Source organism: Lentzea sp. NPDC092896 (assembly GCF_044754905.1).
Taxonomy (GTDB): Bacteria; Actinomycetota; Actinomycetes; order Mycobacteriales; family Pseudonocardiaceae; genus Lentzea.
This window is the reverse complement of record NZ_JBIVPX010000010.1, coordinates 62,198-173,663: the sequence shown is the minus strand read 5'-3', so window position 1 is coordinate 173,663 and position 111,466 is coordinate 62,198. Positions and strand designations below refer to the sequence as shown.

117 protein-coding genes, 1 tRNA gene and 2 pseudogenes (2 of these 120 cut by a window edge) are annotated in these 111,466 nt (G+C 68.9%); 65 read left to right on the top strand and 55 right to left on the bottom strand.

The genetic code is table 11. From position 1 onward, the window contains the following. A protein-coding gene (locus ACIQF0_RS37725; RefSeq protein ID WP_401037970.1) for a DEAD/DEAH box helicase crosses the window boundary here: on the bottom strand, positions 1-2,189 show its 5' portion. It extends 133 nt beyond the left edge of the window; only the first 2,189 of its 2,322 coding nucleotides appear in the window; it begins with the start codon at positions 2,187-2,189; its stop codon lies beyond the left edge, outside the window. A 41-nt stretch (positions 2,190-2,230) separates the two neighbouring features. On the opposite strand from ACIQF0_RS37725, the gene ACIQF0_RS37720 reads away from it, so the two are divergent. The 5 genes from ACIQF0_RS37720 (at position 2,231) to ACIQF0_RS37700 (ending at position 8,397) form a co-directional block, all read left to right on the top strand. Then, the gene (locus ACIQF0_RS37720; protein ID WP_401037967.1) at positions 2,231-2,986 is read left to right on the top strand and encodes a TetR/AcrR family transcriptional regulator; all 756 of its coding nucleotides are present in this window, start codon (positions 2,231-2,233) and stop codon (positions 2,984-2,986) included. Positions 2,987-3,092: 106 nt separating this feature from the next. Next, positions 3,093-4,334: a hypothetical protein gene (locus ACIQF0_RS37715; protein ID WP_401037964.1), complete on the top strand. Its 1,242-nt coding sequence runs from the start codon at positions 3,093-3,095 to the stop codon at positions 4,332-4,334. Further along, complete coding sequence (locus ACIQF0_RS37710; protein ID WP_401037961.1) at positions 4,331-5,287, top strand: glutamate ABC transporter substrate-binding protein; 957 nt, start codon at positions 4,331-4,333, stop codon at positions 5,285-5,287. Before ACIQF0_RS37715 ends, ACIQF0_RS37710 begins: the two co-directional genes overlap by 4 nt. Positions 5,288-5,296: 9 nt before the next feature. Further along, positions 5,297-7,429: a tetratricopeptide repeat protein gene (locus tag ACIQF0_RS37705; RefSeq protein ID WP_401037959.1), complete on the top strand. Its 2,133-nt coding sequence runs from the start codon at positions 5,297-5,299 to the stop codon at positions 7,427-7,429. Then, positions 7,429-8,397, top strand: coding sequence for a PP2C family serine/threonine-protein phosphatase (locus tag ACIQF0_RS37700; protein WP_401037956.1), 969 nt, complete (start codon positions 7,429-7,431; stop codon positions 8,395-8,397). The genes ACIQF0_RS37705 and ACIQF0_RS37700 overlap by 1 nt, the downstream gene beginning before the upstream one ends. Here the strand turns inward: ACIQF0_RS37700 and ACIQF0_RS37695 are convergent. After that, positions 8,360-8,932: a TetR/AcrR family transcriptional regulator gene (locus tag ACIQF0_RS37695; RefSeq protein WP_401037954.1), complete on the bottom strand. Its 573-nt coding sequence runs from the start codon at positions 8,930-8,932 to the stop codon at positions 8,360-8,362. The genes ACIQF0_RS37700 and ACIQF0_RS37695 overlap by 38 nt on opposite strands. Before the next feature lie 74 nt (positions 8,933-9,006). On the opposite strand from ACIQF0_RS37695, the gene ACIQF0_RS37690 reads away from it, so the two are divergent. From ACIQF0_RS37690 to ACIQF0_RS37680, 3 genes are read left to right on the top strand one after another with little or no spacing between them, the layout of a single operon-like run. Next, a complete protein-coding gene (locus ACIQF0_RS37690) occupies positions 9,007-9,894 on the top strand; it encodes an NAD(P)H-binding protein (RefSeq protein WP_401037951.1) in 888 nt (295 codons plus the stop codon). 38 nt (positions 9,895-9,932) lie between these two features. After that, positions 9,933-10,349 (top strand): hypothetical protein, encoded by a 417-nt coding sequence (locus ACIQF0_RS37685; protein ID WP_401037949.1) that lies wholly within the window; start codon positions 9,933-9,935, stop codon positions 10,347-10,349. Positions 10,350-10,358: 9 nt separating this feature from the next. Then, a complete protein-coding gene (locus ACIQF0_RS37680) occupies positions 10,359-11,126 on the top strand; it encodes an alpha/beta hydrolase (protein WP_401037947.1) in 768 nt (255 codons plus the stop codon). Here the strand turns inward: ACIQF0_RS37680 and ACIQF0_RS37675 are convergent. Continuing rightward, entirely contained in the window at positions 11,119-12,150 is a 1,032-nt protein-coding gene (locus tag ACIQF0_RS37675; protein WP_401037944.1) for a LacI family DNA-binding transcriptional regulator, read from the bottom strand. The genes ACIQF0_RS37680 and ACIQF0_RS37675 overlap by 8 nt on opposite strands. Positions 12,151-12,286: 136 nt before the next feature. On the opposite strand from ACIQF0_RS37675, the gene ACIQF0_RS37670 reads away from it, so the two are divergent. From ACIQF0_RS37670 to ACIQF0_RS37655, 4 genes are all read left to right on the top strand, one after another. Further along, complete coding sequence (locus tag ACIQF0_RS37670) at positions 12,287-13,300, top strand: sugar ABC transporter substrate-binding protein (RefSeq protein WP_401037941.1); 1,014 nt, start codon at positions 12,287-12,289, stop codon at positions 13,298-13,300. Between the two features lie 3 nt (positions 13,301-13,303). After that, positions 13,304-14,305: an ABC transporter permease gene (locus ACIQF0_RS37665; RefSeq protein ID WP_401037938.1), complete on the top strand. Its 1,002-nt coding sequence runs from the start codon at positions 13,304-13,306 to the stop codon at positions 14,303-14,305. Further along, entirely contained in the window at positions 14,302-15,066 is a 765-nt protein-coding gene (locus tag ACIQF0_RS37660; RefSeq protein ID WP_401037935.1) for an ATP-binding cassette domain-containing protein, read from the top strand. Before ACIQF0_RS37665 ends, ACIQF0_RS37660 begins: the two co-directional genes overlap by 4 nt. A 123-nt stretch (positions 15,067-15,189) precedes the next feature. After that, on the top strand, positions 15,190-15,390 hold the full coding sequence (locus ACIQF0_RS37655) for a winged helix-turn-helix transcriptional regulator (protein WP_401037933.1): 201 nt from the start codon (positions 15,190-15,192) through the stop codon (positions 15,388-15,390). Here ACIQF0_RS37655 and ACIQF0_RS37650 read toward each other — a convergent pair. Further along, positions 15,364-15,903 (bottom strand): hypothetical protein, encoded by a 540-nt coding sequence (locus tag ACIQF0_RS37650; protein ID WP_401037930.1) that lies wholly within the window; start codon positions 15,901-15,903, stop codon positions 15,364-15,366. The genes ACIQF0_RS37655 and ACIQF0_RS37650 overlap by 27 nt on opposite strands. 18 nt (positions 15,904-15,921) lie before the next feature. Beyond that, complete coding sequence (gene hrpA / locus ACIQF0_RS37645) at positions 15,922-19,788, bottom strand: ATP-dependent RNA helicase HrpA (RefSeq protein WP_401037928.1); 3,867 nt, start codon at positions 19,786-19,788, stop codon at positions 15,922-15,924. 76 nt (positions 19,789-19,864) lie between these two features. Here hrpA and ACIQF0_RS37640 point away from each other — a divergent pair, with 76 nt between their 5' ends. The 3 genes from ACIQF0_RS37640 (at position 19,865) to ACIQF0_RS37630 (ending at position 21,451) form a co-directional block, all read left to right on the top strand. After that, positions 19,865-20,440, top strand: coding sequence for a DUF4240 domain-containing protein (locus ACIQF0_RS37640; RefSeq protein WP_401037925.1), 576 nt, complete (start codon positions 19,865-19,867; stop codon positions 20,438-20,440). A gap of 118 nt (positions 20,441-20,558) precedes the next feature. Then, positions 20,559-21,113 (top strand): DUF4240 domain-containing protein, encoded by a 555-nt coding sequence (locus tag ACIQF0_RS37635; protein WP_401037922.1) that lies wholly within the window; start codon positions 20,559-20,561, stop codon positions 21,111-21,113. Then, the gene (locus tag ACIQF0_RS37630; RefSeq protein ID WP_360036811.1) at positions 21,113-21,451 is read left to right on the top strand and encodes a hypothetical protein; all 339 of its coding nucleotides are present in this window, start codon (positions 21,113-21,115) and stop codon (positions 21,449-21,451) included. The genes ACIQF0_RS37635 and ACIQF0_RS37630 overlap by 1 nt, the downstream gene beginning before the upstream one ends. Here the strand turns inward: ACIQF0_RS37630 and add are convergent. Then, positions 21,367-22,455, bottom strand: a complete 1,089-nt coding sequence (gene add, locus ACIQF0_RS37625; RefSeq protein ID WP_401037919.1) for an adenosine deaminase — start codon at positions 22,453-22,455, stop codon at positions 21,367-21,369. The two genes, ACIQF0_RS37630 and add, sit on opposite strands and share 85 nt — an antisense overlap. 53 nt (positions 22,456-22,508) lie before the next feature. Further along, entirely contained in the window at positions 22,509-23,234 is a 726-nt protein-coding gene (locus ACIQF0_RS37620; RefSeq protein WP_401037917.1) for an alpha/beta hydrolase, read from the bottom strand. A gap of 221 nt (positions 23,235-23,455) precedes the next feature. On the opposite strand from ACIQF0_RS37620, the gene ACIQF0_RS37615 reads away from it, so the two are divergent. The 4 genes from ACIQF0_RS37615 to ACIQF0_RS37600 all read left to right on the top strand — a co-directional run bounded on the left by ACIQF0_RS37615 (position 23,456) and on the right by ACIQF0_RS37600 (position 27,953). Beyond that, positions 23,456-23,827 carry a DUF4180 domain-containing protein gene (locus ACIQF0_RS37615; protein ID WP_401037914.1) on the top strand — a complete coding sequence of 124 codons (372 nt, stop codon included), beginning with the start codon at positions 23,456-23,458 and terminating at the stop codon, positions 23,825-23,827. 77 nt (positions 23,828-23,904) lie between these two features. Beyond that, positions 23,905-24,951 (top strand): threonine aldolase family protein, encoded by a 1,047-nt coding sequence (locus ACIQF0_RS37610; protein ID WP_401037912.1) that lies wholly within the window; start codon positions 23,905-23,907, stop codon positions 24,949-24,951. After that, positions 24,948-26,066, top strand: a complete 1,119-nt coding sequence (locus ACIQF0_RS37605; protein WP_401037910.1) for a site-specific integrase — start codon at positions 24,948-24,950, stop codon at positions 26,064-26,066. Before ACIQF0_RS37610 ends, ACIQF0_RS37605 begins: the two co-directional genes overlap by 4 nt. 366 nt (positions 26,067-26,432) lie before the next feature. After that, positions 26,433-27,953, top strand: coding sequence for a M4 family metallopeptidase (locus tag ACIQF0_RS37600; RefSeq protein WP_401037907.1), 1,521 nt, complete (start codon positions 26,433-26,435; stop codon positions 27,951-27,953). A gap of 72 nt (positions 27,954-28,025) precedes the next feature. Here the strand turns inward: ACIQF0_RS37600 and ACIQF0_RS37595 are convergent, their stop codons facing one another. Then, positions 28,026-28,475: a YybH family protein gene (locus ACIQF0_RS37595; protein ID WP_401037904.1), complete on the bottom strand. Its 450-nt coding sequence runs from the start codon at positions 28,473-28,475 to the stop codon at positions 28,026-28,028. Between the two features lie 115 nt (positions 28,476-28,590). On the opposite strand from ACIQF0_RS37595, the gene ACIQF0_RS37590 reads away from it, so the two are divergent. Next, the gene (locus ACIQF0_RS37590) at positions 28,591-28,965 is read left to right on the top strand and encodes a YciI family protein (protein WP_360036835.1); all 375 of its coding nucleotides are present in this window, start codon (positions 28,591-28,593) and stop codon (positions 28,963-28,965) included. Beyond that, positions 28,962-30,140 (top strand): RNA polymerase sigma factor, encoded by a 1,179-nt coding sequence (locus ACIQF0_RS37585; RefSeq protein ID WP_401037902.1) that lies wholly within the window; start codon positions 28,962-28,964, stop codon positions 30,138-30,140. Before ACIQF0_RS37590 ends, ACIQF0_RS37585 begins: the two co-directional genes overlap by 4 nt. Here the strand turns inward: ACIQF0_RS37585 and ACIQF0_RS37580 are convergent. Genes ACIQF0_RS37580 through ACIQF0_RS37570 form a run of 3 tightly spaced genes read right to left on the bottom strand, consistent with a single transcriptional unit; the run spans position 30,112 to position 32,688 of the window. Beyond that, positions 30,112-30,804, bottom strand: coding sequence for a histidine phosphatase family protein (locus ACIQF0_RS37580; protein ID WP_401037899.1), 693 nt, complete (start codon positions 30,802-30,804; stop codon positions 30,112-30,114). The genes ACIQF0_RS37585 and ACIQF0_RS37580 overlap by 29 nt on opposite strands. A gap of 10 nt (positions 30,805-30,814) precedes the next feature. After that, entirely contained in the window at positions 30,815-31,642 is an 828-nt protein-coding gene (locus ACIQF0_RS37575; protein ID WP_360036844.1) for an undecaprenyl-diphosphate phosphatase, read from the bottom strand. Continuing rightward, complete coding sequence (locus tag ACIQF0_RS37570; protein WP_360036847.1) at positions 31,639-32,688, bottom strand: LLM class F420-dependent oxidoreductase; 1,050 nt, start codon at positions 32,686-32,688, stop codon at positions 31,639-31,641. Before ACIQF0_RS37570 ends, ACIQF0_RS37575 begins: the two co-directional genes overlap by 4 nt. Before the next feature lie 72 nt (positions 32,689-32,760). Here ACIQF0_RS37570 and ACIQF0_RS37565 point away from each other — a divergent pair, with 72 nt between their 5' ends. The 3 genes from ACIQF0_RS37565 to ACIQF0_RS37555 all read left to right on the top strand — a co-directional run bounded on the left by ACIQF0_RS37565 (position 32,761) and on the right by ACIQF0_RS37555 (position 34,794). Next, positions 32,761-33,726 carry an aldo/keto reductase gene (locus ACIQF0_RS37565; RefSeq protein ID WP_360036850.1) on the top strand — a complete coding sequence of 322 codons (966 nt, stop codon included), beginning with the start codon at positions 32,761-32,763 and terminating at the stop codon, positions 33,724-33,726. A gap of 202 nt (positions 33,727-33,928) precedes the next feature. Continuing rightward, positions 33,929-34,585 carry a YncE family protein gene (locus ACIQF0_RS37560; RefSeq protein ID WP_401037897.1) on the top strand — a complete coding sequence of 219 codons (657 nt, stop codon included), beginning with the start codon at positions 33,929-33,931 and terminating at the stop codon, positions 34,583-34,585. After that, a complete protein-coding gene (locus ACIQF0_RS37555) occupies positions 34,582-34,794 on the top strand; it encodes a DUF5703 family protein (RefSeq protein WP_093602889.1) in 213 nt (70 codons plus the stop codon). Before ACIQF0_RS37560 ends, ACIQF0_RS37555 begins: the two co-directional genes overlap by 4 nt. On the opposite strand, the gene ACIQF0_RS37550 is transcribed toward ACIQF0_RS37555, so the two are convergent. After that, positions 34,787-35,719, bottom strand: a complete 933-nt coding sequence (locus tag ACIQF0_RS37550; RefSeq protein ID WP_401037895.1) for an aldo/keto reductase — start codon at positions 35,717-35,719, stop codon at positions 34,787-34,789. The two genes, ACIQF0_RS37555 and ACIQF0_RS37550, sit on opposite strands and share 8 nt — an antisense overlap. A gap of 69 nt (positions 35,720-35,788) precedes the next feature. Between ACIQF0_RS37550 and ACIQF0_RS37545 the strand changes: the two genes are divergently transcribed. The 3 genes from ACIQF0_RS37545 (at position 35,789) to ACIQF0_RS37535 (ending at position 40,831) form a co-directional block, all read left to right on the top strand. Continuing rightward, complete coding sequence (locus tag ACIQF0_RS37545; RefSeq protein ID WP_401037893.1) at positions 35,789-36,511, top strand: helix-turn-helix domain-containing protein; 723 nt, start codon at positions 35,789-35,791, stop codon at positions 36,509-36,511. A 46-nt stretch (positions 36,512-36,557) separates the two neighbouring features. Further along, positions 36,558-40,199, top strand: a complete 3,642-nt coding sequence (locus ACIQF0_RS37540) for a helix-turn-helix domain-containing protein (RefSeq protein ID WP_401037891.1) — start codon at positions 36,558-36,560, stop codon at positions 40,197-40,199. A 188-nt stretch (positions 40,200-40,387) separates the two neighbouring features. After that, a complete protein-coding gene (locus ACIQF0_RS37535; protein WP_360036868.1) occupies positions 40,388-40,831 on the top strand; it encodes a hypothetical protein in 444 nt (147 codons plus the stop codon). On the opposite strand, the gene ACIQF0_RS37530 is transcribed toward ACIQF0_RS37535, so the two are convergent. From ACIQF0_RS37530 to ACIQF0_RS37490, 9 genes are all read right to left on the bottom strand, one after another. After that, the gene (locus ACIQF0_RS37530) at positions 40,812-41,909 is read right to left on the bottom strand and encodes a hypothetical protein (RefSeq protein WP_401037888.1); all 1,098 of its coding nucleotides are present in this window, start codon (positions 41,907-41,909) and stop codon (positions 40,812-40,814) included. The genes ACIQF0_RS37535 and ACIQF0_RS37530 overlap by 20 nt on opposite strands. A 14-nt stretch (positions 41,910-41,923) precedes the next feature. Beyond that, positions 41,924-42,757 (bottom strand): alpha/beta fold hydrolase, encoded by an 834-nt coding sequence (locus ACIQF0_RS37525; protein ID WP_401037886.1) that lies wholly within the window; start codon positions 42,755-42,757, stop codon positions 41,924-41,926. Between the two features lie 63 nt (positions 42,758-42,820). Next, on the bottom strand, positions 42,821-43,609 hold the full coding sequence (locus ACIQF0_RS37520; RefSeq protein WP_401037883.1) for an SDR family oxidoreductase: 789 nt from the start codon (positions 43,607-43,609) through the stop codon (positions 42,821-42,823). An 11-nt stretch (positions 43,610-43,620) separates the two neighbouring features. Continuing rightward, on the bottom strand, positions 43,621-44,946 hold the full coding sequence (locus ACIQF0_RS37515; protein WP_401037881.1) for a M20/M25/M40 family metallo-hydrolase: 1,326 nt from the start codon (positions 44,944-44,946) through the stop codon (positions 43,621-43,623). A 19-nt stretch (positions 44,947-44,965) separates the two neighbouring features. Beyond that, the gene (locus tag ACIQF0_RS37510; protein WP_401037878.1) at positions 44,966-45,856 is read right to left on the bottom strand and encodes a glutaminase; all 891 of its coding nucleotides are present in this window, start codon (positions 45,854-45,856) and stop codon (positions 44,966-44,968) included. 26 nt (positions 45,857-45,882) lie between these two features. Then, entirely contained in the window at positions 45,883-46,476 is a 594-nt protein-coding gene (locus ACIQF0_RS37505; RefSeq protein ID WP_360036884.1) for a DUF6801 domain-containing protein, read from the bottom strand. 143 nt (positions 46,477-46,619) lie between these two features. Then, a complete protein-coding gene (locus tag ACIQF0_RS37500) occupies positions 46,620-47,777 on the bottom strand; it encodes a PucR family transcriptional regulator (protein WP_401037876.1) in 1,158 nt (385 codons plus the stop codon). A 58-nt stretch (positions 47,778-47,835) separates the two neighbouring features. Next, positions 47,836-48,504, bottom strand: coding sequence for a GAP family protein (locus ACIQF0_RS37495; protein WP_401037873.1), 669 nt, complete (start codon positions 48,502-48,504; stop codon positions 47,836-47,838). Next, positions 48,501-49,067, bottom strand: a complete 567-nt coding sequence (locus tag ACIQF0_RS37490; RefSeq protein ID WP_401037871.1) for a TetR/AcrR family transcriptional regulator — start codon at positions 49,065-49,067, stop codon at positions 48,501-48,503. Before ACIQF0_RS37490 ends, ACIQF0_RS37495 begins: the two co-directional genes overlap by 4 nt. A 78-nt stretch (positions 49,068-49,145) precedes the next feature. Between ACIQF0_RS37490 and ACIQF0_RS37485 the strand changes: the two genes are divergently transcribed. From ACIQF0_RS37485 to ACIQF0_RS37460, 6 genes are all read left to right on the top strand, one after another. After that, the gene (locus ACIQF0_RS37485; RefSeq protein ID WP_401037868.1) at positions 49,146-49,550 is read left to right on the top strand and encodes a hypothetical protein; all 405 of its coding nucleotides are present in this window, start codon (positions 49,146-49,148) and stop codon (positions 49,548-49,550) included. 18 nt (positions 49,551-49,568) lie between these two features. After that, positions 49,569-50,444 carry a LysR family transcriptional regulator gene (locus ACIQF0_RS37480; protein WP_401037866.1) on the top strand — a complete coding sequence of 292 codons (876 nt, stop codon included), beginning with the start codon at positions 49,569-49,571 and terminating at the stop codon, positions 50,442-50,444. Between the two features lie 68 nt (positions 50,445-50,512). Further along, positions 50,513-51,397: an ABC transporter ATP-binding protein gene (locus ACIQF0_RS37475; RefSeq protein ID WP_401037864.1), complete on the top strand. Its 885-nt coding sequence runs from the start codon at positions 50,513-50,515 to the stop codon at positions 51,395-51,397. Further along, complete coding sequence (locus tag ACIQF0_RS37470) at positions 51,394-52,101, top strand: ABC transporter permease (protein WP_401037860.1); 708 nt, start codon at positions 51,394-51,396, stop codon at positions 52,099-52,101. Before ACIQF0_RS37475 ends, ACIQF0_RS37470 begins: the two co-directional genes overlap by 4 nt. Then, positions 52,098-53,240, top strand: a complete 1,143-nt coding sequence (locus ACIQF0_RS37465; RefSeq protein ID WP_401037857.1) for a sensor histidine kinase — start codon at positions 52,098-52,100, stop codon at positions 53,238-53,240. The genes ACIQF0_RS37470 and ACIQF0_RS37465 overlap by 4 nt, the downstream gene beginning before the upstream one ends. After that, complete coding sequence (locus ACIQF0_RS37460) at positions 53,237-53,842, top strand: response regulator (protein ID WP_401037854.1); 606 nt, start codon at positions 53,237-53,239, stop codon at positions 53,840-53,842. Before ACIQF0_RS37465 ends, ACIQF0_RS37460 begins: the two co-directional genes overlap by 4 nt. Here the strand turns inward: ACIQF0_RS37460 and ACIQF0_RS37455 are convergent. Further along, positions 53,839-54,759 carry a squalene cyclase gene (locus ACIQF0_RS37455; RefSeq protein WP_401038562.1) on the bottom strand — a complete coding sequence of 307 codons (921 nt, stop codon included), beginning with the start codon at positions 54,757-54,759 and terminating at the stop codon, positions 53,839-53,841. The genes ACIQF0_RS37460 and ACIQF0_RS37455 overlap by 4 nt on opposite strands. A 157-nt stretch (positions 54,760-54,916) precedes the next feature. Between ACIQF0_RS37455 and ACIQF0_RS37450 the strand changes: the two genes are divergently transcribed. From ACIQF0_RS37450 to ACIQF0_RS37425, 6 genes are all read left to right on the top strand, one after another. Further along, positions 54,917-54,999: transfer RNA gene (locus ACIQF0_RS37450), tRNA-Leu, on the top strand. A gap of 56 nt (positions 55,000-55,055) precedes the next feature. Continuing rightward, complete coding sequence (locus ACIQF0_RS37445; RefSeq protein WP_401037851.1) at positions 55,056-55,370, top strand: hypothetical protein; 315 nt, start codon at positions 55,056-55,058, stop codon at positions 55,368-55,370. Positions 55,371-55,566: 196 nt separating this feature from the next. Continuing rightward, positions 55,567-55,980, top strand: a complete 414-nt coding sequence (locus ACIQF0_RS37440; RefSeq protein WP_401037848.1) for a hypothetical protein — start codon at positions 55,567-55,569, stop codon at positions 55,978-55,980. A 9-nt stretch (positions 55,981-55,989) separates the two neighbouring features. Then, positions 55,990-57,156, top strand: a complete 1,167-nt coding sequence (locus tag ACIQF0_RS37435) for a radical SAM protein (protein ID WP_401037845.1) — start codon at positions 55,990-55,992, stop codon at positions 57,154-57,156. A gap of 616 nt (positions 57,157-57,772) precedes the next feature. Continuing rightward, a complete protein-coding gene (locus ACIQF0_RS37430) occupies positions 57,773-58,237 on the top strand; it encodes an AbrB/MazE/SpoVT family DNA-binding domain-containing protein (protein WP_401037843.1) in 465 nt (154 codons plus the stop codon). Then, positions 58,234-59,247 carry a tyrosine-type recombinase/integrase gene (locus ACIQF0_RS37425; RefSeq protein WP_401037840.1) on the top strand — a complete coding sequence of 338 codons (1,014 nt, stop codon included), beginning with the start codon at positions 58,234-58,236 and terminating at the stop codon, positions 59,245-59,247. Before ACIQF0_RS37430 ends, ACIQF0_RS37425 begins: the two co-directional genes overlap by 4 nt. Positions 59,248-59,318: 71 nt before the next feature. On the opposite strand, the gene ACIQF0_RS37420 is transcribed toward ACIQF0_RS37425, so the two are convergent. Next, complete coding sequence (locus ACIQF0_RS37420) at positions 59,319-60,173, bottom strand: helix-turn-helix domain-containing protein (protein ID WP_401037837.1); 855 nt, start codon at positions 60,171-60,173, stop codon at positions 59,319-59,321. Positions 60,174-61,166: 993 nt separating this feature from the next. Beyond that, positions 61,167-61,418: a hypothetical protein gene (locus tag ACIQF0_RS37415; protein ID WP_401037834.1), complete on the bottom strand. Its 252-nt coding sequence runs from the start codon at positions 61,416-61,418 to the stop codon at positions 61,167-61,169. A gap of 258 nt (positions 61,419-61,676) precedes the next feature. On the opposite strand from ACIQF0_RS37415, the gene ACIQF0_RS37410 reads away from it, so the two are divergent. Next, the gene (locus tag ACIQF0_RS37410; protein ID WP_401037831.1) at positions 61,677-61,922 is read left to right on the top strand and encodes a hypothetical protein; all 246 of its coding nucleotides are present in this window, start codon (positions 61,677-61,679) and stop codon (positions 61,920-61,922) included. A gap of 745 nt (positions 61,923-62,667) precedes the next feature. On the opposite strand, the gene ACIQF0_RS37405 is transcribed toward ACIQF0_RS37410, so the two are convergent. Continuing rightward, the gene (locus tag ACIQF0_RS37405) at positions 62,668-62,874 is read right to left on the bottom strand and encodes a 4-oxalocrotonate tautomerase family protein (RefSeq protein ID WP_401037829.1); all 207 of its coding nucleotides are present in this window, start codon (positions 62,872-62,874) and stop codon (positions 62,668-62,670) included. A 122-nt stretch (positions 62,875-62,996) separates the two neighbouring features. Between ACIQF0_RS37405 and ACIQF0_RS37400 the strand changes: the two genes are divergently transcribed. Then, entirely contained in the window at positions 62,997-63,818 is an 822-nt protein-coding gene (locus ACIQF0_RS37400; protein WP_401037827.1) for a helix-turn-helix domain-containing protein, read from the top strand. Between the two features lie 22 nt (positions 63,819-63,840). On the opposite strand, the gene ACIQF0_RS37395 is transcribed toward ACIQF0_RS37400, so the two are convergent. Next, positions 63,841-64,509, bottom strand: coding sequence for a TetR/AcrR family transcriptional regulator (locus ACIQF0_RS37395; RefSeq protein ID WP_401037825.1), 669 nt, complete (start codon positions 64,507-64,509; stop codon positions 63,841-63,843). Positions 64,510-64,805: 296 nt separating this feature from the next. Between ACIQF0_RS37395 and ACIQF0_RS37390 the strand changes: the two genes are divergently transcribed. Then, on the top strand, positions 64,806-66,035 hold the full coding sequence (locus tag ACIQF0_RS37390) for an ABC transporter substrate-binding protein (protein WP_401037823.1): 1,230 nt from the start codon (positions 64,806-64,808) through the stop codon (positions 66,033-66,035). A 40-nt stretch (positions 66,036-66,075) separates the two neighbouring features. On the opposite strand, the gene ACIQF0_RS37385 is transcribed toward ACIQF0_RS37390, so the two are convergent. Beyond that, positions 66,076-67,707 carry an FUSC family protein gene (locus ACIQF0_RS37385; protein WP_401037820.1) on the bottom strand — a complete coding sequence of 544 codons (1,632 nt, stop codon included), beginning with the start codon at positions 67,705-67,707 and terminating at the stop codon, positions 66,076-66,078. A 199-nt stretch (positions 67,708-67,906) separates the two neighbouring features. On the opposite strand from ACIQF0_RS37385, the gene ACIQF0_RS37380 reads away from it, so the two are divergent. Further along, the gene (locus tag ACIQF0_RS37380) at positions 67,907-69,124 is read left to right on the top strand and encodes a PucR family transcriptional regulator (RefSeq protein WP_401037818.1); all 1,218 of its coding nucleotides are present in this window, start codon (positions 67,907-67,909) and stop codon (positions 69,122-69,124) included. Here ACIQF0_RS37380 and ACIQF0_RS37375 read toward each other — a convergent pair. The 5 genes from ACIQF0_RS37375 to ACIQF0_RS37355 form a co-directional block, all read right to left on the bottom strand. Beyond that, complete coding sequence (locus ACIQF0_RS37375) at positions 69,114-70,133, bottom strand: hypothetical protein (RefSeq protein WP_401037815.1); 1,020 nt, start codon at positions 70,131-70,133, stop codon at positions 69,114-69,116. The genes ACIQF0_RS37380 and ACIQF0_RS37375 overlap by 11 nt on opposite strands. 55 nt (positions 70,134-70,188) lie before the next feature. After that, positions 70,189-71,010 (bottom strand): alpha/beta fold hydrolase, encoded by an 822-nt coding sequence (locus ACIQF0_RS37370; RefSeq protein WP_401038559.1) that lies wholly within the window; start codon positions 71,008-71,010, stop codon positions 70,189-70,191. A gap of 26 nt (positions 71,011-71,036) precedes the next feature. Further along, positions 71,037-72,266: an MFS transporter gene (locus ACIQF0_RS37365; protein ID WP_401037812.1), complete on the bottom strand. Its 1,230-nt coding sequence runs from the start codon at positions 72,264-72,266 to the stop codon at positions 71,037-71,039. Further along, positions 72,263-73,666, bottom strand: coding sequence for a hypothetical protein (locus ACIQF0_RS37360; RefSeq protein WP_401037810.1), 1,404 nt, complete (start codon positions 73,664-73,666; stop codon positions 72,263-72,265). Before ACIQF0_RS37360 ends, ACIQF0_RS37365 begins: the two co-directional genes overlap by 4 nt. 521 nt (positions 73,667-74,187) lie before the next feature. Next, entirely contained in the window at positions 74,188-74,619 is a 432-nt protein-coding gene (locus ACIQF0_RS37355; RefSeq protein WP_401037805.1) for a hypothetical protein, read from the bottom strand. Positions 74,620-74,834: 215 nt separating this feature from the next. Between ACIQF0_RS37355 and ACIQF0_RS37350 the strand changes: the two genes are divergently transcribed. Then, positions 74,835-75,011: a hypothetical protein gene (locus tag ACIQF0_RS37350; RefSeq protein ID WP_401037802.1), complete on the top strand. Its 177-nt coding sequence runs from the start codon at positions 74,835-74,837 to the stop codon at positions 75,009-75,011. Positions 75,012-75,087: 76 nt separating this feature from the next. Here the strand turns inward: ACIQF0_RS37350 and ACIQF0_RS37345 are convergent, their stop codons facing one another. The 3 genes from ACIQF0_RS37345 to ACIQF0_RS37335 all read right to left on the bottom strand — a co-directional run bounded on the left by ACIQF0_RS37345 (position 75,088) and on the right by ACIQF0_RS37335 (position 77,029). Beyond that, positions 75,088-75,354 (bottom strand): integrase core domain-containing protein, encoded by a 267-nt coding sequence (locus ACIQF0_RS37345; RefSeq protein ID WP_401038556.1) that lies wholly within the window; start codon positions 75,352-75,354, stop codon positions 75,088-75,090. A 129-nt stretch (positions 75,355-75,483) separates the two neighbouring features. Beyond that, positions 75,484-76,200, bottom strand: a complete 717-nt coding sequence (locus tag ACIQF0_RS37340; protein ID WP_401037800.1) for a hypothetical protein — start codon at positions 76,198-76,200, stop codon at positions 75,484-75,486. Between the two features lie 229 nt (positions 76,201-76,429). After that, on the bottom strand, positions 76,430-77,029 hold the full coding sequence (locus tag ACIQF0_RS37335) for a TetR/AcrR family transcriptional regulator (protein WP_401037797.1): 600 nt from the start codon (positions 77,027-77,029) through the stop codon (positions 76,430-76,432). An 84-nt stretch (positions 77,030-77,113) separates the two neighbouring features. Between ACIQF0_RS37335 and ACIQF0_RS37330 the strand changes: the two genes are divergently transcribed. Continuing rightward, the gene (locus tag ACIQF0_RS37330) at positions 77,114-77,941 is read left to right on the top strand and encodes an SDR family oxidoreductase (RefSeq protein WP_401037794.1); all 828 of its coding nucleotides are present in this window, start codon (positions 77,114-77,116) and stop codon (positions 77,939-77,941) included. Between the two features lie 412 nt (positions 77,942-78,353). Continuing rightward, positions 78,354-78,515 carry a hypothetical protein gene (locus ACIQF0_RS37325; RefSeq protein ID WP_401037792.1) on the top strand — a complete coding sequence of 54 codons (162 nt, stop codon included), beginning with the start codon at positions 78,354-78,356 and terminating at the stop codon, positions 78,513-78,515. Positions 78,516-78,528: 13 nt separating this feature from the next. On the opposite strand, the gene ACIQF0_RS37320 is transcribed toward ACIQF0_RS37325, so the two are convergent. The 4 genes from ACIQF0_RS37320 to ACIQF0_RS37305 form a co-directional block, all read right to left on the bottom strand. Continuing rightward, positions 78,529-78,825, bottom strand: coding sequence for an STAS domain-containing protein (locus ACIQF0_RS37320; RefSeq protein ID WP_401037789.1), 297 nt, complete (start codon positions 78,823-78,825; stop codon positions 78,529-78,531). A gap of 106 nt (positions 78,826-78,931) precedes the next feature. Beyond that, a complete protein-coding gene (locus ACIQF0_RS37315) occupies positions 78,932-79,972 on the bottom strand; it encodes a hypothetical protein (RefSeq protein ID WP_401037785.1) in 1,041 nt (346 codons plus the stop codon). A 66-nt stretch (positions 79,973-80,038) separates the two neighbouring features. Continuing rightward, the gene (locus tag ACIQF0_RS37310; RefSeq protein ID WP_401037783.1) at positions 80,039-80,578 is read right to left on the bottom strand and encodes an MEDS domain-containing protein; all 540 of its coding nucleotides are present in this window, start codon (positions 80,576-80,578) and stop codon (positions 80,039-80,041) included. After that, positions 80,575-82,275 carry a PucR family transcriptional regulator gene (locus ACIQF0_RS37305; protein ID WP_401037781.1) on the bottom strand — a complete coding sequence of 567 codons (1,701 nt, stop codon included), beginning with the start codon at positions 82,273-82,275 and terminating at the stop codon, positions 80,575-80,577. Before ACIQF0_RS37305 ends, ACIQF0_RS37310 begins: the two co-directional genes overlap by 4 nt. A 178-nt stretch (positions 82,276-82,453) precedes the next feature. On the opposite strand from ACIQF0_RS37305, the gene ACIQF0_RS37300 reads away from it, so the two are divergent. Genes ACIQF0_RS37300 through ACIQF0_RS37245 form a run of 12 tightly spaced genes read left to right on the top strand, consistent with a single transcriptional unit; the run spans position 82,454 to position 93,362 of the window. After that, the gene (locus ACIQF0_RS37300; RefSeq protein WP_401037778.1) at positions 82,454-82,861 is read left to right on the top strand and encodes an Hsp20/alpha crystallin family protein; all 408 of its coding nucleotides are present in this window, start codon (positions 82,454-82,456) and stop codon (positions 82,859-82,861) included. Between the two features lie 37 nt (positions 82,862-82,898). Continuing rightward, entirely contained in the window at positions 82,899-83,402 is a 504-nt protein-coding gene (locus tag ACIQF0_RS37295) for a general stress protein (protein ID WP_401037775.1), read from the top strand. After that, entirely contained in the window at positions 83,402-85,279 is a 1,878-nt protein-coding gene (gene dnaK, locus ACIQF0_RS37290; RefSeq protein WP_401037773.1) for a molecular chaperone DnaK, read from the top strand. Before ACIQF0_RS37295 ends, dnaK begins: the two co-directional genes overlap by 1 nt. A gap of 5 nt (positions 85,280-85,284) precedes the next feature. After that, on the top strand, positions 85,285-85,776 hold the full coding sequence (locus ACIQF0_RS37285; protein ID WP_401037771.1) for a nucleotide exchange factor GrpE: 492 nt from the start codon (positions 85,285-85,287) through the stop codon (positions 85,774-85,776). Positions 85,777-85,782: 6 nt separating this feature from the next. Further along, positions 85,783-86,664: a DnaJ C-terminal domain-containing protein gene (locus ACIQF0_RS37280; RefSeq protein ID WP_401037769.1), complete on the top strand. Its 882-nt coding sequence runs from the start codon at positions 85,783-85,785 to the stop codon at positions 86,662-86,664. A gap of 41 nt (positions 86,665-86,705) precedes the next feature. Continuing rightward, positions 86,706-86,957, top strand: a complete 252-nt coding sequence (locus tag ACIQF0_RS37275; RefSeq protein WP_401037768.1) for a chaperone modulator CbpM — start codon at positions 86,706-86,708, stop codon at positions 86,955-86,957. Positions 86,958-86,964: 7 nt separating this feature from the next. Further along, positions 86,965-89,592, top strand: a complete 2,628-nt coding sequence (gene clpB, locus ACIQF0_RS37270) for an ATP-dependent chaperone ClpB (RefSeq protein ID WP_401037766.1) — start codon at positions 86,965-86,967, stop codon at positions 89,590-89,592. Next, a complete protein-coding gene (gene trxA / locus ACIQF0_RS37265; RefSeq protein ID WP_401037764.1) occupies positions 89,589-90,029 on the top strand; it encodes a thioredoxin in 441 nt (146 codons plus the stop codon). Before clpB ends, trxA begins: the two co-directional genes overlap by 4 nt. Beyond that, positions 90,026-90,451: a hypothetical protein gene (locus ACIQF0_RS37260; protein WP_401037761.1), complete on the top strand. Its 426-nt coding sequence runs from the start codon at positions 90,026-90,028 to the stop codon at positions 90,449-90,451. Before trxA ends, ACIQF0_RS37260 begins: the two co-directional genes overlap by 4 nt. Beyond that, positions 90,448-90,711: a UBP-type zinc finger domain-containing protein gene (locus tag ACIQF0_RS37255; RefSeq protein WP_401037758.1), complete on the top strand. Its 264-nt coding sequence runs from the start codon at positions 90,448-90,450 to the stop codon at positions 90,709-90,711. Before ACIQF0_RS37260 ends, ACIQF0_RS37255 begins: the two co-directional genes overlap by 4 nt. Then, positions 90,689-92,368, top strand: coding sequence for an FAD-dependent oxidoreductase (locus tag ACIQF0_RS37250; protein ID WP_401037755.1), 1,680 nt, complete (start codon positions 90,689-90,691; stop codon positions 92,366-92,368). The genes ACIQF0_RS37255 and ACIQF0_RS37250 overlap by 23 nt, the downstream gene beginning before the upstream one ends. A 40-nt stretch (positions 92,369-92,408) precedes the next feature. Further along, a complete protein-coding gene (locus tag ACIQF0_RS37245; protein ID WP_401037752.1) occupies positions 92,409-93,362 on the top strand; it encodes an AraC family transcriptional regulator in 954 nt (317 codons plus the stop codon). Here ACIQF0_RS37245 and ACIQF0_RS37240 read toward each other — a convergent pair. From ACIQF0_RS37240 to ACIQF0_RS37215, 6 genes are all read right to left on the bottom strand, one after another. Next, positions 93,337-93,630: an STAS domain-containing protein gene (locus ACIQF0_RS37240; protein WP_401037749.1), complete on the bottom strand. Its 294-nt coding sequence runs from the start codon at positions 93,628-93,630 to the stop codon at positions 93,337-93,339. The genes ACIQF0_RS37245 and ACIQF0_RS37240 overlap by 26 nt on opposite strands. A 4-nt stretch (positions 93,631-93,634) precedes the next feature. Further along, positions 93,635-94,831 (bottom strand): glycosyltransferase, encoded by a 1,197-nt coding sequence (locus ACIQF0_RS37235; protein ID WP_401037747.1) that lies wholly within the window; start codon positions 94,829-94,831, stop codon positions 93,635-93,637. Between the two features lie 97 nt (positions 94,832-94,928). Then, positions 94,929-96,065, bottom strand: coding sequence for a glutathione-independent formaldehyde dehydrogenase (locus tag ACIQF0_RS37230; protein ID WP_401037744.1), 1,137 nt, complete (start codon positions 96,063-96,065; stop codon positions 94,929-94,931). Positions 96,066-96,087: 22 nt separating this feature from the next. Continuing rightward, positions 96,088-96,357, bottom strand: a complete 270-nt coding sequence (locus ACIQF0_RS37225) for an iron-sulfur cluster biosynthesis protein (protein WP_401037741.1) — start codon at positions 96,355-96,357, stop codon at positions 96,088-96,090. A gap of 16 nt (positions 96,358-96,373) precedes the next feature. Continuing rightward, positions 96,374-97,225: a S1C family serine protease gene (locus ACIQF0_RS37220; protein ID WP_401037739.1), complete on the bottom strand. Its 852-nt coding sequence runs from the start codon at positions 97,223-97,225 to the stop codon at positions 96,374-96,376. A 135-nt stretch (positions 97,226-97,360) separates the two neighbouring features. After that, positions 97,361-97,597, bottom strand: coding sequence for a hypothetical protein (locus tag ACIQF0_RS37215; RefSeq protein WP_401037737.1), 237 nt, complete (start codon positions 97,595-97,597; stop codon positions 97,361-97,363). A gap of 10 nt (positions 97,598-97,607) precedes the next feature. Here ACIQF0_RS37215 and ACIQF0_RS37210 point away from each other — a divergent pair. Together ACIQF0_RS37210 and ACIQF0_RS37205 are read left to right on the top strand one after the other, a co-directional pair. Continuing rightward, positions 97,608-97,718: pseudogene (locus ACIQF0_RS37210) on the top strand (glycogen debranching N-terminal domain-containing protein); the annotation flags it as partial. A 216-nt stretch (positions 97,719-97,934) separates the two neighbouring features. Continuing rightward, positions 97,935-98,366 (top strand): DUF1931 family protein, encoded by a 432-nt coding sequence (locus ACIQF0_RS37205; RefSeq protein ID WP_401038553.1) that lies wholly within the window; start codon positions 97,935-97,937, stop codon positions 98,364-98,366. Between the two features lie 27 nt (positions 98,367-98,393). On the opposite strand, the gene ACIQF0_RS37200 is transcribed toward ACIQF0_RS37205, so the two are convergent. Beyond that, the gene (locus ACIQF0_RS37200) at positions 98,394-98,789 is read right to left on the bottom strand and encodes a pyridoxamine 5'-phosphate oxidase family protein (protein ID WP_401037736.1); all 396 of its coding nucleotides are present in this window, start codon (positions 98,787-98,789) and stop codon (positions 98,394-98,396) included. Between the two features lie 946 nt (positions 98,790-99,735). Further along, positions 99,736-100,263, bottom strand: coding sequence for an integrase core domain-containing protein (locus ACIQF0_RS37195; protein WP_401037734.1), 528 nt, complete (start codon positions 100,261-100,263; stop codon positions 99,736-99,738). 9 nt (positions 100,264-100,272) lie between these two features. Between ACIQF0_RS37195 and ACIQF0_RS37190 the strand changes: the two genes are divergently transcribed. Beyond that, on the top strand, positions 100,273-100,494 hold the full coding sequence (locus ACIQF0_RS37190; RefSeq protein ID WP_401037732.1) for a hypothetical protein: 222 nt from the start codon (positions 100,273-100,275) through the stop codon (positions 100,492-100,494). A gap of 307 nt (positions 100,495-100,801) precedes the next feature. Here ACIQF0_RS37190 and ACIQF0_RS37185 read toward each other — a convergent pair whose 3' ends face one another. The 3 genes from ACIQF0_RS37185 to ACIQF0_RS37175 all read right to left on the bottom strand — a co-directional run bounded on the left by ACIQF0_RS37185 (position 100,802) and on the right by ACIQF0_RS37175 (position 103,644). Further along, positions 100,802-102,016 (bottom strand): saccharopine dehydrogenase family protein, encoded by a 1,215-nt coding sequence (locus tag ACIQF0_RS37185; protein ID WP_401037730.1) that lies wholly within the window; start codon positions 102,014-102,016, stop codon positions 100,802-100,804. 187 nt (positions 102,017-102,203) lie between these two features. Then, positions 102,204-103,043 (bottom strand): patatin-like phospholipase family protein, encoded by an 840-nt coding sequence (locus tag ACIQF0_RS37180; RefSeq protein WP_401037728.1) that lies wholly within the window; start codon positions 103,041-103,043, stop codon positions 102,204-102,206. A 43-nt stretch (positions 103,044-103,086) separates the two neighbouring features. Continuing rightward, a complete protein-coding gene (locus ACIQF0_RS37175) occupies positions 103,087-103,644 on the bottom strand; it encodes a TetR family transcriptional regulator (RefSeq protein ID WP_401037725.1) in 558 nt (185 codons plus the stop codon). A 118-nt stretch (positions 103,645-103,762) separates the two neighbouring features. Here ACIQF0_RS37175 and ACIQF0_RS37170 point away from each other — a divergent pair, with 118 nt between their 5' ends. From ACIQF0_RS37170 to ACIQF0_RS37155, 4 genes and pseudogenes are all read left to right on the top strand, one after another. Beyond that, entirely contained in the window at positions 103,763-104,710 is a 948-nt protein-coding gene (locus ACIQF0_RS37170; protein WP_401037723.1) for an alpha/beta hydrolase, read from the top strand. Then, entirely contained in the window at positions 104,694-106,202 is a 1,509-nt protein-coding gene (locus ACIQF0_RS37165; protein ID WP_401037721.1) for an amidase, read from the top strand. Before ACIQF0_RS37170 ends, ACIQF0_RS37165 begins: the two co-directional genes overlap by 17 nt. After that, the gene (locus ACIQF0_RS37160) at positions 106,199-107,143 is read left to right on the top strand and encodes an amidohydrolase family protein (protein ID WP_401037718.1); all 945 of its coding nucleotides are present in this window, start codon (positions 106,199-106,201) and stop codon (positions 107,141-107,143) included. The genes ACIQF0_RS37165 and ACIQF0_RS37160 overlap by 4 nt, the downstream gene beginning before the upstream one ends. 1 nt (position 107,144) lies before the next feature. Continuing rightward, positions 107,145-107,270, top strand: a pseudogene (locus ACIQF0_RS37155) (SDR family oxidoreductase); the annotation flags it as partial. A 134-nt stretch (positions 107,271-107,404) separates the two neighbouring features. Here ACIQF0_RS37155 and ACIQF0_RS37150 read toward each other — a convergent pair. The 5 genes in view from ACIQF0_RS37150 to ACIQF0_RS37130 are tightly spaced (each overlapping or abutting the next) and all read right to left on the bottom strand, a layout consistent with a single transcriptional unit that may run on beyond the window. Continuing rightward, positions 107,405-108,859, bottom strand: coding sequence for a sensor histidine kinase (locus ACIQF0_RS37150; protein ID WP_401037715.1), 1,455 nt, complete (start codon positions 108,857-108,859; stop codon positions 107,405-107,407). Then, on the bottom strand, positions 108,856-109,548 hold the full coding sequence (locus tag ACIQF0_RS37145; protein ID WP_401038550.1) for a response regulator transcription factor: 693 nt from the start codon (positions 109,546-109,548) through the stop codon (positions 108,856-108,858). Before ACIQF0_RS37145 ends, ACIQF0_RS37150 begins: the two co-directional genes overlap by 4 nt. Next, positions 109,545-110,651 carry a hypothetical protein gene (locus tag ACIQF0_RS37140; protein WP_401037712.1) on the bottom strand — a complete coding sequence of 369 codons (1,107 nt, stop codon included), beginning with the start codon at positions 110,649-110,651 and terminating at the stop codon, positions 109,545-109,547. Before ACIQF0_RS37140 ends, ACIQF0_RS37145 begins: the two co-directional genes overlap by 4 nt. Further along, positions 110,651-111,424, bottom strand: a complete 774-nt coding sequence (locus ACIQF0_RS37135) for an ABC transporter permease subunit (protein ID WP_401037710.1) — start codon at positions 111,422-111,424, stop codon at positions 110,651-110,653. Before ACIQF0_RS37135 ends, ACIQF0_RS37140 begins: the two co-directional genes overlap by 1 nt. After that, positions 111,421-111,466 carry the 3' end of an ABC transporter ATP-binding protein gene (locus tag ACIQF0_RS37130; protein WP_401038547.1) on the bottom strand. The gene runs 860 nt beyond the window's last position, so only the last 46 of its 906 coding nucleotides appear in the window; its start codon lies beyond the right edge, outside the window; the stop codon is at positions 111,421-111,423. The genes ACIQF0_RS37135 and ACIQF0_RS37130 overlap by 4 nt, the downstream gene beginning before the upstream one ends.

Genomic DNA, 111,466 nt, shown 5'->3' with positions numbered 1-111,466 from the left:
TCCACGGTGCCTTCGGTGACGAGCTTGTGCACCTGGACGGGTCTGGTCTGGCCGATGCGGTAGGCGCGGTCGGTGGCCTGGTCCTCGACGGCGGGGTTCCACCAGCGGTCGAAGTGGATGACGTGGTCGGCGCGGGTGAGGTTGAGGCCGGTGCCGGCGGCCTTCAACGACAGCAGGAACACGGGTGCGCGGCCGTTCTGGAAGTCGTCGACCATCTGCTCGCGCTGCGGCACGGGGGTGCCGCCGTGCAGGAACCGGGTGGGCTGCTTGATGTGCTGTTCCAGCAGCCGGGCCATGCCGACGTACTGGGTGAAGATCAGCGCCGAGCCGTCCTCGGCGACGATCGTGTCGAGCAGTTCGTCGAGCAGGTCGAGCTTGCCGGAGGTGCCCTGCAGCGTGGGGTGGCCGAGGTAGTGCGACGGGTGGTTGCAGATCTGCTTGAGTCCCGTCAGGAGCTTCAGGACGAGACCTCGGCGGGCCATGCCGTCGCTCGACGCGATCTGGTCGAGGGTCTCGCGGGTCAGCGCCTCGTACAGCGCCGCCTGCTCCACGCCCAGCGAGACGTACCGGTCGGTCTCGGTCTTGGCGGGCAGTTCGGGGGCGACGCCGGGGTCGGACTTGCGGCGGCGCAGCAGGAACGGCCGCACGACCTTGGCGAGGGTGTCGTCGGGCTCTGGCCAGCGGGTGCGGAACGCGCGGTGCGTGCCGAGCAGGCCCGGTGTCGTCCAGTCCAGGACGGCCCAGAGTTCGGACAGCGAGTTCTCCACGGGCGTGCCGGACAACGCGACGCGCGCGGCGGCCGGGATCGAGCGCAGTGCCTTGGCGGTGCCGGAGTGCGGGTTCTTGACGTGCTGGGCCTCGTCGGCGACGACCATGCCCCACTCGTGCTCGCGCAGCGCCTCGGCGTCCAGGCGCATGGTGCCGTAGGTGGTGAGGACGACGCCGCTGGTGGCGAGCGTCCGCTGTGGACCGTGGTAGCGGCTGACGGGGACTCCTGGGGCGAACCGGTGGATCTCGCGTTCCCAGTTGCCGAGCAGCGACGCCGGGCAGACGACCAGCGTCGGGTGTTCGTGGTCGCGGTGCAGGTGCAGTGCGATGAGGGTGATGGTCTTGCCGAGGCCCATGTCGTCGGCGAGGCACGCGCCGAGTCCGAGGCCGGTCATGTGGGCGAGCCAGCGCAGGCCGTGCAGCTGGTAGTCGCGCAGCTGCGCCCGCAAGGACGCGGGCTGTGGGAACGACGGGACGGTCGCGATGGCCGTGGTGAGGCTGTGCGGGGCGACCTCGACGTGCTCTCCGTCGATGATCGCCACGCCGGTGAGTGCGGCGGTGACGGCCTGGGCGGCGGTGATCGGCTTGAGCTGCTGCCGGGCCTTCTTCTTGAGCAACGGGTCGACGAGCACCCACTGGTCGCGCAGCTTCACGATCGGCCGGGACGCCTCGGCGATGACGTCCATCTCGGCCTCGGTCAGGTCCTCGCCGCCGAGCGCGAGCCGCCAGTCGAACGTGAGCAGGTCGCCCGCCTGGAACCGGCCGCCGGCCTCGCCGATGACGGCCTTCGCGGACAACGTGGTGGTGAGGTCGCGGGGCCAGTGGACCTCGATGTCGGTGCCGAGCAGCTCGGCGACCTCGCCGTCGGTGAGGTCGGCCTGGTCGAGCAGGCGTTGCAGCGGTGGCCAGTCGACGCGGGCCATCGCCCTGATGGCGTCGAGCTCGCGACCGGAGCCGCGCACGTCGCGCGGGTAGGGGTCGGTGATGGCGCGGACCTGCACGATCGCGCGGAACCGCTGGTCGTCGGTGGTCTCGATGCGCAGGGAGAGCTTGATCTGCTCGTCGGCCCACGCCTTGAGCTCGGGGACGTCGTGCGCTTCGGTGCCGGCGAAGGGTCCTTCGCCGGTGCGAGGCAGCGTGTCGGCGACGGCGTCGAGGAACCGGCGGAGTTCGTCGTAGTCGCCGTGCGCGGCGAGCTGGCGCAGGTGCAGCTCGTCTGCGTGGTCGAGCGGTCCGACGCGCCAGGTGTCGTGGCCCCCGGCCGTCACGCCGGGCACGATCCGGCCGCGGGCGACGAGGGTGAGGGCGGTCGCGGCGGCCACTCCCCAGTAACCGTCGTCGTCAAGCACGTCCGGTAAGGCTTCGAGCAGGGGTTTTCCGTGGAGCTGGCCGAATCTGGGCGGGTCGGCAGGCACGAACATACCCTGTACCGTACACCATACGGTACGGTAGGGTCGCGCTCGTGATCGAACACACGGGCAGCGGTGACCCTGCGCGGACGCTGGCGTTGCTGTGGCGCACCCAGGAACGCGTGTCGCGCAAGGGCAAGCCGGACCTGAGCGTGGACCGGATCGTGCAGGCGGGCATCGCGCTGGCCGACGCGGACGGGCTCAAGGCGCTGTCGATGCGCCGCGTGGCCGAGTCGCTGGGCGTGGGGACGATGTCGCTCTACACCTACGTGCCGGGCAAGGGCGAGCTGATCGACGTCATGGTCGACACCGTGCAGGCCGCGACCGGGCGCGAGGCGGCCGGCGCCTGGCGGGAGCACCTGACGTACGTGGCGCGGGAGAACCTGGCGCTGTACCGGCGGCATCCGTGGTTGTTGCAGGTCGCGCCGTCCCGCACGGTGCTGGGCCCGCAGGTCGCGGCCAAGTACGACTTCGAGCTTTGCGGGCTGGAGGGCGTCGGTCTGTCGGACGTGGAGATGGACTCGGTGCTCAACCTGGTGCTCGGGCACGTGCAGAACTCGGCGCGCGGCCTGACCGCGGCGGCGGTGACCGAGAAGGAAACAGGATTGACCGATCAGCAGTGGTGGGACGCGGCGGCGCCGGTGCTGATGACCGTGTTCGACCCGGCCCGCTTCCCGGTGGCAGCACGGGTGGGCGCCGCGGTCGGGGAGGCGCACCAGAGCGCGTTCAGCCCGGAGCACTCGTTCGAGTTCGGGCTGGAGATGCTCCTCGACGGCGTCAATCGGCTGATCGAGTCGCGTCGGCTGTAACTGCTGAGTGACACCTTGCGGGATGCGTCGTTAATTCCCACACGGTGTCACTTGGGTGCCTACAGTTACGCCACGCCGATCAACTTCACCGCTGGGAGGCCCGCTCGTGGTGATCGACTCGCAGCCCCGGCAGGCGCTGGTGCGCCGCGTCACCGGCCTGGCGCGGTCGACCCCGGGACGGCTGAGCCTGATCGTCGTGGTGCTGGTGGTGGCGAGCCTGGCCAGCGGCTGGTTGTCGACGTGGAGCGTGAACCGCCAGGAGCGGGCGCTGGAGGACCTGGCGACGCGGTCCGAACCGCTGGCGCACGCGGCGCAGGAGGTCTACCGGGCGTTGCAGGACGCCGACGCGACGGCGGCGAGCGCGTTCCTGTCTGGCGGGCTGGAGCCCTCCCAGCTGCGGGAACGCTACGAGAAGGACATCGCGCAGGCGCAGGCGGCGCTGTCGGTGGCGACGGCCTCCTCCCCCGATCTGACGGCGACGCTGGCGGCGCAGCTGCCGGTCTACACGGGACTCATCGAGACGGCGCGCACGAACAACCGGCAGGGTTTCCCGGTGGGTGCCGCGTATCTGCGTGAGGCGTCGGGGTTGATGCGCACGCAGCTGCTGCCGGCGGCGCAGGAGCTGTACCGGGCGGAGACGGACCGGGTGTCGCGGGCGCAGGACGAGGCGAACTTCCCCTGGGGCTCGGTCGGGGTGGCGCTGGCGTTCGTCGTCGCGCTGGTGCTGACGCAGCGGTATCTGACCCGCCGGACGAACCGGCTGCTCAACGTCGGCCTGCTGGTGGCCACGGGTGCGGCGGTGGTGTCGCTGCTGTGGGTGACGACGGTGTCGGTGCTGGTCATGAACGACGTGTCGGACTCGCGGGCGGCCTCGCAGAAGGTCGACGTGCTGGCGCAGGCGCGGATCGCGACCCTGACCGCGCGGGGCGAGGAGACGCTGACGCTGGTCGCGCGCGGTGCGGGCCAGGCCTACGAGAAGAACTTCGTCGAGGTCTCCGAACGGCTCGAAGGTCTGCTCGACCAGGCGCTGCGGCTGGGCAACACCGAGGCCGTGGACCAGGCGATGCGGCAGTTCCGGCAGTGGCAGCAGGTCCACCAGCGCATCCGCGAGGCCGACGACGCCGGGCAGTACAACGACGCGGTGGCGCTGATCGACAACCCGTACTTCGACTCGCTCGACGAGTCCCTGGTGCGTGCGATCGGCGAGGCGCGGCAGGACTTCAGCGACGAGGTGGCGGTGGCGCGGGCGTCGCTGGCGGGCACGGTGGTCGGGGTGCTGGTGCTCGCGGTGATCGGCGCGGCGGGGTCGGCGATGGGGTTGTGGCAGCGGCTCAAGGAGTACCGGTGAGGCGACTGGCGTTGGCGGCGGTGATGCTGCTCGGAGCGTGTTCGGCGGGTCCTGCGCCCAGCGAGGTCGTGCCGCGCAGCGCGGCGGCACCGCAACCGGCGAACGCGAGCACGGTCGCCGCGGCGCCGAGCAGTGCGGCGAACCCGCCGCCGTCGTGTGACGCGACGGCGAGCCTGCGGCCCGGCCCGTTGCCCGTGGCCGGGCAGATGCCGTCCGGGTCGACGATGGCGAAGATCGCGCAGCGGGGCCGGTTGATCGCCGGGGTGGACCAGAACTCGTACCTGATGGGGTTCCGCAACTCGTTCACCGGCGAGATCGAGGGTTTCGACGTCGACGTGGCACGGCAGATCGCGAAGGCCGTGTTCGGTGACGAGAAGAAGGTGCAGTTCAAGGTCGTCACGGCGGCCGAGCGGATCCCGATGCTGCAGAGCGGCGCCGTGGACGTGGTGGTCCGCACGATGACGATCACCTGCGACCGGCTCAAGGACGTGGACTTCTCGCAGGTCTACTACCAGGCGGGACAGCGGGTGCTGGTGCGCCGCAACTCCGGCATCACCGGCGTGGAGAGCCTCGCGGACAAGCGGGTGTGCGTGGCGTCGGGGTCGACGTCGCTGGGCAACGTGGTGAACCGCGTGAAGACGACGGTGAGCGTGCCGAACTGGACGGACTGCCTGGTGATGCTGCAGCAGGGGCAGACCGACGCGATCTCCACCGACGACACGATCCTCGCGGGACTGGCGGCGCAGGACCCGTACACCGAGGTCGTGGGGTCGCGGTTCACCGACGAGTCGTACGGCGTGGGCGTGCCGAAGGGCCAGGAGGACCTGGTGCGGTTCGTCAACGGCGTGCTGGAACGGATGCGCACCGACGGCACGTGGAGTGGGATCTACCGGCGGTGGCTGACCCCGCTGGGTCCGGCACCAACGCCGCCCGTCGCGCGTTATCGGGACTAGGGGGCAGCGATGAGCGAAGAGGTTGATCTGCCCGAGACCGGGCCGTCGACGGCGCCAGGGACCGCGCCCTGGTCGTCGTCGCAGGAGGTGTCGCGGTCGAACTCGGGCCGCACGCGGCGGGGCAGCGCGCGGTCGATGAGCCGTGGCCGGCTGGGCGCGGGGCTGGTCGAGGTGCCGCGGGTGCCGTACCGGGATCCGAAGACCGCCGTGCTGGAGCAGCCGGAGGTGCCGGAGGCGAAGCGGTTCTGCTCGAAGTGCGGCAAGAAGGTCGGGCGGCGCAAGGACGGCAAGCAGGGCCGGGTGGAGGGCTTCTGCCCGCAGTGCGGGCACGCCTACTCGTTCACCCCGAAGCTCGCGCCCGGTGAGGTGCTGCACGACCAGTACGAGGTGCTGGGCTGCCTCGCGCACGGCGGCCTGGGCTGGCTGTACCTGGCGCTCGACCACGCGGTGAGCGACCGGTGGGTGGTGCTCAAGGGCCTGCTCGACTCAGGGGACGCGGACGCGATGGCGGCGGCGCTGGCCGAACGCCGGTTCCTGGCCGAGGTCGAGCACCCGAACATCGTGAAGATCCACAACTTCATCCGGCACGAGAGCCGCGACAGCGACAAGCGCGTCGAGTACATCGTGATGGAGTACGTCGGCGGCGAGTCGATCAAGGACATGATCACGCGCCGGCGCCGGGAGGGCCGCGGAGACGAGGCGCTGCCGCTGGCGCAGGCGATCGCCTACGTGCTGGAGATCCTGCCCGCGGTCGGCTACCTGCACGGCGTGGGGTTGTTGTACTGCGACTTCAAGCCGGACAACATGATCCACACCGAGGAGCAGCTCAAGCTGATCGACCTGGGCGCGGTGCGGCGCATCGACGACCACCACTCCCCCATCTACGGCACGATCGGCTACCAGGCGCCGGAGATCGGCACGATCGGCCCGTCGGTGTTCTCCGACATCTACACGGTCGGGCGCGCGTTGGCGGTGATGAGCTTCCCGTTCGACTTCCGCGGCCGCTGCAAGGACCGGCTGCCCACGGTGGACGAGGAGCCGTTGCTGGGCCGGTTCGAGTCGTTCCACCGGTTGCTGCTGCGCGCCACGAACCCGAACCCCGAGCTGCGGTTCTCCTCCGCCGAGGACATGGCCGAGCAGCTCACGGGCGTGCTGCGCGAGGTGCTGGCGATCGAGGACGGCGTGGTGCGGCCGGGCCTGTCGCGGCAGTTCACGCCGGAACGCCGCCGCTTCGGCGTGGAAGGCTCGCTCGACCTCGCCGAGGTGGCGCTGGCGTTGCCGGCGCCGAGCGTGAGCACCTCCGACGCGGCCGCCTCGTGGCTGGCGACGGCGACGACGTCGGACCCGGCGGGGCTGCGCAAAGCACCGGAGTTCACGGTGGAGGTGCGGCTGCGGATCGTGCGGGTGCTCATCGAGTCGCGCGACACCGAGGCGGCGTTGAAGGAGCTGGACTCGCTGACGGCGCCGTCGATGTTCGACGAGCCGGAGCTCGACCCGGCCGAGGACTGGCGCCCGGACTGGTACCGGGGCCTGGCGGCTTTGACCGATGGCCGGGCTTCCGACGCGCTGGGGTTCTTCGACGCGGTGTGCTCGGCGGTACCGGGTGAGGCTGCCCCGAAGCTGGCGCTGGGCGTGTGCGCGGAGGCCACCGGGGAGTTGAAGGCCGCGGCGGGCTGGTACGAGCTGGTGTGGCGCACGGATCACTCGTACGTGTCGGCGGCGTTCGGGCTGGCGCGGGTGCTGCTGGCGTGCGGGGACCGCGCACGGGCGGTCGAGGTGCTGTTGTCGGTGCCGGACACGTCGTCGCAACATCTGGCCGCGCAGATCGCGGCGGTGCGCGCGCAGCTCGGCGACTGCGGCGCGGAGGACCTCGTCGCGGCCGGGGAACGGTTGCACGCCTTGGACATCGACGTCCATTCGCACACGCAGCTGTCGGCCGAGGTGCTGGAGGCGGCGTACGACTACGTGACCCGCAATCAGGCCGCTGAGGGCAAGGTGCTGGACTGTGCACTCTCCGAACACGAGCTTCGGCTGGGTCTCGAGCGGCGCTACCGCACGCTGGCCCGGTTCGCTGCCACGCCGGAGGAACGGATCGCATTGGTGGACCGCGCGAACGCGGTAAGGCCTAGGACGTTGGTTTGATGGACACCCTGAAGTGCCCGGAGTGCTTCGCGCCCGTCGCGGCGGAGGACCGGTTCTGCGAGGCGTGCGGACGCAACCTGCTGGTCCGCCGCACGCCGCTGGGCGGACCGACCGGTCCCGCGCAGGCCTCGTGCATCCTGTGCGGGTCGCCCGACATCGACGACGAGGACTACTGCACCCAGTGCGGCCGTCACCAGCCCTCGGCGCGTGACCGGGTCGAGTACGCGCTGGGCGCGGTGTCCGGTGTGTCGGACCGGGGCAAGCGGCGGGCGCGCAACGAGGACTCGATGGCGTTCGGCCACGTCGCGGGCAAGGGTGTCGCCGCCGTCGTCTGCGACGGCGTGGCCTCTTCCGAACGCGCCGAGCAGGCTTCGCAGGCCGCCGCGGACGCCGCGGTGGAGGTGCTGCTCAACGCCCTGATCGACACCGCGGACGCCGAGCAGGCCATGGTCGACGCGGTCGCCGCGTCGTGCTCCGCGGTGGAGCAGCTGATCGAGCTGGAGCCGATGGAGGCGGGCGGGCGGGGTGTCGCGCCGTCGTGCACGTTCGTCTCCGCGCTGGTCACGGAGAACGCGGTGACGATCGGCTGGGTCGGCGACAGCCGCGCCTACTGGCTGTCCGACGAGGGCTCCAAGCAGCTCACCACGGACGACACGTGGGCGGCGCAGCTGGTCGCCGAAGGCGTGCTGACCGAGGAGCAGGCGCGCACGGACCGTCGCGCGCACGTGCTGTCGCGGTGGATCGGCGCGGACGCGGGCCGGGTGGAACCGCAGGTCGTGACGCTCAAGCCGACCTCGCCGGGCGTGTTCCTGCTGTGTTCGGACGGCCTGCACAACTACCGTCCGCAGCCCGAGGACCTGCAGCCGCTGCTGCCGTGCGGGCCGGAGGAGTTCGTGAAGGTCGCCCTGGACGCGGGCGGCCACGACAACATCACCGTGGTGCTGGTGCCGTTCGCTCCGGCGGAGTGAAACCCCGCACGGTCAGGTCGACGAGCCGTTCGGCCTGACCCGCGGTGCCGTGTTCCCTGGTCCACGCCGCCGCGTTCATCAGGGTGAACACGTCCTCGCCGGTCAGGTCCGCGCGGACCTCGCCGGCCTCGATGGCGCGCCGGACGAGCCGGTCGCCGATGCCGGTCATCCGCACGCACGACTCGTGCAGCTCGTCCTCGGTGCTGTCCGCGAGCAGGGCGGCGAGTCCCTGGTAGCTCGCGGCGTGCGTGACGACCAGGTCGATCCAGCGGCGCAACGCCCCGGCCGCCTGCGGTGCGGCGAGCAGGTCCTCGCCGGTGTCGAAGAGTTCCTCGTTGCGTTCCCGCAGCAGCGCGCCGACGAGTGTGCGGCGGTTCGGGAAGTGCCCGTAGAGCGTGCCGATCGCGACGCCCGCACGCCGTGCGACGGCTTCCAGTGACGCGTCGGTGCCCTGCTCGGCGAACACCGCGTCGGCCTCGGTGAGCAGGCGTTCGTAGTTGCGGCGTGCGTCCGCGCGCGGCTTCCTGGTGGGCACCGTTGCTGCTCCCGCTTAAGTCGAGGTAGCCTCGAAATAAGAAGTCGAGGCCGCCTCAGTCTATGGGGGAACTGATGATTCTGGTGTTCGGCGCGTCGGGCAGCATCGGCCGTCGCCTGGTGGAGCTGCTACCCGCGGACGAGGTGGTGGCGTTCGCGCGGGATCCGGCGAAGGGTGCCGCGCTGGGCTGCCGGTACGTCGTCGGGGACCTGGACGATCCGGTGTCGGTCGCATCGGCGCTGGTCGGCGTGGAGAGGGTGTTCCTCAACGCGGGCGGCGCGGTGCCTGCGCCCGGCGAGCAGCCGATGGTGCGGCAGCAGCGGGCGGTGATCGACGCGGCGGTGGCGGCCGGGGTGGCGCACGTGGTGAAGCTGTCGGTGTGGCACGCGGCCGCGGACGGTCTGCTCGCCGAGGGGGCGCACTGGGAGGTCGAGGAGCACCTGCGGTCCTCCGGGCTGGGGTGGAGCGTGCTGCGGCCGAGCGGGTTCATGCAGAACTTCGTGACCGGCGGTGGCACGTTCACCGAGAACGGGCACCTGCTGGGCGCCTACGGGGACGCGCGGGTGTCCTACGTCGACTGCGCGGACATCGCGGCGGCCGCGGCGGTGCTGCTGACCGGGGATCCGCGGCCGGGGTCGACGTTCGTGCTGACCGGGCCGGAGGCGCTGACGCAGGCCGAGATCGCGGCGCGGCTGTCGGTGGTGGCCGGCCGCGAGATCCGCTACGTCGACCTGCCCGCGGTCGAGTTCGCGAAGCGCCTGGTCGCGCTGGGTGTGCCGGAGGCGTTCGCGGGCGATGTGGCGACGTTGTTCGCCGATGTCGCGGGTGGCCGGCTGGAGGGGACGACGCCGGATCTGGCCGGGTTGATCGGGCGGCCGGCGCGGACGTTCGACGAGTTCCTGGCGGCCGAGGCGGACGCGGTGCGTCAGGTCTGGGCGGACGAAGTCCACACCTTCGAGTGATTTACCGCCGGCTAACCGCCGAGGCGCACGGTCGGGTCGTGAGATTCGTTTCTGTCGCGGCAGTGGCCGCTTTCGCGTTGGCCGGGTTGTCCTCGGGGGTGGCGCACGCGGAGTCGGCGCCGGGGTGTGGTCCGGTGACGCAGATCGGCAGCACCGCCTACATCGGCTGGGAGGCCGGCGCGCAGTGGGCGTCGGTGAAGCAGTTCAAGGGGTGCGGCAAGAACTGGGCCTACGTGTACGTGTGGGACAGCTACCACAACCTGGGCCACGACTACCGCGTCTCGGCCGGGGTGCTGACGTCCAGTGGCACGAAGGGCTACAAGAAGGGCGGCAACCGGCAGCAGGAGGTGTGGTCGTCGGGCACGGACACGCTGGACGTGTGCACCCAGGCGCAGGGGCACCTCTACGACAACCCGGAGTACGCGCACTTCGCCACGACCTCCAAACGGTGCTGAGATGAGCTGATGCGGAGGCCGGTGTTGATCGCGGTGGCGGTGGTTGTCACCATCGTCGCCGTGGTCTTCACCTTCCAGCGCAAGCTCGTGTACTTCCCCTCCCCCGGCCCGGTGCCCGCAGCCGAGGAGGTGCTGCCCGGTGGGCGCGACGTTCGTCTGGTGACGGCGGACGGTCTGCTGCTCGACGGCTGGCACTTCGAGCTGCCGGACGCGACCGTCACGGTGATCGTGTTCCCCGGCAACGGCGGCAACCGGGCCGGTCGGGTGTCGCTGGCCCGGGAGCTGACCGCGCGGGGCCTGTCGGTGCTGTTGTTCGACTACCGCGGCTACGGCGACAACCCGGGCAAGCCGTCGGAGGAGGGCCTGACGTTCGACGCGCGGGCGGCGCTGGACCTGATCGACGGGCCGGTCGTCTACTTCGGTGAGTCGCTGGGCGCGGCGGTGGCCGCGGAGCTCGCGACGTTCCGCGCCCCCAAGGGCATGGTGTTGCGCTCGCCGTTCACGTCGCTGGCGGCGGTCGGCTCGCACCACTACCCGCGGTTGCCGGTGAAGATGTTGTTGCAGGACAAGTTCCCCGTGACGGAGCGGGTGTCCGCGGTGGACGTTCCGGCCGTGGTGCTGCTGGGCACTAAGGACTCGGTGGTGCCGCCCGCGCAGAGCCGTGAGGTGGCGACGGCGGCGCGCGCGAAGCTGGTCGAGATCGCGGGCGCGGACCACAACGACGAGGTGCTGGTGTCGGGTCCGCAGGTGATCGACGCGGTGCTGTCGGTCAGCTGACCGGCGCGATCTCGCCGGACCCGCGGCGCACGAGGGCGGCGGGGACGACGGCGTGCACGGGCGGTGAGGTGTCGCCGTCGATGCGGGCGAGGATGAGCTCGGCGGCCCTGCGGCCGATGCCGGGGACGTCCTGGCGCACGACGGTGATGCCGGGGTCGAGCATGTCGGCGAGCGGGAAGTCGTCGAACCCGATGACGGCGACGCGGCGGTGCAGGTCACGGGCGCGCAGCAGCCGCATGGCGCCGACGGTGACGAGGTTCTGGGCGGTGAACACCGCGGTGGGCGGCCGGTCGAGGTCGAACAGCGCGCCGGTGGCGGTCTCGGCGAGGTCGGCGCCGTGCAGGTCGGTGCGCACGAGCTCGTCGCGCAGGGTGAGGCCTGCCTGGGCGAGGCCTTCGAGGTAGCCGGTGTAGCGCTCCTGGCTGGTCCACAGGGTGCGGCGGTCGCCGAGGAACGCGATGTCGCGATGGCCCAGTGCGGCCAGGTGCAGGACGGCGTCGCGGGAGCTGTCGCGGTTGGTGGTGGTGACGCAGTCGGTGCCGCCGAAGGTGGGGGGCCGGTCGACGAGCACCATCGGGGTGCCGCGGTCGCGTTCCTGCTGCAGGGCGTCCTGGTGCCCGCCGACGGCCATGACGACGACACCGTCGACCCGGCGAGTGGACAGCGACACGAGCAGTTCGCGTTGCAACGTGTGGTCGTCCTCGCTGCTGCCGGCGAGCACGAGGACGCCGGCGTGGCGGGCGCGATCCTCGACGGCGCGCAGCAGGGCGGCGTCGAAGGGGTTGGACAGGTCCTCGAACAGCACGCCGATGGTGGCGCTGCGACGGTCTGAGCGGCGCAGGCTGCTGGCGGTCAGGTTCGGGCGATAGCCCAGGGTGCGGGCCGCCTCACGGACGCGGTCGGTGACCTCCGTGCCGGCGCCGGGCAGGCCGTTGATCACGCGGGAGACGGTCTTGGTGCTGACCTTCGCCAGCGCGGCGACGTCGCGCATCGTGGGTTCACGTCTGCCGTCTGCTCGGTCCATGTCCACGTCCTACGACTCTTGCGTCAACGATGACGCAACGGTATACCCGTTTGCACAGCTCGCGTAGCCGCTCTTCCGTTCACGATCCGAGGGACCTCGGGCGGGCGGTTACGTCAACGTTGACGTAGGAGTTGCCATGCGTAGAACTGTCGGGGTCACCGCAGCGGCGTTGCTCACCTTGGTCACCGCGTGCGGAGGTGGTGGGTCCTCCAGCGGCGGCACGACGCTGGTGGGGCTGGTGACGAAGACGGACACGAACCCGTTCTTCGTGAAGATGAAGGAGGGCGCGCAGCAGGCGGCCTCGTCGGCGGGCGCGACGGTGCAGTCGTTCGCGGGCAAGCAGGACGGTGACAACCAGACGCAGGTCGACGCGATCGAGAACCTGATCGCGTCGGGCGCCAAAGGCATTCTGATCACGCCGAGCGACTCGAAGGCGATCGTGCCGTCGGTGGACAAGGCGCGGGCGGCGGGTCTGCTGGTGATCGCGCTGGACACACCGCTGGAGCCGGCCAGTGCCGCGGACGCGACGTTCGCGACCGACAACTACAAGGCCGGGTTGCTGATCGGGCAGTGGGCGAAGTCGAAGTTCGCGAAGGAGGGCAAGCAGGCCAAGATCGCGCTGCTGGACCTCAACCCGAACCAGGTGTCGGTGGACGTGCAGCGCGACCAGGGTTTCCTGGAGGGCTTCGGCGTCGACGTGAAGGACAAGGCCCGCATCGGTGACGAGTCCGATCCGCGGATCGTGGGCCACGACGTGACCAACGGCGATCCGTCCGGTGGCCGCACGGCGATGGAGAACCTGCTGCAGAAGGATCCGGGCGTCAACCTGGTCTACACGATCAACGAACCCGCGGCGGCCGGTGCCTATGAGGCGTTGAAGGCGGCGGGCAAGGAGAAGGACGTCGTGATCGTGTCGGTCGACGGCGGCTGTCCCGGCGTGAACAACGTCAAGGCCGGGGTGATCGGGGCGACGTCGCAGCAGTACCCGCTGAAGATGGCGCAGCTCGGGGTGGAGGCGGTGTCGAAGTTCGCGAAGGACGGCTCGAAGCCGCAGAACACCGACACCGGGGTCACGTTGATCACCGATCAGCCCGCGGACGGCGTGGAGTCGAAGGACTCGGCGTTCGGCCTGCAGAACTGCTGGGGCTGAGCCGTGACCGCGGTGGTGGAGGAACGGGATCGTTCCGTGCTCACGCGCGTGCAGCACCTGTTGCACGCGCAGGCCACGATCGGACCGGCGGTGGTGCTGCTGGTGTCGGTGATCGTGTTCGCGTTGCTCTCGGAGCGGTTCCTGACGCCGGGCAACATCTCGCTGATCCTGCAGCAGGTGGCGGTGGTGGGCACGCTCGCGGTCGGGCAGACGATCGTGATCCTGACCGCCGGGATCGACCTGTCGTGCGGGGCGATCATGGTGCTGACCTCGATCGTGATGGCGAAGGTCGCCTCGGAGACGGGTCTGCCCGGGTTGCCGGCGCTGCTGCTGGGTTTCCTGGTGGGCACGGTGTGCGGGTTGCTCAACGGGTTGCTGGTGACGCGGCTGAAGCTGCCGCCGTTCATCGTCACGCTGGGCACGTTGAACGTGTTCTTCGCGTTGAACCTCTGGTATTCGGGCAGTGCCACGATCCGTGGCACGGACATGCCGTCGTTGCTGCTGTTCACCGGGCAGACGTTCACCGTCGGCGGCACGCGCATCACCTACGGCTCGATCATGTTGGTGCTGCTGGTGGCGGCCATGGCTTTTGTTCTGAAGAACACCGCGTGGGGCCGGCACGTCTACTCGACCGGTGACGACCTGGAGGCCTCCCGTCTGTCGGGCATCCGCACGGCGCGGGTGCTGCTGTCCGTGTACGCGACGGCGGGGCTGATCTACGCGGTGGCGGCGTGGACGTTGATCGGCCGGATCGCCTCGGCTTCACCGCAGGCGGGGCAGACCGACAACCTGGACTCGATCACGGCGGTGGTGATCGGCGGGACGTCGCTGTTCGGTGGCCGCGGCGCGGTGGTGGGGTCGCTGATCGGCGCGTTGATCGTCGGCGTGTTCCGCAACGGCCTGGCGCTGGCCGGGGTGGACGTGTTGTGGCAGACGATGGCGGTCGGTGTGCTGATCATCGTGGCGGTGTCGCTGGACCAGTGGATCAGGAAGGTGAAGGCATGACCACCCCGATCCTGCAGGCAACGGGCCTGGTCAAGCGCTACGGCAGGGTGACGGCGCTGGCGGGTTCGGACCTGGAGCTGCTGCCGGGCGAGATCCTCGCGGTGATCGGCGACAACGGCGCGGGCAAGTCGTCGCTGATCAAGGCCCTGTCCGGCGCGGTGGTGCCGGACGAGGGCGAGGTGTTGCTCGACGGCTCCCCCGTGTCGTTCTCCACACCGCTGGACGCGCGCAACGCCGGCATCGAGACGGTGCACCAGTCCCTGGCCGTGTCGCCGTCGCTCGACATCGCCGCGAACCTGTTCCTGGGCCGGGAACTGCGCCGCAAGGGCGTGCTCGGCTCGGTGTTCCGGATGCTCGACCGCACCGGCATGCGCGACGAGGCCCGCCGTCAGCTCGACGCGCTGGGGATCATGACGATCCAGAACCCCGGCCAGGCTGTGGAGACCCTCTCCGGCGGCCAGCGTCAGGCCGTGGCGGTGGCACGGGCGGCGGCGTTCGGCAGCCGTGTCGTGATCATGGACGAGCCGACGGCGGCGCTGGGCGTGCGGGAGTCGCGTGCGGTGCTGGACCTGATCCTGCAGGTCCGCGAGCGCGGTCTGCCGGTGATCCTGATCAGCCACAACATGCCGCACGTGTTCGAGGTGGCCGACCGCATCCACATCCAGCGCCTGGGCCGGCGCAAGGCGGTGGTGGATCCGAAGTCCATCTCGATGTCGGACGCGGTGGCGATCATGACCGGCGCCATGGAACCGCCTGGCTGACGCCGAAGGGGTTGTCGATCACGTACCGCCACCGGCCGTCCTCGCCCCGGCGAGCGAGGTCGGTGGCGGTGCCGTGCGCGTCGCCGATGGTCCAGTCGGTCGTTCTCGGCGTTGCGGTAGGGGTTGCCGTCGCTGAGCGCGAAGGTGCTGACCGAGCGGCTGGAGTCGTTGGTGGCGCAGGGATTGGTGTCGTGCTCCCGCTCCCCCGGCTTTCCCGTGCGGACGTGCTACGCGCTGACGCCGGCCGGGATGGTGCTGCGGCCGTTGCTGGTGGAGCTGTACCGCACGGGTGAGGCGTTACTGGGCGAGCTCACGCAGGACTGACTCCAGCGGCGCGATGACGTGCCGGGAGATCTTGAGCTCGTCGGACACGAGCACCGTGTGCTTGTCGACGCGCCGCCAGAACTGGCCCTCGACGGGGATCTCGATCATGCGGAGGTTGAAGACGGGCTGGCGGCCCAGTTCGACGGTGAGCTGGTCGACGATCTCCCTGAGCAGCGTGTAGGAGACGGTCCTGGCGTGGTGGCGCAGCGCGCGCTGCTCGGGCGAGGACCAGTCGGGCCCCCACCGGGTGTAGTCGGCGCGCATCTGCTCGGGCATCCCGACCGGCGGGTGCCCTGGGCCGAGGGTGCTGAGCGACTGGGTCCACCACCGGTCCCACGCCGACCCGAAGGTCTCCGGCACGTACGCGTCGTGGTCGCGCGGTACCGGCGGGGTCAGGCGTGGGATCGAGGCGGCGGTGGGTGTGCTGACGCCGAGTGCGTCACGGACGTAGAGCGGGAAGGTGCCGTCGTCGCCGCAGGACACCTGCCACGTGGAATCCCCGGGAAACTGCATGTTCCACGGTAGCGAGGTTTACAAGGGCACGGCGTCGAGCGCTTTGTAGATGCGCTTGTCGCTGACGCTGTAGCGGGTCGGGATGGTCTGGGCGAAGTACGACAGGCGCAGTTCCTCGATCATCCAGCGGATCTCGTCGAGTTCGGGCGCGGGTTCGTCGGCCGGGGTCTGCGCGCGCAGTTCCCGGTACTCGGCGTGGACCTGGTGGATCTTGTCGGTCCAGTCGAGGTCGCGGCGCGGGTTCTCGGGCAGTTTCTCGATGCGCCGCGCGATGCCCTTGAGGTAGCGGACCAGGTCGGGCAGCCGGTCGTAGCCGGTGTGGGTGACGAATCCCTTGTACACCAACGAGTTGAGGTGCGCGCGGATGTCGGCGGCCGAATCGGGGGCGCCCTTGAGGCCGCTCAGCGCGAGTTCGGCCTGGTGGGCGGCTTCGAGGACCTTGCGGACCTCCTGCACGACGACCCAGGTGGTGTCGTTGAGCGCGGCCTGGACCTTCTTCTGTTGCGCCGCGAAGGACTTGGCGTTCCAGGCCGGGTCGCCCATCAACCGGTCGACCGCCGCCATGATGCAGTCCGACAACAGCGCGGCGACGCTGCCGTGCGGGTTGCGGGTCAGGGCGAGCTTGGCGGCGTTGTCGAGGTGGCGTTGCAGGTGCTTGACCGGCGAGTTGACGCCGAGCAGCAGGAGTCTGCGCACGCCGCGGCGGTGGGCGTAGGCCTGGCGGCCCGGCGTGTCGAGGACCTTGATCGCGACGGTCTCGCCCTGGTCGAGCAGCGACGGGTAGGCGGTGACGGTGATGCCGGACTGCCGTTGCTCGATGGTCTGGGGCAGGGCGTCGAAGTCCCAGGTCGTCAGGCCGGTGCGTTCGAGGTGGCCGGCGGCCTGGCTGAGTGACTCGCGGACCTCGTCGCGCAGCTTCTCCTTCAGCGCCGCGATGTCCTTGCCTTCGGCGAGGGTGCGGTTGTGCTCGTCGACGACCTGGAAGGTGAGCTTGAGGTGGTCGGGGACGGCGTCGAACTGCCAGTCCTCGCGGTGCACCGTCACGCCCGTGAGTGCCCGCAGTTCCCGTTCCACGCCGTAGAGCAGTGACGTCTCCTCGGGCTTGATGCGCGCGAGGACGGCGGTGGCGACGTCGGGGACGGGCACGAAGTTGCGGCGGATCTGCTTGGGCAGCGACCGGATGAGCGCGACGACGAGGTCGTGGCGCAGGCCGGGGATCTGCCAGGAGAACGCGTCGTCGTCCAGCGTCGTGAGCGCCGGCAGCGGGAGCTGGACGGTGACGCCGTCGTTCTTGGTGCCCGGCTCGAAGTGGTAGCTCAGCGGCAGCGTGAGCTCGCCTTGGCGCCACTGGTCGGGGTAGGCGTCGGGGGTGACGTCGGCGCGGTCGTTGACCAGCATGTCCTTGGTGAAGGTCAGCTGGTTCTTGTCCTTCTGCTTCTTCCACCACGAGTCGAAGTGCCGCGCGGACACGACCTCGGGGGCGACGCGCTTGTCGTAGAACTCGTAGAGCGTCTCCTCGTCCACGACGATGTCGCGGCGGCGTGCGCGGTTCTCCAGTTCGCCGACTTCTTCGAGCATGGCGCGGTTGGTGTGGAAGAACCGGTGGTGCGTGGTCCACTCCCCCTGCACCAGTGCGTGGCGGATGAACAGCTCACGGGACAGTTCGGGGTCGATGCGGCCGTAGCTGACCTTGCGGCCGACGACGATCGGCACCCCGTACAGCGTGACCTTCTCCAGCGCGACGACCGATCCGCGTTTGGTCTCCCAGTGCGGTTCGGAGTACTGGCGTTTGATCACGTGTTCGCCGAGGCGTTCGGCCCATTCGGGTTCGATCTTCGCGACGATACGGCCCCACAGGCGGCTGGTCTCGACGAGTTCGGCGGCCATCACCCACTGCGGTGGTTTCTTGGCCAGCGCGGAGCCGGGGAAGATCGCGAACTTGGCGTTGCGGGCGCCGAGGAACTCCGTGAGCGGACGCCGTTTCTCGCCGGGTGCCTGCTTTTTGAGGATGTCCTTGACGCCGATGTGGCTGAGCAGTCCGGACAGCAGCGCGATGTGGATGTTGCGCGGGTCGCCGGGCTGGTCGTTGACGTGCATGCCGATCTGCTTGGCGACCTGGCGCAGCTGCAGGTAGATGTCCTGCCACTCGCGCACGCGCAGGTAGTTGAGGAACTCGGCCTTGCAGCGCTTGCGGAACTGGTTGCCGCTCAGTTCCTTCTGCTGCTGCTTGAGGTACTCCCACAGGTTGAGGAACGTGGTGAAGTCGGATTCCTTGTCGACGAACCTCGCGTGCTGCTGGGTGGCGGCTTCCTGCTGGTCGGCGGGCCGTTCGCGCGGGTCCTGGATGGACAGTGCCGCGGCGATGATCATGACCTCTTTGAGGCAGCCGGTGGTGTCGGCCTCCAGCACCATGCGGCCCAGGCGCGGGTCGACGGGCAGGGCGGCGAGTTTGCGGCCGGTGGGGGTGAGCTTCTTCTCGGCGGCGTTGATGGCGCCGAGTTCCTGCAGCAGGCCGATGCCGTCGTTGATGTTGCGGGAGTCGGGCGGGTCGATGAACGGGAACGCGGCGACGTCGCCGAGGCCGATGTTGGTCATCTGCAGGATGACGCTGGCGAGGTTGGTGCGCAGGATCTCCGCGTCGGTGAACTCGGGGCGGGCCTCGAAGTCATCCTCGGAGTACAGGCGGATGCAGATGCCTTCGCTGACGCGGCCGCAGCGGCCCTTGCGCTGGTTCGCGCTGGCTTGGCTGATGGGTTCGATCGGCAGGCGCTGGACCTTGAGGCGGTGGCTGTAGCGGGAGATGCGGGCGTTGCCGGGGTCGACGACGTACTTGATGCCGGGCACGGTGAGGCTGGTCTCGGCGACGTTGGTGGCGAGCACGACGCGGCGGCCGGTGTGGCGTTGGAACACGAGGTGCTGCTCGCCCACGCTCAGGCGCGCGTAGAGCGGGAGGATCTCGGTGTTGCGGAGGTCCTCGGCTTTGAGGGCTTCGGCGGTGTCGCGGATCTCGCGTTCGCCGGACAGGAACACCAGGACGTCGCCGGGGCCTTCGGCCTGCAGTTCGCGGACGGCGTTGATGATGCCCTGGGTCTGGTCGTCGTCCTCCTCCAGCGGCCGGTAGCGGGTCTCGACGGGGTAGGTGCGGCCGGAGACCTCGATGACCGGGGCGTTCTCGAAGTGCGCGCTGAAGCGTTGCGGGTCGATGGTCGCGGAGGTGATGACGACCTTGAGTTCGGGGCGCCGCGGCAGGAGCTGTTTGAGGTAGCCGAGCAGGAAGTCGACGTTGAGGCTGCGTTCGTGGGCCTCGTCGATGATGATCGTGTCGTAGCGGCTCAGCGACCTGTCGGTCTGGATCTCGGCGAGCAGGATGCCGTCGGTCATGAGCTTGACCAGGGTCTCGTCGCCGGACTGGTCGGTGAAGCGGACCTTGTAGCCGATGGTGTCGCCGAGCTTGGTGCCGAGTTCCTCGGCGACGCGTTCGGCGACGGTGCGGGCGGCGATGCGGCGGGGCTGGGTGTGGCCGATCTGGCCGGTGATCCCGCGGCCCAGTTCCAGGCAGATCTTGGGCAGCTGGGTGGTCTTACCGGATCCGGTCTCGCCGGCGACGATCACGACCTGGTGGTTCGCGATCAGCTCTTTGATCTCGTCCTTGTGCTGGCTGACCGGCAGTTCGGCGGGATAGGTGATCTTGGGAACGGACTCCCGGCGCAGCGCGACCTTGAGCGCGGCCTCGTCGATCTGGGCGGCGATCTCCTCGGTGATCTTGCGGCGCGCCAGCGGGTCTTTGACCTTGCGTGCGCCGTCGAGGCGCCTGGCGAGCCGGCGTTGATCACGCGGCATGAGCTCGGGCAGGCGTTTGTGCAGTTCAGCGTGCGGGGTGTCCATTTGGCGTCAAGGATAGTCAGGAGCATCGGGTTCGCTCGCGTCAATAACCGTCAGACCCCGCCGCTAGCCTCGCCGCATGGACTCCGGGGGCTTGTGGAAGCTGGTCGATCACGCCGTCGCCGCCACCGCTGACCTGGAACAACGGCGGGAGTGGCTGTCCGGGCGGCTCGCGTTGCTGCCGGCGGGTGAGATCGCCGACTTCGCGGTGCGCCTGGAGGAGCAGCGCGGCCGGGTGGACACGTGGGCGCACTGGCAGGCGGCCACGCTGATCTGTTCGGGGTTGTGCGGGATGGACTCGTTCTTCTACTTCCAGGCGTGGCTGATCGGCCAGGGCCGCGAGGTCTTCTCGTCGGTGGCGGCGTCTCCGGACGCGCTGGCGGACGTGCCCGCGGTGCGGCGGCTGGCGGCGCTGGGGCCGGTGGACGAGTGGTCCGATGAGGACTGGCCCGAGTGGGAGGCGCTGTACCGGGTACCGGACGCGGCGTTCGAGGCGGTGCACGCCGGGGGCCTGGACGAGCTGTTGGCCTCGCGGGGGCAGGGGCGGGCGTTCGACGTGTCGCCGGGTGGTGAGGACGTGGGGATGGAGGATCCGGCCGACATCGCGTGGCGGATTCCGCGGTTGTGGGCGTTGTTCGGGACGGTGCCGCGATAGCGCGTGCGGACCTCGGCGGCGTCCTCTCGCCGCGCCCGCCGTTGCCTCTTCTGGCTTCTGAGCTGGGCGGATGTCGGGGCTTCAAAAATTGTCAGACCCTCTCGCTAGCGTTTCGGGCATGGACCTCAACGCGTTCTGGGGCCTGGTGGAGTCCTCCGCTGCGGGGGCCTCTGGCCAGGACGATCGGCTGGAGCGGCTCACGGCCGCGCTGGCCGTGCTGCCTGCCGGCGAGGTGGTGGAGTTCGCGGTGCGCTTGGACGAGGTGCGTCGCCGGGTCGACACGTGGGCGCATTGGCACGCGGCGGACGTGATCTGCGGCGGGTTGTGTTCGGACGACGGGTTCTTCTACTTCCAGGCGTGGCTGGTGGGTCAGGGGCGGGCGGTGTTCGAGGCGGTGGCCTCGTCGCCGGACGCGTTGGCCGATCTGCCGCACGTGCGGTTGCTGGCGTCGCGGGGCGGCGTGCACGCGTGGGCGGATGAGGACTGGCCGGACTGGGAGGGTCTCGACTACGTGGCGGCCGAGGCGTTCGACGGTGATCTGGAGGCGGTGGTGGCCTCGCGTGGGCTGCTGGTGTCGCCGGATCCGGCTGGTGAGCAGTGGGATTTCGCTGATCCGGCGGAGATCTCCGCGCGGATTCCGCGGTTGGGTGCGTTGTTCGGGAAGGTGGCGTGATGGACGAGCCGGTCGATGTCCAGGTCGATGTGGCGGTGTGGCGGGCTCCTGGTCCGGCGTCCTTCCCGGAGGCGGCGGCCCGGTACGCGGAGTTGCGGTCCTCGCCGCTGGGCGCGTTCGAGCCCGCGGTGGCGGCGTTCGTGCGGGAGTTGCGGCAGACCTCGCCGGATCCCGCTTCGGCGGTGTCGTGGGACGAGGCGCTGACGGTGGGGGTGGACGCGGTGATCGTGCACGTGGTGTGGCCGGGTCAGCGTCAGGTGCTGGACCTGGTGGCGTTGCTGGCGTCGAGGCACGGGCTGGTGTGTTTCGAGCCTGCCCGCCAGGTGGCGATGTCCTGACGCAGCGCGGTCTTCGTGCCTTCGGGGGCGAAGGAGGCGTCGACGGCGTTGGTGGCGATGCGCGCGAGCAGGTCGTCGTCGAAGCCGAGGTGGTCGCGCAGCAGCCGGTACTCGTCGGTGAGCGTGGTGCCGGTGGAGGCGGGGATGTCGGTGCTGAGCGTGACGGTCAGGCCGGCGTCGATGAGGTGTGGCAGCGGATGAGAGGAGAGCGAGTCGACCAGTCCCAGTGCGACGTTGGACGAAGGGCAGGCTTCGAGTGGGATGGCGCGGTCCCGTAGCAGCGCGACGACTTCCGGATCGTCGAGTGCGCGGAACCCGTGGCCGATCCGGTCGGCGAGCCCGATGGTGACGGCTTCGGCGACGCTCGGTGCCCCGCAGCACTCTCCGGCGTGGTGCACGAGCCCGATCCCGGCTTCTCGCGCGGCGCGGAACACGGCGGTGAACGGGGTGAGCGGGTGGTCTTCCGCTCCGGCCATCCCGATCGCGACGACCCGCGGGTGCGTGGCCGCGAGGCGAAGCGAGTCCTGAAACCGCGCCACCGATCGTTTTCTGGGGTGGTCCACGATCACACGGCATTCGATGCCGTGGGCGGCCTGTCCTGCGGCGAGCCCGGACAACACCGCTTCGAGCGGCATGTCCGGATCACCGAGTCGTTCTCCGTGCGCTGCCGCGGTGAACGTGACCTCGGCGTACCGGGTCCCCTGCGCTGCTTCCTCGGCGCAGAACTCGTACGCGATCCGGTGGAAGTCCCCGGCTCGCCGCAGGCAGTCCCGTACCGCCCCGTTGTGGGCGGCGAACTGCGCGAAGCCGTCGAACGATCCGGCCTGCACGGCGAAGCCGTCGAACGATCCGGCCTGCACGGCGAAGCCGTCGAACGATCCGGCCTGCACGGCCGGCACGGCGACGCCGTGGTGCTCGGCGAGTTCGGCGAGGGTGTCCGGGCGCACGGTGCTTTCCAGGTGCACGTGCAGGTGGGCCTTGGGCAACGTCGCGAGGTCACGCATGTGGCGCGACGCTACCCAGGCCCGCCTGGGAGCGCCCGGGATTTTCGGGTGCGTCAGCCGGCGAGGAACGTCACCGCGGCGGGCAGTTCGTGCTCGGGGACCTCGCCGTGGCCTCCGGGGTTGGCGTGCAACGACTTCTGGCGGGTGGCGAAGGCGTCGAACATCGCGAGTCCGGCGTCGCGGGCGATGAGCTGGTCGTCCCACTGCAGCAGGAACCGCACGGGCACGGTGATCGCCGCGGCCGCGCGTGTCAGGGCTTCGGTCGCGCCGACCAGTCCGAACACGGCCGCGCGGATGCGGGGTTCGGCGGCGACGAGCGGGATGCCGATGGCGCTGCCCATCGACGTGCCCCAGAACCCGGTGGTGGCGCCGGTGCCGGGCAGAACGCCGGTGTCGGGCAGGGTGTCGAGAACCGATCGCCATTCCGGGATCGCGCGGGCGGCCAGCAGGGCGTTGTACTCGGCGAGCAGCGCGCCGGCGTCGCGTCCCGCGGTGATGCGGGAGCGGATCTCGGTGATGAACCGGTCGTCCTCGGCGGTGCGGGGCCTCTCGCCGTGGCCGGGCGAGTCGAGTGTGACGACGGCGAGTCCTGCGGCGGCGCACAGGTGTGCGCGGGCGATGGCGCCGGGGGCTCGCTTGTGCTGGCCGCCGCCGTGGGCGCCGAGCACGAGTCCGGTCGGCGTGCCGGGAGGGGTCCAGAGCACGCCGGGGACGCCGTCGAGGACGAAGTCGCGTTCGGTGGTGCCGTCGGAGGAGGTCGATTCGGTGGTGAAGCGCATGGCTGTTCGCCTTTCGGGACGGCTGCTGGAGCGTTCCCGTGGCGACGCGCGGACGGCGTCAGGCCGAGGCTGGGAGGGAACGCCCATCTGGGGTGACCGCGTTGATGGGACTCACCTCCTCGGGGTCGATCGCGTGCGGTGATCTTAGCAAGGGGTGATCAGCGGCCGCGCGCGATATTCGGCGCGACATCGGATGCGGGCCGCGACTAGGTTCCGGTGCCATGCCTGATGTTGTGCAGACGCGCCATGGCGCGACGGTGCTGATGTGCGCGCCGGACGGTCCCGCGATCACCGATGAGCAGTCCGCTGTGGACTTGATGGGCACGTTGTGGGGTCAGGACGTGCAGTGGCTGGTGTTGCCGGTGGCGCGGTTGTCCGACGATTTCCTCGTGTTGCGCACTCGGGTGGCGGGTGCGGTGGTGCAGAAGTTCCAGCAGTACGGGTTCAAGGTCGTGGTGGTCGGGGACATCGCCGAGCAGGTGGCAGCGAGCACGGCGTTGCGGGACTTCGTCTACGAGTCGAACCGGGGCCGTCAGCTGTGGTTCGTGGCGGACGAGGCCGAGCTGGACGCACGCCTGAGCGCGGCTGCCTGATCACAGTGGCCTGATCAGGTGCCTGATCACGGCGAACGGGTCTGTTGCAAGTAAGTTGCAATAGGTATCGTCCGGTCATGGAGATCCGTCGTTCGCTGTCGCAGCACAGCGGTCCGCGCAAGTCGCCGTTCGAGCTGGTGCGCCGCCTGGCCGGGCACGTCACGGCGGACACGCGGCCGGAGGATCCGGTGCGGGAGCTGGAGCATCGGGTCGCGGCGCTGCTGGGCAAGCCCCAGGCGTTGTTCTTCCCGTCGGGGACGATGGCGCAGCAGGTGGCGTTGCGGGTGCACGCGGAACGCACGGGCCGGCAGGCGTTCGCGGGTCATCCGCAGACCCACCTGCACGTGTGGGAGAACCAGGGCTACAACGTGCTGCACGGCCTGCGGTTCCACCCGGTGGGTGACCGCAACGAGCTGTTCGGCCTCGACGATCTGGCGGCGGTGCGCGAACCGCTCGCGGCCGTGGTGTTCGAGCTGCCGCAACGCGACATCGGCGGAGCGCTGCCGGAGTTCGGGGATCTGGCGGCGCAGACCGCGTGGGCGAGGCAGAGCGGTGCGGCCGCGCACTGCGACGGGGCTCGGCTGTGGGAGGCGCAGACCGGCTACGACGCCACGTTCGCGGAGATCTGCGCGTTGTTCGACACGGTGTACGTGTCGCTCTACAAAGGACTCGAGGGCGTGCGGGGCGCCGTCCTGGCCGGGGACGCGGAGACGATCGGGCAGGCGGCGGTGTGGCAGCGCCGGATGGGCGGGGCGATCGCGGACGCGTGGCCGCTGGCGGCGATCGCGTTGATGGGCATGGACACCAACCTGCCGAGGATGGCGGAGTTCCGCGACCACGCGCGGGCGCTGGCCGAGGCGATCAACGCCGACGGGTTCGCGCACACCACCCCGGACGTGCCCGCCACTCCCCTGTTCCACGTCCACCTGCCGATGTCGCGCCACGACGCGCAGCGGGCGGCGCAGAACCTGCTGGAGGAGATGGGGATCAGGCTGTTCCTGTACGCGCGGTCGAATCCGGATCCGCGCCGGTGCAGCTTCGAGGTGAGCGTGGGGATCAGCGGGCTGGAGTTCGCGCCGCGCGAGGTCGCGGAGTTGATCAGAGGACTACCATCGCGGGTGTGAGCCTGCCCGAACCCGTCCAGCACGCGCTGGTCAGGGTCTCGCACTCGGTGCTGATCGACGCCGACGCGCTCGTGAGGGTGCGCGAACGGTTCGACGACGAGCAGGCGGCCTCGCTCAGCGGCTATCTGCGCAGCGCTCAATCCCCGAACACGGTGCGCGCCTACCGGTCGGACTGGATCGCCTGGGCAGGCTGGTGTCAGGCGGAGGGCCGTCAGGCGTTGCCCGCGGATCCGCTGGACGTGGCGGTGTACCTGGCGGTCGCGGCGGACACGGTGAAACCGGACGGGTCACCGGCGTTCGGCGCGTCGACACTGGAACGCAAGTCCGCGGCGATCGCGGCCGTGCACGCGGCCAACGGCCTGCCCAGCCCGACGCGCAGTGATGTCGTGCGGCTGACGTTGCGCGGTATCCGGCGCACCCGCAAGACCCAGCCGCGACGCAAACGGCCGGTGCTGCTCGACACGCTCGAAGCGCTCCTGAACGAACGTCCGCAGGACGGCCCGGCGCGCGCGAGGGACGCGTTGCTGCTGCTGGTCGGGTTCGCGGGAGCGTTGCGGCGCAGTGAGCTGGCGCAGATCGAGTTCGAGGACGTCACGGTGGACGTGGATCCGCGCACCCACGAACCGTTGCTGCTGATCCGGCTGGGGACGACGAAGACCGACCAGACGGGCAAGCACCAGCAGTCGGTGGTGCTGCCGCGCGGCAGCAGGCGGCCGACGTGCCCGGTGTGCGCGTTCGCGGACTGGGCCGACGTGCTGGACGGCCGCGAGATCACCGAGACCGGGCTGCACCGCTGCCACGGCTACCAGGCCACCCGCCCGCAGGGCCCGGTGTTCCCGATCATCAACCGGCACGGCGGCATCGGCGCGAAGGCCATGTCGGGGCGCGCGGTGGCGGAACTGGTGAAGCGCTACGCGGTGCGGGCGGGGCTGGATCCGGCGTTGTTCGGCGGGCACTCGCTGCGGGCGGGGTTCGCGACGCAGGCGGCGCTGGGCGGGGCGAGCGACCGGGAGATCATGCGGCAGGGCCGGTGGACGAATCCGCGCACGGTGCACCGCTACATCCGGACCGCGAACCCCCTCGAGGACAACGCCGTGACCCGCCTGGGCCTCTGATTCTGTGACCCAGGTCTCACTGTGCGTAGTTAACTGTAAACAAGATCCCCTCCGGTAGGGCTGCACCGAACAGAGCAGCGCGCTACTCCATCGGCACCGGCGTGCCCAGAAGTTTCCGTCGTGTTTCCACGCCGTTTGAGCTGCTCTTTTGTCCCGCCATTCGGACAAATCCCGGTGTCCTGACCAGCGCCTCAGCTCAAATCGTGAAGCAATCTCGCACTTTGGGAGTGGCTGGTCGCATGTACTGAGAGCAATACGATCACCACGCCCGGTCATCGACGATGGTCGGGATGTTCCACGGTGATCGACCCGGCACCCCTGTAACGCCCGGAGCGATCACTCCCTGCACCGGAACAAGGAGCGTTCATGAAGCGCAAAACCCTGGGCATCACCACCGCCCTGGTGGCCGGAGCGGCCCTGGCCGCCACGGGCACGCTGGGAGCCAACGCTGCACCGCAGCCGAGGAGCCTCACGCAACAGGAAGCTCTGCACGCCGCGGCCGAGCAGGCGGGGACGATCTCCTCCGCCCTCGGCCTGTCCGGCGGCGAGCAGCTCGTCCCCCGTGACGTCGTGCGCGACGCCGACGGCACGCACCACCTCCGCTTCGACCGCACTCTCAACGGTCTGAAGGTCATCGGCGGCGACCTCGTCGTCGCCCAGAAGTCCGGCCAGGTCACGGGCGTGACCAAGGCGTCGGAGGCCGCCCTCGCAGGCCTCGACACCTCCGCGCCCGCCACCGCGGCCGCCGGCGGCACGCTCGTCGTGTTCGCCCTGGACCACACCCCCGTGCTCGCGTGGGAGACGGTCACGCACAGCGTCAAGCAAGACCAGACGCCCAGCGAACTGCACACCTTCACCGACGCCAAGACCGGCCAGACCCTGCTGACCTACGACGGCGTGCACCACGCCGAGGGCACCGGCCAGTCCACCTACACCGGCACCGTCGCCCTCAACACCGCCCAGTCCGGCTCCACGTTCCAGCTCAAGGACCCGGCCCGCGGCAACCAGGCCGTCAACAACCTCAACAACGGCACGGGCACCGGCACCCTATTCACCGACGCCGACAACAAGTGGGGCAACGGCACCTACACCGACAAGGCCACCGCGGGCGTCGACGCCGCGTTCGGCGCCGCCAAGACCTGGGACTACTACAAGAACGTCCACGGCCGCAGCGGCATCAAGAACAACGGCCAGGGCGCGCTGAGCAAGGTCCACTACGGCAACAACTACAGCAACGCCTTCTGGTCGGACTCGTGCTTCTGCATGACCTACGGCGACGGCGCCCAGAACCGCAACCCGCTGACCTCGATCGACGTCGCGGCCCACGAAATGTCACACGGCGTCACCGCCTCGACCGCGGGCCTCGTGTACTCCGGTGAGTCCGGCGGCCTCAACGAGGCCACCAGCGACATCTTCGGCTCCACCACGGAGTTCTACGCCGCCAACACCACCGACGTCGGCGACTACCTGATCGGCGAGAAGATCAACATCCGGGGCGACGGCAAGCCGTTGCGCTACATGGACAAGCCCTCCAAGGACGGCAAGAGCCTCGACTACTGGTCCTCCACGGCCGGCAACGTCGACGTCCACTACTCCTCGGGCATCGCCAACCACTTCTTCTACCTGCTCTCCGAGGGCAGCGGCCAGAAGACCATCAACGGCGTCGCCTACGACTCCCCCACCACCGACGGCCAGTCCGTCACCGGCATCGGCCGCGACAAGGCCGAGAAGATCTGGTACCGCGCACTGACCACCAAGTTCACCTCCAGCACCAAGTACGCCGCCGCCCGCACGGGCACGCTCGCGGCCACCGCCGACCTCTACGGCGCCTCGTCGCCCGAGTACGCGGCGGTCAACCGGGCCTGGGCAGCGGTCAACGTCAAGTAGCAGACCACCCCGCAAGAAGCGCCGAGGTCCGGACCGACCCCCTGCACGGTCCGGGCCTCGGCAAGGCCCATGTCAGGGCTCCAGATCGGTCGCCGCCAGGAACGACCCGTCCATGTGGAACGGCACCGACTGGTGCTCGTGCGTCACCAGCCACCGCCCGTCACGACGCCGCAACCCCACAGTCGTGCGCATCCACATCGAGAACCCCTCCGGATACCCGACCGGCACCGCCGCCATCCGCGCCAGCCCGTGCACGAACGCCACGTCACCGGCCACCGCGACCTGAAGATCCCGGTGCTCGATCGTGATCGGCCCGCTGAACCCGGCCATCCACCCCGCCAACGCCTCCGGATCACGGGCGTCCAGACCCGTGTTGCGCAACGGCGGCGCCAACGTGCACGTCACCGCGTCCTGCGCATACCGCGCCACGATCCGCGCGGGATCCCGCAGCCTCATCCCCTCCTCGTGCTCGGTGAACACCGCGAGAATCGCGACCTCGTCCTGCACCAGCGTGTGAGTCATCCCGAACTCCTCCGTCGAAAGTGGCTGACACACCGGTGTCGAGACACAGCCCGCGGTCTCGACATGGCGGTGAGAAGATTTTTCCGCCAGCCAGCCACGAGCCGGGAGGCCGCACGTGAAGTACCTGATCCTGATCTACAGCAACCCCAAGTCCCGGGCCGCGTGGGACAAGCTCACCGAAGAGCAGCAGATGAAGTTCGGCCAGGACCACTACGACCTGTCCGACAAACTCCGCGCCTCCGGCGAACTCATCGTCAGCGAAGGCCTGCCCGGACCGGAGACCGGCAAGGGCGTCAGCATCCGAAACGGCGAGGTCGTCGTCACCGACGGCCCGTTCGCCGAGGCCAAGGAGTACCTCGCCGGCTTCTACCTCGTCGAAGCCGACGACATCGACCAGGTCATCGCCCACGCCGCCACTCTGCCCGACGCCCACAACGACGGCATCGAGGTCCGGCCCGTCTGGGACGTCTCGATGCTGGACGGCATGTGAACCGTGAGGTGGAGGGCCTGCTGCGGGAACTCGCGCCGCAGGTCCTCGGCGTCCTCGTCCGCCGCCACGGCCAGTTCGACGTCTGCGAGGACGCCGTGCAGGAAGCCCTGCTCGGCGCCGCCCAGCAGTGGCCGGCCGACGGCATCCCCGACAACCCCAAGGGCTGGCTCATCACCGCCGCCAGCCGCCGGTGGATCGAGCAGTACCGCTCCGACACCGCACGCCGTCAACGCGAGGACAAGGTCGTCGCCCTCACCCCCGCACCACCGGACCCGGTGCCCGCCCAGGACGACACGCTCACGATCCTCGCGCTGTGCTGCCACGAGTCACTCACCACGGCCTCACAGATCGCCCTGACGCTGCGGGCGGTCGGCGGTCTCACCACGGCCGAGATCGCGCGCGCGTTCCTCGTGCCGGAGGCGACGGTCGCGCAACGCATCAGCCGCGCCAAGCAGAAGATCAAACAGTCGGGAGCGAAGTTCCGGCCACCGCAGGACCTCACCGCCGTCCTGCACGTGCTGTACCTGATCTTCACCGAAGGCTCCACCGCCAGCTCCGGCGACAGCCTCGTGCGCGTCGACCTCACCGCGGAAGCCATCCGGCTGACCAGGCAACTGCACCGCAGAAGGCCCGACGACGGCGAACTCACCGGCCTGCTCGCACTGATGCTGCTCACCGACGCACGCCGCCCCGCCCGCACCAACACCCACGGCACACTGATCCCACTCGCGGAACAGGACCGCTCCCAGTGGGACACCGCAGCCATCGCGGAAGGCGCCGACCTGATCAGCACGGCGCTCAGGACCGCACAGATCGGCCCCTACCAGCTGCAGGCGGCCATCGCGGCCGTCCACGCCGACGCCAAGACCGCCGACGACACCGACTGGCACGAGATCCTCGGGTTGTACGACCTGCTCACCGTCACCGCACCCGGCCCGATGGTCTCACTCAACCGCGTCGTCGCAGTCGCCATGGTCCACGGCCCCCAGCAGGCACTCGACGAACTGTCCACACTGGACCTCGACCACTACCGCGTCCACGCCGTCCGAGCACATCTCCTCGACCTGAAAGGACAACACGAACAGGCCCGGCAGGAGTACGAGAAAGCCGCCAAACTCACCCTGAGCGCACCAGAACAGCGCTACCTCAGGTCCCGGTCGCGCCACCCACGGTAGCGTCCGACGACGGCTCCTCCTGCGGCGGCGCCACAGGCACCACACCCTTCAGATCGCCACCGTTGTCGTTGGTCCGCAACACGAACGGCCGCGTCGTCGTGTACTGCACCACCGAAATCGAACACGGATCCACCACAATCCGCTGGAACCCGTCCAGGTGCACACCCAACGCGTCCGCGAGAATCGACTTGATCACGTCACCGTGCGAGCACAACACCCACACAGCGCCAGGACCGTGCTCCTCGGTGATCCGCGCATCATGCGCACGCACAGCCGCGACAGCGCGAGCCTGAACGTGCGCGAGCCCCTCACCCTCGGGGAACACCGCGGCGGACGGATGCTGCTGCACCACCGCCCACAACGGCTCGTTCAGCAGATCCTTCAACGCCTTACCGGTCCACGCCCCGTAATCCACTTCGGACAGATCCGGCTCCGCGACCGCCTCCAGGGCACGGTCCGCCAGCAACGGCGCCAACGTCTCCTCGCACCGCTGCAGAGGAGACGACACCACCGCGCTCACCGGAACGTCCTTCAACCGGCCGACCAACGCCGCGGCCTGACCCTGCCCGCGCTCGTCCAAACCCACGCCCAAGGAACGCCCGGCGAGCACACCGGAACCGTTGGCGGTCGAACGAGCATGTCGAAGCAGGATCACCGTGGCCACGACACCCACCTTAGATCGGCTGCAGCAACCCCATCGACAGCAGCCCCATCAGCACGAGCCCCAGCATCAACCGGTACCAGACGAAAGCCGAGTACGAATGCTTCGACACGTACTTCAACAACCACGCGATCGTCGCGTACCCCACCACGAACGCGATCAGCGTCGCCACGATCATCTGCGGCACCGACGCCTGCGCGCCCTCACCCGAACGCTCCAGAACGTCCGGAATGGAGAACAACCCCGCCCCGAACACCGCCGGAATCGCCAGCAGGAACGAGTACCGCGCCGCCGCCTCCCGAGTCAGCCCCAGGAACAACCCCGCAGTCAACGTGCCACCCGAACGAGAAACGCCCGGGATGAGCGCCAGCGCCTGCGCCAGCCCCATCCCGATCGCGTCCTTCATCCGCAGCTCGTCCCGCTGCTGCTTGGCCATGTGGTCCGCCAGACCCAGCAGCAGACCGAACACCACCAGCATCGTCGCCGTGATCCACAGGTTCCGCGCCGACGTCCGGATCTCGTCCTTGAGCAGGTAACCGAGAACAGAGATCGGCACGGAACCGATGATCACGTACCAGGCGAGCCGGTAGTCCTTCTCCTTGCGCGCCTCCGCGCTGAAGAGGCCGCGGAACCAGGCGCTGATGAAGCGCCCGATGTCCTTGGCGAAGTAGATCAGCACCGCCACCTCGGTACCCAACTGGATCACCGCGGTGAACGAAGCGCCCGCGTCGTTGCCGAAGAACAGCGTCGACGTGATGCGCAGGTGCGCACTGCTGGAAATCGGCAGGAATTCCGTCAGTCCTTGGACCAGTCCGAGGACCAGAGCCTGCAACCAGCTCAACTACCCACTCCTGCCAGATCCAAAGCCTCGGCCGCGGTCCGAAGACCCGCGATCCCCTGCTCCAGATCTTGCAGCATCGGCGAAACGGACAGCGTGGTGACCCCCGCGGCAGCGAGCGCCTTCATCTTGTCTGCTATGCGCTCCTTCGGGCCCAGCAACGACGTCGCGTCCAGGAACTCCAGCGGAATCGCCGCCATCGCACCCGCGTAGTCACGAGCCAGGTACTTCTCCTGGATCTCCTCGGCCTGAGCCGGGAAACCCATGCGCACCATCAAGTTGTTGTAGAAGTTCTGCTTGCGCGAACCCATGCCGCCCACGTACAGCGCCGTGTACGCGCGAACCGGGTCAGCACACGCCTTCCAGTCCTCACCGACGATCAGAGGGACGGTAGGAACGACGTCGAAGCCCTCCATCGTCAGACCGGCCTTCTCCCGGCCCGCCTTCACACTGGCCAGCGACTCCGCCGAGTACTCCGGCGAGAAGAAGATCGCCAACCAGCCGTCCGCGATCTCCCCCGTCAACTCCAGGTTCTTCGGGCCCACAGCGGCGAGGTAGATGGGAATCTGCTCCCGTACCGGGTGGACGGTGAGCTGCAACGCCTTACCGGGACCATCCGGCAACGGCAGCGTGTAGTGCTCACCCTCATAGCGCAGCTTCTCGCGAGACAGCGCCTTCTTCACGATCTCCACGTACTCACGCGTGCGCGCCAACGGCTTGTCGAACCGCACACCGTGCCAACCCTCCGACACCTGCGGACCCGACACACCAAGACCCATCCGGAACCGCCCACCGGACAACGTGTCCAAAGTGGCCCCGGTCATCGCGGCCATCGCCGGCGTCCGCGCCGGAATCTGGAAGATCGCGCTACCGACGTCGATGCGTTCGGTCTGCGCGGCCACCCACGCGAGCACCGTCGGCGCGTCGGAGCCGTAGGCCTCCGCGGCCCACACCACCGAAAAACCGAGTCGGTCGGCCTCTTTGGCCAGCTCAAGGTTCGCGGCGTCGTTGCCGGCGCCCCAGTATCCGAGGTTCAGTCCGAGCTTCACACGGCGAGACCCTACCGGTCAGTAACACCGATTGCCAGGCTCAGCCGATGATCACCCCTTAGCATCGCGCACGTGGAACAGCGATACCTCGGCCGCAGCGGCCTCCGCGTGTCCAGGACGGCACTGGGCACGATGACGTGGGGCCGCGACACCGACGCGGACGAGGCCGCCACCCAGCTCATGGCCTTCGCCGACGCCGGCGGCACCCTCATCGACACCGCCGACGTCTACTCGGAAGGCGAAGCAGAACGCCTCCTCGGCACCCTCCTCGACGAAGTCGTCCCCCGCGACGAACTCGTCCTCGCCACCAAAGCCGTCGCCCGCCGCACCGAAGGCCCCTTCGGCGGAGGCGCCTCCCGCGGCGCACTCCTGTCCGCCCTCGACGGCTCCCTGCGCCGCATCGGCGTCGACCACATCGACCTCTGGCAACTCCACGCCTGGGACGCCGGCGTCCCCATCGAGGAATCACTCTCCGCCCTCGACCACGCCATCACCTCCGGCAAAGTCCGCTACGCCGGCATCTCCAACTACAGCGGCTGGCAACTCGCCACCGCCGCCCTCACCCCCACCACCTACCCGCTGATCTCCACCCAGGTCGAGTACTCCCTGCTCGAACGCGGCATCGAACGCGAAGTCGCCCCCGCCGCCCGCCACCACGGACTCGGCCTCCTGCCCTGGGCGCCCCTCGGCCGCGGCGTGCTCACCGGCAAGTACCGCAACGGCACCCCACCCGACTCCCGCGGCGCGTCCGCGCACTTCGCCGGCTACGTCGAACAGCACCGCAACGAACGCGCCGCCCGGATCGTGCAGGCCGTCTCCACCGCCGCGGAAGGCCTCGGCACCTCCGCACTGTGCGTCGCCCTGGCCTGGGTCCGCGACCGGCCCGGCGTGATCGCCCCCGTCGTGGGCGCCCGTGACACGAACCAGCTCATCGCCTCGCTCGAAGCCGAGGAGCTCACCCTGCCGCCCGCGATCAGGGCGGCTCTGGACGACGTCAGCGCCATCGAACTCGGCTACCCCGAACGCCCCATGCCCTGAGCCCCTCTTTCGTTGCTGGCTTGTGGTTCGGAGGGAATCTGGAGCCGGAGAACTCGGGATGTTAAATTTCGGTCTACACTGAAGCAATAGAGATAACTGCCAGACGAAGCGGCCGAACGGGGTTTCACCCCACCCCTTGCGTGACCTATGACCGCCCGTCAGGGATGCTGGAGAGGACGACTTCCGCGAAGGGAACCCGATCTTGCGCCGGCTCGCTGCTCTGCTCCTGACCACCGCGACGCTGGCAGCGTGCGGCCAGAGCGAAGGGTCACAGGATCCCCTGCAGGTCGCGGAGACCCTCGAAGCCGCCAAGCCGGCCCACTCCCCCGCCCAGAACGCCACCCTGCCCGGCGAGATCACGCCCGGCGGCACGTTCACCGAGACCGGCACCACGCTGAAGTTCCAGGTCAACGGCCGTGACGTCGAACTCGACCGGCTGCGCAGCGCCGTCTTCGAGATGACCGAGGACGACAAGGGCGCCGAGACCAGAGGCGCGGGCCTGCGAGCGGGCGACGGCGCCACCAACGGCGTCCCCGACCGCTTCGGCCGGCTGCTCGTGGTCGACACCCGCGGCGGGGAGTTCATCGCCTTCTCGATCAACCCGCTGATCATGCGCCAGCGCTACCCCATGCCCGGCACCCCGTACGGCATCGCCTACGACGGCAAGCGCGACATCGCGTGGATCACACTCACCGACCGCAACGAGGTCGTCGGGCTCAACGTCGCCGCGGGAGAACCAGCCGAGAAGTACCGGTTCCCCACCGTGCGTCAACCCAACACCGTCAGCGTCGACCAGGAATCCGGACGCGTCACCGTGACGTCCGGCGACAACGGAGGGATACAGGTGATCGCACCATGAACGAAGGGGTGATCGACGGAGACTGGGAATACCGGCCGCTGCGTCTGCCGCCCGGCATCTCCCGCCGAACCGCGACCACGCAGCTGGCCATCCAGGCCGAGTTCGCCGGCTGGGAACTGTCCCGCACGCTGCTCTACAGCGACGGCTCCCGCAAGATGTGGCTGCGCCGCAAGCGCCAGCCCGCGTTGCTGCCAGGCCTCATCACCTGACGACAACGGCGGAGCCGAACGCACCCGCCTCGCACTCCGCGATGAAGTCCGCCGGAAAGCCCCGCTCGAACGGGGCCGCCGCCTCCAGGCGCGCGACCGCTTCCGGCGGCAGCACCACCTCGCCCAGGCAGTCCAGCACCTGCTCCGGAGTCCGCGCGCCCACCAGCGGCAGCGCCCCGGACGCACGCACCCACGCCAGCGCCACCTGAGCAGGCGTCGCACCCAACTCCTCCGCCACGGACCGCACAGCCCGCGCCGCCCGCTCCTCCGGCCCGGTCAGCACGCCAGAGCGCCGCGTGCCACCGGACAGCTTCCCCGCCGCCAACGGCGCCCACGCCGCCACGCTCAACCCCAGCTCCGACGCCATGGGCAGCAACTCACGCTCCACATCGCGTTTCAGCAGGTTGTACGGCACCTGCAACCCCGAGAACGCCGTCCAGTCCCGCCACTCCGCCAGCGTGTTCGCCCGCGCCACGAACCACGCCGGCGCGTCCGACACCCCGACGTAGAGCACCTTCCCCGCCCGCACCACGTCGTCGAGCGCCCGCATCGTCTCCTCGACCGGCGTGTGCCGATCCCACAGATGCACCCACAGCACGTCCACGTAGTCCGTCCGCAACCGCCGCAACGACTGCTCCAGCGACAGCACCAGGTTCTTGCGGTGGTTCCCGCCCGCGTTCGGATCCGCCGCGTCCCGCGACAACGTGTACTTCGTCGCCACCACGAACCGGTCACGCCGCCCCAGCACCGCGCCAAGCACCTCCTCGCTCTCCCCGTACGCCGAAGCGGTGTCGAGGAAGTTGCCGCCGGCGTCGGCGTAGACGTCGATCACCCGCCGCGCCACGTCCTCGGACCGCAACGTCATCGTGCCCAGCAACAACTCCGAGACGCGCAGACCGGTCCGGCCGAACAGTCGATATCGCATGATCCACAGCATCACCGCGGACGACGAACGCAGGGAGACCGGCTCAGGGCCCCTCTAAGCTCAGCCGTCATGGCCGACAACGCACTGGGCCGCTTCCTGCGCGCCCGCCGCGAAGCCACCACACCCCCGAGCACCGAACGCCGCCGCACCCCGGGACTGCGCCGCGGCGAACTCGCCGACCGCGCCCGCATCAGCGTCGAATACCTCACCCGCCTCGAACGCGGCACCGACCGGTCCCCCTCCGGCCAGGTCCTGGCCTCCCTCGCCGACGCCCTGGCCATGACCGCCGACGAGCGCGTCCACCTGTACCGGCTGATCAAGGCGGACACGACCTGCGCTCCTCCCCCGCCACCGCCGCTGCGCCCGACCGTGACAGCCACCCTGGACGCCCTCGGCCCCACCGCGGCCGCCGTCCTCTCCCCCGCCGGCGACGTCCTCGCGAGCACCGCACGGTTCGGCGAGATCTCCGGCTTGGGCGACGAGCAGAACCTCGTCCGCTTCGCGTTCAGCCCCGACTCGAAGGCCCACTACCCCGACTGGGAGCAGGTAGCGAACGACCGGGCCGCCGCCCTGCGCGCCGCCGCGGACCTGGGCGATCACCAGGCGGCCGCGCTCGCATTCGAACTCTCCATCACCGCCGGCGCCGCCTTCACCGACCGCTACGACGCCGCATCGTCCCTGCCGCCCACCACCGGCACCGAACGCTGGGGCGCTCACCTCCTGGTGTTCGAGACGCTGTACCTGGCGGGCGAAGGTGAACACCGGTTGATGATCTACTTCAGTCAACACTGAAGCAATAGAGCATGACGAGAAGTAAGCGGATGAAACAATCACCGTCATGCCCCGCCCGGAGAAACCGCTCGACCCGTTCGCCGGGCCCGTCGAACAGTTCGCCTTCGACCTGCGCAAGCTCCGCGAGAAGGCCGGCTCCCCCGGCTACCGCGAACTCGGCAAGCTCAGCCACTACTCCGCCAGCACCCTCGCCGACGCCGCCCGCGGCCAGCGGCTGCCGAGCCTCGCCGTGGCGCTCGCGTTCGTCCGGGCCTGCGGTGGTGACGAGGAGACCTGGGAACGGCGCTGGCGCGAGATCGGCGAGACCGAGCAGCCCTCCCCCGTGGCCGACTCCCCCTACGTCGGCCTCAAGGCGTTCACCGAGCACGACGCCGACCGCTTCTTCGGGCGGGAACGGCTCGTCGGCAAGCTGCTCACCAAACTCGACCAGCACGCCACCGTGCTGGTCATCGGCGCGTCAGGCTCCGGCAAGTCGTCGCTGCTCAGGGCCGGTCTGCTGGCCCGCAAGCCCGGCGAGCTGATCACCCCGAGCACCTCCGAGGCGATCCCGGAGACCCCGGGCCTGCTGGTCGTCGACCAGTTCGAGGAGATCTTCGCGCTCCCCCACCGCGACGAGTTCATCGCCGCGCTCACCGCACGCGACGGCCAGACCGTCATCGGCCTGCGCGCCGACTTCTACGGCCACTGCGCCCGCCACCCCGCTCTCCTCGACGCCGTCGAGGACGCCCAGGTCCTGGTCGGCCCGATGACCACCGACGAACTGCGCAAGGCCATCACCCAGCCCGCCGTCGAGGTCGGCTGCGCGCTCGAGACCGGACTCGTCGCCCGCCTCATCGCCGACGCCACCGGCGAACCCGGCGTCCTACCCCACGTCAGCCACGCGCTGCTCGAGACGTGGCAACGCAAGCGCGGCAACACCCTCACGCTCACCAGCTACCACGAGAGCGGCGGCATCGCCCGCGCCATTGCCAACACCGCCGAGAACGCCTACACCGGACTCGACGAGCGGCAGCGAACCCAGGCGCGCCAGGTGTTCCTGCGCCTGATCACCCCCGGCGAAGGCACCGAGGACACCAAACGCCACGTCAAACGGTCCGAGCTCGGGGCGGACGACGTCGTCGAGCACCTCGCAGGAGCACGCATCCTCACCGTCCACGACGACAGCGCCGAGATCAGCCACGAAGCCGTCATCCGCAGCTGGCCCCGCCTGCGCGACTGGATCGCCGAGGCACGCGACGACCTGCGCGTGCACCGCCGGCTCACCGCCGCGGCCGCCGACTGGGAGGCCCACGGCCGCGACCCCGGCTCCCTCTACCGGGGCGCGCCGCTCACCCAGGCCTCCGAGTGGGCGCATCGCGAACCCGGTGCCCTCAACGCCGACGAGCAGGTGTTCCTCGACGCCAGCAAATCCGCGGTCGAACACGGCCTCGCCACCGAGAAGCGCCGCACCACCAACCTGCGCCGAGTCGTCGCACTGCTCGCCGTGCTGCTGCTCGTAGCCACCACCGCGTCCGTGTTCGCCGTACGCGCCCAACGCCAGACCACGGAACAACGCACCATCGCGCTCGCCCAGAAGGCCATCGCCGAGGCGAACAGCCTGCAGGACCGCGACCCGAGCCTCGCGAGCCAGCTGCGCCTGGCCGCCTACCGCCTCACCGGGCTGCCCGCGGCCCGTGACGCCCTGCTCAGCACCTTCGCCGCACCCCAGGTCACCGTCGTGCGAGGTCACCAGGAAACGGCGTCGTTCGCCGTGTTCAGCCCGGACGGCAAGATCCTGGCCACCGCGGCCGACGACCGCACGATGATCATCTGGGACTTCACCGACCCCTTCCACCCCAGCGAGCTCGGCCGCGTCCACGCCGGCGGCAACGCCACCCACGGCATGGCGTTCAGCCCGGACAGCAGGACGATCGCGGCCGCGGGCTGGGACGGTCTGATCCGCCTGTTCGACGTCACCGACCCGCGCAGACCCGTCGAGAAGGCCCGTGTCTCCGGCCACGAGGGCCAGGTGCAGGCCGTCGGGTTCACCCCGGACGGCCGCTCGCTCGTCAGCGGCGGCCAGGACAGGACCATCAGGATCTGGGACATCTCCGGCCCCGCCACGCTCGTGCGCACCATCCAGGCCCACGACGGGAACGTGCACGGGATCTCGCTGAACCGTGACGGCACCACCATCGCCTCGGCGTCGTGGGACGGCACGGTCAAGCTCTGGGAGATGGCGACCGGCACCCCGCTGTCCGTCATCGACGCCACCCCCGGCGACTACGCGGTCGACGGCGTCTCCTTCTCCCCCGACGGCCGCACGATCGCCACCGGTGCCGACAACGGCGACGTGCGCCTGTGGGACGTCACCGACCAGCGCGCTCCCGCGTTGCTCAGCATCGCGAGCGGGCATTCCTTCTCGGTCCACGCGGTCGCGTTCTCCCCCGACGGAAGGTTCCTCGCCAGCGGCGGCGGCGACAAGACGATGCGACTGTGGAACGTCACGGACCGCCAGAACGTCCGGATCGCCGCGGTACTGGGCGGTCACACCGACGCCCTGGGGTCGGTGACCTTCAGCTCCGATTCGCGCAGGATGGTCACCGCCACCACGGAGGCCGAGGTCAGGGTGCTCGACCTGGCCAACCTGAACTATCCGCGGCACAAGCACACCGTGTGGAAGCTCGACTACGACAAGCAGGGACGGTACTTCGCGACCGTCGCCGAGGACGGCGCCATCAAGCTGTGGCGGCCGGACGACCGGCACGCCGAGGAGATCTCCACCCTGCCCGTGTTCGCCCCCGACGACGAGACGATGACGCTCGACATCAGCCCCACCGGCAACGTCCTGTTCTCGTCGTCCACGACCACCGCCGCCCTGTGGGACGTCGGCGACCCGGCCAAGCCGCGCCTGCTGACCAAGGCGATCACCTCGAACGTCCCGATCGTCGGCGCCACGTTCAGCCACGACGGCAGGATGCTCGTCGCCGCCGAGGACGACGGTGTGATCGGGCTCTGGAACGTCTCCGACCCGACAGCCCCGGTCAAGATGGGCGGATTCAGCGTTCCCAAGACCGACACCGTCTGGCAGGTCGAACTCTCCGAGGACGACCGCACGCTGGTGATCGCGAGCGGCAGCCGGGAGCTCCAGCTCTGGGACGTCAGCGATCCCGCGAAGCCGCGGGCGTACCCGGCGCTCAAGACCGACGACAACCCCGACCCCATCCGCCGCGGCGGGCAGGCGGGCAGCGACGAGGTGTTCACCGTCGTGATCCACGGCGACGTCATGGCGTTCGCGAACCAGGGCGCGAGCGGCGCGCTGTACGACATCAGCGATCCCGCACAGCCGCGCAAGCTCGCGTCCCTGCCCAACGACGGCGGCCCGTTGCAGCGCCTGGCCGTCTCCCCCGACGGCACCCTCGTCGCGGCCGGCACGACCGACGACGTCGTCCGCGTGTGGGACGTGAGCGATCCCCGAAACCCCCAGGTCCGGGCAGTGCTGCACGGTCACACCGAACGGGTGTGGGGCGTGGCGTTCGCGCCGGACAACCGGACGCTCGCGACGGGAGGCGCGGACCGCACTGTCCGCGTCTGGGACCTCGACGTCGAGGCGACCGCGACCCGCGTGTGCACCACTACGACGGCGCACCTGTCCAGTCGGCACTGGGAGCACTACTTCCCCGGCGTGGAGCCGAGGCCTCTCTGCTGAACAACACCACTCACCTTTCCTCTCGACCACATTTGTAGTGCGAAAACGTTGTGTGGTGTCGATGCGTCCGAGCCTTACAACAACGTTTGAGCAACTACGGCGACCAACGGCGGGAAGGTGAGGCTTCAGTCAACACTGAAGCAATAAAATCCACCGAACTGGTTGTAGATGTGATCAGATTCTGGGTCATGGAGCTCGTGCCGCACGAAGTCGGGGTCGCTCACAGCGCACTGCCGCACGACGAAACGTCCGCCCGTGCCCTGCTCGCCGAAGCCGCGGCGCAGGGCCTGCACACAGTGGTCGTCACCGCAGAGGAAGGTGACGAACGCGCCATAGCCGTCCTGCGCGAACTCCGCGCGGAATGGCACACCGAGGACGGCCGGGTCACCGCCCAGCTCGACACGGACGCCGAGGGCCAGCTGGCCCACCTCTGGGGTCTCACGGCGGAGCAGCGGGCCGGGTGGCTCGCCGCGTTCCCCCGCCACGACGACCCGAACTGGTGGATGCACCGCCTCCTGGTGCTCAACCACCACCCGGAGTGGGCGCCGCTGAAGGACTGGCTGGTCGACGAGCACGTCCGGCTCTTCGGCCGTCCGCCGGGAAGACGTCGCTCTAGCGCGGCAGGCCGCTGAAGTCCGGTTGGTGGAACCGCTGGATCCAGGGGATCGGGTCCTCCTTCGGGGTGTCCCGATCCGGCTGGACCGCGGCGAACGTCAGCACCGGCACCCTCGGCACGCCCACCGCGATCACGTCGCCGTGCGTCCCGGCGATCCACATGACGCCGGTGTCGGCGATGTTCGCCACCACGTGCAGGTCGGGGATCACGAACTGAACGAGCGCGAGCCCGCCGGGCATCTGCGCGAGCCCGGCGACGTTCTGGTTGGGCTTCCACGGGAACAGCGTGATCGCCACCGGCGTCCACTGCGCCGAGTTCTCGACGGCCTTCACGGCGTCGCGGTACCAGCGGCTGATCTCGATCGCCGTCGGGACGCCCAGCAGCCCCAGCGCGGTCATCAGTCCGCCGACGACCAGCCCGGCCGGTGCGAGCGGGAACAGGCTGAGCAGGACCAGCACTCCCCCGAGTCCTCCGGGCACGGCCGCCCACAACCACGACCGAACGCCCCACCGCATGCCCTTGTAGGCCTTCATCGTGGCCGCGTCGTCGAGCGGCCTGCCCAACGGACGTTCGACGCGCTCCCGTGCCGGATGGTCCTCAGCCTCACCGGCCTTGGCGTTCTCCAGCTTCGCGAACCCGGCCGCCCTGACGACGGCCTTGCCGGACGCGTCAGGACCGCAGACGAAGACCTCCTGCCGTTCCAGCACCATGTCCGGCAGGTCCTGGAACCAGCCCTTCAGCACCGTACCGTCACCGAGCAGCAGACGGTCGTGCAGATCGTCGTCCTGCTTCTCCGCGACCGTGGCCGGCACGCGCCGCCACGGCTGCTCGAGCAGGCCGCGCCGCAGGGCCCTGGTCTCCGACCGGTACATCAGCGGGCCGAGCCCGAACAGGAACGTGACCAGGAACAGCACGACCATCGCGCCGACGTTGCCGGGGGTGCTGGCCAGGAACAGGCAGGCCACGCCGAAGGCGCCCGTCACGACGGCGATGCCGCCCAGCGTCGTCGCGCCCCAGCGCAGGTCCTGCAGGATCAGGCCGGTGGACCAGTCGTCCTTCGCGGGCACGTCCGTGCGCGGTTCGAGGTACTGCACGCACCAGCCCCCAGCTATGCCTTCGCGGCCACCTCGCGGATCAGGTTCGCGAGCTCCGCCGGTCGTTCGAGCGGAAGCATATGTCCGGCGTCGGCCAGCACGACCGACGTTCCGCCGAACTTCACGGCGTCGGACTCGGGCACCAGCCGGTCCTCGTCCCCCACGACGGCGACCACGGCCTTCTCCTTGGCCACGGTGAGCCCGGCCTCGCGGTCGTAGCGGTCCACGGCGGGCCGGAACAACGCGACGGTCTCCGGCCAGTGCGCCCACACCATGTCCGCGGTCAGTTCCACGTCCTCGGCCGCCGGCTGGTCGCCGAACAGCCACCACCGCAGCCCGGCGGTCTTGGTCGGCTCGATCTTCTCCCGCACCGCGCGCACGATCGGGCCGAACGCCCGTTCCAGCTCCCGCACGAGCTTGCCGACGGCCTTGGGCCACGCGAGCGTCGTCTCGGACATGCCGCTCGCCGCCGTGGACACGAACACGTTGCCCAGCACCCGCTGCCGGAACAGCCGCGGCCGGCGTTCGGCCATCGCGAGCGCCGCCATGCCGCCCATCGAGTGGCCGGCGATGACGATCTGCCCCTGCGGCACCGCGCGTTCGATCAGTTCGCCCAGGTCCTCCCCGAGCTGATCGATCGTGGCGGTCTCCTTGGACGCGCCGCCGGACTTGCCGTGGCCGCGGTGGTCGTAGGCGATGACCTGGTAGTCCTGGCTCAGTTGCTCCACTACCTTGTGCCAGCTGCGGTGGTCGAGCGCGTAGCCGTGCGCGAGCACGACCGTCACGGGTGCCTCGGGATCCCCCGCGCGCATCACGTTGAGCTCGGTCCCGTCCTCCAGCCGCACCATGCGCTGTCCTTTCGCCGTGTCGTCTGTTCGTCCTAACGAGACAACCCGGTTCCAGGACACGCCCTAAATGCGGCCGAGCACCACTTCGGGTGGCAACTTCCCGCCACCGACGCCCGGCACGCCGCGGAAGTCGTAGGCCGTCGCCTTCCCGCCGGGCTGGATGATCCAGGCCTCCCCCGGTTCGCCCTGTGCCAGCACGGTCTGCAGCGCCTCGGCGACGTCGGACGGCGTCAGCAGCGGGAACGCGACGGAGTTGAACTCCTCCTTCGCCGCGCCCAGCAGCAACGTGTCGACGAACCCGGGACACAGCGCGGAGACCGTGATGTTGTCACCGGCCAGTGCCTTGCCCGCCGCCCGTGCGTACCCGACGACCGCGTGCTTGGTCAGCGTGTACAGCGGATCGGCGGGCATGGCCGTCAGCCCGGCCAGCGACGCCGTGATCACGATCCTCCCGCCGCCCTGCCGCCGCAGTGCCGGGACGGCGGCGCAGAGCCCGTAGACGACGTGGTCGACGTTGACCCCGACCAGCTTGCGGTAGCGGGCGACGTCCAGGGCGTCGTCCACTCCGGTCTGCCCGCCGCCGATCCCGGCGTTGAGGAGCACGACGTCGAGGCGTCCGAACTCCTTCTCGACCTGCTCCACGACCGCGGGCATGGTCTCGGGATCGGCGACGTCACCGGCGATGGCGATGCCGCCCACCGCGGACGCGACCCGGTGCGCGCCGGCGGCGTCGAGGTCGAGCACCGCCACCCGCGCGCCGAGCTTCGCGAGCCGGTGCACGACGGCGGAGCCGATACCCCGCGCTCCGCCGGTGACCAGCGCGACCTGACCGGTCAAATCCACAGTGGACACGACACCACTCCTCAGCTGTTGCGCAGGAATCGGTCGAGGACCCGGACGCCGAACTTCAGGGCGTCCACCGGCACGCGCTCGTCCACGCCGTGGAAGAGCCCGGAGAAGTCGAGGTCGGCGGGCAGCTTCAGCGGCGAGAAGCCGAAGTTGCGGATACCGAGCTGCTGGAACGACTTGGCATCCGTGCCGCCGGAGAGCATGTACGGCAGCACGCGGGCGCCGGGGTCCTCGGCCAGGAGCGACGCCGTCATCGCGTCCACCAGTGCGCCGTCGAACGTCGTCTCGACCGGCGGCAGGCCGACCCACTCCCGTTCCACGTCCGGGCCGAGGAGCTCGGCGAGCTCGCGGTCGAACGCCTCCTCGCGGCCCGGCAGGATCCGGCAGTCCACAGTGGCCTCGGCGGTCGACGGGATGACGTTCGCCTTGTACCCGGCGGAGAGCATGGTCGGGTTCGCGGTGTCGCGCAGCGTCGCGCCGATCATCCGCGACAGCGCGCCGAGCTTGCCGATCGAGCCCTCGATGTCGTCGTCGGGGAACTCGAGGCCGGTGATCTCGGTGACGCCGTCGAGGAACTCGCGCACGGACGGGCGGATGATCAGCGGCCACTGGTGCTGGTCGAGCTTGGTGACGGCGGCGGCGAGCTTCGCGACCGCGTTGTCGCGGTGGATCATGCTGCCGTGCCCCGCGGTGCCCTTGACCCGCAGCTTGAGCCAGCGGATGCCCTTCTCGGCCGTCTCGACGAGGTACGCGCGGACGTCGTCCTTGAGCGTGATCGAGAAGCCGCCGACCTCGCTGATCGCCTCGGTGACGCCCTCGAACAGCTCCGGCCGGTTCTCCACCAGCCACTTCGCGCCGTAGAGGCCGCCCGCCTCCTCGTCGGCGAGGAACGCGAACACGATGTCGCGCGGCGGCACGACGTTGTTGCGCTTGAAGTGCCGGGCCAGGGCCAGCGTCATGCCGACCATGTCCTTCATGTCGACGGCGCCGCGGCCCCACACGTACCCGTCCTGCACGGCCCCGGAGAACGGGTGCACCGACCACTCGGAGGCGCCGGCGGGCACGACGTCGAGGTGACCGTGCACGAGAAGCGCGCCCCGGCTGGGGTCGGCCCCTTGCAGGCGCGCGACGACGTTGCCGCGGCCCTTGGCCCCGGACTCCACATAGGTCGTCTCGTAGCCGACCTCGGACAGCTTCTCGGCCACCCACTCGGCGGCTTCGCGCTCCCCCACGACCGTCGCGGGATCACCCGTGTTCGTCGTGTCGATCCTGATCAGCTCACTGACGAGGGTGACGACCTCGTCTTCCGCCAGTGCCAGTGCGTTCCCCGTTGTGCTCACCCCGTCTTCCTACCATCAGTCAGAACACCGACCAGCCCGTGGACGTGGTGAATCGGTCCAAGGCGTCCACGCCCGCGAGAGAGTTGCCCCGCGCGTCCAATCCTGGGCTCCAGACGCAGATCGCGCACTTTCCGGGCACGACGGCGATGATGCCGCCGCCGACGCCGCTCTTGCCGGGCAGGCCGACGCGGTAGGCGAACTGGCCGGCGGCGTCGTAGGTGCCGCACGTGAGCATCACGGCGTTGACGCGTTTCGCGCCGCTGACGCCGAGCAGGCGGGTGCCGTCGTTGCGGACGCCGTGGCGGGCGAGGAAGAGGGTGGCGCGGGCAAGATCAGCGCAGCTCATCGCGATCGAGCACTGCCGCACGTACTCGTGCAGCACGACGTCGACGGGATTGCGCATGTTGCCGTAGGAGGCCATGAAGTGCGCGAGCGCGCGGTTGCGGTCGCTGTGGTCCATCTCCGACTTGGCGACCTCGGGGTCGACGTCGATCCGCGCGTTCCCGCTCTCCTGGCGCAGGAACGCGAGCAGCCGGTCGGCCGCGCCGAGGCCGAGGTGGTCGGTGACGACGACGGCGCCCGCGTTGATGAACGGGTTGCGCGGGATGCCCTGCTCGGTCTCCAGCTGGACCAGCGAGTTGAACGGTGACCCGGACGGCTCGCGGCCGACGCGGGTCCACACGTCGTCGTTCTCGGCGAGGGCCAGAGCGAGCATGAACGCCTTGGAGATGCTCTGGATCGAGAACGGCCTGTCGTAGTCCCCCGCGCCGAAGACCTCGCCGTCCAGGGTGGCGACGGCGAGGCCGAAGGCGTGCGGGTCGATCCTGGCCAGTGCGGGGATGTAGTCGGCTGAGGCACCACCTGGCGTGACCTCTGAGGTGATGCGGTCCACCAGTTGCTGGAGCTCCATGCCGTCATCCCATCACGGGATGAGCCTTACGCCACCGGGAACTCGTGGAACTTGGTGGCCTGACCGGCCTTGACCGTGCAAGGCGAGTTGACGGTACCGATCCACGTCGGGTCGCCGTTGGCGTAGCGGGGCGTCAGCGCGAGCGTCGCGTTGCCCAGTGAGATCGACGCCGTGCCCGCGTTGGCGAGCGTGAGCGCCGGCAGCGTGCCGGTGGCGACGACCTGGAACGTGCCCGAACCGGGAACCGCGGTGTTCGGGATGGTCGACGTCGCCGTCAGGTTCTGGACGCTGCTCCCGTTGGTCACCGTGATGCTGGTGCTCAACGTGCCGTCGACGGAGCGGCCGCCGATCCACCACAGCGTGTTGCGGATGTCGTCCGACACGGTGGTGGTCACCGTCGTCGAGGCCGCCGCGGTCGGCACCCCGACGGTGGCGGAGTCCGGCGCGTCCGGCGAGGTGACCACGGTCGGCATGTCGTGCGTGCCGGTGATCGAGAACTCGCACACGTAGGTGATGTTCAGCGAGGCGGTCGCGGCGGAACTGGTGCCGGCCGTCGTCACGCTCAGCGCTCCGGCAACCAGAACGACGGCGGCGGCGCGCGCGAAAAGTCCGGTCTTCATCTGCAGGGACCTCCTGAGTACGTCATTGAACTGCAAGAAGGCGGTGTTGCTTTACTCGCCAGTAAAGTAGCCAGCTTTGATTCGGCAAAGCAAGCAAAAACCGTCTTTTGTCACCCGCGTACGAAATGACTTCCGGCCGTTTGTCAGTCGCGCAGCAACAAATAGTGCGCGCGCAGCGCCAGTTCGAGGGTGAACCGTTCCTCGGCGTCGTGCATTCGGTCGCCGAACAGTTCGTCCAATTGGTTCACGCGGTACCGCACGGTCTGCGGGTGCACCTTCAGCCGGGCGGCGACCTCGGGCGCCCCGCCCCGTGCCGACAGCCACACCAGCAGCGTCTCGGCGAGCTTGGTGCGTTGCAGGTCCGTGAGCGGGGCCAGCGGCGCCAGCGCCCGTTCGGCGAGCTGCCTGGCCAGGAACTCGTCCGCGAGCACGGTGAGTTCGACGATGTGGTCGGCGCAGTCCAGCACGGGTTTGTCGGGCAACACCTTCTCGCGGGAGAGAGCGAGCACGCGGCGGGCGCAGGCCAGCGACCTGGGCGCGTCCTGCGGCGGCACCGGCAGGCCGACCGCCGCGCGCCACCCCGGCAGGGCACCGCGCAGCCAGCGGGGCACCGCGGCCGGGTTCGGCACCAGCAGGTACGGGGTGGCGTCCTCGAAGTTGACCAGCACGTCGGCCGGCAGGTCGTCCGCGGGTGCGGCGGACGGCTCCAGCGCGACGGCCACGAGCCGGTCGGGCATCGGCCAGGACGCCGCCCTCGCCGCGTCGAGCACGGCCTGCCAGTTGTTCGCGGGATCGCCGACGAGCAGCTCCATCAGCTTGCGCCGCTTGCGTTCCAGCGTGCCCGCCGCGCTCGCCTGGGCAGCGGCGTATCCCTCGACCGACAGGCTGACCAGTTCGTCGACGTGGGCGATCATCGCCTCGCCCAGCACCGACATGAGGCGCAGCGACAGCTCGCGCCGCTCGGCGAACCCGCAGACGTGCCGCCACGCCACCCGCGCGCCGATGCGGTAGGCGGCCTGGAGGCTGTCGAGGCTGCGGCCGGACTTGAACTCCCACGCGCCGAGCTTGCGGTGGATGTCGTCGTGCGGATCGGGCTCGGAATCCGGCGCGGCGATGCGGTCGACGAACTTCACCAACGCCTGCCGGATTCCGTCCACCACGTTGTCCCGGAACGTGCTGTATTCCGGAATGGATTTCTCGATCGCCTCGAAAATGCTCACCGAAACGGGCGCCACTTCCATTCGGAGCAACGGCGCCAGTTCGCGCGGGACCGATCTTCTCGGATCGTCCAGCCCAGTCATCCTGGCGAGTGTAGGAGGAAAACGAAACCGGGTCGTTCAGCCAACTGGACCAAATGGTTCACAGGAAGAACAGCCGGGCGACGGCATCGCGTGCGACCAGGAACCCGGCGATGCCGAGGATCCAGCCCGTCGCGCTCGCCCCCTTCTCCGCGAACCACGTGCTGATCCTCGTGAGGAACGGCTCGATCCTCGCCCGCAGCGCGAGCCTCCCGCCGAGCAGCAGCAGCGCGGGCACGATCATGACCAGGCAGTATCCGGCGAGCAGCAGCCCGATCTGGGCCGGCCGCAGCTCGGCGGCGCTCATCATCCCGATCGCGCCCAGGTACGGCAGCATCGTCGCGAGTTCGACCACGCCCGCCAGCACCGCGACACCGGCGAGCGCCATCGCGGACCCGTTGGCGTTGACGCGGTTCTGCCACTTCCCCGTGTTGGTCTTCTTCTTGCTGTCGAAGCGGAAGCTGATCGCGAACAGGGCCACGCCGATCACCAGCTGGATCCAGTAGGCCACCTGGTTGTCGAGGTGGCCGGCGAGTTGCGTGGCACCGAGCACGATCACGATGCCGACGGCGAAGTAGAAGACGGTGATCGTGCCGAGGTAGACGGCGAACCTGCTCAGTTTCAGCCGCCCCGGCGTGAGCATCAGCCAGATCGGGATGAACAACGTCCCGATGCTCGTCGAGTCGAGCAGCGCCAGGCCTGCCAGCGCCGCCACCAATCCCAGTGTCACGTGCTCCCCCACAGTCGTTCGAGGTGGCGCGCGATCACCCGCCGCGCCACGTCCTCCGTCATCACCTCGGGCTCCAGCGCACGTTGCGCAGTCACCCCGTCGACCAGTGCCGCGAGCCCGACGGCCTCCCCGCCGTCCAGGCCCGCGCCCTCCAGCACTTGCCGGCACAGATCCCTGATCTGCTGCGCGCCCTCCACGTGCCGTTGCAGCAACACGGGATTCGCCGCCGCACGAGCCGCGAACGCCAGCCACACCCGTGCGCGTGCCGCGTCCTCCACGAGCCCGATGGCACACAAGGCGCCGTGCAGGCGGTCCTGGAGACTCCCCTCCTGCTCCAGGACCGCCTGCACGCGTGCGGTGAGCTCCTCCACGAGCTGGTCCTGCGCGAACAGCAGCAGCTCGTCCTTGCTGCGGAAGTACTTCTGCAGCAGGCCCGTGGTGGCGTTCAGCTCCCTGGCGATCCTGGGCAGGCTCGCCGCGTCCAGCCCCTCGGCGTCGACCACCCGGTAAAGGGCGGCGACCACCTGCCGGCGCCGTTCGACGGGATCCGCGTGTTTTGGCACGACCGTTAGATTACGACCTTAATCTGATCACCGCAACTTCGCTGGCAACCCCGGCCCCGCTCAGGCGTCGAACACGATGTGAAGCGGTGGATCTGGGCGGCGGCGGCCGCGGTGCCGGTGGTGGCGGGCACGATCTGGTGGGCACTTCCCAGCACGACGGACGTCGCGGTCATCACCGCGATCAACCCCGACGGCACGGTGCAGTGGGTCGACGGGGAGATCCGGCCCGCCGAGGAGAACAACTCCTTGGTCCACGAACTGCCTGGTGAAACGCATGTCTCGAAGCTCGCCGACGACGTGGAGATCCGCCTTGCGTTCGGGTGTGGTGAGACGCAGGCGCTCACGCTGACATGGACGGGGATGGGTGCGGCGCCGTGCAGCCGCGCGGACTTCCTGGCCAAGGCGGACCCGCCCTACGCGCCGCGGCTGACGTTCAACGGCGACGGGGAGATCACCGAGATTCAGGGGCGATACCACCCGTAGCCCGTATACACCTGGTCCATGGACCTGACTGCGGTTCCGCTGGTGGCGTTGCGGGTGTTCCAGGAGGTGGCCGAGCGGGGCTCGCTGAGCGCCGCGGCCGCCGCGCTGGGCTACACGCAGTCGGCGGTGTCCCGGCAGATCGCCGCGCTGGAACGGGTCGTGCGCGCGCCGTTGCTCGACCGGCAGCGCGATGGCGTGCTGCTGACCGACACCGGGCACGTGCTCCTGCGGCACGCGGGGCTGGTGCTCGCGCAACTCGACGCGGCGAGCCGTGAGCTGTCCGGGCTGCCGGCGACCGCGGGCACCGTTCGGCTCGGGTGGTTCACCAGCGCGGGCGGCACGCTGGTCCCGTCGGCGCTGGCGTCGTTGCGGCGCAGCCATCCGGCGTTGACCGTGACCACGCGCGACGGCACCACCGCGTCGTTGGTTCGCGCCCTGCGAGCCCGCACGGTCGACATCGCGGTGCTCGCGTGCGAGCCTCCGTTCCCGCCGCTGGACGACGAGACGCCGGCGTTGCGGACGAAGGTGCTGGACGAACGCGAGCTGCTGCTGGCCGTGCCGTCGACGCATCCGCTGGCGCACAAGGACTTCATCGACGTGGCCGACCTGCGCGGCTGGGCGTGGATCGCCGGCCCGCCCGGTTTCGGCGTCTGGCCGGGGCTGGACGAACGGGTGACCATCGCCCACGTCGCGCGGGACTGGCTGGCGAAGCTTCAGCTCGTGGCGTCCGGTGCGGGCATCACGACGTTGCCCGAGCCGTTGGCCACGTTGGTCCCGCAGGGCGTTCAGGTCATCCGAGTGCGTTCGAAGGAGCGGCAGCGCATCGTCGTCGCGTGGCTGAACCTGTCCGAACCGGCGTCGGTGGTGCTGGACGCGCTCGTGCTCCGCGCATGACATCTGTCATGGGGAACTGATGTGGGACCGCACTGCCGATGACCCTGTTCTCCCGAGATCGTTGGGTCATGACAGCGATCGAGGTGCGGGGGCTGACTCGCCGGTACAGCGGAGGGTTCGAAGCTGTGCGGGGCGTGTCCTTTGACGTGGAGCGGGGCGAGATGTTCGCGCTGCTCGGCACGAACGGCGCGGGAAAGACCTCGACGGTGGAGGTCGTGGAAGGGCTCTCACGTCCGGCGGAGGGGTCCGTACGTGTGCTCGGCCACGACCCGTTCAGCGAGCGCGCCGCCGTTCGGCCGCGGATGGGCGTGATGTTGCAGGAAGGCGGTTTCCCGCCGGACCTGACGGTGAGCGAGGCCGCGAAGATGTGGGCGGGGACCCTGACGTCGCCACGGCCGGTGGACGAGGCGTTGTCGCTCGTCGACCTGGCGCATCGAGCGTCGGTGCGGGTGAAGCAGCTGTCCGGCGGGGAGCGGCGGCGGCTGGACCTGGCGCTCGCGTTGCTGGGGAAGCCGGAGGTGTTGTTCCTCGACGAGCCGACCACCGGACTCGACCCGGAGAGCCGGCGCAACACGTGGGAGCTGATCCGTTCTCTGTTGCGCGAGGGCGTGACCGTGCTGCTGACCACGCACTATCTGGAGGAGGCGCAGGCGTTGGCCGATCGGCTGGCGATCATGCACCGCGGCCGGATCGTGGCGCAGGGAACGGTGTCCGAGGTGGTGGACGCGTACCCGTCGCGCATCTCGTTCGTGCCGCCGGCCGGTGTCCCGCTGCCCGTCGTGGCCGAGGTGGAGTCGTCGGGCCGCGTGACCGTGCGGACGAACGAACTGCAGTCGACGCTGCACGAGCTCCTTGCGTGGGCTCATCTGAACAACGTGGAACTGTCCGGTTTGGACGCCCGGTCGGCGTCGCTCGAAGAGGCGTTCCTGGCGATCGCGGAGGAGGCGGCATGAGGGCCGTGGCCATCGGGCAGGCCGAGCTGAAGTTGTTCTGGCGCAACCGGACCGCGCTGTTCAACTCGCTGCTGCTGCCGTTGTTGCTGGTGCCGGTGCTGATCTCGGTGGACGCGGAGGGCGTGCCGCTGGTCGTCGGGCTGATCGGGTTCGCGTTGCTGATGGCGGTGTACTACAACCTCGTCACCACGTTCGTCGCCCGGCGCGAGGAGCTCGTGCTCAAGCGCCTGCGCGTCGGCGAGCTCACCGATCCGGAGATCCTGCTGGGCGCGTCGCTGCCGTCCGTCGTGGTGGCAGTGGGTCAGATGGTGCTGTACTGCGTCGTCGTCGGAGTGATCACCGGTGTCGAACTGCCGTCGCGGCCGTGGTTCCTGCTGCTCGGCGTACTCGGTGGCGTCGCGGTCTTCACGGTGCTCGCCGCGGTGTCCTCGGCGTTCACCCGAACCGTCGAGATGGCGCAGGTGACGTCGTTGCCGATCCTGATGGCGTGCCTGTTCGGCTCCGGCCTGATGTTCCCGCTCTCGGCGCTGCCCGAGGGACTGGCCGCGGTGCTCAAGTACCTCCCGCTGACGCCGGTGCTCGAGCTGCTCCGCGCAGGCTGGGCGGACGGTCCCGTGCTCAAGCCGTTGATCGTCCTGGCGGTGTGGATCGTCGTGGGCACCTACGCTGTGCAGCGGTGGTTCAGGTGGGATCCCCGGAGGTGAACTTGCTCGGCTGGTGGCGGTCCCGTGGCAGCGCGGCGCGGTTCGACCTGTTCGTGCGCTACACGTTCTACCTGAGCTACGTGTTCCTGCCGCCGTTGCTGATCATCAACTTCGCCCGGGAGGTCAGCACCGCCGCCCTCGTCACGCTCGTCGCGGCGTTGCTGATCTACGTGGTCGTGAGCTGCCGGCTGGTCCACGTCGGAATCGAGCACCACCTCGGCCGGGGCCCGTTCCCCCGCCACCTGCTCACGACCTACCTGATCATCACCTGCGCGGTGCTGGCCACGGGCCAGCTCACCTTCCCGGATCCGTTGCCCGGCAAGCCCGACAGCCCGGGCGACGGCATCTCGGTGATCTTCCTCGTCCTGGCGATCACCACGCTGTCCGCCGTGCTCCGCCCGCGTTACGTCGCGCTGGCGGCCCTGGCGGGCGGCGCCTGGATGTACCTCACCGCGCCGCCCGGCCACGCCCTGTTCATCACGCTCATGCTGCAGTTCCTGGTGGTCGCGTTCCGCTCGACCCTCTGGATGCTCGCCGTCGTCTGGGAACTGGACCGCTCCCGCGAGGTCCGCGCGAACCTGGCCGTGGCCGAGGAACGCCTCCGCTTCGCCCGCGACCTGCACGACGTCGTGGGCCGCAACCTCTCCGTCGTGGCCCTGAAAGCCGACCTGGCAGCCCAGCTGGCGCGCCGAGACCGTTCCGCGGCCGCCATCGACGAAATGCTGGAAGTCCGCCGCATAGCCCACGACTCGCTGGACGAACTACGAGAGGTCGTGAGCGGCTACCGAACCGCCGACCTCTCCGTGGAACTGTCAGGCGCACGCTCCCTGCTCGCCTCCGCGGGCATCGACTGCCGCGTGATCGGCGAGGTCGACGTCACCGGCGAACCGGCAGGCGCCCTGGGCTGGGCAGTCCGCGAGGGCGTCACCAACGTCCTGCGCCACAGCGAGGCCAACACGTGCACGATCACGTTGCGCGGCAAGATCCTCACCATGGCGAACGACGGCGTCTCCCTGACCGCGTTCCGCTTCGGCAGCGGTCTCACCGGCCTCCACGAACGCATAGCGGCCCTGGGCGGCACCGTGACAGCGACCCCGGAAGCCCCCAACCGCTTCGTCCTCACCGTGGAGCTCCCGTGATCCGCATCCTCCTGGCCGACGACGAACACCTGATCCGAGGTGCCATGGCAGCCCTGCTGTCCCTGGAAGACGACCTCGAAGTAGTAGCCCAAGCAGCCACCGGCGCCGAAGCGATAGCCACCGCCCGAGTGGTCAACCCCGACGTGGCCGTGATCGACCTGCAAATGCCGGACCTGGACGGCGTAGCGGTAGCGCAAGCCCTCGCTCTGGAACTCCCGTCGTGCTCCACGATGATCGTCACCAGCCACGGCCGCCCAGGCCACCTAAAACGAGCACTAGCCGCAGGCGTAAGGGGCTTCCTCCCGAAAACCGTCTCCTCGGACGTTCTGGCCACAGTGGTCAGAACCGTCCACACAGGAGGCCGCTACGTGGACCCGGCCCTGGCAGCCGAAGCAATCAGCGCAGGCGACAGCCCACTAACACCACGAGAAGCAGACGTCCTAGAGCTGGCCCTGGAAGGCGCACCAATCGAGGAAATAGCCCGCCGAGCCTCCCTCTCCCCAGGCACAGTCCGCAACTACCTCTCCTCAGCCGTGGGCAAAACCGCAGCAGCGAACCGCCACGAGGCCGCCCGCTTCGCCAGGGCAAAGGGCTGGATCTAACGATCCCACCACTCCAACACCCGAAGCGCGTAGAACGTGAGCCACTTCGACGGCTCCCCCGCAGGCACATCAACCTCAAACCACACCCGCCCAGGATGCCGACCAGCCTGCAACCAGGTCCCATCCTCCTGCCGGGCAAGCCTGATCATCTCCACGGCCTCAGCCATCCGAGGATCCTTCCGCCCCGCCTCCCGGAAGTAGTCCATCGCGTTCAACACGCTGTACCCCCACCGAAACGGCGACCGGAACTCGCCAACCCACTCCCCCACAACCTCCTGAGTGGACAACCGCCGGCACAACCGCCGGGCAAGCAGGTACTCCTCACCCCGAGCCCGAGCCGCCTTGGTCTCCGCAGTGCCCCCAGTAGCCACCTCGTACGCCAGCAACCCCTTCAACGAGTTGAGCGTCGAGTGAAACGACGACCGCGTCGACCCCTCAACCCACTCGCAGTTCCACCCACCGTCCTCAAGCTGATGCTCCACGAACCAGTCGGCAATACCCCGAACATCGACCCCAAGCCACACCCCGTTGGCCAAGGTCCACGAGTTGATGCAGCAGTCGACCTCCCCACCCCAATAGGGCAGGTCCTGGTACTCCCACCGACACCCGGCCTCAAGAAGCCCAGCCGTCCCCTCAAGCACCGAGGCGTCAAGCCCCCACTCCCGCAACGAGGTCAACGACCAGGTGGTGGCCGTCCACGGCTGCCCCTTCTCCTCCTTCCCGTCAAACCCAGCGGGAAAGAAGGCCCCACCAGCCCACATCCCATCGACCCCCTGCGCCGCCAGCAGCCGAGCCCCAAACCCCTCACCCCCAACAAGCGCCCGCGTAGCACGCCAAACCTCCTCGGGCGCCCCAACCAGATCCCGCTGAACCTGCCACCGCAACGCAGGGTCAGAGTCAAGCAACCACCCATCCAACTCACGCACCCCCCGACCCTAGCCCGGCCCACCGACACCACCACCGATCAAGCCCCTACCAGCACAAACAAGCCCACCACGCCCCGATTTTGGCGCACACCGACGATCATGTAACCTATGGACACACCACGGCGCGAGCCGAGGCAGAACTAAATACGTCCGGGTGGCGGAATGGCAGACGCGCTAGCTTGAGGTGCTAGTCCCCGAAAGGGGGTGGGGGTTCAAGTCCCCCCTCGGACATCGAAGTTGATCAAGCGCATAAGGGGCCGTCCCCTAGACGGCCCCTTATGCATTTCGTGCCAAAGATCGCTTTCCATCTTCCTAGAGGCCACCGCTGCCTGGAGCTTGACCACGGACGCCAGGTTCGACGCTGGCAGACCACTCCAGTTCTACTCTGGGGCCGCGGCCTGCCGCTCCCCTGTCTCATTGATCGCGCCTACCAGGGCAACCAGATCAACACCAGCCACGACTGCCGGCTGAAACGCCAAAGTTTCCCTTCCGCGTCCACCCGGCACATATACGACTGGGGTGACATCGTCAACATCGATGGGTTGCGAACGGCCGAAGACGAACGTCAACCAGGCACGACCCAGCGGATCAAGCAGATGTGAGCCTGGGAGAAGCGCAGGATGCGATACGAACTACTGATGCGATACATCAAAAATACGCATGACTTTCATAGCGCAACTATTTAAATCCGCCAAGATGGCGAGGTAGATTAGAGACTTCTTCCCCTAGCAGACAGTGCCGCCTGAGGGATTTAATTATGAGTTGCTCAGCAGACGATGCAACGAGGGGAAACATACCATGTCCGAGAAAAGTGAGATCATCAAGCTCGGCGACTTGGCCAAGGACTCTGACCAGCTGCAAGAAATAGGGAAAAGCATTGTAAAGCAAGCGGCGGAAAACGCACTCGCCGAGCGCCTTGGGCTGCCAATAAAGTCGCCAATGGTCGCACGACGAGTGCTCCCAGGTAGCACAGTACCGGCCGACCTCCTTAACCAGTCTGGAGTTATTTTTGATCCGACTTCAAAAATCGCCGAGACAGGCTGGGAGAAGACCTGGCTCAATCTCGGCGTGTGGGACAGAAACTGGGGGCAGAACGAGAACGATCGCATAATTGGTCGTCCTATTGATCTAGCGAACAGGTTCCAGTTGAGCCGAGTTCTCACAGATGACGAAATCAACGTCGTGGAACGCTTGAAGCTTCGCGATGTCTGACAGATCACGATGAGCGCGAACCATCGCACGCTCGGCCTGATTGTAAAGGCCTCACGTCAATGCAACCTTCGCTGCACTTACTGCCATGATTGGCGCTCCCACAGCGATTCCATGCCGTTTTCCACCCTCGCAGAGATGACGTGGCGAGCACTTCGAGCGACTGGAACAGATCGCGTCGAATTCATCTGGCATGGCGGCGAACCGCTCCTACTAGGTCCATCGTTCTACGCGAAAGCGATCGGATTGCAGCAGGAATTTAGAGCTGACCGCCATCGTATCACTAACTCTTTACAAACGAACGGAACCCTGCTGAATGCCGACTGGTGCAGGTTCTTCAGAGACACAGGCTTCAGCATCGGCGTGAGCATCGATGGACCACCCGAAATACACGACACAAGTAGGATATACGAGTCAGGCAGAGCCAGCTCCAGAAAAGTCCGATCCGGAATTGAGCTACTCAACGATCACGAGGTGCCATTCGGCATACTAATGGTCGTAGGCGAAAAAGCCCTCGACATCGGCGCCGAGCGAGTCTGGAACTTTTTTCTTCACGACCTAGGCGTCAAACGATTTTCCTTCCTCGCAGCACGACCGGACAACACATCAAGTTCCGGCGAGCGGCCGACCACGGAATATACTACAGCCGATAAGTACGTTAATTTCATGAAAGACATTTTTGACCTCTGGCTAGCGGCTGACGACCCGTTGATTAGCATTCGAGAAATCGACAGCCTGCTTGGGCAAATACTCGGAGGAACAGCAAAGGTTTGCACGCTAGCAGGGGATTGCATAGGTCAGTACTTCCATATTGAGGCAAACGGCGACGTATACCACTGCGACAAGTACTTGGGCGACCTGAATTATAGAGTCGGGAACATCCTCACGGACGATTTTGACTCTATCGCCCACAGCGCGCCAGTCGAACGCTTAAGGAAGGATGAATCGACAAACCTTCACAACTTGAACGATTGCCCTTCCTTTGCAATCTGCAACGGCGGCTGTCCGCACGACCGTTATGTTGCTCGCCGCTCGGGACAAAAGAACATCACATGCTGCGGTTTGCGTGACTTGATTGAATACATCCAGGTGCGACTCGGGCCAGCAATCGAAGCATGGCAACGCGCTCATAACACGGTACTACTCGGCCGGAATATTCCCATCGGCCGACCGAGTTGAGCTCGGCGCTCGGGCTTACTGGTGGACGTGTCGAGGCCGCTGACGCGCGGGGTGCCGCATTTCCACGGAAGATCGGTACGACGGGCTAGACTTTCGCTCTTCCTGAATCTGTCGTGTTCACACTGACATCCTGAACGATCTGCGGACCTCGACCGCCCTCCCACTGCACCTGCCCGCCGTTGGCATGACCGCGGAGTCTGCGCAGACCGTTGGTGGTGTTCGACCCTGTCAAGTCAGTGCACTCCGGACGCGCGCGCCTCCGCTTCCCGTCCCACCTCATCCCCAACCGTGACACCTTGAGGGTGAGCCGTCTCGTCCCACGCCGGCCGAGGGGAGAAACGGCGAGAGTGGGACGGATCCACCACCGGGCCCGCTCTCACCAAACAAGCCATCTGCCGGCGTAGATGCCTAGTTTCAGCTGTCCCGACCACGAACGCTCTCGGAAGAGCTTGGAACAGGTCTCGGTGCGTGATCAGCTTAGACTAGGCGTGTGCTTAGCGAGCAAGATCGTCCTCGGACACGAAAATGTGGCACGTGTGCCACGTCTGCGTGGCAGGTGCTCAAGTACGCTTGAGCACCTGTTTTTCGTTTCGGCGCCACTTCCAGGTGGCGTTCGATGACCATTTCCTACATCCGCCCGATCGTTCCTGAGACTGCTCCGGGAAACGCACGGTGCGCATCTGCTCGTATTGCCGGTCAGCCCCTCCCCCTTATCGCCATTCCGGTATCACCGCCACCACGGCTGAGCAACGTCCTGTACAGCGTCGCCACAGTCGACGAACGCGGCCGGGTCGCTGACCGCCAGATGGCCGCCGCACTGAACTGGACTACCGCAACCCGGCTGAGCATCCGCGAACATCACGGCCTGCTGGCCGTGGCCGCTGACCCGCATGGCGTCTTCAAACTCACCAGGCAGGGACACGTCCGGCTACCGGCCGACGCCCGCCGCGCAGGACGCCTGAGCACCGGCGACCGGGTTCTCCTCGTCGCCCACCTCGACCACAAGACGATCACAGTGTTCCCACCCGTCGCATTGGACCAGCTGGTGCTGCCCGTCCTGCCAGGCGGTGAAGACCAGTGACCGGCGCGCCGACCCAGGCCGAGCTCGACGCCGCCCGCCTCGTCCTCGACCGGATGGGCGTGACCGCGGAGGACCTGCTCAACTCGGTGAAGCCGCCGGCACCGACCTTCGCCGAGTACATCCCGGTAGTCGCGGCGGCCGTCAGCGACGGCACCCGCCGCGCCTACACGCCGTACTGGAATCGCGTACTTGACCAGTGGGCCGACATCTCGCTGAGTGACCGGACCCCGACCGACATCCAGCGGCTCGTCCAGCACATCAAGGCCAACCTCACCGTCCGCCGCAACACCCGCAACGGCAACTCCGCCGCCGAACATCTCATCGCCGCCCTGCGCTGCCTCTACAAACACGCCGTCAACGACGAACTCATCGACGAACGCTCCAACCCCGCCGCCAAGGTGCCCAAGCCCCGACGACAGCCCAGCAACCGAAGGGCGCTGTCCGGCAAGCAAATGGACCAGCTCAACGAGGTCGTCGCCACCACCGGCAACGACCCCCAACTCGACTCGCTGATCATCCGGTTCCACACCGAGACCGCTGCCCGCCGTGGTGGTGCGCTCGCGCTGCGGCCCAAGGATCTTGACGAGGAGAACTGCCTGGTCTACCTCCGGGAGAAGGGCGAGACGTCACGGTGGCAACCGGTCTCACCCACGCTCATGTGGCATCTGCTCCAGCACGTCGAACACCGTGGCGCACCCATGAACGGCCGATTGCTACGCAACGCCGACGGCAGCCCGATCACCTACCACCGCTACGACAACCTCTGGAAGCGAGTCGGTCAAAACCTCGTTTGGGCAGGCAAACAGGGTGTCAGCACGCACTGGATCCGCTACACCACGCTGACATGGGTCGAAAGGCACTTCGGTTACGCCGTCGCCCGCGCATTCGCCGGGCACAACGACACCAACACCGACGCCGGAAGCACCACGACCTACGTCCGGGCGACCCTCGAAGAAGTCGCCACCGCCCTGGCTGCACTCACCGGTGAGCACCACCCGCTCGCCGCGTAGCTGATGCGCCACGGGACGGGGGTCTGCCCGTCGCGATGGGCAGACCCCCGTCCGAAGCTCGCGGCTTCTTCCTAGCGGGGCGCCTCAAGGACTACCACCGGCGGAAATCCCTCGCGTTCCCTGGAGTCAGCGATGGAGAGGCTCTCTCCAAGGCGGCACAGCACCGTTTTCGACTGTTCCGCGTCCAGGCTGACGTGGTCGAGTGCGCGAACGACCTGCTGGTAGGCCTCAACCGCCTCTTGGTCTTCCTCGATGAGCAGGGACCGCTCGTGTTCCAGAAAGATCAGTGGCTCGTGCGCCCGGAAGGTCAGCCGGGTGAAGGCCTCGTTCATGCCCGCGTGAGCGCCGACCGCCGTCGGCACTATCTTGATCGTGATGTTCGTGCGAACACCCATCAGCAGCAGGTGGTGCACCTGGCTGACGTGGACGTCATGGCCGCCGACCGGCAGATGCAGCGCGTGTTCGTGGATGTAGAAGGTGCATTGCAAACCGCGGCCGACGAGCAGATCCTGCAGTTCCTGTCCCGTCTTGAGGCGGAGGTCCGTGTCCTCGTCAGGCACGTTCGGAGAAGCAGCGATGGCCGCACGCATGTAGTCCACCGACTGCAGGTACACCGGGAGCCCGAGCGGGTGCCACACGGTCAGGCTCTTCGCCGCCTTGAGGTTCTCGACGAGCGTGCGGTGCCGTTCAGGCGCACTCACGCTGTGCTTCTGCCACCAACCCTTGACGTGGGTTGCGGGCCGAAGCGCCATCAGGTGGTCACGTTCATCAACAGGCGTGCGGCAGACCCCCAGCAGTAGAGCCAGCTCTTTCTCGGTGCATCCGATCTTGCCGTTCAGGAAGTCCGACAGTTTCGCCTCCTGCCAGCCGACGAGCTCAGCGACCCGTCGTGCGGGCATTCCGGAGGCCTTGATAGCCACCCGCACGCCGTCACCGAACTCGCGGCCACGAGCCGTGGAGCATCTCTGCGGCATGGGGAATTCCTTGCTGTAGCTGGGATCTGTTGCGCCAGGCACAATCAGCCAACTGCTCCAGCGCAGGTCAGACCAGCTCAACAATCGCGCAGCGACTAAGCAGGAATCTCGCAGCTACTAGCTCTCACCTGCAGAAATGGCGTGGCCATGCCGGTATGACCCGATCGGGTGTTCGGGCCACCACGCGGTCTACATGAGCGCTTCGGCGTGGACCGCGAGCGCCGTGGCGAGGTCCGGGCGGTAGCCCTTGTCAATGCGGCGGAAAGCCTGGCGGCAACATAGAGCAGGGCGAGCCGCCCTGACTCTGACATCAGCACGGCGACGAAGACGGAACACCATCTCCAGCACGAGTGGGCTGTAGCAGATCAAGGTCGCTGCGTCGGTGCCTGCCGGGCCGGCCCCGACCATTCCCAGTCGAGCACTCCGAAGTCCGGCCCCTGACATCGAGGACACACTCGCAGCCAGAACCGCTCCTCGCCGCAGGCGGCGAGCACATCGATCTACCGATCCGTCCAGCCAAAGCTCGCAATCCAGGACGCGGCCGAGGTTCACCGCGGCTCATTGAGGGTTCTTGGGCATCCGCCGGCGGAACTGGGCGTCGCCGTCGCTGAGGTCCCCGTGCCCGCTACTCCTCCGTGACGTGAAGCACCTAGGCCTCGGGCGTCGCCATACACCAGCGCCGGTGGTCATCCAGCGCGATTTCCATGATGTCGTTGTCCAGTGTGGACGACAGGATCGGCCAGTGGGTCACACAAATGATCTACGCCCGTGACTTGCCCAGCTCGTACACGAGAGGTGCTTCAAGCAAGACACGACGCGTTCATGAACCCGAACGCGGTCTCCTCACGGGGAAGAGCCCTTGCGCTTCGTCTGCGGACGAACGCCGGCACCTCCGCTGAGCCGTGAGCCTTCGTGAAGAGGTGCCGGCATCGGTTGTGCGCGACGTTAGTGCTGGATGAGGCGGTCGACCGCGCCGCCGTCAACGGACACGGTGTCCCGGTGAATGCCAGGCCGGCTGGAGAGAGCCGGAAGCACCGCGATCTGCTGTCCGCCGGTAAGCGGAACCGGGCAGATGCACGTGGCGTGGTCGTAGTTGTTGGCGGCCTGGATCCCACCCTCGGTGAACTGCTGGGTGTTGTTGTCGTCTGCCAGTGCGGGCGTCGCACTGATGAGCGCCGCGCCAGTGGCCGCGAACAATACGGTTGCAATACGTGATGAGTTGAACACGGCCTGCAACCTAGCGGTTGTCGCGGGGCGAACCAGCCGATCTCACTCCATCGAGCGGTCGCTCATGCTCGATCAGGTGTCGCGTCACGATCCTTGCCCGGTGGATCAGTAGATGAGTTGACCGACGGTGTCTTGTGCGGGAATCGGCTCGGCCAATGCGACGAGGTCGGCGACGACGAAACTAGAAGTCGTGGACAGCACCGAGCCGATGCGGCAGGGCGGTCGCCGATGAGGGCAGTCGGGACTGACATTTGCCGGTCGCTTCAAGCCGCCCCGGCCAAGACCACGATCTCGCCGTACTCGCTACGAGGCAGAGAGGGCCAGACCGTGGCCACGCCGGTCACGTGGGATGAGATCCATGGTTGCCGTCGGCCCGAGCAGTTGGTGTTCACCGCAGACGAAGTGCTCGATCGGATCTCAGAACTTGGCGATCTCTTCCTTCCAGCTCTGCAAACTCGAGCACCGCTGCCGTGACGTCGATCTACGGTGAGGCGTTCGATCTGATCCGGTTCGAGAGGCTGCTGCCGGGCCCTCAAGGATGCTGCGGCGGCGAGTGAGCGGTGGGTCCGATGCTCGTTGTAGTGCCGCTCGTACTCGCGCAGCGCGTGCCGTAGGTGGGTCCGATTCCAGATCAGTGTGCGGTCCAAGCATTTCACCGCGGACGGTCTTCACCCAGCACTCGATGATGGAGTTCATGCGGGCATTCGGACGCCGGTCAGCACCGTAGTGATTTCCGCTGAGCCGAGGATCTCGTCAATCAACGCGGGGTATTTGGCGGCGGTCGCGGATAAGGAATCTGATCCGCGCGAGGTGCCCGGTGTCTTCGAGGTCCATGAGCACGTTGCGGATGGCCTGGGTCACCCAGACATGGGTGGAGTGCGGTGGCGCCGAGGATGCGTGTCGACCTCGCGCGAACTATGTTCGAACTGTCACGTCTTGACGCCATCACTCCGCCCGCACGTCATCGTTCCGCACGAGAGCGCGTGTGCGGAGTTCTGGCCCCCACAGAGGGTCTACGTCGCGAGGCAGTCCATGCGTCGCCGATGGCGTGAGACCGGAGAGGTACCGATCGGCGACTCTTGATGCCGGTCAAGGAGGAGCAGCCTCGCCTTCCCAACTCATACGGCCAAGGCGAGCAGGCCGCCTTGGCCGTACCAGCACTATTCGCGCAGGGAACGGTTCGGGAGTGAGGACTGCTCGAACCGAGGCGCCGTCGCGGTCACCTCTGCTGGATCTTGGCGAGGGTGAGGACCTCGCCGCGGATCCCCCAGCCACCGTCGGCGACCTCGTCGACGAGAACCATCGTGTTGTCGCGGACCGCGTCACCGAAGGTGTCGGCGTAAAGGTCGGTGACCTTCTCCACGAGGGTCTGCTTCTGCTCGGCGGACAGCGTGCCCGCGGGTACCTTCAGGTTGGCGAACGGCATGACGTGCTCCTTTTCGTTGGCAGGAGAAGCATTTCCCGCAGTCCAGCCACCAACCAGTTGCCGTTGACCCAGGGGACGGCATCCCCTGGCTGCGACAGCGGCGTCCAGCGATACTCACGGACGTGAACCTCGCTGAACTCGGCCTGTTCCTGCAGTCGCGGCGTGCGCGCATCACGCCCGGCGACGTGGGCCTGCCGACGGGCCCGCGGCGCCGCGTCCCCGGCCTGCGCCGTGACGAGGTCGCCCAGATCGCCGGCGCGTCCGTGGACTACTACATCGAACTCGAACGCGGCCGCGGCGCCCAGCCGTCGGTGCAGATGCTCGCCGCCCTGGCCAGGGCACTGCGCCTGGACTCGGACGAACGCGAGCACCTGTTCGTGCTCGCGGGCAGGCCCGTGCCGCCCGCGCACGGCGTCTCGGCGCACGTGGCGCCGGCGATACTCGCGTTGCTCGACCGCCTCGACGGCACTCCGGCGCGCATCATCACCGACCTGCACGAGACCCTGGTGCAGAACCGGCTCGCCACCGCCCTGCTCGGCCCGGCGACCAGGGAGAGCTTCCTGTCACAGTGGTTCACCGACCCCGCCGTCCGCGCGGTCTACCCCGAAGACGACCACCCGCACCACTCGAAGGTGCTGGTGTCCGATCTCCGCGCGGCCGTGGCCCGGCACGCCCCCGCCGGCGCTGCGGCCGCGATGGTCACGCGGCTCCGGCAGGCCAGCGAGGAGTTCGCGGCGTTGTGGGACACCGGCGACGTCGCCGTCCGCCGGGGCGAGCACAAACGGATCGTCCACTCCGAACTCGGAGTCGTCGACATCCAGTGCCAGAACCTGTTCAGCGAGGACGGCCACCAACGGCTGCAGTTCTTCGTGGCCACGCCGGGGACTGCGGCCGTCGAGCAACTGCGCCTGCTGGACGTCATCGGAGTCCAGCAGTTCTCCTGACGTCAGGTCTGCGCGAAAGGTGTCAGGTGCCGAGCATACGGCCGACCCAGGTCGTCAGGTCGGGCAGCAACAGAAGCAGGTCGGGCGACGACTGTGAATCGATGGTGTCCGAACAGATCTGACGTACCGCGTAGATGGCGCCAACATAGGCGCTGAACGGGATGTCCTCGGCGCCGAGCGAGACTTCCACGCGCTTGGCGCGCATGAACGTAGCCATCCCGTGCAGCGCATCCCGCCGCCGTGCGCGCGCCTCCCGTCCAACGCCGTCCATCTCGACCTGAAACGCGCGCGCGGCCACGAGGTCCTGTTGCAACGTGGCCAGGTAAGTCTCAAGCACTGCCGAAACCTGGGAACTCCAGTCCCTTCCGGACAGATCCAGTTCGGACATCCGTCCGATCAGAACCGCGATGAACCGGTCGTAGGCGGCATAAACGCAGGCGTCCTTGTCGGCGAAGCAGCCGTAGAACACCGTGCGCGACACCGCCGCGTGGGCGCAGATCTCACGGACGCCGACGCCACGAAACCCTTCGGCCGCCAGGATCTCCGTCGCGGCGATCAACATTCGCTCGCGTTGAGAGGTCACCACGTCCTCACGGCTCAGTTCGTGCCGTCCACGCGGCAAGGCGGTCGGCGGCGTGAAGAACACGCCTGGCGTGATCCGCTGCTGCGCTGCCGCCCCCGTCGCCGCCATGTCCCCCGCTCCTGTTGCGTCCGTCCATCCTGCACCAGGATCCCGCACGCGATGACCGCCGGGCTCCGTGCGGCACGGGACGTTGACGCCAGGCGATCAGAGTACGTAGTGTTACTTCGATGTTTCGGCTGGTGAAGCGAAACTCTCGCCCGTCCGCCGGACTTGGTCGCGACCCTGCCGAAAGCCGCTCCGCCGCGTGTGCACGCGGCTTACGCACACCTCTGGGAGAAAGCCTTGTGCCCCCTTGTGATCCGGTCGACGCGGCGCGCATCCTCCACCCCTTCGCGGAGCCATCCATGAAGACCTTCCGGACAGCCTGCGCGCTCGTCGCCACTGCCATGCTCGCCGCATGCGGCACCGGCGCCGACCAACCCGCCGCAGTCAAGATGGGAACCGGCGTCACACCCACCACCATCCAGCTGGGCGTCCTGACCGACCTGACCGGCCCATTCCGGGCTTTGGCCGCGTCGCGCGTCACCGGCTACCGCGTGCTCGTCGATGAGGTGAACCAGCGCGGTGGCGTCTGCGGACGCCGACTGGAGCTGGACGTGCGCGACCACGCCCTGGACGTCGGCAAGGCCCTCAAGGGCTACGTCGAGCTGGAACCACGGGTGCTCGGCTTTCTCGACGTGACCGGAACCCAGATCATGACCGCGGTCGAGCCCGACCTGCGGCAGACCAGGATGCTGGTGGCCCCGGCGTCGTGGGCGCGGTCGCTGCTGGACAACCCGCACGTGATGCTGGTGGGCGCGACCTACGACACCGACGTCCTCAACGGACTCGACCACCTGGTGCGACACGGCATCATAGGTTCCGGCAGCGACATCGGACACCTCCACACCGCCGAGATGGCCGCCGAGGAGGTCTTGAAAGCCAGCGCCTTCGCGGCCGCGCACTGGGGCATGACCGTCCACCCCCACCAGGTCGACTCCGCATCCGGCCTCGACGAACCGCTGCGGGCGCTCCGAGCCGCCGGCACCCGAGCCCTGGTCCTGAACACCGACCCTCAACGCACCGCCGCGATCATGACCGCGACCATGCGAATCGGGTGGGAAGTCCCACTGCTGATCGGCGCCATCGGTTATGACCCGACCCTGCTCGACCTTCCCCTGGGCGCGGCTCTCGCCGCACGAGCACTGATCGTCTCGCCCTCGGCCCCGTACGGGTCCGACATCCCCGGTGCCCGTCACGTCGCCGAAGCAGTGGCTCGTGACTTCCCCACCGAGAAACCCAACGGCGCCATCAACCACGCCTACGCGGTCGCCCTGGCGTTCCAGGCCGTCCTCACCGAAGCCTGCCGCCGAGGCGACCTCACCCGCGACGGCATCGCGGCCGCGCTCGCCAGCACCCGGCATGCCGACACCCAGGGCATCACTGGACCGCTGGAGTTCTCCCACACCGGCCGCCCCTCCACCAACCGCTCCTTCATCAGCCGTCCCAACCCCACCGTCCCCGGCACGCTGGCACTGGTCGAAGACCAGTTCGAGTCACCACTCGTCGCGTTGCGCGGCACTCGAGGTGGCTGACCCTCCAACGGCATCTCATTCGGTAACACTCGCGTTCGGATCACGGATCCGCGTCGGCGTCTCCGTCGTGTCCGTCCCGGTAACGGACCGCGAGCGCACGGAGGTCATGCACGACAGCGGCCGCTTCGTCGAGCTGGACGTCGACCGCCTGGTGGGCATGCGAGAACGGCCAGCCCTGGCGAGAGGCCGCCGCATCCGCTCTCCACCGCAGGAGCCGCTGGTGTGACTCTCGTACAGCGGCGTCGACCTCATCCGCCGGGCGCCCGCTGGTGATCCGGTCCATCGCGGTGTCGACGGCGTCGGCGAGGTCGACCGCACGTCCCCGCAGCAGGGCGCCGCTCCGAGTCGGGAGCACGAACAGAGCGACCGCGATACCGATGGCCGCGCCTGCTGCGGTCTGCGCCAGTCGTACTGCCAGGACGTCGTCGGCAGAGGGACCCGACAGCGCGAAAGCCAGGTAGAGGAAAACGGTGAGGAAGAAGACGCTCCAGCCGTAGGCGACGTCGGCCAGGTACTGCTGCAAGAACACGGCCACGACCACGTACGCGACCACTGCGGCGAGGTTGTTCTCGGTCAGCGCGACGAGTGCGCTGCCCACGGGCAGCGCTGCAGCGGTGCCCAGCACGCGTCCGATCCCCTTGCCGACCGCGTCTGCGGCCGACGACGTGCCGAAGAGCGGCACCAGGGCGGCCAGCACGCCCCAGAACCACCGCTGTGGGTCGATCAGCATGGACACCGTCACGGCGAGAGCAGCGGCGACGAGCAGCTGCACCGCCATGGCGACCTGGCCACGACCACCGCGCGCAGTGGAGGGTGCCGCGGTATTGTCCAGCGGCGCAGCCGACATCGGCGCCGAGTCCACGTCCCCACCGACGGATCTCCTGCGCCAGAACGGTTTTCGCGACGCGGCCCCGTCGGGCAACGGGTCGGCGAGCACCGGGTCGACGAGAAGGCGGTCGATCACGGCGGGGTCCCCGCCCGCGCGGACCTCCGCCACCGCATCCGCGAGCCGCACCTCGAACGAGCCGAGTTCCGCACCCGCACCGAACCGCAGCCGGCCGGGCCAGCACCGGGGGTGCGCCTCGATGTGCGCCCTCGTCGAAGCCACAGCAAAGGCGAAACTGTCCAGCGCACCACGTACGGCCTTGCCGTTCCCCGCCACAGAACCAGCTCGCACGGCCAAGACCCCGACGCTGCGCATCAGGCGGGCGGGCAGTGCCTCCGGCCGCTCCCGGAAGACCACCCCCAGCCCCAAAACGGACACCGCCGCGCCCACGACGATCGAAGACAGGTGGATGGGCAGTCTGGCAGCTGGAACGGCGACCAAGCCCGCGCCGTAGAACGCGGCGATCGCGGCGAGGGCGAGCAAGGTTCCCCGGACACCCGCCAGCGACGCCGCCAACGTGACCACCCCCAAGCCCATGAACGCCGCCGCAGTCAGCAACGGTCGGCCGTGGACCAGAGTGCCCAGCACCAGTCCGATCCCCGCTGGGACCGGCATGAGCGCAATCGTGACGACGTGGTGACGGGCATTCGGGTCCATGCCCGAGCCCATCGTCGCCACCGCGGTCACCAGCAAACCGGGCACGGCGAGCAAAGCCTTGATGTCCACTTCGGACGCCATCACCAGCAGGACGGCCACCGTGGCGGCGGTCGTGACCGTAGCTGCCACAGCGCCGCGCAGCCGACGCAATCCCACATCGGTGGCATAGAGGCGATCCAACGCCCCCTGCCTGACACCACGCACCCGTCCCTCCTTCCCAGGCGTCGTACCGTGCTCGAAAGATCCGCCGGCGCCCCTGCCACCACACTCCGTCAACGAACCGGACGGGGGCCACGCACGACGCTCCAGAGTGTGCGATCCTCCGTTTGTGACTTCTCCAGTCCCGCAGGTTGCAGGCACGAACGCGGTCGACTGGCTGCTCACCCACCGACGACGCCTCGTCGACGCCGCGCTAGCGGAGATGCGGCCCGCCGAGACCCCTCAGGTCACCGCGCAGCTGCGCTGGCTGATCGACGTCAACATCGGCCTGTTCAGCGAGCTGCTGGCAGACCCCGGCCGGATCGTGGACGAGGAGATGGCCGCCGACCTCGTCGCCTCGGCCGCCACCCGCGCCGGCGAGGGCTCGCCGATCGAGAACCTGTTGCAGGACTACATCAGTGGGATCGCCGGGATCTGGCGCGCGGTGGTCGCCGACGTCCGGCCTGGGGAACTGGACGACCTCGCCGCACTGACCACTCGGTTGTTCGAATACCTCCGCTCGGTCACCAGCCTCGTGGTCCGAGGCTTCCAGCACGAGGCGGCCCGGATCAGCATCGGCGAGCGCGACGCCCGCTTCGCCCTCTACTCGGCGCTGCTCACCGGCGCCGAGACCACCTCGGCCCTGCACGCGGTCGCCCCGCGCTACCTGGTGCTGGCCCTGCACCTCGGCCACCACGAGGAGTCACCCGGTCCCTCGTCCAGGGTGCCGTCCCTGCGGCGGATCACCGCCGTCCAGCGGCTCCTCGCCGAGTTCTCCGACGGCGACGTCCTGGCGCTGATCAGAGATCCGGAGGGCACGGCGCTCATCCCGCTGCCCGCCACACCGACTGCGACGGAGGCGGACGACATCCGCCGACTCGTGACCCGCCTCGCCGACGCACTCGGAAGCGCCGTGCACGCGGGCGCGGCCACCGCGCCACCTGACGGCATCCCTGCGACCGCGACCCTGACCGAGGAGATCCTCGAACTGGTCCTCGCCACGGGCCGCTCCCCTGGCGTCTGGTTCCTCGACGACGTGCTCGTCCCCTACCAGCTCACCCGCCCCGGCCCGGCCAGGGACCTGCTCGCGACGCGGATGCGCACCCTGGACGCCCACCCCGACTGGGAGGCGACGCTGAGGGCGTTCCTCGCGTCGGGCTACGACCGGCGCCGCACCGCCGAGGCCCTGCACGTCCACCCGAACACCGTCGACTACCGGCTCGACCGGATCGCGACGACGTGCGGGTTCGACGCCGCGGACCCCGGTCAGCGGCCCGCCGCGCTCGCTGCCCTGGCCGTGCTGGACCTCGAACGGCACCGCGCCCACGTCCGCCCGATCATGAGCTGATCGGAACGTCCGCGACGCTCAACGGGGTGACCGGGACACCGTCACTCCACTTCCCCATGTCGCGGTGCTCCGGTGAGCCGTTGAGCGCCTGGGCGCAGTCGCGGCCGTCAAGCACACAGGAGCGCAGGCCGTCCCAGAGCTTCCAGACCGCGAAGTAGTCGATCGCATCGGTGGCGGTTCCCGCGCTCATGCCGTGCTCGGCGACGAGTTCCGGGGTGCCGTGACGGTCGGTGTGGACGAGGACGAAGTCCTTGCCGGAGGAGGGAATGTGCGCGATCCGCCCCCAGAAGTGGTAGCACCCGTCGCCTGGTTCGTTGACGGCGTACCAGTCGGAGACCAGGCAGCTGAACTTCGTGGTGGCGGGTATGCCGGACAGGTCGGCGTCGTAAAGGTTCCCGACGGGGCCACCCTCGGGCTCGTCGAGCATCACAGTCGCGGGCTGGGGCAGGCCCAGGGAGGCCCAGCGGTTGGCCAGGTTCACTGTGATCATGCCGCCGAAGGAGTGTCCGAAGTAGGCGGTCCGGTCGAGACGTGGGCGGACGCCGCCGGCGCTGCCGGCGAGCCAGGCCAGGGCGCCTTTGATTCCGTTGGCAGCGGCGCGCAGGGGTTGTTCCTTGTCGGGCAGTGGGCAGATCAGGCAGGTCTGCCATCTCGGGTAGATGACGATCGAGCCCTGCTTGACGGTGTGCTCGACCAGGGCGTGCATCTGGTTGTAGCCGGAGTAGTCCCCGTAACCGTGAACGATGACCGACACCGGAGCGGTGGTGGGCGAAGGCGCGGCCGGCAGGAACACGTACCAGGCATCGATGCCCGTGCCGCCGGAGACCGTGGTGTACCCCGCGTGGCGGTAGGACGATCCGCCCGGTCCGGTCAGCGGCTGGGCAGGTGGTGACGCAGTGGTCTCGGACGCCGCGGCAGGCGGTGCGGGTGTCAGCAACCCCGCCGACAACCCCACGACTGCTGCGAGAAGGCTTGCACGCCAACGGCGTCGGCCGGAGTAAACGTCCATGGTCACTCCTACAGGGATGTGCAGGCCTCAGTGCCTGCGGTGGTTGCGGTCGTCGTCAGGGACGGTCGTCGAGTGCCGCGTGCGCGGCGAGCCAGTCGAGTACCAGGTCGACGGTGTCGTCGTTCGGGACGTCATGCAGGGATTCGTGGCGCCCACCGTCGACCAGGTGCAGGGTCTTGTCGGAAACGGCGATGTTCCGCACGAGCTCGATGCTGCCGTGGTGATCCGTGTAGGTGTCCGCTGTGCCATGGACGACGAGCGTGGGCGCCGTCCACCCCGGCAGTCCTTTCCGGACGGTGGCCGCTACCCGCAGTGCGGTGGCGGCGAGGAGCAGAGGGATTCCTCCTTGGTAGCAGTGCGGGTCGTTCGCGAACGTCGAGCCGACATGCGGATCGCGGGCCAGTTCGGACAACGGCGACCTGCGGCCCGGCGCGGGCGCGGAGGGAACGACCGCCGCCAGCAGCCCGATGATCGCCCGGACCGGCATCGAGCGGGCGGCGGGCAGTGCCGGTCCGGTGAGGACCACTCCGGCGACCCCGCCAGGTTCTTCCGCCAGGCTGCCCGCGGTGACGAGTCCTCCCAGCGAATGCCCGAAGAGCAGGATCGGTGTGGAACGCTCGGCGAGCGCACGGCGCAGGGTCACGTGGTCGCGCACCGCGAGTTCCACGTCGGTCAGGCCACGCACGCCCGGTGAGCCGCCGTGGCCGCGCAGGTCAGGGGCCCACACCTCGAAGCCCAACGCTGTCAGTCGCGGCACGATGCCACGGTGGTGCGCGACGTAGCGCTCCGCGTACTCCCCGAAACCGTGTTGCAGCAACAGAAGCGCCCTCGGCGACCGGTCTGGAGTCCAGACGTGGCAGCGAACCCCGGAATCCATTGTGTGGATCACGTGTCCGGCCACGGTCATCGGACCGAACGGATCGGTTTGATGAAGAACGCGCCGAGAACGCACACCGTCATGGCTCCGAGGAACACCGGTGTGTAGCCAATGCCCAAGCCGACTAGCGCGGAACTGGCGGCAGGCGCCAGGACCTGCCCGGTGGTGTTGGCGGCGTTGAGAATTCCGAGATCTCGGGCCCGGGAGTGGCGGCTGGGCAGCACCTCACTGATGAGCGCGGCATCAACGCTGTAGTAGGCACCGAAGGCGAGCCCGCCGACCACCGCGAACCCCGTCATGCCCGCCGCGGTCGCCCACAGCATTGGGATCAGGACCGCCACGACGATGACGCCCGAGACGCCGATGACGAAGACCTTGCGCCGTCCGCTCCGGTCGGACAGCGGACCGGCGATCGAAGCGGCGATCAACGCCGCCACCAGGAAGACGATCGAGTTCACCCCGAGCGCCTCGGCGGCACGCTCGGTCGAGAGGCCGACGTGGTCGGTGAGGATGTAGAGCTGGAAGCCGTTGATCATGAAGTAGCCGACCACCAGGAACAGCCGTCCCCACAGCGCCCAGTAGAAGTCCGGAGCCTGGCGCGGCAAGGTGAACGAGCTCTTGTGATCCGCCGGTGACCGCGGGCCCGAGGGCTCGCTGGGATGGTCGGGGGCGAGCAGGACCGTGGTCACCGCGAGCACGACCACCGCGACCGCCGCGAACCGGAGTCCGGTTTCCGGCCGTTGCAGGAAGACAGCGCCCACAACGGTTCCGATCGCGGTACCGAGGAGGATGCCGACGCCCTGCGTCGCCGACAGGGTCGCCCTGCGGGTGACCGGGACGCGGTCCGGGAGGATGGCGGCCACGCTGGACACCGTGGCGTTGAGGCAGAAGATCGCCAGACTCCACCAGAGCACGATCTCGCCGAAGGAGCTGGCGTCGGCGAGCACGACCATGAAGGCCCCGGCACCGACAGCACCGCCGACGATCCACGGTGTCCTTGCACCCCAACGTGATCGGGTCAGATCCGACAGCGCACCGAACACCATGTTGGAGATCAGCCCCACCACAGCCACGATCCCGGTCAGCACGGCCAGCAGCGCCACCTTGTCATCCGGCGCGGCTTGCGCGATCCGCTGTGGCAGCAGGGCGGACATGGCCGCGCTGAACGGCAGCGACCACGTCACGGTTCCGACCAGCAGGCCCGCCCCGACACGGATCATCCCGGTGCGCGACCGGGTCTCGGCCGTGGTCGTCATGAGGACGCCCCGTCCATGCGCGTGTGCAGGTCGGCCCACGGCAGCCCGGCGAGGTCGAGAACGGCCTCGGTGAACGCGATGGCCTGGCGCCGCAGTGCCTCGACGTCGATGTGGCCCATGACGGAACCGGTGTCGAGCAGGTAATCCGGGCCGGTAATGAAGTTCGCACTCGGCAGCCCCGCAGCGTGCCAGAAAGCGCAACCGTCGCCGGGCCACGTCAGTCCGTTGGGCGACCGCCCCGAGGTGTCCGGGACGAACGGTCGCAGCACCCGTGCCTCGGTGGTCGCCGCTCGCTGCAGCGCGTTCCGGACGGTGTCGACGACGGCGCGGTGAGGGCTGGCGAAGAACGCTCCGAACTCGTGGTCCCCCACCGGGATCCCCCGGTCGATGTCGGTCTTGCTGGGTAGCGCGCCGAGGTGCTCCACGCACAACGCAGCCGCGATGCGCGGAACCATGTCGTCGCGGTGCTGGTCCAGGAAGTGCTCCAGGCCCCAAGCCTGCTCGGTGGTGAAGTGGCCGGTGCTCAGTAGCACCAGGACACCGCGAGGCAGGTCGGTCCGGGAGCGGCGGGCGAGGTGTTCGGCCATCGCGATGATCGCTTCGGGGCCGTTGTCCTCGATGCCGTTGGTGCCGTCGGTGTGCGACTGAAGGACGACGAGTTCATCCGTCTGTCCAGGGATGATCCCGACAATGTTGTGCGACACGGTCTGCTCGACATCGGCCTCCAGGACCAGGCGAACCTCCGCACCCGCCGCCAGAGCCTCACGCAGCACCGGCCCCTGCTCCCGGCCCACGAACACCGCGGGCAGTTCGCGGTGGACGCCGTCGTAGAGCAGATAGCCGTCGGCGATCTCGTCGGTGGGGAGATCGACGACGAGGACGAGTCCATGGGCACCTGCCTCACGATGACGCGTGAGCTCCTGGCGCATGACGTCCTGGCTCAGCCAGATCCGCTCGTAAGGGGTCGCCGGGTCCTGGCCGGCCGGGCCCGCTGGTGCGTCGTAATCCAGCGCGTCGAAAACCCCGGCGGTGAGCGGGAGCAGCGGAACATCCGCCAGGCCGATCGTCGCGGCGGAGGGCTGATCGCTGAGCCGACCCGTCACCCCACCGGGCCCGGTCCAGCCCGAATAAGGCACGTACGCGGCCACCGGCACAGCCGTCGCGCGGCCGGCCTCCAGCAGTTCGAGTCGCCACCTCGTAGGGGTCCAGCGGCGCACAGGTACCGGTTCGAGCCTGACCTGTGACACGCCAGCCTCAGCCAGCCGCGCGGCGAGCTCCGCGACGTACGACCCGTGCTCGGGCGAGCCGGTAGCACGCAGACCCCTGGCGTCCAGGGCTTGCTGCCACCGGGTCAACTGCTCCAGCGACGTGAAGTCATCGGGATCGACACTGAGTCCCATGAACAACGACCTTCCAGGTGCGCTTGCGACGTCATAGCAGCGTGACGCCCGCGAAACACGACCAGTAGGTGTCAGTCCCCAGACTTCCGAGGGTCAGCTTTGTGACATCTCCAAGGACCGTTGGATGATGTACATCGCGAGATCGCGAGCGCTGTGAGTTTGTCACTCTGGCGTTGTGGAGGAGGTCGGGCGGTACAGGTGGCACGGCGGCGCCGGGGCGATAACGGATGGTGGTTCCGGCGGTGTGCCACCAGAGGGTTCCGCCGAGCCAGGTGCACAGGGCCGAGACCGCCTTCTGGATCGCCTGTCGCTCGGCGGCATCCAGTCCCAGGTCTTGAGCGCGGTCCGCAAGGGTGTCTCGTGCGGCGATGAGGTCGACGGCGCGTTGCGGATGAGGTCAGGCAAGCACCGTTCTCGTTGTTGCCAGCATGTGCAGGCGTTACGACAAGCGTGACGCCTGCGCGGCTTCTCGGGCGAGTTGGCGTGCCTGTTCGATTCGCGCGATGCAGTCAGTCCACTCCTCATCTCTGGCATGCTGGGATGCGAGTGGCCCCGACCAGCGCCTGCGCGGCCCTATAGGCAAGGCGTGCAACCGGAGTATCAAGAACTGCCGCAGGGACGCCACCGAGTTCGTGGCCACGGATGGCGTCGGCAGTGAACCCGACGTCGAGGACCTCGAGCATGCCGATCGACGCCGTGAGCAGGTCCGCAGCGTCCGGCCGCGATGTAGCAGCGACAAGCGCGGCAAACGCCGATTTGGTCAGTCCCAGTTCCCAGTCGTAGGAAAGTTCGTCATTCCAGGGCTCGGTACCACTCATCTCGCGGATTCTGTAGGCAACGAGATCGGCCAGGCTGTCAGCCTGCTCGTCCAGGCCAACGCGTCGTAGTGCCGTGATCAGCACCAACTGGGGTGTGTCCTGGTCAACAGCTCGCCTGGCGACGGTGTACTTCACCCAGACGCACGCTGCAGTTCGCGGGCGCGGATAGAGTTCGTGGTCTTCTGTTTCGTCATCGCGTTCATCCCAGGACAGCCCGCACCAGTCCACGGATAGATACGCGGGTCCCGCAGGACCTTGGCCAAGACGGCTGCCGGGTGTGGGCCAGGTCAGCATCGGTGAACGGCGAGCGCTGTGCGTGCCGAAAACTGCATCCACGCAGGTTAAGCAGCATGGTGGTACTCGCGGACGACTCCGCCGAGACGGTCCCGTCGATCTATGGTCAGGCGCTCGATCTGATCGGGTTCAAGACGCTGCGGCCGGGCCCTCAAGGGTGCTGCGGCGGCGAGCGACCGGTGGGTGCGGTGTCCGTTGTAGTGCCGCTCGTACTCGCGCAGCGCGTGGCGTAGGTGGGACTGATTCCAGATCAGTGTGCGGTCCAACAGCTCGCCGCGGTGTGCGTGCCGAAAATTACGTCCGCACAGGTCAAGCGGCATGCCGATACTCGTGGAGGACTCCGCCGAGACGGTCCCGTCGGAGTACCGCGAGGCGTTCGATCCGGTCAGGTCCAAGGGGTTCTGGTCGGTCTCGCAAGGCCGTTGCGGCGGCGAGGGATCGGTGGGTGCGGTGCTGGTTGTAGTGCCGCTCGTACTCGCGCAGCGCGTGCCGTAGGTGGGCTTGATTCCAGATCAGCGTGCGGTCCAGCAGTTCGGCGCGAAATGTCTTCACCCAGCGTTCGATGATGGAGTTCATGCGGGGCATCCGGACACCGGTTACTACCGTCGCAATCCCCACGGAACCAAAGAGATCGTCGATCAACGCGGGATATTTGGCGTCTCGATCACGGATGAGGAACCTAATCCGCGCAGCGTGTCCGGTGTCCTAGAGGTCCATGAGCAAGTTCCGGATGGCCTGGGTGACCCAGGCATGGGTGGGGTGCGCGGTGGTGCCGGCTATCCATACACGCCGGCTGGCGTGGTGGATGACGGCGAGAATGTACTGGCGCTGCCCGGTCAGCGTGACCGTCTCGACGAAATCCATCGCCAGAATCGCCTCCGCCTGCGAACGCACGAAGTCAGCCCAGGTAACAGTCGTCCGGCGCGCGGCCGGATCAACGCCAGCAGTCTTGAGGATCTCCCACACCGTCGACGCGGCGACCGCGACACCGAGAAGCACGAGCTCACCGTGGATACGTCGATACCCCCACGAGGGGTTCTCGTTAGCCAGACGCAGGACGAGACGGTGGATCGAAGCAACAGTGCGCGGACGTCCAGGCCCACGGTTCACGCTCGTTCGGGCATGGCGGCGCTTCAACAAGTCGCGATGCCACCTCAGCACCGTGTCGGGGCTGACCAGCAGTCGGAGCCGGCGTAACGTCGCGCGGGCCACGGGTACCAGCAAGGCTGCGAGCAACGCCCTGTCCTCTGGCCGCAATCGTGGACGCTGATCGCCGAGTTGCCGGCGAAGGACCACGAGTTGGTGGCGTAACGCGAGGATCTCGACGTCCTTCTCACGCTCGGTCATACGCAGCAGCCACAACGCGGCGAAGGCTTTAGAGACGGCGAGGTAGGCGAAACGGACCAGCACGGCCGCGATCATGCCCGATGATGATTCGGTACCACGCGATGCCTTCTGACCTAAAGGGACGCATTTCTCGGCACTCACAACCCCCTCAGCGTGCTCTCACCCCGCGGCGCCGACCAACCGATCTGGTTGCCACGCCTGCGGAAAGTGAACGCCGCCGCGCTGGCCAAGCCGTGGGTGGCGGCTGATCCCGGCCTCCGCAGCCGGCTGAGCACCTGCCTCGCACCTCACCCGCTCTCGCGGTTCAGGCGAGTGGGCCGACCGCCGCCATGGCCTGGTCAAGGGCCTCGTGCAACGGCCCACCGCCGACCGCCGCTGAGGCGTACGCCGCGGTGAGGCAGGCAAAGGCCGCGCCCACCAGCGCGAGCGGAGCCGGATCCGCGTCGTCCCAACCGCGGCCCGCTTCGCGGGCTCGTTCCCGGGCGACGTCGGCGATGCGGGACTGATTCCCGAGCATCCGGTCCAGGTACGCCGCGCGCAACGACGCCGAACCGTTGATCACCCGCTGAAGCTCCGCCACACCGGCGGCCTGCACCGGATCCGTCATGTAGTCGACGACGTCGTCGAACATCCGCCGCAGCGACGTCCACAGCGGCTCGTCGAGCGGTCGGGCGCGCAGGGCGTCGACGAACTGTTCCCCCAGGCGTTCGTGCTTGCCGAGGATCACGTCTTCCTTACTGCCGAAATAGCGGAAGAAGCTGCGCTTGGACATCCCGGCCGCCGCCGCGATCTCGTCCACCGTCGTCGCCTCGTAGCCCCGCTCAAGGAACAGCGCCAGGGCCGTGTCGAGCAGCTGCTGGCGCACGGCCAGGCGGGTGCGCTCCCGCAGCGACGGTGACTCCACCCGCCAAGGCTAGCATCACACGCCACTCTTGACACCGAGTGACAGATTTGGCGTACGGTGGCGTCAGCCATCAAGGAGGCATTCATGACCAAGATCTGGTTCATCACCGGCGCCGGACGCGGGTTCGGCAAGGAGTTCGCCAAGGCAGCCCTGAGCCGCGGCGACAAGGTGACCGCGACCGTCCGGAAGCTCGGCGACGTCGACGACCTCGTCGAGGAGTTCGGCGACGCCGTCCTGCCGCTCCAGCTCGACGTCACCGACCGCGTCGGCGTCGTCGCCGCGGTCGAGCAGGCCAGCGCCCACTTCGGACGCCTCGACGTCGTGGTCAACAACGCCGGCTACGGGCTTTTCGGCGCGATCGAGGAGATCACCGAACAGCAGCTGCGTGAGCAGTTCGAGGTCAACCTGTTCGGCGTCCTGCACGTCACCCAGGCCGTCCTTCCGCTGCTGCGACAGCAAGGCAGCGGCCACATCGTGCAGATCTCCACCATCGGCGGTGTCGCCGCGTTCCCCAACCTCGGCGGCTACCACGCCTCCAAGTGGGCCCTCGAGGGCCTGAGCGAATCACTCGCCCAGGAGGTCGCGCCGTTCGGCATCAAAGTCACCCTCGTCGAGCCCGGCGGCTTCGCCACCGACTGGTCCGGTTCCAGCGCGGTGCGCGCCGAACCGCAGCCCCAGTACAACCCGATCCGTCAGGCCATGGCCGAACGCGGCAAGCAGACGCCGCCAGAGCTGATCGGTGACCCGGCCGCCGCCGGACCGGCCCTGCTGGACGTCGTCGACGCCGAACAGCCGCCCCTGCGGGTCTTCTTCGGCACGATGCCCACCATGATCGTCCCAGGCCTCTACCAGTCGCGGCTGGACACCTGGGAGCAGTGGAAGCACGTCGCTATCGCCGCCAACGGTCATTGATTTCCACTGCCGTCGAGGCTCCTCGCCGGTGGTCACGCAGCCGGCGGCGACCGGCGAGGGGCGTCGATCAGGAAGTTCGAGCGATCCACGCCGGGCCTGCGAGGATTTCGTTGGCAACGGCCGCGGCGCCACCGACCAGTTCGCAGCAAAGCGAAACGCTGCTCCTGAGTGCCAGTCTCGCAGCTTGTGGGGTGCCAAAACTAGGCCCGGCGGTCTGACCTGCGCCTCAGGCCACTGCGGGTTCGTACTCGTTGATCAAGCCGCCGAGTACTCGCCGACGACGAACGGACCCACAACCTGATTCTGTGAGGGGGTAATCGGGTCGTGGTGGGGCGTGGTCCCGCGCTCTGTGTGGCCGTCGGTGGTTGTAGTGAGTCACGTAGCGGTTCAGCGCTGACTTCAGGTGATGCTCGTGCACCGCTACATGAAGCCGTTGCTGGAGCGCATCGAGCGCGGGGAGATCGATCCCACCCGGATCATCACACACACGCTCCCGTTGGAGGAGGCGGAGCGCGGCTTCGAGATGTTCAAGAACAAGCAGGACGACTGTGAGAAGGTCGTCCTCAAACCCTGACGCCCCAGCCGGGTCACCCGCGCAGCACGTCCAGCACCGCCAGGGACCGCTTCACCGCGGTGGTCCCACTGACCAGGCAGAGTGTCGACCCCATCCGGTTCGCGTGTCGCTCGGCCCGTACGAGCGCCCTCAGGCCCGCGGTGCCGAGGAACGTGACCTCGCTCAGGTCCACGATGATCGTCCCCTGTGTCAGGTCCAGATGCGGTTCGATCGCGTGGACCAGCAGGTCCACAGTGGACGCATCGATCTCTCCGCTCAGACGGATCACACGGACTCTGGTCGTACTCGCGACGGCGACGGGAACCACCATTGCTCACCTCCAGCAGATCTTCGAGGTGAGGACGGTGCCGCACCGCACGCGTGCGACGCTTCGGTCCACGAGGCGGAAAACCCTGGCAGGCCATAGACCTGCGGGGTCACGCCTGGAGCTTCTCGCGGCGCTCCTGCTGGCGGTAGCCGTATGCGGCGTTGCGCACCGCCTCGTCGCTCTCGAGCCGCGCACCGAGCGCACCGGCCACGGTCGCGACCGACGCGGCGAGCCACGCCATGCCGAGATAGTCGCGCACAGCCGGCGGATGGCCGATCTCCTGTGCCAGCACGGACGGTTCGAGCACGAGCACGGCCGAGGCGAGCACGACCACGAACAACGCCAGGTACAGCGTGGAGATCCCCAGCACCAGGGTGAGCACCGTGGTGAGGTTGTACAGTCGCGCCCGTTCCCTCCCGATCGCGTCGGACGGGCGCTCCCACAGCTTGTGGGTGACGATCAGCCACACCACCATGGCAGTGATCGACAACAGTGTCGCCGCCACCAGCCTGACCACGCTCGATTGTGTGCCGAGCAGCCACATGGTCGTGCTGATCAACGTGTACGCGCCCGTTCCCAGCGCCGCGACGAGCACGCTGGACAGACCCATCGCGAGCCGCCACGGCCGGTTCGCCCTGATCATGCCCGCGAACAGCCGCAGCCGGCCGCGAAGGCCTGGGGCCACGAACCGCACGCCGATGTCGTCGCTGGGTGAGTCGACCCGCCGGGCGAGCGGTTTCATCGGGGCCTCACGGTCCCTGAGTTCGGCCACGAGGGCGCTGACCACGTCACCGGTCTTGCGGTGCAGGCCCCAGCTACCCAGTGCCGGCAGCGACGCGACAGCCAGCCCGTCGTCGGCGCTGGCGTCGGCCACCACCGGATCGGTGCCGTCTCTGCGTGGCAGGTCCGTCAGGCACACCCAGAGATCGCATCGCTCCTCCACGACCTGATCACGCACCGCCTGCACCACATGCCGCACAGAGCCGTGCTCATCGGCGGCGAACTGGTCGCAGACGGGCACCACCCGCCACTCCACGTCACCGTCCACGTCGCGGCTCAGCCGCTGCGGCAGATCTTCGGCGAGGTCTTCCACGATGTCGGTGGCCAACCCGGGATCGGCGAGCAGGCCGAGCACTACGGTCTCCTGCATGTGCCACCGAGTACCCCGCGAGAACTCGGATAGTCATCCGGAATCCACCGATGACCGGACCGCAGGCTACTGGTGGTACGGGTTGTCGAGGAGCACGCCCGTCATCCAGATCTGCGGATGGGCCTTCACCATCGGGACGATCACGTCACCATCGAACACTTCGAGGTCGTAGAAGCACAACGCGTACACCGGGCGCCTGTTCACCCACAGGCTCGCGTTCATCTCGTGCTGGACGAGCGCGTCGAGCTTTTCCCGGCTGTGCGACCTTCCCACCCAGCCCATGTCGCCCGCGACCCGGCACGGTGTCCCCTCCCTCTGCGTCCACTCGTCCAGCTCGGCCAGGATCGCGTCGCTGTCCAGCACGTCGTCGCACTGGTACCGGTCTTCCGGCTCCTGCACCCGAAGTCGCGGGTGCGGACCTCCGAGTCTCTGTTCGGCGTCGCCCTTCTCCCCCGCGACGGCGAAGTACTGGCACGCCTCGCCGCGGCGAAGTCCGTCGGACAGGAACGGGATCAACAGGTCGTCCCGTTCGGCGGGACCGTGGTGGAACACGCACAGGTGGGAGTGCATCTCGAGCGTCGCGCCGTCGAACACCGCGTTCGTCACCGGCCCTCCAGCGGTTGCCCCTGCAGGACCTGCCACGCACGAGTCGCGACGTGGACGTTCAGCCGGGTCTCGACGTCGCCGAGGTCGAACCCGGTGATCTCCTTCATCCTGCCCAGCCGGTACCGCAACGTGCTGCGGTGGATCATCAGCGCGGTCGCGGTCCGGTCGTAGTTGCCCCCGCACTCCAGGAACTGGGAGAGCGTGCGGACCATGTCCGCGCCCCGCGCGTTGTCGTAGTCGATCAGGCCGCCCAGCCACTCCCACACGAACGACGTGACTTCAGCGCGACTCTCACCCGTGTCGAGGATCCGGTAGAGGCCGAGCTGTTCGAACGACGCCACACCGCGGGGATTGCGCGACGTCTGCCGGATGCGCAACGTGCGCACCGCCTCCTTGAACGATCGCGGCAGCCGGTCCGGTGTGTCGCAGGTGCCACCGATGGCGACCAGGCCTGCGTCGGTGCCCAGTTCCTGCGCCATTGACCGGTACAGCGCCTCACCGTCCGGTTGTCCGCGCACGATCACAACGCCGACGCCGGAGCGCCGCGAGCACAACGCCTTCCACTCGAGCGTGGTGAGCGCATGGGACAACGCGTGCGACAGAGCGCTGTCGGTCTGGGCACTGCCCCACTGCACCACCACCACGCGGTGCGCACCGCGCAGGTCGTGATCCAGTGCGCCGGCGCGTGCGTAGGCGCTGTCGTTGTCCGTGCCGGTCACCAGGTCGTCCACGAGTTCGCGGTGCAGCCGCAGTTCCACCTCGGCGAGGCCGCGCTGGTGGGCGAGCTCCGACGCGAGCACGACCGTGCCGTACTCCAACGTGAAGATCTCGTACTCCCGCGAGGTTCTCGCCGGATCGATCAAGGCGATCACGCCGAGCACCTCGTGGTGCGGCTTGACGAGCGAGATCAGCCGGTCCCGCTCTCGCAGCGGGGACGTCCGGCGGGCGGCACGGCGCATCAGGTCCTCCCTGCGCCGCGCAGGCAGTTTCGGATAGGGGTCAGGACGGCCCGGCCCTGCCCACGCGCGCAGGTTGCCGAACTGGTCCTCGATCGCCACGGGCAGCGCGGTGAGTTCACTGAGCGCGTGCGCGATTCCCTGTTCACCGGCACCGCTGGCGCTCACACCGGTCAGCACCTCGTGCACTCGTTGTTGTTGCCGCAGCTTGTTCACCGTCGTGGTCAGCTGCGCGTTCACCTCGGACCGTTCGTCGTTGGACCGGCGCAGTCCGTCGGCGTATGCATCCTCCTTGCGGTGCAGGGTCGCGTTCGCCAGCGCGGCGCTGGTCTGCTGGCCGAGCACCTTGAGCAGAAACATCTCGTCGGCCGTCGGTTCCGACTGCGCCACCACGACCAGGCAGCCGGCCAGACCGTTCGCTCCTCTCAACGGGAACGCCCAGCGCCACGTGCCGTCGGGAGCCATCACGCCGGAACCACGATCGTCGAGTTCGGACACGGCCAGATCGAGTTCTGGATCAGTGGGACGTCCCGCGGATTGTCGCTCCAGGCTGCCGTTGGTCATGAGGTAGGTCGCCGCGACCGTGCACGGACCCAGTGACGGCACCGAAGTCGCCGCGAGGGCAAGGATCTTCGCCGGATCCCTGCCGCTGAACATCTTCATCGACAGCACGAAGAGGCCGTAGAGAGTGGACAGTTGGGCGCGAGCCCCACTGTCCATGCCTTCGGTGCTGTCAGTCATTCCCCCTCCGCACGGTTGCTGCCCGTCAATCAGCCTAGTGCCGCCATCGTTGTTCTGCCGTGTCTAGCGCGGAGGGTGGGTTTCGCCCTCACAGGACGACGCGCCACACGCATGTCTTCGCCAGGGTGAATGTGATGCACGGCCCCGGAAAACAAGATCCAGAAGGGGAAGAGCCCAGATGACACTGATGCGATTCGACCCGTTCCGCGAACTCGACCGGCTGTCCGAGCACACCGCCCGCACCCCGCGTGCGCTGCCGATGGAGGCGTTCCGCCGCGGTGACCGGTGCATCGTCGCACTCGACCTGCCGGGCGTGGACAGCAAGGACGTCGACGTGACCGTGGAACGCAACGTGGTCATGGTCAAGGCCGTGCGAAGCCCGCTGCGGCACGAGAACGACGAGGTGCTGATCGACGAACGGCCGCACGGGGAGTTCAGCCGCCAGTTCTTCCTCGGCGACATGCTCGCCGCCGGTGACCTGACCGCCGAGTTCGAACGCGGCGTGCTCGTGCTGACGATTCCGATCGCCGAGTCGAGCAAGCCTCGCAAGATCGAGGTTTCCGAGCAGACGACCGTCGACGCCTGAGGGGGTAGCCATGACAACTCATCACACCGGTGCGCATATGCGCGTTGACACCAGCGGTGGCATCGCGCAGAGCGCGTCGCAGCGGCGCACGATCGCGTCGTTCACCAGCTACCGCGACGCCGAACACGCCGTCGATTACTTGTCGGACAACAAGTTCCCGGTCGAGCGCACCGCGATCATCGGCGTCGACGTCCGCATGGTCGAGCAGGTCGTCGGCCGGATGAACTGGGGCCGCGCGCTGCTGAACGGTGCCATGTCCGGTGCCATTCCGGGCCTGCTGTTCGGCTGGATCTTCGGACTGTTCGACCTCATCAACCCGCTCGTGGCCGCGTTCACGCTCGCCCTGTACGGCCTGGTGTTCGGCGCGCTCATCGGCGCCGTCATCGGCGCGATCTTCTACGCGCTGCAGCGCGGCAGGCGCGACTTCAGCTCCGTGACCATGATGGTGCCGAGCCGGTACGACCTCGTCGTGGACAACGAGATCGCGGACGAGGCACAGCGGCTGCTCTCCGGCATGACCCCCGCCGGGGGTGCGGCGTAATGGCCACGGCAGTGGGAATCGACCTGGGCACGACGAACTCCGCGATCGCGGTCGTGGAGGGCGGTCAACCCGTGGTGATCGCGAACGCCGAGGGTTCCAGGACCACGCCGTCCGTCGTGGCGTTCACCGAGAGCGGCGAACGGCTGGTGGGGCAGCTGGCGAAGCGCCAGTCCGTGCTGAACCCCAAGGGCACGATCTACTCGGCCAAGCGCTTCATCGGCCGCCGCTTCGACGAGGTCGACGAGGAGGCGAAGACGGTCACGTTCGACGTCGTCGGCGGACCGAACGACTCGGTGCGCTTCAAGGTGCGCGACAAGCTCTACGCGCCCGAGGAGATCAGCGCACAGGTGCTGCGCAAACTGGTCGACGACGCGAGCAGCTACCTCGGCGAGAAGGTGCGCGAGGCGGTGATCACCGTGCCCGCGTACTTCAACGACTCGCAGCGCCAGGCGACCAAGGACGCCGGCCGGATCGCGGGTCTCGAGGTCCTGCGGATCGTGAACGAGCCGACGGCGGCCGCATTGGCGTACGGCTTGGACAGGAAGGGACACGAGACGGTACTCGTGTTCGACCTGGGCGGCGGCACGTTCGACGTGTCCTTGCTGGACGTCGGCGACGGCGTGGTCGAGGTGCGCTCCACCTCCGGTGACACCCACCTCGGCGGCGACGACTTCGACCGCAGGCTCGTCGACCACCTGGCGGACAAGTTCAAGAACGACACCGGAATCGACCTGCGCAACGACGCCCAAGCGCTGCAACGGCTCTACGAGGCGGCGGAGAAGGCCAAGGTCGAGCTCAGCTCGGTCGCCCAGACCCAGGTGAGCCTGCCGTTCGTCACCGCCGACTCCGGCGGTCCGAAGCACCTGACCGAGACCGTGACGCGGTCGACGTTCGAGCAGATCACCGCCGATCTGGTGGAGCGCTGCCTCGGCCCGGTCGAGCAGGCCATGGCCGACGGCAAGGTGTCCGCGAACGACATCGACGAGGTCGTCCTCGTCGGCGGTTCGACCAGGATCCCCGCCGTGCAGAAGCTCGTCCGCCGGCTGACCGGCGGCAAGGACCCGAACATGAGCGTCAACCCGGACGAGGTCGTGGCACTCGGTGCCGCGGTCCAGGCCGGTGTGCTCAAGGGCGAGGTCAAGGACGTGCTGCTGCTCGACGTGACTCCCCTGTCGCTGGGCGTGGAGACCCGCGGCGGCGTGATGACCAGGATCATCGAGCGGAACACGACGATCCCGGCCCGCCGCTCCGAGGTGTTCTCCACCGCCGAGGACAACCAGCCCGCCGTGGACGTCGTGGTGCTGCAGGGCGAACGCGAACGCGCGGCCGACAACCGCGTGCTGGGCCGGTTCCAGCTCACCGGGATCAGGCCCGCGCCGCGGGGTGAACCGCAGGTCGAGGTCATCTTCGACATCGACGCCAACGGCATCCTCAACGTGACCGCCCGCGACAAGGACACGGGCGCGGAGCAGGGCATCACCATCAGCGAGAGCTCGAACCTGGACACGTCCGACATCGACCGGATGGTGACCGACGCCGAGGCGAACCAGGCGGAGGACCGGCGGCTGCGCGAGGCCGTGGACGCCCGCAACACGCTCGACTCGATCGCCTACCAGGTCGAGAAGACCCTGTCCGACCTCGGCGACAACGCGCCCGCGCACGAGAAGGCCCGCGCCGAGATGCTGGTCTCCGAGACGCGCGAGGCGTTGCAGAACGAGGCGCCTGTCGAGCGCGTGCGGGAGCTGACCGACGAGCTCACCCAGGTGCTGAACGGCCTGATGGCGGCACGGTCGTCCGCGCCACCGCCGTCTTCCGGCGGGAACTCGGCCACAGCCTCGGACGACGACGTCATCGACGCCGACTTCGACCGGGTCTGACCACGATGACCACCCAGGGGAACGCCGCGAACTCCGCGGCTGGTTCCGGGGCCGACGCCGCCCCTCCTCAGGTGCCGGCCCCGGAACGGGACATCGCCGAACTGGAAGACCGCTGGCTGCGTGCCATGGCGGAGCTGGAGAACGTGCGCAAGCGCCACGACCGGGATCTCGACCGCGAACGCACCGCCGAACGCGGGCGGGTGGCGGCGGCCTGGCTACCGGTGCTCGACAACCTGGAACTCGCGCTCGGGCACGCCTCCGACGACGCGTTCGCCGAAGGCGTGCGGGCGACCCTGGACCAGGCCGTCGAGGCGCTTGCCCGGCTCGGCTACCCGCGTCACGACGCCACCGGCGTGCCGTTCGACCCGGCCGTGCACGAGGTCGTGATGGTGCAGGACGACCAGGAGGCGCCGGCGAACACGGTCGTGCGCGTGCTGCGGCCGGGCTACGGCGATCTGCGTCCCGCCGCGGTCGCGGTGTCGCGCCGGAGGGAGTGAGCCAGCGTGGCCACGGACTTCTACGACGTGCTCGGCGTGCCACGTGGCGCGGGCGACGACGAGATCGGGCGGGCGTACCGCAAGCTCGCGCGGCAGTACCACCCGGACGTCAACCGCGACCCCGGTGCCGAGGACCGGTTCAAGGAGGTCAGCGAGGCCTACGAGGTCCTCTCGGACCCGGCGCAACGCAAGCGGTACGACCGGTTCGGGGAGGACTTCCGCCGCGTCCCGGAGGACTACGGCGAACGCGCTCCTCGGGGACGCACGGTGTACACGAGCGGACCGGGCCACGGCGGGTTCGAGGACTTCGACTTCGAGGACCTGTTCGGCGGGGTCTTCCGCCGTAGCGGCCGCGGCGGTCCGGTTCCGGGCGCCGACCAGGAGGCCGAACTGACGCTCTCGGTCGAGGACGCCTACCGGGGCGTCCAGCGCAGGCTCACGATCGGCGACCGCGACCTGGACGTCACGATCCCAGCCGGTGTGGTGGACGGCCAACGCATCCGGCTGTCCGGCCAGGGCGGGCAAGGCTCCGGCGGCGGCACGTCCGGGGACCTGTTCCTGGTGGTCCGGATCGCGCCGCACCCCCGGTACCGGCTGGAAGGCCGCGACGTCGTCGTGGACCTGCCGGTCGCGCCGTGGGAGGCGGCCCTCGGCGCCACCGTGCCGATCACGACGCCGGGCGGCGAGGCGAAGGTCCGCGTCGTGGCCGGTTCGTCGAGCGGACGACGGCTGCGGCTGCGCGGTGAGGGCATGCCGAACCCGCGCGGTAAAGCCGGTGACCTCTACGCGGTCGTGAAGGTCATGGTCCCGAAAAAGCTCGGCAGGCGGGAACGGGAGCTCTTCGAGGAACTCGCCGCGGTCTCCGACTTCGACCCGAGAGGCTCGTGATGTACGTCCTGACGAAACCAGCCAGGCTGAGCGTCGACCGCGTGTCCGTCCACACAGGACTCCATCCGGAACTGGTGCGCCGGTTCGCCGCGCTCGGGTTGATCGAGTGCGCGGTGGACGACGGCGGACGGCTGTGGTTCCCACCGGACACCGCGGCCCGCATCGCGCGGATCCAGCGGCTGCGAGCCGGGCTCTCGCTCAACTACAACGCGGTCGGGCTCGTCCTGGACCTGCTCGACCGGATCCGAGTCCTCGAAGCACAAGTGCGCGGGAGTGAAACATCATGGAGGTGAACCGGCTGTGGATCTGAACCGGCTGACGCAGAAGTCGCAGGAGGCGCTGCAATCCGCCCAGGAGGTCGCCCAGCGGCTCGGGCACACCGAGACCGACGGCGAACACCTCCTGATGGCTCTGGTCGAGCAGCCCGACGGCCTGGTGCCGCGTCTGCTCACCCAGGCGGACGTGAACGTGCAGGCGCTGACGGAGGACGTGCGGACCGCGCTCTCCCGCCGCCCCAAAGTGACCGGACCGGGTGTCCAACCCGGACAGGTCAGCGTCACCCGCCGGCTGATGGGCGTTCTCGACGCCGCGGAACGAGAAGCCAAGCGACTCAAGGACGAGTACGTCAGCGTCGAGCACCTGCTGCTCGCGCTGGCGGAAGAGGGCAACGGCACCAAGGCCGGTCAGGTCCTGGCGAAGCACGGCGTCACGCGGGACCGGTTCCTGGAGGGCCTGACCAGGATCCGCGGCAACCAGCGCGTGCGCAGTGCCACGCCGGAAGGAACGTACGAGGCCTTGGAGAAGTACGGCCGCGACCTCGTGAACGACGCGCGGACCGGCGACTTCGACCCGGTGATCGGCCGGGACGCGGAGATCCGCCGGGTGATCCAGATCCTGTCCCGCAAGACCAAGAACAACCCGGTGCTGATCGGCGAGCCAGGTGTGGGCAAGACCGCGATCGTCGAGGGCCTCGCGCAGCGGATCGTGCGCGGCGACGTGCCGGAAGGCCTCAAGGACAAGACGGTCTTCTCCCTCGACATGGGCTCCCTGGTGGCCGGCGCCAAGTACCGCGGCGAGTTCGAGGAGCGGCTCAAGGCCGTGCTCGCCGAGGTGAAGGCCGCCGAGGGCCGGATCCTGCTGTTCGTCGACGAGCTGCACACCGTCGTGGGCGCGGGTGCCGCCGAGGGATCGATGGACGCGGGCAACATGCTCAAACCCATGCTCGCGCGCGGTGAGCTGCACATGATCGGCGCCACCACGCTCGACGAGTACCGCAAGCACATCGAGTCCGACGCCGCGCTGGAACGACGGTTTCAGACCGTGGTCGTGGCCGAGCCGTCGCCGGAGGACGCGATCTCGATCCTGCGCGGGCTGCGGGAACGTCTCGAGGTCTACCACGGTGTCAAGATCCAGGACGCCGCGCTCGTGTCCGCCGTGGTGCTGTCCCGGCGCTACATCACCGACAGGTTCCTGCCGGACAAGGCGATCGACCTGGTGGACGAGGCGTGCGCACGGCTGCGCACCGAGATCGACTCGATGCCGGCCGAACTGGACGAGACGTCGCGGCGCGTGACCCGGCTGGAGATCGAGGAAGCCGCACTGGCCAAGGAGACCGACCAGGCCAGCGGGCAACGACTGGCCGCGCTGCGCAAGGAGCTCGCCGACCTGCGCGCCGAGCTCGACGCCATGACCGCGCAGTGGGAGGCGGAGAGGCAGGCCATCCGGCGCGTGCAGGACCTGCGCGGCGAGCTGGAACGCGTGCGCCGCGAAGCCGAGGAGGCCGAACGCGCCTACGACCTCAACCGGGCCGCGGAACTGCGCTACGGCACGCTCACCGAGCTGGCGGGCCAGCTCGCGACCGAGGAGGAACGGCTCGCCGGCAAACAGGGCGGGCACCGGCTGCTCAAGGAAGTGGTGACCGAGGACGAGATCGCCGAGATCGTCGCGGCGTGGACCGGCATCCCGGTGTCGAGGCTCCAGGAGGGCGAGCGGGAGAAGCTGCTGAAGCTGGACCAGATCCTGCACGAACGGGTGATCGGCCAGGAGGACGCTGTGCGGCTGGTCGCCGACGCGATCATCCGTGCGCGGGCGGGTGTGAAGGACCCGCGCAAGCCGATCGGGTCGTTCATCTTCCTGGGCCCCACCGGGGTCGGCAAGACCGAGCTGGCGAAGACGCTGGCGGCGGCGCTGTTCGACAGCGAGGACAACATGGTGCGCCTCGACATGAGCGAGTACCAGGAGAAGCACACGGTCTCGCGGCTCGTCGGCGCGCCTCCCGGGTACGTCGGCTACGACGAGGGCGGACAGCTCACGGAAGCGGTGCGGCGCAAGCCCTACTCCGTCGTGCTGCTCGACGAGATGGAGAAGGCGCACCCGGACGTGTTCAACACGTTCCTGCAGGTGCTCGACGACGGCCGGATCACCGACGCGCAGGGCCGCACTGTCGACTTCCGCAACACCGTCATCATCATGACGTCCAACATCGGCTCGGAGCACCTGCTGGACGGCGTCACCCCCGACGGGGAGATCAAACCGGACGCGCGCGGGGCCGTGCTGGCGTCACTGCGCGACCACTTCCGGCCCGAGTTCCTCAACCGCGTCGACGACATCGTCCTGTTCACGCCACTGCGGCTGGGACAGATCGAACGCATCGTGGACCTGCAGTTCGCCGAACTGCGCGCCCGCCTCGCCGAACGCCGGATCGACGTCGAGCTCACCGAACCGGCCCGCGAGTTCATCGCCCTGCGCGGCTTCGACCCCGTCTACGGAGCACGGCCCCTGCGCCGCTACATCGCGCACGAGGTCGAGACGCGCGTCGCCCGCGCACTGATCGCGGGTGACCTGGCGGAGAACACGACGATCCGGGTGGACGTGGTGGACGACGAGCTGTCCGTCGTCACGTCCGGTGAGAGCAGGGCGGCCGCATGAGGACGACGGACATCGCCTGCCAGAACTGCGGCAAGACCAACCGCATACCCGTTGTCGCACAGGGCAAGCCGAAGTGCGGCAACTGCGGCCAGCCGCTGCCGTGGATCGTCGACGCGCTCGACGACGACTTCGCCGAGGTGGCCGAGCAGGCGGAGGTTCCCGTCCTGGTCGACATGTGGGCGACGTGGTGCGGGCCGTGCAGGATGGTCAGCCCCGTGCTCGACCAGCTCGCACACGAACGGGCCGGCGACATCAAGCTCGTGCGGGTCGACGTCGACCGCGCACCCCGTCTGTCAGAACGGTTCGACGTGCGTTCGATACCCACGCTGATGATCCTGCGCGCCGGTGAGGTGATCGCCCGGCAACCCGGCGCGGTGCCCGCGCCCCAGCTGCGCGCCTGGCTCGACAAGGCTCTCGTCCAGGAGGTGAAGACATGATCAGCAGATACCTGCTGCGCCAACTTCCCGTGCGCGTCACCACCGGTGCGTACGTGCTCAACTCGGGACTCGGCAAGTTGCACGCCGACCAGGAGACCGCAGAGTCCCTGCAGGGCTTCGCGGCGACCACGTACCCGGTGCTGGGCAAGCTCGACGCCCAGCGGTTCACGACGCTGCTCGCGGCCGGGGAGATCATGACCGGCGTGGCGTTGCTGGTGCCGCTGGTGCCCGCGGTCGTCGCCGGTGCCGCGCTCACCGGGTTCGCCGGCGGGTTGCTCGGGCTCTACCTGAAGACACCCGGGATGCGACAGAAAGGCAGCCTGCGACCGACCGAACAGGGCATCTCGCTGGCGAAGGACGTGTGGTTGCTGGGGGTCGGCCTGTCGCTGGTGCTCGACGACGTGACACGGGAGGACCGATGACCACGATCGTGGACGAACACCTCGCGCTCGTGCGCGAGGTCGTGCCGCAGACCCCGGAAGGCTGCCGTGAGTGCCTCCTCTCGGGCACGCCGTGGGTTCACCTGCGACTGTGCCTCACCTGCGGACACGTCGGCTGCTGCGACTCCTCGCCGATGAAACACGCGCGCAGGCACGCTTTCGGCATCGGCCATCCGATCGTGCGTTCTTTCGAACCCGGCGAGAACTGGCGGTGGTGTTATGTCCACCAGGCTTTCGTCTGAGCAGCGTTCGTCCGGGCCGCAGGAGACACCGGACGAGCACGGCGCCTTCCCCCGCCTCGACGGCGACCAGATCGACCAGATCGCGCTGCACGGCACCAGGCGCCCGACACGAGAAGGGGAGGTGCTGTACGCCGAGGGCGACCGCGACCACGACTTCTTCGTGATCGTCAGCGGTGTCGTGCAGGTGCTGGAGCACGGCGAGGTCGTGCGGGTGCACGGACCGGGCCGGTTCCTCGGCGAACTCGGTTTGCTGGAAGGGCAACCGTCGTTCGTGACGGCCGTCGTCGCACGGCCCGGCGAGGTCGTCCAGCTGACCGCGGCCGAACTGAACGAGCTGGTGCGCAACGACCCGGTGCTGGGAGGCCTGGTCCTGCGCGCGTACCTGATGCGCCGAGCGGTGCTGATCGGCAGGGGTAGCGGCCTGCAGATCATCGGCTCGTGCTTCTCGCCGGACACCAAGCGGCTGCTGGAGTTCGCCGCGCGCAACCGGATCCCCCACCGGCTGGTCGACACCGACAACGACAGCGACGCCGAGGAACTGCTGCGCCGGTTCGGCGTGACCGTCGACGAGATCCCCGTGGTCGTGGTGCCCGGCGGCGGGACGCTGCGCAACCCGGGCAACCGGGAGCTGGCCCAGGCACTCGGTCTGCACGCGTCGTCCCCGCCGGGCGACCTCACCGACCTGCTCGTGGTCGGAGCAGGCCCCGGTGGCCTCGCGGCCGTCGTGTACGGCGCCGCGGACGGGCTCGGCGTGGTGGCCGTCGACTCGGTCGCCGCCGGCGGCCAGGCCGGGACGACGTCGCGGATCGAGAACTACCTGGGTTTCCCGGCCGGCATCTCCGGCCCGGAGCTGGCCGAACGCGCGGTCCTGCAGGCCGGGAAGTTCGGCGTGCCCGTGAACGTGTCCGCGGAGGCGGTCTCGTTCTCCGCGCACGACGGCCACTACGTGGTGGGCTTCGACGACTCGTCGGAGGTCAGGACGCGATCGCTGGTGATCGCGACCGGCGCGCGCTACCGCAGGCTCGACCTGCCCCGGCTCGCCGACTTCGAGTCGACCGACGTGTACTACGCCGCCACGATCCACGAAGCACGCGAGTGCCGGGCGAACCCTGTCGCGATCGTGGGCGGGGGCAACTCGGCAGGCCAGGCCGCCGTGTTCCTCGCGGACCGGGTCCCCCAGGTCCACCTGGTGGTGCGCGGCGGCGATCTGAACAAGGACATGTCCCGTTACCTGGTCGACCGCGTGACGAGCCATCCCCGGATCGAGGTGCTGATGCACCACGAGGTCGTGGAGCTGCTGGGCGGCGACAAGCTCGACGGCGTCGTCGTGGAGGACAACCGCAACCACGACCGGCGCGCCCTGCCGGTGCGGGCGCTGTTCGTGTTCATCGGCGCGAGGCCGTGCACGACCTGGCTCTCATCGTTGATCGCGCTGGACGACGACGGTTTCGTCCTGACCGGTGAACACGTCGCCACCGACGACTCCTGGTGGCAGAAGGGCAGAAGGCCGTTCCCGCTGGAGACGAACCGGCCGGGCGTGTTCGCGATCGGCGACGTGCGCAGCGGGTCGATCAAACGGGTCGGCTCCGCGGTCGGCGAGGGCGCGATGGTGGTCCGGCTCGTCCACGACCACCTCTCGTTCGGAGCAAGCAGATGAGGCAGACGGGCGCAATCACCCGTTTGGCATGCTGTGAAGCGTGGAGAGACTACTCAACCATCCGGTGAGCCGCGCGACCCGGATCGATGAGGCGGAGGACTCGGTCACCCGTGTGTTCCTGCCGCACCAGATCGCTCCCGCGGGCAGGGACACGCCGCTCGACATGCGGTTGAACGCGGTCCGGCTCGGTTCCCTCACGGCCGGCTACCTCTCGTACGGCCAAGAGGTCGACATGCGCACGACGAACGCGTTCGCGTACCACTTCAACATGCCGGTGCAGGGCCGTGCGCGGTCGTCGTTCGGCCGCGTGTCGGTGGACGCCGGTCCCACCGAGACGGTCGCCTATCTGCCGGACGAACCGGCGTCGATCAAGTGGAGCGCCGACTGCGCGCAGCTGTGCCTCATGGTGGAACGGGTGACGCTGGAACAACGGCTCGCGGCCATGCTCGGGCGTCCGGTGAGCCGGATCGCGTTCGCGACCGCACCGCAACCGGGCGTGCTGGACGTGCTCGCCCCGTTCCTGCGGGAGTTCGAGGGGCCGGCACTGCTGCGCCGCCACCCCCTCGCGGCCGCCACGCTGGAACAACTCGTGCTGGACGGCCTGCTGCTCACCCTGCGGCACGATCACCGCGCGGAGCTGGAGAGAGCACACCGCATCCCGCGGGGGCCGGTGCGCGAGGCCTTGGAACTGCTGGAGGAACGGCCGCACGAGGCGTGGACCACCACCACTCTGGCCGCGGCGGTCGCGATCTCGGCGCGGGCGCTGCAGTCCGGGTTCAGACTGCACACCGGGGTGTCGCCGACGACGTACCTGCGCGACGTGCGACTGGGGCGTGTGCACCGCGACCTCACAGCGGCGGCGCCGGGCCTGACCGTCACCGACGCCGCCGCTTCCTGGGGGTTCGTCCATCTGGGACGGTTCGCGGGAACGTATCGCCGCCGGTTCGGGGAGTCGCCGTCCGAGACGCTCAGAAGAAGCCGCAGACACCGCTGAACCCCAACAGGGCGCTGCCGCCGCTGACGAACACCTCAACGTCGCGAGACCCCGCCAGCCGGGTGACCCGCACGAGGGCAGCGACCCCGCACGCGTCGATCTCGGACACTGCGCGCAGATCCACCACCATCAGCACCAGGGGCCAGTCCAGTCCGATGAGGCCGGTCGGCACGGTCTCCTCGAACTGCCTGGCCGAGCGCTCGTCGAGGACGCCGCGAACCTCGGCGATCACCACGCCAGGCCCGCCCCCGCAGAACTCAAGATCCACATGCTCAGTCAACTGTCGTGGCGCGCCCGGCACCATCCGCCTGGCGACTCGTCTTCGTCCGTTTTCGGAGCCCGGCTCCCCGCACGCCCGCCCGTTCGTAAGCCCGCAGCGTGTCGGCCGCGATCCGGTCCCACGAATACCGCGCGCACGCCCGATCACGAGCCGCGGCACCGAGTTCCTGGCGGCGCACGCCATCAGCGAGCAGCCCGCACAACGCCTTCGCCAGAAGACGCGGTCTCCCAGGCGGGACGTGCAGACCCGTGACCCCGTCGACCACCGCGTCCGCCAACGCGCCCACCGCGGTCGCCACGACGGGCACGCCACACGCCATCGCCTCGAGCGAGACGTGACCGACCGGTTCACACCGAGGCGTGCACACCACGACGTCCGCGGAACGCAGCAATGCGACCGTCCGCTCCCGTGACACGCCTCCGGTGAACACGATGCGGTCCGCCACACCGGCGTTCACGGCGAGCGCGCGCAACCGCCGCATTCCGGGGTCCTGACCGATCCGCCGTTTCCCCGGTCCACCGATGATCAGCAACTCGGCGTCCTCCACGTGGGACAGCACCTTCACCAGGTCCGCCAGACCTCTCTGCGGCGCGGCGGTCACGATGCGACTCCGCGTGCCGCGTTGTGCCGTTCGTCCCCACGGTGTGAACATCTGCACGTCCACACCGGTAGGAACGACCGAGATCCGGCTCCGGCCGACACCGGTGCGGGCAAGCGCGAGCATCTCGTTGGACGACATCGCGGCGACCCGCGTGACCTCGCGGCCGACGATTCGTTCCGCCAGCGACCTCCTGACCGAACCGCCGAGTCCGTAGTACGTCTGCACCACGGGAATCCCCTGGTGCTCGGCCAGCACGCTGGCCAGTCCCGATGTCCATCCGTGCGCGTGCACGACGTCCGGCGGGGCGTCGCGCCACTCGCGTCCGAGAAGGTCGGCGAGCCGGCCGAGCTGGGAGATCATCTCGTTCTCGTCGATCGGCACCACAGGCCCGGCTGACAGGCGCACGACGTCGTACCCGAGCTCCGTGCGCTCGCGATCCGGCGAAAGTGCGCTCTCCAGGCGGGTGTAGGCCGTGACAGCGTGGCCGCGGCGCGCGAGCGCCGCCGACAGTCCCGCCACGTGCACACGCTGTCCTGTACTGGGTTCCTCCGCCGACACCATCGCGATCCGCAACCGGTCGTGCTCCACGTGCGCCTCCTCGCGTCGAATCCGGGAGGCAAATCTTCGACGGACCGGTCGCGGCAGCGCTTGGGCAGACGAGGACGAACTCAGCGACCGTTTCCGGTCATGGGTGCAGCACGACCTTGGTGAAACCGTCCACCCGCTTGTCGAACTTCTCGTACGCCATCGGGGCCTCGTCGAGTGAGAGTTCGTGCGACACCACGAAGCTCGGCTCCGCACGGCCCGCGATGATCAGGTCACGCAACCGCGCGTTGTAGCGCTTCACATCGCACTGGCCCGTGCCCATGCGCAGGCCCTTCTCGAACATGCGCCCGATCGACACGAGCAGCATGCCCTGCTTCGACTGCTCGTCCGGCCCGCCGGGGTCAGCAGGCACGTAGAGACCAGGAACACCGAGCATGCCGGTCGCACGAACCGTCTCGATCAACGAGTTCAGCACGACGGCCGGTTCTTCGTGGGTACCGCTGTCCGAGTGCGCCTGGTACCCGACGGCGTCGACGCCTTTGTCCACACCGCCGAGGTCGCCGCACTGCTCGACGATCTGCTGCGCGGCGTTGCCCTGGGTGAAGTCGATCGGCACGGCGCCGATCTCCTCGGCCTTGCGCAGCCGTTCCGGGACGCGGTCGACGACGAACACCTTCGCCGCACCCCGCAACAGCGCGGAGTACGCGGCCATCAGGCCGACCGGCCCGGCGCCGAACACCGCGACCGACTCGCCGAGAGTGACCTCGGCGAGCTCGCAGCCGTGGTAGCCGGTCGGGAAGATGTCGGCCAGCAACACGAAGTCGAGCTCGTGGTCGGTTCCCGGCGGCAGTTTCAGGCAGTTGAAGTCCGCGTACGGCACGCGGAGCTTCTCGGCCTGCCCGCCGGAGTACGGGCCCATGGACACGTATCCGTAGGCGCCGCCGGCGAACCCGGGGTTCACCGTGAGGCAGAACCCCGTGTAGCCGCGCACGCAGTTCACGCAGAACCCGCACGCGACGTTGAACGGCATCACCACCCGATCGCCCTGCTTGATCCCCGTGACACCATCACCGACCTGCTCGACCACACCCATGTTCTCGTGCCCGAACACGATTCCCGGTTCCGCGGCGGTCCGCCCCTCGTACATGTGCAGGTCCGATCCGCAGATCGCGGTCGAGGTGATGCGGACGATCACGTCGTTGGGATGCTCGAGCTTCGGCTCCGGCACCTCCTCGACGGCTACCTCGTACGGCTTCTTGTACACGACAGCTTTCATGATCCCTGCCTTCTTGGGGTGCTCATCGGCGTGACACCCCGAAGACCGGGGTGCCGTCGGTGTCCGTGCGGGCGTCAAAAACCTTGTCGTCCAGGTAGTCCGCGGATTCCGGCGTGACGAAGACACGTTCGCCCGAACGAGCGGTGACCACCTCGTCGCCCTCCTCAGGTGCGGCGGCGCGCGTGACGTGCAGGTCGCCGTCGGCGAAGTCGAGCCGCAGTCCCGCGGATGGCCCCTCCCCCGCCATCAGGTCCCTGATCACCGCAGCGGCAACGGACGTCATCTCCAGCACAGCAATCTCCGATCGCTCATCGGCTGCCCAGGGCAACCGTCAACTGGGTCAGCTGGTCCCCGCGTCGCACCGAGACGGGGATCCGTTCCCCGACGCGGGAGGACCGCAGCACGGCCTGGACGTCCTGGACGCCGGCGACCTGCTGGTCCTTCATCTCCACGACCACGTCGCCGGCGCGCAGCCCACCGGCCTCAGCCGGCCCTGCGGGCTCGACCTCCAGCACCAGAGCCCCGCGCTCGGTGGTGATCCCGAACCGCGATCGGATCTCCGGCGTCAGGTCTCCCAGAGACGCACCGAGGTACGGGTGTTCGACGTTCCCCGCGGACAGCAACTTCTCCGCCACGTCCAGGGTCACGCCGGACGGAATCGCGAACCCCAGGGACACCGCACCCTGCGCGGGCGGGATGTACGACTCGTTGATGCCGATGACGCGTCCGGACGAGTCGAGCAGCGCACCACCGGAGTTGCCGGGCGAGATCGGCGCGTCGGTCTGGATGAGCTCGACCTGCGGACCGCCGGACAGCGTGCGGTGCAGACCGGACACGATTCCCGCCGTCACCGTGAACTCCAGCCCGAGTGGACTCCCGATGGCGAGCACGGTGTCGCCCGGTCTGGGCAACTCGGCGTGGAACTCGGCGACAGGCAGGTTCTTCCGCTCGGTGCGGACCACCGCGAGATCCGACAACGGATCCGTGGCGATCACCTCACCACCGGACTCCTGCCCGTCGGCGTACCGAATGCGCACCTGCCGGTTGGTCTTCACCACGTGCTCGTTGGTCACGATGACGTCGGAACGCAGTACGACGCCGCTGCCCACACCGTCCTCGACCCGGACGGTCACCGCGGACGGCGCGGTGCGCGTGACCACGTCGGCGTAGGAACCGGCACCGGTACTTGCAGGTGGCGGGGACCGGCTGTCCGTGCACGCGACCAAACCCAGTAACAACAACAAAAACGCCAGAACTCTTGGGAACATGCGCCCGGCTACCCGTCAAAACCCGGCTCACACGGTCACCGCCGAGACCTGACTCCGCAGGCCCAACGCGAGCGGCAAAGTTCGTCCTCGCAGGAGAAAGCGCGCCGCGCCGAACCCTTGCCAGCCTCTGGTGGTGCCCATCACGAGAGACGGCAGGACGATGACGCTCGATCTCCACGCCCGGACGACATGACCCGGGGGCTGGGCGTTCGACGGCCACCCCACCGCGCTCTCCGCCGGCACGGTCACCCTGGTCAACGGCACGTCGTTCTGCGTGTGCGGGCACGACGGTGACATCCACGCCGAAGGGGCCCAGGGCACGTTCTTCATGGACACCCGGATCGTGTCGGGCTGGCGGCTGAGGATCCACGGCGCACCGGCCGAGCCGATCACCACGGCGTTGGCGGAACCGTTCCGCACGACGTTTCTCGGCGCGCTGCCGGAAGCGAGAAACGCGGTCGCCACTTGGTCAGGGCACCGAGACGTCCTGTCCCCGCAGGGTGAAACCGACGACCGGATCTCGTCCCGCGAGCACGTCGAGAGGGCAGCGCGCGGCCGCGATGATCGTAGGACCCCAGATGAGGAGCCAACCGTGCCGGTCATGAACGTAGCCAGGTTCGAGCACTTCTTCCGCGCCGCGGCAGGCCTCGACGTCGACAAGGACGACCTCAAGCGCTACAACGACTTCATCGACCAGCAGCTGCGGGACATGTACCTGATGGCCGGGATCACGGCGAAGACGAACGCGCGCGACGTGGTGCAGGCCTACGACTTCCCGATCACCAAGGGCCTGCAGGAACGCATGCGCGAGTTCGACAAGCTCTTCGCCGAGCTCGAGAACGCCCTGGACACGATGGTGCCGAGGCCACCGGACATCACCCTCTCGGACGAGGCCGAGGCCCAAGTGCCGCACATCGCCGGCGGGATCAGCATCGGCCTGGCCCGTACCTTCAAGATCATCGAACCCGCCCTGGTCAACCCGCAGACCAAGCACTGGGAGTCGGCGTTCCGCCTGTTCGACCTACTTCTGTGACCAGCTTCGACGCCGCAGAACGACGGGTCAGGTGCGAAGATCCAGCCGGCTGCCACGCAGATGCGTAGGTGCGACACAGGCGTAAACAGCATTCCCCTCATGGCTGGGCAACCCGGCTGCCTCGGCTCCGCCGCGACGTTGCTGGGAGACCACCTGCGCCCTGCCGTACACGGTGATCGAGCGTCCCGTCTGCGCACCCTCGACGAAGTCATCGGCCTGCAACGCGACGAACTCGACCCCAGCCGGCAACAACCTGGCCGCGGTGACCTGGTCGAGACTGACCATGACCACCTTGTTGCGCACGACGAACCGCACGAGCTGAGCCACCGGCAAACCAGCCGAGCTGTACAACAACCGCCCCAGGCTGACACGCTCCAGCAGGTCCCAGCACTCGCCGTTGGTGAGTTCGCATGCAACCGTCACCACACATCACGCTTTCACTCGTCCGAATCGCCGGGATGTTCTGCTCTGCAAAGCCTTCTCGGCGTCCTTGAACCGACCGCAGCGCCAAGCCCAGCCGCGACCGGCACGGCTGCCTCCGCGAATCTCCACTGTGGACGATCCCCAGGTTCGACGCGCGCAGTTCGAGAGTCGCCGTCCAAGCCGCTCGAACGGAACCCAGTGGTGCACGCGAACTCCAGCAGGACAACGCGACCATCGACGTCAAACACATCGGTCGACCAGGCGACCTGACTGACGAACCGCTCGCCAAGCGCGCCTTGGACACCGGCGAACACGGCGATCCCCTCCAGCAACGCCCAAGATCCACAAGCTCAGTGAACCGTGACCGTCCAACTGACGCTATCCGCCTGGCGACCCGTGCTTGTCCGTTCCAGGTCGGCTGCGGTCAGGTGCGAACGAGGTTTCGAGCATCATGAGCTGACGGTCTGCACCTCTGGTTCGCATGCGGCCGCGGATGACGTAGGACACCTCAGAGTTGCTCGCCCTCATCGCCAACGCCGGCCGACACTGGAATTTCGGCGCGCCGCCACTCATCCGAACGAAATACCTGCCACAATTTCGCTCTCGCGATTCATGCTCCACAATCAGATACCAAAAACACCTGATCAAACAACCTGAATTGGCCCTCTAATGTGACGGCGAGCTATCCATGACCACATGAACACACGAACCACGCAAGCTTGCTACATACGAGTGTCCAAGTCCCCCCTCGGACACCAAAATGTCGCAAATTTGCGACGTCTACGTGGCAGGTGCTCAAGTCCACTTGAGCACCTGTTTTGCGTTTCGGCGCCACTTGCAGGTGGCGTTCGATGACGATTTCCTACATCCGTCCGATCGTCCCTGACACCGCGCCAGGAAAAGCGGCGGGTGGACCCTGTGACGCCCGGAAAGTCATCGCTGCAGCTCAAGCTGCATATCGGTACTCGTTGATCACCCCACCGAGGATCCGCGTGCGGACGGGTCGACGGCCAGAGACGTCAAGATCATGCGCCGCTCGGAGGTGCTCGTGAGCGTCTGGTGGTAGCTGGTCGCGGGCCTGGTGAGGCCGGTGTTCGTTGTAGTGCGTCTGGTAGGCCGCGAGTACTTGACGCGCATGGCCTTCTCCCATGATGAGGACGTGGTCGAGAACCTCGCGGCGGATGCTGCCGATGATCCGTTCGCAATGCGCGTTCATCCGCGGAGCTCGCGGCGCGGTCGCAATCACTCGTAGTTCCTCTGCCTCAAATACGGCGTCGAACGCGTCGCCATACTTACCGTCGCGGTCACGCAGCAGGAAGCGAAGGGACTCCATCCTCGCTCCGAGCTCGTTGGCCAGGTTCCTTGCCTGCTGCACTGTCCACTCTCGCGTCGGGTGCGCTGTGACGCCGGTGATGTACAGGCGTCTGGTGCCGTGTTCGAGAAACGCCAGTGCATACAGGCGTGCTCCGAGCACGGTGTCGATGTGGAAGAAGTCCGCCGCGATGATCCCCTCGGCCTGCGCGGTCAGAAACTCCCGCCACGTCAGGCCGCATCGACGCGGCGCCGGATCGATGCCCGCGCGGTTCAGGATCTCCCAGACCGTCGAGGCGCCCAGGCGATGACCAAGCCGAACCAGCTCGCCATGGATCCTGTGCCGCTCGAAAAGTCATCGCTGCTGGTCAGGCAGCTTGTCTGTACTCGTTGATGAGTCCGCCGAGGATGCGCGTGCGGAGCACTCTGTGGGTGTCGAGATCGAGTACTGCCGCAGGGTGTCGCTGGTCCGCGGGCGGCAGCTGGTCGCGGGCTTGGTAGGGTCTGTGTCGGTTGTAGTGCCCGGAGTTCTCCCACACGGGCCACTCAAACCAGGCTCGACGTGCTCGCCTGGATCAACTTGCCTCAAGGCCCGCGTGACGCATCGACACCGAGAGCCATCCGTCCGAGGCTTCAGTGCCACGACTAGGACACGCTTCCCGAGGCCGCAAGAAGCATCCAACCCCGCAAGGCAGCGTGGGTCAGGCGGTCGTGACGTCGTAGGTGTGGCCGGCGAGCCGCAGGCGATCGATCAGAGGCCGGCCCATGGCCGTCGCGGGCGTGAGCGAGCCGGACCGCTGCGGGAGGTCGTCGAGGGCCAGGCAGAGGGCGCTCTGCCCGAGCATGACGGACGTGGCGGCGTAGCCGGGATCGCCCGGTCCGGCGACCGTGGCCCGGTAGCGGCGCCCCGAGCTGGTGGTGGCGTGCAGCACCGAACGGAACCAGCCCTTCGCACGAGCCTGTTCGCTGGGCCCGGTACCGGGCGCGGGCAGCACCCGGTCGAGCAGGCCGCGGACCGGCTTGACCGACATCGTGCCGACCAGCCCGGCCAGCCCACCGGTGATACCGGCCGCCATGAGCACTCCGGTCACGCCCCGCCCAGCGCCCATGACCTCGCCGTAGCGCAGCTGCGGCCCGTAGGCCCAATCGAGCAGGGCGTTGCTGCGCCGCACGATGCGGGTGTTGAACGGGGCCATCACGAACGGCGCCTGCCACGTTCCGTCGGCGGCGCGGGAGGGCATCCCCGCGTCACGGGGCTGGGCGGGCGCCGGCTCTGCTGCCCGGTCGGGACTGAGCGCATGCGGATCGGCGGCGACGCGGCGCAGGCCGGGATTGCTCTCGTAGGCCTCGATCTGCGCCCGCAGCGAGTCGATCGTGCCGCCGCTGAAACCGCCGCGGACCGTGGCCACCAACCGCACGTCGGTGAGCGGACCCGCGCCGTCGGCCACGGCCCGCTCGTGCAGCAACAACATGCCCAGGTCCGACGGGATCGAGTCGTAGCCGCAGGCATGCACGATCCGGGCTCCGGACTCCACGGCCAGCTCGTGCACGGCGTCGATCGCGGCGCGGACGAACAACACCTCGCCGGTCAGATCCGCGTAGTGCGTGCCGGCCCGTGCGCACGCCTCGACGACTGGGAGCCCGTAACGCGCGTACGGGCCGACGGTGGTGGCGAGCACTCGCGTCGACGCGGCCAGCGCCGCCAGCGCGACCGGGTCCCCCGAGTCGGCGACGACCAGCGGCCACTCCCGCGCCGCCGCAGGCAGCCCGGCCCTGGTGGCGGCGAGCTTGTCCGCGGACCGCCCGGCCAGCGCGATCCGTACGCCCTCGGGGGCGTGCCGGGCCAGGTATGCGGCGGTCAGCGCCCCGACGAACCCGGTGGCGCCGTAGACGACGACGTCGTGCTCACGATTCATGACCGTCAGCATGCCTCCAAGACTCCGGCCACCGCACCGGTCAGGTGGCCTGGGCACGGTGTGGGAGAAACACCGGCCCGATCAGGCTGACCGCATGACCGACGCACCACCGAAACGCCGGGAGGGCCGAGGTGGCCGACGCCGAAGCCCGCCGCCGATCAGCCTGCCCCAACCGCTCGCAGGCTCCTTACGCCCACATGTCCCGGATGGTCGCGGCGAGCTCGTGGCCCTGCTGACGACCGGCCTTGGCGGCGAGTTCGGCGCGGGTCGGGTCGTAAGGGTTCGCGCCGATGGCAGCCCGGCTGGAGTCGTCGGGCACCGCGAGCACCACCTCGGCGGCGTCCCGCAGGCGGGCAGCGTCCTCGGGGGCGCCGGGGATGCCGGCGTGCCCGTCGGGCATGGGAGCCAGCACGACGATCCGGTCGTGGCCGGCGGCGAGGGTGGCGTTCGCACTGGAGACCATGCCGCCGTCGATCCACTCACGCCCCTCGAACCGCACGCTCGGCCAGATGCCGGGCACCGCGCCGCTGGCGGCGGTGGCGGTCTCGATGGTGACGCCCGAGTCCGGTCCGAGCAGCTCGATCCGGCCGGCGTCGGCGTCCTGCACGGTGACACGCAGAGTGGTGGGCCATTGCGTGGTGCGCAACCGGGCGCGCACCACCGCGAGGCGGGTGTCGCGGTCGACACCGCTGCCGAACTGCCGCGCGACCCGGCCGAACCCCGCGCCGACCGCCTCGGGGTCGCCCGAGCCCGCGCGGAACGCATCGGCCCACCCGCCGTACACCGCCGGGTCGGTGTGCATGGTCGGTTCGTGCTCGGCGGCCCGGGCCTGGTCGGCGAACAGCGCTTCCCAATCCGCGCCCGAGGTGAAGTTCGCGCCCACGAAGGAACCCGCGGACGTACCGATCACGGTGTCGGCGTCGCGGAGGTCGACCCCCTCGTCGAGCAGACCGGCGAGCACGCCGATCTCCCAGCCGATACCGGTGATACCGCCACCACCGAGGACCAGTGCGCGAGTCGTGCTCATGAACAGGGCCTTTCCTGGTGCTTGTTCTTGGGGCGAGGAACGGCTAACGCTCCGCCTGCGGTTTCTCGTCGACCTCCGTGAACACCCAGTCCAGTCCGACTGCCGTCACGGTATCGCCGAGCAGGTCGGCGAGTTCTCCCGCTTCCTCGTCGGTAACCCATCGAGTGAACGCGGCACGGAACACCGCCATGGCCACCTCGGCGTTCGCGGCCGCCGAGAGCCCATCGACGCCCCACTCCGTCAGCGTCTCGGTCAGGCTCCGCGTCCAGTGCTGCAGCTTCCACAGCTCCCGCTCGGCCAGCTCCTGAACCGAGCTCACGAGGGCCGCCCGCTGCACGAGCATCTCCCGCCGCGGTTGCATGTCCGCGGCCACCGCGCGCAGGGCCCGCGGAAGCGCCTCGGCCACGACCCGGGATCCGGCGCTCAGCGCGTCCAGGAGCAGGCGCTCCAGCCGCTGCCCGTCGTCGAAGAGCACTTCGCGCTTGTCCGGGAAGTACCGGAAGAACGTCCGCTCGGTGACATCGGCGCGCGCGGCTATCGCCGCGGCGGTCGTGGCCGCGTACCCGTCACGGGTGAACAGCTCGAGCGCCGCCTGCTGCATCCGAGGGAGGCTGTCGGGTCGCCGTTGAGGCATACCTCACCCTAGCAATCGTTGTCAGTCACTGACAACAGGCCTACGGTTGCCGTTGTCAGTCACTGACAACCTTGGAGGAGTGACCATGCCACGGCCCGAAGTCGCAGCTCTTCTGTCGTACCTGGAGTCGAGGGCCACCGGCCCTGGCGGACCGCCGACGCCGCAGGAGATGCGCACCCAGATGATCGCCTCCACCGCGGCGGGCGACCTGCCCGTCGGCGAGATCGCCGTCGAGCAGACCCTCGCGATCCCGACCCGCGCCGGCACCGTGCCGGCGCTTCTGCTCGACACGCGCACCGAGCGGGGTGAGGGTCCTGTGGTGGTCTGGTACCACGGCGGTGGGTTCGTGACCGGCGGGCTCGAGACCCATCGCGGGTTCGCCGCCGAGGTCGCCCGGCAGCTCGATCTCCCGGTGGTGCTCGTCGGCTACCGCCTCGCCCCCGAGCACCCCTTCCCCGCCGCTGTCGAGGACGCCGAGGACGCAGCCCGCTGGGTCGCCTCCCGCCCGGCCGACCTCGGCCGTACCGCCGATGCCCTGGTGCTGGGCGGCGACAGCGCCGGCGGAACGCTCACCATCGTCACGACGATGGCATTGCGGGACCGGTCCGCCGAGGTACCGGTCCGGGCGCAGTTCGCCATTTACCCCGCCACCGACCTCACCCGCCGCTACCCGTCGCAGGACGAGTTCGCGACCGGCCGGCTGCTCGACGAGGAGAGCCGCCGCTTCTACTACGCGCAGTACGAACCCGACATCGACGACTGGCGTGCCTCCCCGCTGCTGGGCAGCCTCACCGGCCTGCCGCCCGCGGTGATCCTGACCGCCGGTGAGGACCCGGTCCGCGACGAAGGGCGCGCCTACGCCGCCGCACTCGTCACCGCTGGTGTCCCCACCACGTTCCTCGAGGCCGCCGGACACATCCACGCCTTCGTCCTGATGCGCAAGGCCGTCCCCTCCACCCAGGACGACCTCCGCCAGGCCTTCGCCGCGCTGACCACGACCCTGGAAGGACCCGGCCGTGCTCGACCCCTGTGAGGACTCCATCACCGGCCTGCGCGCCCGCTACCGGTCGGGAGAGGTCTCCGTCCACGAGGTCGTCGCTCGTCACCTCGACCGCATCGAGGCGTTGGACGGCACCCTCAACGCCGTCGTGACCCTCAACCCGCACGCCCTGAGCGAGGCCGCCGCGCTGGACGCGAGCCGATCGGAGGTGGGACCGTTGCACGGCATCCCGGTCGTCGTGAAGGACAACATCGCGACCGCCGGTATCGCGACGGCGGTCGGGTCGGTCGCGCTCTGCAAGCACGTGCCGGACACCGACGCCACCGTGGTGACGGTGCTGCGGCGGTCGGGCGCGATCATCCTCGGCAAGACGGCCATGCCCGACTTCGCGGTCTCCTGGCACGGGCACTCGTCCCGCTCGGGGTACACCCGCAACCCTTACGACGTCTCACGCGACCCCGGCGGATCCAGCAGCGGCACCGCCGCCGCGGTAGCGGCGAACCTCGCCGCCGCCGGTATCGGCACCGACACCGGCGGCTCGATCCGGGTCCCCGCCTCCTTCTGCGGCCTCGTGGGCATCCGGCCCACCGTCGGCGCGGTCAGCCGGCACGGCATCGTCAGCCTGGTCCGGGAGCAGGACACCCCCGGCCCGCTGGCCCGGTCCGTGGCGGACGCGGCCGCCCTGCTCGACGTCATGACCGCCTGGGATCCACACGATCCCTCCACCGCCGGGCCTGCGCACGCCCGTCGAGGATCGGCGGCCGCCGCGCTGGTCCCAGGCGCCTTGTCCAGTGCCAGGATCGGCGTGGTTCGCGCATTGTGCGCCACCGGCCCGGCGGATGACCCGGCGGTCGCCGACGTCATCGAGCAGGCTCTTGCGGCAATGCGCGCCCGTGGTGCGGAGCTGGTCGACATCGACCTCCCCGGCCTCGGTGCCCTGCTGCGCGGCACCTTCCACTACCCCCGGCAGTCCCGCCGCGACATCAACCGCTCGCTGGCGCTGGCGGGCACCGCGATCCGGGACGTCGCCGACATCGTCGCGTCCGGGCAGTTCTTGCCCGCTCTCGCACTGCTCCCCGTGATCGCGGCTGGACCCGAAGATCCGTCCACGGACCCGGGACACGGCGCCGCCTGGGAGCTGCGGACCCGGCTGCAGCACGTCGTGGCCGCGGCCTTCGCCGAGCACCGGCTCTCCGCGCTGGCCTACCCGACGGTCCGCATCGCGGCTCCCCGCTGGGCGAACGTCGACAACGGCGTCTTCGAGGACGGTGCGCTCGACACCTGGACCTCCGACGAATCCACGTTTCCCACCAACACGCTGATCGCCGCCCAAGCGGCGTTCCCGGCGATCACCCTGCCCGCCGGGCAGACCTCCGGCGGACTGCCGGTCGGGCTGGAACTCCTCGGCCTCCCCCACGACGACACCCGGCTGATCGCGTTGGCCTTCGACACCGAGCGGGCTCTCCCGCCGCGCCCGATCCCCGGACTCGTCCTCTCCAGCATCAACCGGGAGACAACCTCGTGAACACGCTTCTACTGGACGTCCACGCCCACTTCACACCGCCGCGCAGCGTCGAGACCGACCGGGCACTGTGGGAGGCAGGCCGACGCGAGCACTTCCTGCTCCCCGAGCCGTTCACGTGGCGACTCGACGAGACCCTCGCGGTGATGGACGAGACCGGAACGGCGATGCAGCTGCTCAGCAAGATCCCCACCGAGCACGGCACGCTCCGCGACTCCAACGACTACGGCGCCGAGATCGTCGGCGAGCACCCCTCGCGGTTCGGTCTGCTCGCGGCTCTGCCGACCGACGACCCCGACCGCGCTCGGCAGGAGATCCGACGCCACGGCACCGCAGACGGCTGGGCCGTCACCACCGTCTACAACCGGCACTCTCTCGCCGATCCCGCACTCGACCCGGTTTGGCAGGAGCTCGACGACCGGCGCGCCGTCGTCTTCGTCCACCCCAACGCCTACGCGCCTGCCTCGGCCGGTCTGCCCGCCCCACTGGCCGAGGTCACGTTCGACACCGGCCGGACGGTCGTGGCGATGCTCTACGCAGGAGTGTTCACCCGGTTCCCGAACATCACCTTCGTGATCGCGCACGCCGGCGGCACCCTGCCCGTGCTCGCCGGTCGGCTCGCCCTGCTGGGCGCCGAGGCGTGGGTGCCCAACCCGCGGGATCTCAGCCGCGACGACATCGCGGCCACCCTGCGCCGACTCTGGGTCGACACTGCCGCCTCGGCGAGCACCCAACAACTGGCGGCCGCGGCCGCAACCGTCGGTGACGGCCACATCGTCTACGGATCCGACTGGGGCGTGCCGTGCACCACCGCGCACTCGCTGGTGCGCAACATCGAGGGGCTGCAGACCACCACGGCGCTCTCGCCGGTCGCCAGGACGAGGGTGCGGAACCGCGCCCGCGAGCTCTTCCCCGACGCAGTCCGGCGCACCCGGCCAAGGTGAGACCCCGATGCGGTGCGCCGACAGCCCTGCGGAGATCGCCGGCGCGATGTTGTTCCTCGCCTCTGACAAGTCTTCGTTCGTCACCGGAGCCGAACTCGTCGTGGACGGTGGGCTCACCGGTCACTGAGAGCCTGGCGTTCGCGCATCACCGCCAAGGCCTTCGCTTCTCCAGCTCCGCCGAAACGTGAGGGGGTTCGTGCCGGCAGCCGCGAACCCCCTCACCACATCAGGCAAACGGCTCACAACTCCTCCGATACGGCTTCACCTCTGGTCGAGCAGCGGCAGGGCGAGGCGGAAACAGGCGCCCTCGCCCAGCGCCGTGTCGAGCTCGACGTCACCGCCGTGCGCACGGGCCAGTGCGCGGGCGATGGCCAGCCCGAGACCCGCGTTGGCGCCGCTCGCACGGGTTCGCGAGTGGTCGGCGCGGTAGAAGCGGTCGAAGACGCGGGCCGCGTGGTGCGCGGCCAGACCGGGGCCGCGGTCCGCCACCTCGAGCACCGCGCGGCCGTCCACAGTGCCCACGCCGATGCGCACCGGGGTGCCCGGTGGGGTGTAGGTGGTGGCGTTGCCGATCAGGTTGGTGACCACCTGGCGAAGGTTGTCCTCGTCAGCGTGGACGGGTGCGGGGCCCGGCGGGCCGGTGCCAGCGGGTCCGGTGAGCTCGACCGGGCGGGACGGGTCCAGGTCGCGCAGGTCGTGCCGGGCGTCGTTGGCCAGGGTGCGCAGGTCCATCGGGGTGAGGTCGAGCTGGGCCTGCGGCGCCTCGTCCAGCTTCGCGAGCAGCAGCAGGTCCTCGGTGAGGCGGGTGAGTCTGGTGGCCTCGCGGTCGATGCGGTGCATCGCCTCGTCCACGTCGGCGCGCTCGGGCATCGCGCCCATCCGGTAAAGCTCGGTCGAGCCCTTGATGCCGAACAGCGGGGTGCGCAGCTCGTGGCTGACGTCCGAGAGGAACGTGCGCATGCGCGCCTCGGACGCGGTCCGGTCGGCGAAGGCGCGTTCGAGCTGCCCGAGCATGGTGTTGAGCGAGGTCGCCAGGTGCCCGACCTCCGTGGCCGGCGCGGCCAGGACGGGCACACGACGGGTGAGGTCGCCGTCGGCGATGGCGGCCGCGGTGTGTTCGATCCGCCGCAACGGCCGCAGGCCGCGGTCCAGGGCGAACCAGCCGAGCGCCGTCAGCAGCAGGAGCAGTACCCCGCCGCTGACCAGGCTCGTCGTCCGGAGCCGGGCGGTCGTCGCGTCGGCTTCGGCCAGTGAGGCCGCGACGACGACCGTGCCGTCCCAGCCGGTGGTCGGTCGTGCGGACGCGCGCCAGCGGCCGGTGCCGTCGGCGGCGGGCAGTTCGACGGGGTCGCCCGCGGCGGGCACTGTGCGCAGGTCGGCGGGGCCCGGCAGCGAGGCGTCGTCCAGTCGCGGGGAACGCAGGCCGCCCACCACCTCGCCGTCCGCGTCCAGGTACACGAGGTAGGGCCCGCCGATCAGGCGCAGGGCGGGGTCGAGCAGGTCGGGGCGGTTCGCTGTCGCGGGCGGACCGGCGGCGGGCGCGCGGGACAGGATCTCGCCGAGCGAGCGCAGCTGGGCGTCGACCCGGTCCAGCTGGTAGCGCTCCACCTGGTCGGACACGACCGCGCCGACCAGGCCCAGCCCGGCGAGGAGCAGGCCGGCGGTGAGCAGCAGCAGTCTGGTTCGCAACGACAGTCCGCCGAGCGGACGTCTCATCGGGCGGGTCCCCTCAGCACGTAGCCGACACCGTGCACGGTGTGGATCAGCCTCTGGTCCTCGACGTCCACCTTGCGCCGCAGGTACGAGATGTAGGTGTCCACGATGCCGGCGTCACCGCCGAAGTCGTAGCGCCACACCCGGTCGAGGATCTGCGCCTTGGACACCACCCGTCCCGCGTTCTCCATCAGGTAGCGCAGCAGCCGGAACTCGGTGGGCGAGAGGCGGACGGGCTCCCCGGCCTTGGTCACCCGGTGCCCCTCGACGTCGAGCGAGAGCGCTCCCGCGATCAGCACGTCCTCCCGGTGGCCGGCGGTGCGGCGCAGGATCGCGCGGATCCGGGCGATCAGCTCCTCCAGGTCGAACGGCTTCGTCACGTAGTCGTCGGCGCCGAGCGACAGGCCGGTGACCTTGTCCGCCTTGCGGTCCCTGGCGGTGAGGAACAGGACCGGCACTGGCCCGCGGCGCCCCTCCGCCCGCTGTTCCCGCAGCCGCCGAACCACCTCGAACCCGTCGACGTCGGGCAGCATCACGTCGAGCAGCACGAGGTCGGGCGGGTCCTCGGTGGCTGCGGCGACGGCTTCGGCGCCGGTCGCCGCGGACGTCACCTGGAACCCGGCGAAGCGCAGCGTCGCGGAGAGCAGCTCGCGCACCGTGGCTTCGTCGTCCACCACGAGCAGTGTCGTCATCCGACCCGGTTGTTCCACGCGGGCGACCCTACGGACACCAACCTGAGAACCCCGTCGGCGAGCAGGACTGCCACGGCGCCGGCGGCACTTCCCGACACCAACGCGGCCAACGGGTTCACCGCCGCCGACACGTCGAGCACCGGCACCGAGAACCCGAACGCGTCGACCCCCAGCCGCACCGAGACGCGGGACAGCCAAGCCAGGACTCCCAGCGCCACACCGGTTCCCGCACCCGCCAGCGCGGCGCGGCGCCACGGCCGGTCGGACCGGCCGGCGGACAACGCGACGACGACACCCGCCACGACCACAGCGGCCCAGACCAGCAGCCCGCCCGGCGCAGCCGGCGCGGCACCGTCGAGGACGCACGCGAGCGCACCGTCCGTGCTGACCGTCCACGGCACCAAGGCCACCAGCACGAGAGGGAAGAGGAGCAGCACACCGCCCGCCGCGGCCGGACCGCCGAGCAACGCCGCGAGAAGCACGCCCACCACGACCAACCCCAAAGCCGTCCACAGTGGACCGATTCGGGTGATCCGGAACCGCACCGCCAACCAGCACAGGCCGATCACGGCGAGTCCCCAGCACGCCGCCCCGGCCGCCACCGGCCACGCCGACACGGAGAAGTCCGCACCGAGTGCGCCCACGGCCCGGCCGCGGCCGAGAAGTCCGTCGGCAGGCAGTCCGCAGACGCCGGAACCACCGCCCAGCGCACCACCGGGCGGTGCCACCCTCCCCCGCGCCCACAGCGCGACCGCCGCCGCACCGGCCGGAAAGGTCACGGCCGCGGCGGCGGAACCGACGAGCAGCCCGTCGCGGTGCCGCAGCAGCAACCACCCCAGCACCGCAGCGCCGACCAATGCGACTCCCGACGGCACCACGGCGAGACTGCCCCGCACGGACACCGGTAAGCCCTCCGCCGCAACGGCACTGACGTCGGCCGAACCCCCGAACGCGAGGGCGACCACGGCGGCGGTCATCCTGCCGACGTCCCCGGCCCGTCCGGCGTCGAGGAGCACCAACCCGGCAGCGGCGGCGCCCACCGACGCGGTGAGCGCCGCGGCCGCCGCCGTCACGCCCCGCACCACGTCCCGCAAGGTCGTCATCACACGTCCCGGCGCTGGAAGACGACGAACGCGACGGCCAGCACCGCGGCCACACCGACGCACATCCCGCCCAGGTTGAGCCACGGGTGCGGATAGGCGGGGTCCGCCACCGTCGCGAACACCGCGGCGGCGCCCTGCGACGGCCAGAAGTCGAGCAGGCCCTGGAACCACGCGGGGAAGAGGCCCGCGAACGCGGGTACCAGGAACACGATGCCCACGAGAGCGGTGATCGCGCCTGCCGTGGCGCGCAGGATCGTGCCGAGCCCGATCGCGAGCACCGCGATCGCCGCGAGGTAGAGGCCGCCGCCCACGACCGCGGAGAGCACACCGGGGCCGCCGAGCTCCGCGTGCGGGACGCCCTGTGCGGCCAGCAGCGCCTGCCCGAGCAGGAAGGTCGCGAACATCAGCGTCTGCCCCGCCACCACGGCGACGGCGGTGGCCACCAGGACCTTGGCGGCGAGCAGGCGGTTCCTGCGCGGCGTGACCGCGAGCGACGTCCGCAGCAGCCCGGTCGCGTACTCGGAGGTGACGACGAGAACGCCGAGCACGCCGATGATGAGCTGGGCGACCAGGTAGACGGTCAGGCTGCGTTGCGTCGGATCCCACGACGCCTGTTCGGCGGCGGTGTACTGCTCGCCGGCTCTGCCCATCGCGAGCGCCGTCATGCCGAGCCCGACCGCGACCAGGCAGACGAGCGTGTACCAGGTGGAACGGAGGCTGCGGAGCTTCACCCACTCCGCGTGCACCGCGTGACCGAACCGCACGAGGCTCATGCCGCCATCCCCTGGAACTCGACGCTGTCGCCGGTCAGTTCC

Excerpts from the sequence above, each read along its gene's own strand:
- ACIQF0_RS37705 (WP_401037959.1), top strand. The coding sequence starts at position 5,297 with ATGAGCGAAGAGGTTGATCTGCCCGAGACCGGGCCGTCGACGGCGCCA.
- ACIQF0_RS37700 (WP_401037956.1), top strand. The coding sequence starts at position 7,429 with ATGGACACCCTGAAGTGCCCGGAGTGCTTCGCGCCCGTCGCGGCGGAG.
- ACIQF0_RS37690 (WP_401037951.1), top strand. The coding sequence starts at position 9,007 with ATGATTCTGGTGTTCGGCGCGTCGGGCAGCATCGGCCGTCGCCTGGTG.
- ACIQF0_RS37680 (WP_401037947.1), top strand. The coding sequence starts at position 10,359 with ATGCGGAGGCCGGTGTTGATCGCGGTGGCGGTGGTTGTCACCATCGTC.
- ACIQF0_RS37675 (WP_401037944.1), bottom strand. The coding sequence starts at position 12,150 with ATGGACCGAGCAGACGGCAGACGTGAACCCACGATGCGCGACGTCGCC.
- ACIQF0_RS37670 (WP_401037941.1), top strand. The coding sequence starts at position 12,287 with ATGCGTAGAACTGTCGGGGTCACCGCAGCGGCGTTGCTCACCTTGGTC.
- ACIQF0_RS37660 (WP_401037935.1), top strand. The coding sequence starts at position 14,302 with ATGACCACCCCGATCCTGCAGGCAACGGGCCTGGTCAAGCGCTACGGC.
- ACIQF0_RS37650 (WP_401037930.1), bottom strand. The coding sequence starts at position 15,903 with ATGCAGTTTCCCGGGGATTCCACGTGGCAGGTGTCCTGCGGCGACGAC.
- hrpA (WP_401037928.1), bottom strand. The coding sequence starts at position 19,788 with ATGGACACCCCGCACGCTGAACTGCACAAACGCCTGCCCGAGCTCATG.
- ACIQF0_RS37640 (WP_401037925.1), top strand. The coding sequence starts at position 19,865 with ATGGACTCCGGGGGCTTGTGGAAGCTGGTCGATCACGCCGTCGCCGCC.
- ACIQF0_RS37635 (WP_401037922.1), top strand. The coding sequence starts at position 20,559 with ATGGACCTCAACGCGTTCTGGGGCCTGGTGGAGTCCTCCGCTGCGGGG.
- ACIQF0_RS37630 (WP_360036811.1), top strand. The coding sequence starts at position 21,113 with ATGGACGAGCCGGTCGATGTCCAGGTCGATGTGGCGGTGTGGCGGGCT.
- add (WP_401037919.1), bottom strand. The coding sequence starts at position 22,455 with ATGCGTGACCTCGCGACGTTGCCCAAGGCCCACCTGCACGTGCACCTG.
- ACIQF0_RS37620 (WP_401037917.1), bottom strand. The coding sequence starts at position 23,234 with ATGCGCTTCACCACCGAATCGACCTCCTCCGACGGCACCACCGAACGC.
- ACIQF0_RS37615 (WP_401037914.1), top strand. The coding sequence starts at position 23,456 with ATGCCTGATGTTGTGCAGACGCGCCATGGCGCGACGGTGCTGATGTGC.
- ACIQF0_RS37610 (WP_401037912.1), top strand. The coding sequence starts at position 23,905 with ATGGAGATCCGTCGTTCGCTGTCGCAGCACAGCGGTCCGCGCAAGTCG.
- ACIQF0_RS37600 (WP_401037907.1), top strand. The coding sequence starts at position 26,433 with ATGAAGCGCAAAACCCTGGGCATCACCACCGCCCTGGTGGCCGGAGCG.
- ACIQF0_RS37595 (WP_401037904.1), bottom strand. The coding sequence starts at position 28,475 with ATGACTCACACGCTGGTGCAGGACGAGGTCGCGATTCTCGCGGTGTTC.
- ACIQF0_RS37555 (WP_093602889.1), top strand. The coding sequence starts at position 34,582 with ATGAACGAAGGGGTGATCGACGGAGACTGGGAATACCGGCCGCTGCGT.
- ACIQF0_RS37550 (WP_401037895.1), bottom strand. The coding sequence starts at position 35,719 with ATGCGATATCGACTGTTCGGCCGGACCGGTCTGCGCGTCTCGGAGTTG.
- ACIQF0_RS37545 (WP_401037893.1), top strand. The coding sequence starts at position 35,789 with ATGGCCGACAACGCACTGGGCCGCTTCCTGCGCGCCCGCCGCGAAGCC.
- ACIQF0_RS37540 (WP_401037891.1), top strand. The coding sequence starts at position 36,558 with ATGCCCCGCCCGGAGAAACCGCTCGACCCGTTCGCCGGGCCCGTCGAA.
- ACIQF0_RS37535 (WP_360036868.1), top strand. The coding sequence starts at position 40,388 with ATGGAGCTCGTGCCGCACGAAGTCGGGGTCGCTCACAGCGCACTGCCG.
- ACIQF0_RS37525 (WP_401037886.1), bottom strand. The coding sequence starts at position 42,757 with ATGGTGCGGCTGGAGGACGGGACCGAGCTCAACGTGATGCGCGCGGGG.
- ACIQF0_RS37510 (WP_401037878.1), bottom strand. The coding sequence starts at position 45,856 with ATGGAGCTCCAGCAACTGGTGGACCGCATCACCTCAGAGGTCACGCCA.
- ACIQF0_RS37505 (WP_360036884.1), bottom strand. The coding sequence starts at position 46,476 with ATGAAGACCGGACTTTTCGCGCGCGCCGCCGCCGTCGTTCTGGTTGCC.
- ACIQF0_RS37500 (WP_401037876.1), bottom strand. The coding sequence starts at position 47,777 with ATGACTGGGCTGGACGATCCGAGAAGATCGGTCCCGCGCGAACTGGCG.
- ACIQF0_RS37480 (WP_401037866.1), top strand. The coding sequence starts at position 49,569 with ATGGACCTGACTGCGGTTCCGCTGGTGGCGTTGCGGGTGTTCCAGGAG.
- ACIQF0_RS37475 (WP_401037864.1), top strand. The coding sequence starts at position 50,513 with ATGACAGCGATCGAGGTGCGGGGGCTGACTCGCCGGTACAGCGGAGGG.
- ACIQF0_RS37470 (WP_401037860.1), top strand. The coding sequence starts at position 51,394 with ATGAGGGCCGTGGCCATCGGGCAGGCCGAGCTGAAGTTGTTCTGGCGC.
- ACIQF0_RS37440 (WP_401037848.1), top strand. The coding sequence starts at position 55,567 with ATGTCCGAGAAAAGTGAGATCATCAAGCTCGGCGACTTGGCCAAGGAC.
- ACIQF0_RS37435 (WP_401037845.1), top strand. The coding sequence starts at position 55,990 with ATGAGCGCGAACCATCGCACGCTCGGCCTGATTGTAAAGGCCTCACGT.
- ACIQF0_RS37430 (WP_401037843.1), top strand. The coding sequence starts at position 57,773 with ATGACCATTTCCTACATCCGCCCGATCGTTCCTGAGACTGCTCCGGGA.
- ACIQF0_RS37410 (WP_401037831.1), top strand. The coding sequence starts at position 61,677 with ATGAGGGCAGTCGGGACTGACATTTGCCGGTCGCTTCAAGCCGCCCCG.
- ACIQF0_RS37405 (WP_401037829.1), bottom strand. The coding sequence starts at position 62,874 with ATGCCGTTCGCCAACCTGAAGGTACCCGCGGGCACGCTGTCCGCCGAG.
- ACIQF0_RS37395 (WP_401037825.1), bottom strand. The coding sequence starts at position 64,509 with ATGGCGGCGACGGGGGCGGCAGCGCAGCAGCGGATCACGCCAGGCGTG.
- ACIQF0_RS37390 (WP_401037823.1), top strand. The coding sequence starts at position 64,806 with ATGAAGACCTTCCGGACAGCCTGCGCGCTCGTCGCCACTGCCATGCTC.
- ACIQF0_RS37375 (WP_401037815.1), bottom strand. The coding sequence starts at position 70,133 with ATGGACGTTTACTCCGGCCGACGCCGTTGGCGTGCAAGCCTTCTCGCA.
- ACIQF0_RS37370 (WP_401038559.1), bottom strand. The coding sequence starts at position 71,010 with ATGGATTCCGGGGTTCGCTGCCACGTCTGGACTCCAGACCGGTCGCCG.
- ACIQF0_RS37365 (WP_401037812.1), bottom strand. The coding sequence starts at position 72,266 with ATGACGACCACGGCCGAGACCCGGTCGCGCACCGGGATGATCCGTGTC.
- ACIQF0_RS37360 (WP_401037810.1), bottom strand. The coding sequence starts at position 73,666 with ATGGGACTCAGTGTCGATCCCGATGACTTCACGTCGCTGGAGCAGTTG.
- ACIQF0_RS37350 (WP_401037802.1), top strand. The coding sequence starts at position 74,835 with ATGGTGGTACTCGCGGACGACTCCGCCGAGACGGTCCCGTCGATCTAT.
- ACIQF0_RS37345 (WP_401038556.1), bottom strand. The coding sequence starts at position 75,354 with ATGAACTCCATCATCGAACGCTGGGTGAAGACATTTCGCGCCGAACTG.
- ACIQF0_RS37340 (WP_401037800.1), bottom strand. The coding sequence starts at position 76,200 with ATGATCGCGGCCGTGCTGGTCCGTTTCGCCTACCTCGCCGTCTCTAAA.
- ACIQF0_RS37330 (WP_401037794.1), top strand. The coding sequence starts at position 77,114 with ATGACCAAGATCTGGTTCATCACCGGCGCCGGACGCGGGTTCGGCAAG.
- ACIQF0_RS37320 (WP_401037789.1), bottom strand. The coding sequence starts at position 78,825 with ATGGTGGTTCCCGTCGCCGTCGCGAGTACGACCAGAGTCCGTGTGATC.
- ACIQF0_RS37315 (WP_401037785.1), bottom strand. The coding sequence starts at position 79,972 with ATGCAGGAGACCGTAGTGCTCGGCCTGCTCGCCGATCCCGGGTTGGCC.
- ACIQF0_RS37305 (WP_401037781.1), bottom strand. The coding sequence starts at position 82,275 with ATGACTGACAGCACCGAAGGCATGGACAGTGGGGCTCGCGCCCAACTG.
- ACIQF0_RS37300 (WP_401037778.1), top strand. The coding sequence starts at position 82,454 with ATGACACTGATGCGATTCGACCCGTTCCGCGAACTCGACCGGCTGTCC.
- ACIQF0_RS37295 (WP_401037775.1), top strand. The coding sequence starts at position 82,899 with ATGCGCGTTGACACCAGCGGTGGCATCGCGCAGAGCGCGTCGCAGCGG.
- dnaK (WP_401037773.1), top strand. The coding sequence starts at position 83,402 with ATGGCCACGGCAGTGGGAATCGACCTGGGCACGACGAACTCCGCGATC.
- ACIQF0_RS37285 (WP_401037771.1), top strand. The coding sequence starts at position 85,285 with ATGACCACCCAGGGGAACGCCGCGAACTCCGCGGCTGGTTCCGGGGCC.
- trxA (WP_401037764.1), top strand. The coding sequence starts at position 89,589 with ATGAGGACGACGGACATCGCCTGCCAGAACTGCGGCAAGACCAACCGC.
- ACIQF0_RS37260 (WP_401037761.1), top strand. The coding sequence starts at position 90,026 with ATGATCAGCAGATACCTGCTGCGCCAACTTCCCGTGCGCGTCACCACC.
- ACIQF0_RS37255 (WP_401037758.1), top strand. The coding sequence starts at position 90,448 with ATGACCACGATCGTGGACGAACACCTCGCGCTCGTGCGCGAGGTCGTG.
- ACIQF0_RS37250 (WP_401037755.1), top strand. The coding sequence starts at position 90,689 with ATGTCCACCAGGCTTTCGTCTGAGCAGCGTTCGTCCGGGCCGCAGGAG.
- ACIQF0_RS37230 (WP_401037744.1), bottom strand. The coding sequence starts at position 96,065 with ATGAAAGCTGTCGTGTACAAGAAGCCGTACGAGGTAGCCGTCGAGGAG.
- ACIQF0_RS37205 (WP_401038553.1), top strand. The coding sequence starts at position 97,935 with ATGAACGTAGCCAGGTTCGAGCACTTCTTCCGCGCCGCGGCAGGCCTC.
- ACIQF0_RS37185 (WP_401037730.1), bottom strand. The coding sequence starts at position 102,016 with ATGAATCGTGAGCACGACGTCGTCGTCTACGGCGCCACCGGGTTCGTC.
- ACIQF0_RS37180 (WP_401037728.1), bottom strand. The coding sequence starts at position 103,043 with ATGAGCACGACTCGCGCACTGGTCCTCGGTGGTGGCGGTATCACCGGT.
- ACIQF0_RS37175 (WP_401037725.1), bottom strand. The coding sequence starts at position 103,644 with ATGCAGCAGGCGGCGCTCGAGCTGTTCACCCGTGACGGGTACGCGGCC.
- ACIQF0_RS37170 (WP_401037723.1), top strand. The coding sequence starts at position 103,763 with ATGCCACGGCCCGAAGTCGCAGCTCTTCTGTCGTACCTGGAGTCGAGG.
- ACIQF0_RS37150 (WP_401037715.1), bottom strand. The coding sequence starts at position 108,859 with ATGAGACGTCCGCTCGGCGGACTGTCGTTGCGAACCAGACTGCTGCTG.
- ACIQF0_RS37145 (WP_401038550.1), bottom strand. The coding sequence starts at position 109,548 with ATGACGACACTGCTCGTGGTGGACGACGAAGCCACGGTGCGCGAGCTG.
- ACIQF0_RS37140 (WP_401037712.1), bottom strand. The coding sequence starts at position 110,651 with ATGACGACCTTGCGGGACGTGGTGCGGGGCGTGACGGCGGCGGCCGCG.
- ACIQF0_RS37135 (WP_401037710.1), bottom strand. The coding sequence starts at position 111,424 with ATGAGCCTCGTGCGGTTCGGTCACGCGGTGCACGCGGAGTGGGTGAAG.